Source organism: Pseudonocardia sp. TMWB2A (assembly GCF_017312135.1).
The window spans coordinates 686,370-800,012 of the sequence record NZ_QKQY01000002.1; the positions used below are offsets into that span (position 1 = coordinate 686,370).

General features: G+C 75.1%; 113 protein-coding genes (1 of these 113 cut by a window edge). 28 read left to right on the forward strand and 85 right to left on the reverse strand.

Annotated features, from left to right (window positions below):
- Positions 1-20: 20 nt before the first annotated feature.
- The 6 genes from DMP17_RS17575 to rsfS form a co-directional block, all read right to left on the reverse strand.
- The gene (locus DMP17_RS17575) at positions 21-1,238 is read right to left on the reverse strand and encodes a ComEA family DNA-binding protein (RefSeq protein WP_337830102.1); all 1,218 of its coding nucleotides are present in this window, start codon (positions 1,236-1,238) and stop codon (positions 21-23) included.
- Positions 1,239-1,432: 194 nt separating this feature from the next.
- Positions 1,433-2,287, reverse strand: a complete 855-nt coding sequence (locus DMP17_RS17580) for a DegV family protein (RefSeq protein WP_226365820.1) — start codon at positions 2,285-2,287, stop codon at positions 1,433-1,435.
- 9 nt (positions 2,288-2,296) lie between these two features.
- Positions 2,297-3,739, reverse strand: coding sequence for a xylulokinase (locus tag DMP17_RS17585; RefSeq protein ID WP_337830103.1), 1,443 nt, complete (start codon positions 3,737-3,739; stop codon positions 2,297-2,299).
- Positions 3,736-4,467 (reverse strand): diglucosylglycerate octanoyltransferase, encoded by a 732-nt coding sequence (gene octT / locus DMP17_RS17590; RefSeq protein WP_337830104.1) that lies wholly within the window; start codon positions 4,465-4,467, stop codon positions 3,736-3,738. Before octT ends, DMP17_RS17585 begins: the two co-directional genes overlap by 4 nt.
- On the reverse strand, positions 4,460-5,080 hold the full coding sequence (locus DMP17_RS17595) for a histidine phosphatase family protein (RefSeq protein ID WP_208825198.1): 621 nt from the start codon (positions 5,078-5,080) through the stop codon (positions 4,460-4,462). Before DMP17_RS17595 ends, octT begins: the two co-directional genes overlap by 8 nt.
- The gene (gene rsfS / locus DMP17_RS17600; RefSeq protein WP_226365823.1) at positions 5,077-5,460 is read right to left on the reverse strand and encodes a ribosome silencing factor; all 384 of its coding nucleotides are present in this window, start codon (positions 5,458-5,460) and stop codon (positions 5,077-5,079) included. The genes DMP17_RS17595 and rsfS overlap by 4 nt, the downstream gene beginning before the upstream one ends.
- Before the next feature lie 126 nt (positions 5,461-5,586).
- Between rsfS and DMP17_RS17605 the strand changes: the two genes are divergently transcribed.
- Positions 5,587-6,447 carry a MaoC family dehydratase gene (locus DMP17_RS17605; protein WP_337830105.1) on the forward strand — a complete coding sequence of 287 codons (861 nt, stop codon included), beginning with the start codon at positions 5,587-5,589 and terminating at the stop codon, positions 6,445-6,447.
- A 4-nt stretch (positions 6,448-6,451) separates the two neighbouring features.
- Here the strand turns inward: DMP17_RS17605 and DMP17_RS17610 are convergent, their stop codons facing one another.
- From DMP17_RS17610 to DMP17_RS17625, 4 genes are all read right to left on the reverse strand, one after another.
- Complete coding sequence (locus DMP17_RS17610) at positions 6,452-7,132, reverse strand: hypothetical protein (RefSeq protein WP_226355973.1); 681 nt, start codon at positions 7,130-7,132, stop codon at positions 6,452-6,454.
- Between the two features lie 49 nt (positions 7,133-7,181).
- Positions 7,182-7,706, reverse strand: a complete 525-nt coding sequence (locus tag DMP17_RS17615; protein ID WP_337830106.1) for a GNAT family N-acetyltransferase — start codon at positions 7,704-7,706, stop codon at positions 7,182-7,184.
- A 92-nt stretch (positions 7,707-7,798) separates the two neighbouring features.
- Complete coding sequence (locus tag DMP17_RS17620) at positions 7,799-8,455, reverse strand: Rid family hydrolase (protein ID WP_337830107.1); 657 nt, start codon at positions 8,453-8,455, stop codon at positions 7,799-7,801.
- A gap of 27 nt (positions 8,456-8,482) precedes the next feature.
- A complete protein-coding gene (locus tag DMP17_RS17625; protein WP_337830108.1) occupies positions 8,483-10,054 on the reverse strand; it encodes a flavin monoamine oxidase family protein in 1,572 nt (523 codons plus the stop codon).
- Positions 10,055-10,214: 160 nt separating this feature from the next.
- Between DMP17_RS17625 and DMP17_RS17630 the strand changes: the two genes are divergently transcribed.
- Together DMP17_RS17630 and DMP17_RS17635 are read left to right on the forward strand one after the other, a co-directional pair.
- On the forward strand, positions 10,215-11,720 hold the full coding sequence (locus DMP17_RS17630) for an APC family permease (protein ID WP_337830109.1): 1,506 nt from the start codon (positions 10,215-10,217) through the stop codon (positions 11,718-11,720).
- Positions 11,717-12,457, forward strand: a complete 741-nt coding sequence (locus DMP17_RS17635; protein WP_337830110.1) for an IclR family transcriptional regulator — start codon at positions 11,717-11,719, stop codon at positions 12,455-12,457. The genes DMP17_RS17630 and DMP17_RS17635 overlap by 4 nt, the downstream gene beginning before the upstream one ends.
- On the opposite strand, the gene DMP17_RS17640 is transcribed toward DMP17_RS17635, so the two are convergent.
- Positions 12,436-13,173 (reverse strand): class I SAM-dependent methyltransferase, encoded by a 738-nt coding sequence (locus tag DMP17_RS17640; RefSeq protein ID WP_226365829.1) that lies wholly within the window; start codon positions 13,171-13,173, stop codon positions 12,436-12,438. The two genes, DMP17_RS17635 and DMP17_RS17640, sit on opposite strands and share 22 nt — an antisense overlap.
- Positions 13,174-13,236: 63 nt before the next feature.
- Here DMP17_RS17640 and DMP17_RS17645 point away from each other — a divergent pair, with 63 nt between their 5' ends.
- Positions 13,237-13,866, forward strand: coding sequence for a DedA family protein (locus DMP17_RS17645; RefSeq protein WP_226365830.1), 630 nt, complete (start codon positions 13,237-13,239; stop codon positions 13,864-13,866).
- Between the two features lie 7 nt (positions 13,867-13,873).
- Here the strand turns inward: DMP17_RS17645 and DMP17_RS17650 are convergent, their stop codons facing one another.
- The 7 genes from DMP17_RS17650 to map form a co-directional block, all read right to left on the reverse strand.
- Positions 13,874-14,425 (reverse strand): dihydrofolate reductase family protein, encoded by a 552-nt coding sequence (locus tag DMP17_RS17650; protein WP_337830111.1) that lies wholly within the window; start codon positions 14,423-14,425, stop codon positions 13,874-13,876.
- 76 nt (positions 14,426-14,501) lie between these two features.
- Positions 14,502-14,699 carry a ferredoxin gene (locus tag DMP17_RS17655; RefSeq protein WP_337830112.1) on the reverse strand — a complete coding sequence of 66 codons (198 nt, stop codon included), beginning with the start codon at positions 14,697-14,699 and terminating at the stop codon, positions 14,502-14,504.
- Positions 14,700-14,713: 14 nt separating this feature from the next.
- Positions 14,714-15,928 carry a cytochrome P450 gene (locus DMP17_RS17660; protein ID WP_337830113.1) on the reverse strand — a complete coding sequence of 405 codons (1,215 nt, stop codon included), beginning with the start codon at positions 15,926-15,928 and terminating at the stop codon, positions 14,714-14,716.
- A 127-nt stretch (positions 15,929-16,055) separates the two neighbouring features.
- Positions 16,056-17,156: an alpha/beta fold hydrolase gene (locus tag DMP17_RS17665; RefSeq protein WP_337830114.1), complete on the reverse strand. Its 1,101-nt coding sequence runs from the start codon at positions 17,154-17,156 to the stop codon at positions 16,056-16,058.
- A gap of 81 nt (positions 17,157-17,237) precedes the next feature.
- The gene (locus DMP17_RS17670; protein WP_337830115.1) at positions 17,238-17,462 is read right to left on the reverse strand and encodes a hypothetical protein; all 225 of its coding nucleotides are present in this window, start codon (positions 17,460-17,462) and stop codon (positions 17,238-17,240) included.
- 203 nt (positions 17,463-17,665) lie between these two features.
- Positions 17,666-18,598 (reverse strand): alpha/beta hydrolase, encoded by a 933-nt coding sequence (locus tag DMP17_RS17675; RefSeq protein WP_226355960.1) that lies wholly within the window; start codon positions 18,596-18,598, stop codon positions 17,666-17,668.
- 7 nt (positions 18,599-18,605) lie between these two features.
- Entirely contained in the window at positions 18,606-19,382 is a 777-nt protein-coding gene (gene map, locus DMP17_RS17680; protein WP_337830116.1) for a type I methionyl aminopeptidase, read from the reverse strand.
- A gap of 63 nt (positions 19,383-19,445) precedes the next feature.
- Here map and DMP17_RS17685 point away from each other — a divergent pair, with 63 nt between their 5' ends.
- A complete protein-coding gene (locus DMP17_RS17685) occupies positions 19,446-19,715 on the forward strand; it encodes a helix-turn-helix domain-containing protein (RefSeq protein ID WP_337830117.1) in 270 nt (89 codons plus the stop codon).
- Position 19,716: 1 nt separating this feature from the next.
- Here DMP17_RS17685 and DMP17_RS17690 read toward each other — a convergent pair whose 3' ends face one another.
- The gene (locus tag DMP17_RS17690) at positions 19,717-20,055 is read right to left on the reverse strand and encodes a hypothetical protein (protein ID WP_226355957.1); all 339 of its coding nucleotides are present in this window, start codon (positions 20,053-20,055) and stop codon (positions 19,717-19,719) included.
- Between the two features lie 277 nt (positions 20,056-20,332).
- On the opposite strand from DMP17_RS17690, the gene DMP17_RS17695 reads away from it, so the two are divergent.
- Both DMP17_RS17695 and DMP17_RS17700 read left to right on the forward strand, forming a co-directional pair.
- Positions 20,333-20,764, forward strand: coding sequence for a nitroreductase family deazaflavin-dependent oxidoreductase (locus DMP17_RS17695; protein WP_226355956.1), 432 nt, complete (start codon positions 20,333-20,335; stop codon positions 20,762-20,764).
- A 42-nt stretch (positions 20,765-20,806) separates the two neighbouring features.
- Positions 20,807-20,986 carry a hypothetical protein gene (locus DMP17_RS17700; protein ID WP_337830118.1) on the forward strand — a complete coding sequence of 60 codons (180 nt, stop codon included), beginning with the start codon at positions 20,807-20,809 and terminating at the stop codon, positions 20,984-20,986.
- Between the two features lie 377 nt (positions 20,987-21,363).
- Here the strand turns inward: DMP17_RS17700 and nadD are convergent, their stop codons facing one another.
- Together nadD and DMP17_RS17710 are read right to left on the reverse strand one after the other, a co-directional pair.
- Positions 21,364-21,957 (reverse strand): nicotinate-nucleotide adenylyltransferase, encoded by a 594-nt coding sequence (gene nadD, locus DMP17_RS17705; protein ID WP_226355955.1) that lies wholly within the window; start codon positions 21,955-21,957, stop codon positions 21,364-21,366.
- Positions 21,958-21,975: 18 nt separating this feature from the next.
- Positions 21,976-22,581 (reverse strand): alpha-ketoglutarate-dependent dioxygenase AlkB, encoded by a 606-nt coding sequence (locus DMP17_RS17710; RefSeq protein ID WP_337830119.1) that lies wholly within the window; start codon positions 22,579-22,581, stop codon positions 21,976-21,978.
- A 62-nt stretch (positions 22,582-22,643) separates the two neighbouring features.
- Here DMP17_RS17710 and DMP17_RS17715 point away from each other — a divergent pair, with 62 nt between their 5' ends.
- The gene (locus tag DMP17_RS17715; protein WP_226355953.1) at positions 22,644-23,297 is read left to right on the forward strand and encodes a DUF998 domain-containing protein; all 654 of its coding nucleotides are present in this window, start codon (positions 22,644-22,646) and stop codon (positions 23,295-23,297) included.
- Positions 23,298-23,390: 93 nt separating this feature from the next.
- On the opposite strand, the gene DMP17_RS17720 is transcribed toward DMP17_RS17715, so the two are convergent.
- Both DMP17_RS17720 and DMP17_RS17725 read right to left on the reverse strand, forming a co-directional pair.
- Entirely contained in the window at positions 23,391-23,714 is a 324-nt protein-coding gene (locus DMP17_RS17720) for a hypothetical protein (protein WP_226355952.1), read from the reverse strand.
- Positions 23,715-23,867: 153 nt separating this feature from the next.
- Complete coding sequence (locus DMP17_RS17725) at positions 23,868-24,920, reverse strand: ABC transporter substrate-binding protein (protein WP_226355951.1); 1,053 nt, start codon at positions 24,918-24,920, stop codon at positions 23,868-23,870.
- 157 nt (positions 24,921-25,077) lie between these two features.
- On the opposite strand from DMP17_RS17725, the gene DMP17_RS17730 reads away from it, so the two are divergent.
- A complete protein-coding gene (locus DMP17_RS17730; protein WP_337830120.1) occupies positions 25,078-25,908 on the forward strand; it encodes a hypothetical protein in 831 nt (276 codons plus the stop codon).
- Positions 25,909-25,927: 19 nt separating this feature from the next.
- Here DMP17_RS17730 and DMP17_RS17735 read toward each other — a convergent pair whose 3' ends face one another.
- Both DMP17_RS17735 and DMP17_RS17740 read right to left on the reverse strand, forming a co-directional pair.
- Positions 25,928-26,479, reverse strand: coding sequence for a TetR/AcrR family transcriptional regulator (locus tag DMP17_RS17735; protein WP_226355949.1), 552 nt, complete (start codon positions 26,477-26,479; stop codon positions 25,928-25,930).
- Positions 26,480-26,562: 83 nt separating this feature from the next.
- Positions 26,563-26,931 (reverse strand): SPW repeat domain-containing protein, encoded by a 369-nt coding sequence (locus DMP17_RS17740; protein WP_062401380.1) that lies wholly within the window; start codon positions 26,929-26,931, stop codon positions 26,563-26,565.
- A gap of 176 nt (positions 26,932-27,107) precedes the next feature.
- Between DMP17_RS17740 and DMP17_RS17745 the strand changes: the two genes are divergently transcribed.
- Entirely contained in the window at positions 27,108-27,782 is a 675-nt protein-coding gene (locus tag DMP17_RS17745; protein WP_337830121.1) for a hemerythrin domain-containing protein, read from the forward strand.
- On the opposite strand, the gene DMP17_RS17750 is transcribed toward DMP17_RS17745, so the two are convergent.
- The 7 genes from DMP17_RS17750 to DMP17_RS17780 form a co-directional block, all read right to left on the reverse strand.
- The gene (locus DMP17_RS17750) at positions 27,743-31,141 is read right to left on the reverse strand and encodes a BTAD domain-containing putative transcriptional regulator (RefSeq protein WP_337830122.1); all 3,399 of its coding nucleotides are present in this window, start codon (positions 31,139-31,141) and stop codon (positions 27,743-27,745) included. The two genes, DMP17_RS17745 and DMP17_RS17750, sit on opposite strands and share 40 nt — an antisense overlap.
- Positions 31,142-31,202: 61 nt before the next feature.
- Positions 31,203-32,645, reverse strand: coding sequence for a vWA domain-containing protein (locus tag DMP17_RS17755; RefSeq protein ID WP_337830123.1), 1,443 nt, complete (start codon positions 32,643-32,645; stop codon positions 31,203-31,205).
- A gap of 41 nt (positions 32,646-32,686) precedes the next feature.
- Positions 32,687-34,288 carry a glycosyltransferase family 39 protein gene (locus tag DMP17_RS17760; RefSeq protein WP_337830124.1) on the reverse strand — a complete coding sequence of 534 codons (1,602 nt, stop codon included), beginning with the start codon at positions 34,286-34,288 and terminating at the stop codon, positions 32,687-32,689.
- On the reverse strand, positions 34,285-35,808 hold the full coding sequence (locus DMP17_RS17765; RefSeq protein ID WP_337830125.1) for a glycosyltransferase: 1,524 nt from the start codon (positions 35,806-35,808) through the stop codon (positions 34,285-34,287). Before DMP17_RS17765 ends, DMP17_RS17760 begins: the two co-directional genes overlap by 4 nt.
- On the reverse strand, positions 35,805-36,356 hold the full coding sequence (locus DMP17_RS17770; RefSeq protein ID WP_337830126.1) for a hypothetical protein: 552 nt from the start codon (positions 36,354-36,356) through the stop codon (positions 35,805-35,807). Before DMP17_RS17770 ends, DMP17_RS17765 begins: the two co-directional genes overlap by 4 nt.
- Before the next feature lie 188 nt (positions 36,357-36,544).
- Positions 36,545-37,417, reverse strand: a complete 873-nt coding sequence (locus DMP17_RS17775; protein WP_337830127.1) for a serine protease — start codon at positions 37,415-37,417, stop codon at positions 36,545-36,547.
- A 146-nt stretch (positions 37,418-37,563) separates the two neighbouring features.
- Positions 37,564-38,457, reverse strand: a complete 894-nt coding sequence (locus tag DMP17_RS17780; RefSeq protein ID WP_226355941.1) for an AAA family ATPase — start codon at positions 38,455-38,457, stop codon at positions 37,564-37,566.
- 99 nt (positions 38,458-38,556) lie between these two features.
- Between DMP17_RS17780 and DMP17_RS17785 the strand changes: the two genes are divergently transcribed.
- Both DMP17_RS17785 and DMP17_RS17790 read left to right on the forward strand, forming a co-directional pair.
- Positions 38,557-40,668: a RecQ family ATP-dependent DNA helicase gene (locus tag DMP17_RS17785; protein WP_226365850.1), complete on the forward strand. Its 2,112-nt coding sequence runs from the start codon at positions 38,557-38,559 to the stop codon at positions 40,666-40,668.
- A 171-nt stretch (positions 40,669-40,839) separates the two neighbouring features.
- Positions 40,840-41,433 carry a hypothetical protein gene (locus tag DMP17_RS17790; protein WP_337830128.1) on the forward strand — a complete coding sequence of 198 codons (594 nt, stop codon included), beginning with the start codon at positions 40,840-40,842 and terminating at the stop codon, positions 41,431-41,433.
- Between the two features lie 321 nt (positions 41,434-41,754).
- Here the strand turns inward: DMP17_RS17790 and DMP17_RS17795 are convergent, their stop codons facing one another.
- The 13 genes from DMP17_RS17795 to DMP17_RS17855 form a co-directional block, all read right to left on the reverse strand.
- Positions 41,755-42,813, reverse strand: a complete 1,059-nt coding sequence (locus DMP17_RS17795) for an ABC transporter substrate-binding protein (protein WP_226355938.1) — start codon at positions 42,811-42,813, stop codon at positions 41,755-41,757.
- A 57-nt stretch (positions 42,814-42,870) separates the two neighbouring features.
- Positions 42,871-43,761: an alpha/beta fold hydrolase gene (locus tag DMP17_RS17800; protein WP_337830129.1), complete on the reverse strand. Its 891-nt coding sequence runs from the start codon at positions 43,759-43,761 to the stop codon at positions 42,871-42,873.
- Positions 43,758-44,798 (reverse strand): amidohydrolase family protein, encoded by a 1,041-nt coding sequence (locus tag DMP17_RS17805; protein WP_337830130.1) that lies wholly within the window; start codon positions 44,796-44,798, stop codon positions 43,758-43,760. The genes DMP17_RS17800 and DMP17_RS17805 overlap by 4 nt, the downstream gene beginning before the upstream one ends.
- The gene (locus DMP17_RS17810) at positions 44,795-45,898 is read right to left on the reverse strand and encodes an amidohydrolase family protein (protein ID WP_337830131.1); all 1,104 of its coding nucleotides are present in this window, start codon (positions 45,896-45,898) and stop codon (positions 44,795-44,797) included. The genes DMP17_RS17805 and DMP17_RS17810 overlap by 4 nt, the downstream gene beginning before the upstream one ends.
- A complete protein-coding gene (locus tag DMP17_RS17815; RefSeq protein ID WP_226355934.1) occupies positions 45,895-46,389 on the reverse strand; it encodes a Rieske (2Fe-2S) protein in 495 nt (164 codons plus the stop codon). Before DMP17_RS17815 ends, DMP17_RS17810 begins: the two co-directional genes overlap by 4 nt.
- Before the next feature lie 70 nt (positions 46,390-46,459).
- Positions 46,460-47,410, reverse strand: a complete 951-nt coding sequence (locus DMP17_RS17820) for a LysR family transcriptional regulator (protein WP_226355933.1) — start codon at positions 47,408-47,410, stop codon at positions 46,460-46,462.
- A 1-nt stretch (position 47,411) separates the two neighbouring features.
- Complete coding sequence (locus tag DMP17_RS17825; protein ID WP_337830132.1) at positions 47,412-48,923, reverse strand: PAS domain-containing sensor histidine kinase; 1,512 nt, start codon at positions 48,921-48,923, stop codon at positions 47,412-47,414.
- A gap of 15 nt (positions 48,924-48,938) precedes the next feature.
- Entirely contained in the window at positions 48,939-49,184 is a 246-nt protein-coding gene (locus tag DMP17_RS17830) for a hypothetical protein (protein ID WP_179760620.1), read from the reverse strand.
- Positions 49,181-50,236, reverse strand: coding sequence for an ABC transporter ATP-binding protein (locus DMP17_RS17835; protein WP_337830133.1), 1,056 nt, complete (start codon positions 50,234-50,236; stop codon positions 49,181-49,183). The genes DMP17_RS17830 and DMP17_RS17835 overlap by 4 nt, the downstream gene beginning before the upstream one ends.
- A complete protein-coding gene (locus DMP17_RS17840) occupies positions 50,233-51,276 on the reverse strand; it encodes an ABC transporter ATP-binding protein (protein ID WP_226355930.1) in 1,044 nt (347 codons plus the stop codon). The genes DMP17_RS17835 and DMP17_RS17840 overlap by 4 nt, the downstream gene beginning before the upstream one ends.
- Positions 51,273-52,139 (reverse strand): ABC transporter permease, encoded by an 867-nt coding sequence (locus DMP17_RS17845; RefSeq protein WP_337830134.1) that lies wholly within the window; start codon positions 52,137-52,139, stop codon positions 51,273-51,275. Before DMP17_RS17845 ends, DMP17_RS17840 begins: the two co-directional genes overlap by 4 nt.
- Complete coding sequence (locus tag DMP17_RS17850) at positions 52,126-53,142, reverse strand: ABC transporter permease (RefSeq protein ID WP_226355929.1); 1,017 nt, start codon at positions 53,140-53,142, stop codon at positions 52,126-52,128. The genes DMP17_RS17845 and DMP17_RS17850 overlap by 14 nt, the downstream gene beginning before the upstream one ends.
- Positions 53,139-54,755 (reverse strand): ABC transporter substrate-binding protein, encoded by a 1,617-nt coding sequence (locus DMP17_RS17855; protein WP_226355928.1) that lies wholly within the window; start codon positions 54,753-54,755, stop codon positions 53,139-53,141. The genes DMP17_RS17850 and DMP17_RS17855 overlap by 4 nt, the downstream gene beginning before the upstream one ends.
- Before the next feature lie 264 nt (positions 54,756-55,019).
- On the opposite strand from DMP17_RS17855, the gene DMP17_RS17860 reads away from it, so the two are divergent.
- On the forward strand, positions 55,020-55,952 hold the full coding sequence (locus DMP17_RS17860; RefSeq protein ID WP_443217892.1) for an IclR family transcriptional regulator: 933 nt from the start codon (positions 55,020-55,022) through the stop codon (positions 55,950-55,952).
- A gap of 66 nt (positions 55,953-56,018) precedes the next feature.
- Here the strand turns inward: DMP17_RS17860 and DMP17_RS17865 are convergent, their stop codons facing one another.
- From DMP17_RS17865 to DMP17_RS17955, 19 genes are all read right to left on the reverse strand, one after another.
- Complete coding sequence (locus tag DMP17_RS17865; protein WP_337830135.1) at positions 56,019-57,023, reverse strand: amidohydrolase family protein; 1,005 nt, start codon at positions 57,021-57,023, stop codon at positions 56,019-56,021.
- A 9-nt stretch (positions 57,024-57,032) separates the two neighbouring features.
- Positions 57,033-58,142, reverse strand: coding sequence for a zinc-dependent alcohol dehydrogenase (locus tag DMP17_RS17870; protein WP_226355926.1), 1,110 nt, complete (start codon positions 58,140-58,142; stop codon positions 57,033-57,035).
- Complete coding sequence (locus tag DMP17_RS17875) at positions 58,139-59,005, reverse strand: SDR family NAD(P)-dependent oxidoreductase (protein WP_226365864.1); 867 nt, start codon at positions 59,003-59,005, stop codon at positions 58,139-58,141. Before DMP17_RS17875 ends, DMP17_RS17870 begins: the two co-directional genes overlap by 4 nt.
- A complete protein-coding gene (locus DMP17_RS17880) occupies positions 59,002-60,054 on the reverse strand; it encodes a hypothetical protein (protein ID WP_226355924.1) in 1,053 nt (350 codons plus the stop codon). Before DMP17_RS17880 ends, DMP17_RS17875 begins: the two co-directional genes overlap by 4 nt.
- Positions 60,051-60,611, reverse strand: a complete 561-nt coding sequence (locus tag DMP17_RS17885; protein WP_226355923.1) for a UGSC family (seleno)protein — start codon at positions 60,609-60,611, stop codon at positions 60,051-60,053. The genes DMP17_RS17880 and DMP17_RS17885 overlap by 4 nt, the downstream gene beginning before the upstream one ends.
- Positions 60,612-60,629: 18 nt before the next feature.
- Positions 60,630-61,928 carry a phenylacetate--CoA ligase family protein gene (locus DMP17_RS17890; RefSeq protein ID WP_226355922.1) on the reverse strand — a complete coding sequence of 433 codons (1,299 nt, stop codon included), beginning with the start codon at positions 61,926-61,928 and terminating at the stop codon, positions 60,630-60,632.
- Positions 61,929-61,954: 26 nt separating this feature from the next.
- Positions 61,955-63,079 (reverse strand): NDMA-dependent alcohol dehydrogenase, encoded by a 1,125-nt coding sequence (locus DMP17_RS17895; RefSeq protein WP_226356694.1) that lies wholly within the window; start codon positions 63,077-63,079, stop codon positions 61,955-61,957.
- A gap of 47 nt (positions 63,080-63,126) precedes the next feature.
- Entirely contained in the window at positions 63,127-64,074 is a 948-nt protein-coding gene (locus DMP17_RS17900; RefSeq protein WP_337832695.1) for a TIGR03560 family F420-dependent LLM class oxidoreductase, read from the reverse strand.
- A gap of 1 nt (position 64,075) precedes the next feature.
- Positions 64,076-65,554 (reverse strand): aldehyde dehydrogenase family protein, encoded by a 1,479-nt coding sequence (locus DMP17_RS17905; protein WP_226365866.1) that lies wholly within the window; start codon positions 65,552-65,554, stop codon positions 64,076-64,078.
- A gap of 10 nt (positions 65,555-65,564) precedes the next feature.
- On the reverse strand, positions 65,565-66,674 hold the full coding sequence (locus DMP17_RS17910) for an NDMA-dependent alcohol dehydrogenase (protein ID WP_337830136.1): 1,110 nt from the start codon (positions 66,672-66,674) through the stop codon (positions 65,565-65,567).
- A 136-nt stretch (positions 66,675-66,810) separates the two neighbouring features.
- Positions 66,811-67,761 carry a thioredoxin-disulfide reductase gene (trxB, locus tag DMP17_RS17915; RefSeq protein WP_226355919.1) on the reverse strand — a complete coding sequence of 317 codons (951 nt, stop codon included), beginning with the start codon at positions 67,759-67,761 and terminating at the stop codon, positions 66,811-66,813.
- Positions 67,758-69,344, reverse strand: coding sequence for an ABC transporter substrate-binding protein (locus tag DMP17_RS17920; RefSeq protein WP_337830137.1), 1,587 nt, complete (start codon positions 69,342-69,344; stop codon positions 67,758-67,760). The genes trxB and DMP17_RS17920 overlap by 4 nt, the downstream gene beginning before the upstream one ends.
- Positions 69,341-70,267, reverse strand: coding sequence for an SDR family NAD(P)-dependent oxidoreductase (locus DMP17_RS17925; protein WP_226365869.1), 927 nt, complete (start codon positions 70,265-70,267; stop codon positions 69,341-69,343). The genes DMP17_RS17920 and DMP17_RS17925 overlap by 4 nt, the downstream gene beginning before the upstream one ends.
- An 11-nt stretch (positions 70,268-70,278) precedes the next feature.
- On the reverse strand, positions 70,279-71,268 hold the full coding sequence (locus tag DMP17_RS17930) for an ABC transporter permease (protein ID WP_226355916.1): 990 nt from the start codon (positions 71,266-71,268) through the stop codon (positions 70,279-70,281).
- A complete protein-coding gene (locus tag DMP17_RS17935; protein WP_337830138.1) occupies positions 71,265-72,227 on the reverse strand; it encodes an ABC transporter permease in 963 nt (320 codons plus the stop codon). Before DMP17_RS17935 ends, DMP17_RS17930 begins: the two co-directional genes overlap by 4 nt.
- Positions 72,224-73,201 carry an ABC transporter ATP-binding protein gene (locus DMP17_RS17940; RefSeq protein WP_337830139.1) on the reverse strand — a complete coding sequence of 326 codons (978 nt, stop codon included), beginning with the start codon at positions 73,199-73,201 and terminating at the stop codon, positions 72,224-72,226. Before DMP17_RS17940 ends, DMP17_RS17935 begins: the two co-directional genes overlap by 4 nt.
- Complete coding sequence (locus tag DMP17_RS17945) at positions 73,198-74,211, reverse strand: ABC transporter ATP-binding protein (protein ID WP_337830140.1); 1,014 nt, start codon at positions 74,209-74,211, stop codon at positions 73,198-73,200. The genes DMP17_RS17940 and DMP17_RS17945 overlap by 4 nt, the downstream gene beginning before the upstream one ends.
- Positions 74,208-75,251 carry a hypothetical protein gene (locus tag DMP17_RS17950; RefSeq protein WP_226355912.1) on the reverse strand — a complete coding sequence of 348 codons (1,044 nt, stop codon included), beginning with the start codon at positions 75,249-75,251 and terminating at the stop codon, positions 74,208-74,210. Before DMP17_RS17950 ends, DMP17_RS17945 begins: the two co-directional genes overlap by 4 nt.
- Complete coding sequence (locus DMP17_RS17955; protein ID WP_226365872.1) at positions 75,248-75,829, reverse strand: UGSC family (seleno)protein; 582 nt, start codon at positions 75,827-75,829, stop codon at positions 75,248-75,250. The genes DMP17_RS17950 and DMP17_RS17955 overlap by 4 nt, the downstream gene beginning before the upstream one ends.
- Before the next feature lie 190 nt (positions 75,830-76,019).
- Here DMP17_RS17955 and DMP17_RS17960 point away from each other — a divergent pair, with 190 nt between their 5' ends.
- Genes DMP17_RS17960 through DMP17_RS17975 form a run of 4 tightly spaced genes read left to right on the forward strand, consistent with a single transcriptional unit; the run spans position 76,020 to position 78,422 of the window.
- Entirely contained in the window at positions 76,020-76,748 is a 729-nt protein-coding gene (locus DMP17_RS17960) for a PIG-L deacetylase family protein (protein WP_226355910.1), read from the forward strand.
- Positions 76,745-77,446 carry a 4-carboxy-4-hydroxy-2-oxoadipate aldolase/oxaloacetate decarboxylase gene (locus tag DMP17_RS17965; protein WP_337830141.1) on the forward strand — a complete coding sequence of 234 codons (702 nt, stop codon included), beginning with the start codon at positions 76,745-76,747 and terminating at the stop codon, positions 77,444-77,446. Before DMP17_RS17960 ends, DMP17_RS17965 begins: the two co-directional genes overlap by 4 nt.
- Positions 77,443-78,147 carry an alpha/beta fold hydrolase gene (locus DMP17_RS17970; protein ID WP_226355908.1) on the forward strand — a complete coding sequence of 235 codons (705 nt, stop codon included), beginning with the start codon at positions 77,443-77,445 and terminating at the stop codon, positions 78,145-78,147. The genes DMP17_RS17965 and DMP17_RS17970 overlap by 4 nt, the downstream gene beginning before the upstream one ends.
- Positions 78,147-78,422 carry a muconolactone Delta-isomerase family protein gene (locus tag DMP17_RS17975; protein ID WP_062401312.1) on the forward strand — a complete coding sequence of 92 codons (276 nt, stop codon included), beginning with the start codon at positions 78,147-78,149 and terminating at the stop codon, positions 78,420-78,422. Before DMP17_RS17970 ends, DMP17_RS17975 begins: the two co-directional genes overlap by 1 nt.
- Positions 78,423-78,449: 27 nt before the next feature.
- Here the strand turns inward: DMP17_RS17975 and purU are convergent, their stop codons facing one another.
- Genes purU through DMP17_RS17995 form a run of 4 tightly spaced genes read right to left on the reverse strand, consistent with a single transcriptional unit; the run spans position 78,450 to position 81,438 of the window.
- Positions 78,450-79,322: a formyltetrahydrofolate deformylase gene (gene purU, locus DMP17_RS17980; RefSeq protein WP_226355907.1), complete on the reverse strand. Its 873-nt coding sequence runs from the start codon at positions 79,320-79,322 to the stop codon at positions 78,450-78,452.
- Between the two features lie 31 nt (positions 79,323-79,353).
- Entirely contained in the window at positions 79,354-80,244 is an 891-nt protein-coding gene (locus DMP17_RS17985; RefSeq protein ID WP_308016733.1) for a methylenetetrahydrofolate reductase, read from the reverse strand.
- Positions 80,241-81,092, reverse strand: coding sequence for a class III extradiol dioxygenase subunit beta (locus tag DMP17_RS17990; protein ID WP_226355906.1), 852 nt, complete (start codon positions 81,090-81,092; stop codon positions 80,241-80,243). The genes DMP17_RS17985 and DMP17_RS17990 overlap by 4 nt, the downstream gene beginning before the upstream one ends.
- Positions 81,085-81,438, reverse strand: a complete 354-nt coding sequence (locus tag DMP17_RS17995) for a protocatechuate 3,4-dioxygenase (RefSeq protein WP_226355905.1) — start codon at positions 81,436-81,438, stop codon at positions 81,085-81,087. Before DMP17_RS17995 ends, DMP17_RS17990 begins: the two co-directional genes overlap by 8 nt.
- 257 nt (positions 81,439-81,695) lie before the next feature.
- On the opposite strand from DMP17_RS17995, the gene ligM reads away from it, so the two are divergent.
- Complete coding sequence (ligM, locus tag DMP17_RS18000; RefSeq protein WP_255655850.1) at positions 81,696-83,090, forward strand: vanillate/3-O-methylgallate O-demethylase; 1,395 nt, start codon at positions 81,696-81,698, stop codon at positions 83,088-83,090.
- Positions 83,091-83,146: 56 nt separating this feature from the next.
- Here the strand turns inward: ligM and DMP17_RS18005 are convergent, their stop codons facing one another.
- From DMP17_RS18005 to DMP17_RS18015, 3 genes are all read right to left on the reverse strand, one after another.
- Positions 83,147-83,611, reverse strand: coding sequence for a MaoC family dehydratase (locus DMP17_RS18005; protein WP_226355903.1), 465 nt, complete (start codon positions 83,609-83,611; stop codon positions 83,147-83,149).
- Positions 83,608-84,510: an SDR family NAD(P)-dependent oxidoreductase gene (locus DMP17_RS18010; RefSeq protein ID WP_226355902.1), complete on the reverse strand. Its 903-nt coding sequence runs from the start codon at positions 84,508-84,510 to the stop codon at positions 83,608-83,610. Before DMP17_RS18010 ends, DMP17_RS18005 begins: the two co-directional genes overlap by 4 nt.
- Positions 84,511-84,707: 197 nt before the next feature.
- Entirely contained in the window at positions 84,708-85,394 is a 687-nt protein-coding gene (locus DMP17_RS18015) for a response regulator (protein ID WP_226355901.1), read from the reverse strand.
- A 179-nt stretch (positions 85,395-85,573) separates the two neighbouring features.
- On the opposite strand from DMP17_RS18015, the gene DMP17_RS18020 reads away from it, so the two are divergent.
- The 6 genes from DMP17_RS18020 to DMP17_RS18045 all read left to right on the forward strand — a co-directional run bounded on the left by DMP17_RS18020 (position 85,574) and on the right by DMP17_RS18045 (position 92,776).
- Entirely contained in the window at positions 85,574-87,205 is a 1,632-nt protein-coding gene (locus DMP17_RS18020) for an AMP-binding protein (protein ID WP_337830142.1), read from the forward strand.
- Positions 87,206-87,266: 61 nt separating this feature from the next.
- Complete coding sequence (locus DMP17_RS18025) at positions 87,267-88,274, forward strand: ABC transporter substrate-binding protein (protein WP_337830143.1); 1,008 nt, start codon at positions 87,267-87,269, stop codon at positions 88,272-88,274.
- A 62-nt stretch (positions 88,275-88,336) separates the two neighbouring features.
- Positions 88,337-88,741: a nitroreductase/quinone reductase family protein gene (locus tag DMP17_RS18030; RefSeq protein WP_226356691.1), complete on the forward strand. Its 405-nt coding sequence runs from the start codon at positions 88,337-88,339 to the stop codon at positions 88,739-88,741.
- A gap of 63 nt (positions 88,742-88,804) precedes the next feature.
- The gene (locus tag DMP17_RS18035; RefSeq protein WP_337830144.1) at positions 88,805-91,711 is read left to right on the forward strand and encodes a BTAD domain-containing putative transcriptional regulator; all 2,907 of its coding nucleotides are present in this window, start codon (positions 88,805-88,807) and stop codon (positions 91,709-91,711) included.
- A 135-nt stretch (positions 91,712-91,846) separates the two neighbouring features.
- Positions 91,847-92,383, forward strand: coding sequence for a DUF4333 domain-containing protein (locus tag DMP17_RS18040; protein WP_337830145.1), 537 nt, complete (start codon positions 91,847-91,849; stop codon positions 92,381-92,383).
- 3 nt (positions 92,384-92,386) lie between these two features.
- On the forward strand, positions 92,387-92,776 hold the full coding sequence (locus DMP17_RS18045; protein WP_337830146.1) for a hypothetical protein: 390 nt from the start codon (positions 92,387-92,389) through the stop codon (positions 92,774-92,776).
- Between the two features lie 168 nt (positions 92,777-92,944).
- Here DMP17_RS18045 and DMP17_RS18050 read toward each other — a convergent pair whose 3' ends face one another.
- The 9 genes from DMP17_RS18050 to DMP17_RS18090 form a co-directional block, all read right to left on the reverse strand.
- Entirely contained in the window at positions 92,945-94,183 is a 1,239-nt protein-coding gene (locus DMP17_RS18050; RefSeq protein ID WP_226355896.1) for a methyltransferase domain-containing protein, read from the reverse strand.
- 25 nt (positions 94,184-94,208) lie between these two features.
- Entirely contained in the window at positions 94,209-95,321 is a 1,113-nt protein-coding gene (gene proB / locus DMP17_RS18055; RefSeq protein ID WP_226355895.1) for a glutamate 5-kinase, read from the reverse strand.
- A gap of 7 nt (positions 95,322-95,328) precedes the next feature.
- The gene (gene obgE, locus DMP17_RS18060; RefSeq protein ID WP_226365881.1) at positions 95,329-96,828 is read right to left on the reverse strand and encodes a GTPase ObgE; all 1,500 of its coding nucleotides are present in this window, start codon (positions 96,826-96,828) and stop codon (positions 95,329-95,331) included.
- Positions 96,829-96,949: 121 nt separating this feature from the next.
- Positions 96,950-97,207, reverse strand: a complete 258-nt coding sequence (gene rpmA / locus DMP17_RS18065) for a 50S ribosomal protein L27 (RefSeq protein ID WP_020624745.1) — start codon at positions 97,205-97,207, stop codon at positions 96,950-96,952.
- 12 nt (positions 97,208-97,219) lie between these two features.
- Positions 97,220-97,525: a 50S ribosomal protein L21 gene (gene rplU / locus DMP17_RS18070; protein WP_020624746.1), complete on the reverse strand. Its 306-nt coding sequence runs from the start codon at positions 97,523-97,525 to the stop codon at positions 97,220-97,222.
- 181 nt (positions 97,526-97,706) lie between these two features.
- The gene (locus DMP17_RS18075; RefSeq protein WP_337830147.1) at positions 97,707-101,057 is read right to left on the reverse strand and encodes a translation initiation factor IF-2 N-terminal domain-containing protein; all 3,351 of its coding nucleotides are present in this window, start codon (positions 101,055-101,057) and stop codon (positions 97,707-97,709) included.
- Positions 101,058-101,225: 168 nt separating this feature from the next.
- Positions 101,226-102,044, reverse strand: coding sequence for a TIGR03936 family radical SAM-associated protein (locus tag DMP17_RS18080; RefSeq protein ID WP_337830148.1), 819 nt, complete (start codon positions 102,042-102,044; stop codon positions 101,226-101,228).
- 45 nt (positions 102,045-102,089) lie between these two features.
- Positions 102,090-102,638 carry a GNAT family N-acetyltransferase gene (locus DMP17_RS18085; RefSeq protein WP_337830149.1) on the reverse strand — a complete coding sequence of 183 codons (549 nt, stop codon included), beginning with the start codon at positions 102,636-102,638 and terminating at the stop codon, positions 102,090-102,092.
- Positions 102,631-104,604 (reverse strand): TIGR03960 family B12-binding radical SAM protein, encoded by a 1,974-nt coding sequence (locus tag DMP17_RS18090; protein WP_337830150.1) that lies wholly within the window; start codon positions 104,602-104,604, stop codon positions 102,631-102,633. The genes DMP17_RS18085 and DMP17_RS18090 overlap by 8 nt, the downstream gene beginning before the upstream one ends.
- Positions 104,605-104,649: 45 nt before the next feature.
- Between DMP17_RS18090 and DMP17_RS18095 the strand changes: the two genes are divergently transcribed.
- Both DMP17_RS18095 and DMP17_RS18100 read left to right on the forward strand, forming a co-directional pair.
- Positions 104,650-105,546, forward strand: a complete 897-nt coding sequence (locus tag DMP17_RS18095; protein WP_337830151.1) for an alpha/beta fold hydrolase — start codon at positions 104,650-104,652, stop codon at positions 105,544-105,546.
- Between the two features lie 90 nt (positions 105,547-105,636).
- Entirely contained in the window at positions 105,637-106,812 is a 1,176-nt protein-coding gene (locus DMP17_RS18100) for an acyl-CoA dehydrogenase family protein (protein ID WP_226355888.1), read from the forward strand.
- Positions 106,813-106,819: 7 nt separating this feature from the next.
- Here DMP17_RS18100 and DMP17_RS18105 read toward each other — a convergent pair whose 3' ends face one another.
- A complete protein-coding gene (locus DMP17_RS18105) occupies positions 106,820-107,626 on the reverse strand; it encodes a helix-turn-helix domain-containing protein (RefSeq protein ID WP_337830152.1) in 807 nt (268 codons plus the stop codon).
- Between the two features lie 140 nt (positions 107,627-107,766).
- Between DMP17_RS18105 and DMP17_RS18110 the strand changes: the two genes are divergently transcribed.
- Positions 107,767-108,147 carry a nuclear transport factor 2 family protein gene (locus tag DMP17_RS18110; protein ID WP_226355887.1) on the forward strand — a complete coding sequence of 127 codons (381 nt, stop codon included), beginning with the start codon at positions 107,767-107,769 and terminating at the stop codon, positions 108,145-108,147.
- A gap of 13 nt (positions 108,148-108,160) precedes the next feature.
- Here DMP17_RS18110 and DMP17_RS18115 read toward each other — a convergent pair whose 3' ends face one another.
- The 3 genes from DMP17_RS18115 to DMP17_RS18125 are packed head-to-tail and all read right to left on the reverse strand — an operon-like array spanning position 108,161 to position 110,911.
- Positions 108,161-108,592: a hypothetical protein gene (locus DMP17_RS18115; protein ID WP_337830153.1), complete on the reverse strand. Its 432-nt coding sequence runs from the start codon at positions 108,590-108,592 to the stop codon at positions 108,161-108,163.
- A gap of 49 nt (positions 108,593-108,641) precedes the next feature.
- Complete coding sequence (locus DMP17_RS18120; protein ID WP_226355885.1) at positions 108,642-109,823, reverse strand: fatty acid desaturase family protein; 1,182 nt, start codon at positions 109,821-109,823, stop codon at positions 108,642-108,644.
- Between the two features lie 29 nt (positions 109,824-109,852).
- Positions 109,853-110,911 carry a ferredoxin reductase gene (locus tag DMP17_RS18125; RefSeq protein WP_226355884.1) on the reverse strand — a complete coding sequence of 353 codons (1,059 nt, stop codon included), beginning with the start codon at positions 110,909-110,911 and terminating at the stop codon, positions 109,853-109,855.
- An 87-nt stretch (positions 110,912-110,998) separates the two neighbouring features.
- Between DMP17_RS18125 and DMP17_RS18130 the strand changes: the two genes are divergently transcribed.
- Entirely contained in the window at positions 110,999-111,805 is an 807-nt protein-coding gene (locus DMP17_RS18130; RefSeq protein WP_337830154.1) for a MerR family transcriptional regulator, read from the forward strand.
- A 12-nt stretch (positions 111,806-111,817) separates the two neighbouring features.
- Here the strand turns inward: DMP17_RS18130 and DMP17_RS18135 are convergent, their stop codons facing one another.
- Positions 111,818-113,643, reverse strand: partial view of an acetyl-CoA carboxylase family protein gene (locus DMP17_RS18135; protein WP_337830155.1) — the 3' portion only. It continues 1,441 nt past the right edge of the window; only the last 1,826 of its 3,267 coding nucleotides appear in the window; its start codon lies off the right edge, out of view — the gene reads right to left on this strand; the stop codon is at positions 111,818-111,820.

Consider the following 113,643-nt stretch of genomic DNA (forward strand, 5'->3'; position numbering starts at 1 on the left):
CCGGCGGGCTCCGGCGCGGGTCACACCCGCACCAGTTCCTGGAGCTGGGCGAAGCGGCGCTCGCCGATGCCGTCGATCTCCCGCAGCTGCTCGACCCGGCTGAAGCGCCCGTTGGCGCTGCGCCAGTCGACGATCTTCTTCGCGGTGACCGGGCCGACGCCGGGCAGGGCGTCGAGGTCGGACGCGGTCGCGGTGTTCAGGTCGATCTTCCCGCCGGGGGCGCCGGGCGGGGCGGGCGCGGCGGCCGCGCCCGGTTCGGTGCCCGACGCGGGCTCGGAGCCCGGGGCGGGCAGGACCGGGGCGGCGTCGACGGCCGGCGGGACGCCGACCGCGATCTGCTCGCCGTCCCCGAGCCGCCGCGCCAGGTTGAGCACGCTGAGGTCGACCTCGGGCAGCGCGCCCCCTGCGGCGTCGAGGGCGTCGGCGACGCGCGACCCGTCGGGCACCCGGACGAGGCCGGGCCGGGCGACGCGCCCGACGACGCTGACGACGAGCGGCCCCGCGGTGACCGGGGCCGCCGCGACGGGTGCCGGTGCGTCCGCGCCCGCCGACCGGTCCGCCTCCCCGGCCGCCGCCTCGCCGGGCACCGCCGTCACCTCGGGGAGGCCGCCGACGGGCTGCACGGTGGGGCGGTCGAGCCACACACCCACCCCGGCGACGAGCGCACCGACGAGCACCACCGCCACCAGCGCGAGCGCACCGGGGCGGCCCGGGTCGACCCGCGCCCCGGCCAGCGACGACGGCAGCCACCGCTGGGCCCGGCGGCGCAGCCACGAGGGGCGCCCGCCGTGCGGGCCGTCGTCGCCGGGGGCCTCCTCGGGCGGGGCGGGATCGTCCCGGGCCAGCAGGGCCAGGGGATGGCCGGCGTCGGGGTCGGCGGTCCACACCGGCGTCGCGCCCTGCGGGTCGGCGGGGTCGGCGGTCCACTCCGGTGCCGCACCGTGCGAGGCGCCGGGGTCGGCGGACCACCCCCGTGCCGCACCGTGCGAGGCGCCGGAATCGGCGAGCCGGACAGGTGTCGCACCGTGCGGGGTGCCGCGTCGGGAGGTGGGCGGCATCCGACCCGGCGGAACGGCACCGCTGACATCGTGCGGCGGGGGTGGCCCGGGAGGCAGCGGCAGCGCGGGCAACGGGACCGTCGGGGGATCGAGCCGGTCCGCGACCGTGTCCGGGCGCCCGCGCGTCCCGATCCCGGCGAGCCGCCGGGCCGGGTCGAGGGAGGCGTCGGTCCTGGTCACGCAGCCGACGCTAGGGCCGCCACACCCGTTCCGACCGGCCGGTGTCCGGCCTGTGGACGGATCCGTCGATTGGGGACCGATGGCGTCCCGTGGGCCGTCACGGGGCCGGATCGTCGGCGGTCCGTGCTAGACACCGGCGGGGCCCGTCGGCTCGTGGCAGGGCGGCCGGGGCCGGCCACCCTCCGGGGAGGCGGTCAGCCCGCCGGCACCACCACGACCCCCACCAGCCCCGGTCCCGCGTGCGCCCCGATCACCGCGCCGACCTCGGAGACGTGCATCCCGGCGGCGTCGGGCAGCTGTTCGCGCAGCCGGTCGGCGATGTCCTCGGCCCGGTCCTCGGCACCGAGGTGGTGCACGGCGACGTGCGCCCCCGGACCCGCCTCGGCGACCGCGAGCGCGACGAGCCGTTCGGTCGCGCGCGAGGTCGTGCGCACCTTCTCCAGCGGCGCGATCCGGCCGTCGCGCAGGTGCAGGATCGGCTTGACCGACAGGGCCGTGCCCACCAGCGCGGACGCGGCGCCGATCCGGCCGCCACGGCGCAGCCGTTCCAGGTCCTGCACCGCGAACAGGACCCGTGCCCGTGCGGCGACGGCTCCGGCCACGGCCTCGACGTCGTCGGGGGCCTCGCCCGCCCCGGCGGCGTCGGCGGCGGCCAGCACGGCGAAGCCCAGACCCATCGCGATGGCGCCGGAGTCGACGACCCGGATCCGGTCCGGGGCGACCTCCTGTGCGGCGAGCCGGGCGGCGTCCCAGGTGCCGGACAGCTCCCGGGACAGATGCACGGCCACGACGGCGGGGGCGCCGTCGTCGAGCAGGGCGGTGAAGCGCTCGGCGAACGCGGCCGGGGTCGGGCGCGAGGTCTGCACCAGCAGGTTGCGGTCGGCGAGGGCGGTGATCAGCTCGGCGGCGGAGACGTCGACACCGTCACGGGCGGTGCGCTCGCCGAGCCGCACCTCCAGCGGGACGACGTGGATGCCCCGCCGTTCCGCGACGCCGGGCGGCAGGTGGGCGGTGGAGTCGGTGACCACGGCGACCGGCGAGGGGGGCACGGCCGGACCCTATCCACCCGGCGGGCGGAACAGCGGTGCCAGTGCCCGCTGCGCGGCGAGGTAGCGGCCGTGCGCGTCGTCGAGGCGGCCGCGGGTGCGCGGGTCGGGGGTGAACTCCCGGTCGACCCGCACCATGCGCCCGGCGAGCTCACCGACCGAGGCGGCGTCGCCGGTCGCGAGCGCGGCGAGCATCGCGGCGCCGAGCACCCCGGCGTCGCGCTCGGCGGTGCGGCGCAGCGGCCGGTCCAGCACGTCGGCCTTGATCTGGCACCAGAGGTCGCTCGCCGCACCACCGCCGCAGGCGGCGATCGTGTCGGCGCGACGTCCGGCGGCAGCCTCCAGCGGCCCCAGGACGTGCCGGGCGGCGTGCGCGACGCCCTCCAGCACGGCGCGGCCCAGCTCGGCGGACCCGGTGGCGAAGCCCGCGCCGAGCCAGTGCCCGCGCAGGTCCGGGTCCCACAGCGGGGCCCGTTCCCCGGCGAGCTGGGGCAGGAACAGGACCTGGCCCGGGTCGGCGCCGGCGGCGCGGTCCAGCAGCTCGGCCAGTGCGACGCCGAGCACCGCGGACGCCCAGGTCAGGGCGTCGCCGCCGGCCTGGGTGGGCCCGGCGTGCACGTGCAGCCCGCGCCAAGGCGGGAACGTGACGATGCCCGGGGCGCCGCCGCCGGGCGTCGCGGCGAGGGCCAGGACCTCCGAGGTGCCCGCGATGTCGATCGCGTCGCCGGGGGCGGCGATCCCGCCGCCGAGCAGCGCCGCCCAGGCGTCCATCGTCCCGACGGCGACGGGCAGCCCGGCCGGGAGCCCGCCCGCGCCGGTGGTCTCCCCCGCGACCGACGCCGGGTCGGTCAGGGGCGCCGGCATCGCGCGCAGCCCGGGGACGAGCAGGTCGAGCCAGTCCGGGTACCGGCCGTCGGGGTCGAGGAGCCCGGTCGAGGACAGCGGGTCGGCCACGGCGGTGCCGGTGAGCCGCTCGAGCAGCCAGTCCTTGGGGGCGAGCAGCCTCCGTGCGCGGGCCCACGCGTCGGGCCGGTGCGCGGCGAGCCAGGCGGCACGGGCGGCCGCGTGCGAGGCGTCGACGGTGCCCAGCCCGCCCCGGACCCGGGCCCGGTCGGCGGGGGCGAGCCGCTCGGTCAGTGTCGCCGCGACCGGGCCGCACCGGCCGTCCTGCCAGGTGATCGCCGGGTGCACGGGGGCACCGTCGTCGTCGACGAACAGATGGGTGTTGACCTGGGCGCACACCCCGACCGCCGTCACCCCGGCCAGTGCCGGGCCGAGTGCGCCGACCACCTCGGTGAGCCCGGACCACCAGTCGTGCGGGTCCTGCTCGGCGTGCCCGGGTGCGGGCCGCGCGGTGGGGTGGGCGGCACGGGCCGCGGCGACCCGGACGCCGTCGCCGGTGAACACCGCCGCCTTGACCGAGGTGGTGCCGAGGTCGATGCCGAGCAGGGTCACGGCCGGTCCCCCACGGCCGCGAGGAGCCCGGCCAGCGCCTCCCCGACGGCGGCGTGGCCCGCCCAGCCCCAGTGCAGCCCGTCGGGGTTGCCGTACCCACCGAGGACGTGCTCGCCGACCAGGGCGGGCACGTCGAGCACCGTCACGGCCGGGGCGCCGGCCGCCCAGCGGCGGATCGCGGCGTCGGTGGCGGCACGGTGCGGGTGGGCCAGGCCGTAGTCGGCGGCACGGTGCACCGACGGTGCCAGCGCCACCACCGGCAGCCCGGGGCGCAGGGCGTGCACACCGGCCCGGCAGCGTTCCAGGTAGGCGACGGTGAGGCGGGGCGGCAGGGTCGCCGGTCCCCCGCCGGGCAGCCGCGCCAGCGCCGGGGCGAGCCGCGGCTGGGCGCGCCGGTAGGCGCTGCGGGCCGCGTGGCGCAGCGGGGCGGGCCGCAGGACGGGGATCAGCTCGCGCAGTGCGGTCGGCAGCGGGGACGGCAGCGAGTCCATCCCGGACACCCCGAGCACGACCGCGCCGACCCGCGGCAGCGCCGCCCACACCCGCGGGTCCCCGGTGATCGCCGACCAGGCGTGCCGGGCCGTCCACCCGGCGCGCGCGACGATCTCGGCGCGGCCGCCGAGGCGGGCGGCGGCGATGTTGGGCCACAGCCTCGGCTCGTCGGCCGGGCAGGGCCGCTCGGGTCCGTGGAAGGCCAGCGAGTCCCCGACGACCAGCAGGTCAGGCACCGATGTTGTACCCCGACAGGCGCCAGCGGGGGTGGTCGTCACGGCGGGCGACGACGGCCCACCGGGTGTTGCCCAGCCCGCCGATCACCGGCCAGGACGACTGCGGCAGGTCGAGCAGCCCGCACACCATCCCGGCGATCATGCCGCCGTGCGCGACGAGCAGCACGGAGCGCTCCTCCGGGTCGGAGGCGTACTCGAGGTCCAGCTCCTCGACGACCGGCAGCGACCGGACGACGACGTCGACCCGGGACTCCCCGCCGGGCGGGGTGAACCGCGGGTCGGACCGCCACTCGGCGATCGCGCCCGGGTCGTCGGCACCGATCTCGGCGATGGTGCGTCCCTGCCAGTCCCCGAGGTGGGTCTCCCGCAGCCGCTTGTCCACCGACAGCGGCAGCCCGACGGCCTCGGCCACCGCGGTCGCGGTGTCGTGGGCGCGGGTCAGGTCCGAGGTGATGATCCGGTCGAACCGCTCCTGCGCGAGCCGCGGCGCGACGGCCGCGGCCTGCGCGCGACCGGCGTCGGTCAGCCGGGTGTCCAGGTGCCCCTGCATCCGGCCGACGGAGTTGTACTCGGTCTGCCCGTGCCGCAGCAGGGTGACCCGGCGCAGCGTCATGCAGTGCCGTCCGGGTCGCCCTGGGGGTCGGGCACCTCGATCGCCGGGCAGTCCTTCCAGAGCCGGTCCAGGCCGTAGAAGCCGCGCTGCTCGGTGTGCATGACGTGCACGACGATGTCGTTGAAGTCCAGCAGCACCCAGCCGTTGTCGTTGTCGCCCTCGCGGCGGGTCGGCTTGCTGCCGCGCTCGCGCAGCTTCTCCTCGACCTCGTCGACGATGGCCTGGACCTGACGCTCGTTGGCCGCCGACGCCAGCACGAAGCAGTCGGTCAGCGCCAGCTGGTCGGACACGTCGAGCGCGACGATGTCGACGGCCTTCTTGTCGGCCGCGGCGGCCGCGGCCACCTTCGCCAGCTCGACCGCCTCCGGTGATGCCGTCACCACACTCTTCCCTTCACGACCACGATTGACCTCGACAGTGTGTCAGCCGGGCACCGGGGGCTTGGGCGGCGGGCACCGGGCGGGATAGGTTTCCGCCTCACGGTGGAACGTCGAAGGAGACTCCCCATGCCCCTGGCGCCCGATCTCGAGGGCACACAGTGCGAACCGGTCAGCTTCGCGTGGGCACGGGACGACGTGCTCCTCTACGCGGTCGCCGTCGGCGCGGGGGGTGAGGACCCCACCGCCGAGCTGTCGCTGACCACGGAGAACACCGCGGGCGTGCGGACGGCGGTGCTGCCGTCGTTCGCGGAGATCGTCACCGCGGGCGCGAAGGTCGACCTCGGTGACGTGGACGCCTCGCGCGTCGTGCACGCCGAGCAGGCGTTCCGGGTGGTCGGCCCGCTGCCGGTGGAGGGGAGGGTCCGGGTGACCGCGACGGTCACCGAGGTGCTCGACAAGGGGTCCGGGGCGCTGGTGCGCACCGAGGCCGAGGCCGTCGACGCGAGCACCGGGGAACCGGTTCTGACCAGCACGAAGACGTTGTTCCTCGGCGGCGAGGGCGGCTTCGGCGGCACCCGCGGTGACAGCGCGCCGAGCCCCGTCCCCGACCGCGCGCCCGACCACGAGGTGACCTACCGGACCACGCCCGGCCAGGCCCTGCTCTACCGGCTGACCGGGGACCGCAACCCGCTGCACAGCGATCCGGAGTTCGCCGCGAAGGGCGGTTTCGACCGGCCGATCCTGCACGGCATGTGCACCTACGGGTTCACCACGCGTGCGCTGGTCGCGACCGTCTGCGACGGCGACGCCCGCCGCCTCGTCGCGATGGACGCCCGGTTCACCCGGCCGGTCGTGCCCGGCCAGTCCCTGACCGTCTCGGTGTGGGACACCGGTGACGGCACGGTCGCGTTCCGGACCGCCGTCGACGGCGAGGTGGTGCTGGACCGCGGCACCGCGGAGGTCACGGCGGCGGCCCCGTCCGCCTGAGCGCTCAGGACGCCGCCGCGGTGACCCGCGGCGGCGCCGGGTCCCCCGGGTAGTCCTGACCTCCCCGATAGGCGAGGGCGGACAGCGCGTCGAGCGCCGCGAGCTGCGGGTAGGTCCGGTCCGGGTCGCCCCGGTGCGGCCACCGGTGGTCCAGGTGGCGGAAGGTCACCGCGCGGTGCCGCGTGGTGGCCAGGAACCGCGGGTTGTCCCGCACGAAGCGGGCGTAGGCGTGCCGGAGCGCGGGGTGGCGGCCCAGCTCGGTGCGGACGAACCGGTCGACGTCGGCGCCGATCTCGTGGACGTACTCCCCGCAGGGGGCGACCACGAACGGCACCACCCACGCCTCGTGCACGCAGAGCAGGTCGCGCACGGCGCGCTGGCGGTGCCCGGCGTTCTCGCTGCGCGACATCCACGCAGCGACGACGGCGCGGCGGCGCGGGCCCATCCGGGCGAGCACCGCCGACGACGGCCAGGGGAACGACACCCGGAACGGGATGTGGACCGGGTCGCCGTCGACGTGCACGTCGTGGTCGGCGACGCCGCCGCCGGAGTCCTGCACGAGCTGCGCCGACACCGCGCCCCACGGGGCGAGGGTGTGCATCGCGGCGTGGGCGTCCCGGCGGACGGGCTGCGGCACCGCGCGGAGCAGCAGACCGGCCACCGTCGGGGTGGGGACCTCGATCACGAGGATCACCGTAGCCCGATCGGCGCAGCGCAGCGTGACCGATGGTCGACTATTGCGCTGCGTCGTCACTCTTTCGGCGCTGCGTGATCGGCAGCCGGTAGAGCGCGGCGACCGGCTCGCGGCCGTCCGGGAACCGCCACCCGGCGGGCGCGGTCCCGGTGCGGACCCAGCCGGCCGCCCGGTAGAGGCGTTCGGCCGGGACGGACTCGACGACGTCGAGCACCCCGTCGCGGCCGCGGGCCGCGAGCTCGGCGGCGACGCCCGCCAGCAGGGCGCGGGCGTGCCCGGCACGACGGACCGCCGGGTCGACGAACACCCGGGTCAGCCGCAGCGCACCGGGGTCGCCCGCGTCGTCGGCATCCTCGGCGACGAGCGCGGCGTGCCCGGTGACCCGCTCCCCCACCGTGACGACCAGCGCGGTGACCAGCCCCGACGGGGACAGGAACGCCGCCGGGTCGGCCGGCCAGGTCGACGGGTAACGGTCGGTGGCGTGCACCGCGCGCAGCACCGCGACGCAGCCCGGCAGGTCGTCGTCGGTGCGGGGGCGCGGACCCGGCGGCACGACGGCGCTCACGACCCGACCGTACCGCCGCACCCCGGTGCCACGACCGGATCGGCGCCACCGCCGGAGCCGGCCGGACCGGCGGGCCCGCGCGGGGGCGCAGGTCAGCGCGGGGTCACCCCGGCCGGGTAGACCGCGTCGACCTCCACCTCGACCAGCCAGCCGGGGACCGGCAGGCTCGCCACCTCCAGCGCGAACCGGCTGGGCCGGGCGGGGTTGCGGACCAGCGGTGCGGCGGGCGCGGCCGTCCCGGTCGGGACCAGCACCGTCTCCCCCGTGGTCAGGTCGGTGTTGGCGAAGTACTGGCGGTAGGCCCGGTTCCAGCCGGCGTAGTCCGCCCGGGTCGTGCCCGGAGCGTTGTCGAGGAACACCCGCATCGAGGTGACGTCGTCCAGGCGCAGGCCCCGGGCCTCCAGGTTCTCCTTGATCCGGGCGAGCGCGTTCATGCCCTGGGCCTCGGTGAGCGAGACGCCCGCGGGGAGCGTGCCGCCGGGGAACTGCCCCGCGTCGATGTAGGACTGCGGGGTGCCGTCCGCGGCCGCGGGGTTCGCCGCGGACGGGCCGAGACCGCTGGACTTGTACAGCGACGCCCCGCTCACCACGCTCACCCCCTCGGCGATCATCGGGTCGGCCTCGCCCGCCTCCAGCACGGGCAGGGCGGACGGTCCGGGCCCGGCGGGGTCGGGCGCGCCGCCGGCGCAGCCGGTGACCAGCGCGGCGGTGACGGACAGGGCGATCAGGACGGGGACGGGACGTCGCATCGTGTCTCCTCGGGGAACGGGGTGGGGTCAGGCGCCGCCGGCGACCCGGGCGTGCAACGCCGAGACCGTCGACCGGGCGGAGGTGAACGCGCCGTGCTGCCAGGCGATGGCGTGCGAGAGGTGGTCCCCGGCGAACCAGATGCGCCCGGCGGGCTGGGTGAGCAGCCGGTACTCCGGGCTCGTGGCCTCCCAGCTCGCCCAGGCCGACTCCGACCAGCGGGTCACCGCCCACGACCCGGAGAACGACGACGCGATGTCGGAGCGGTACTTCTCGCCGTGGATCGCGGCGCCCTCGTCGAGGGCCTTCGCGAGCCGCTGGCGGTGGGTCAGGGATTCGAAGGCCCGCTGCCGCGCCCCGGAGCTGTAGTAGCCGACGACCACGCCCCGGTCGGCGTGGAAGTGGTCGTAGGGGAACATGATCTGGGCGATGTCGCGGTCGGTGTTGCTGGCGCCGCCGTAGATCCGCTCGTCGGTCTCCCACCAGCGGCGGGTGTACTCGATCCCGAGCTTCCCCGACGAGCTGGGCTTCGCCGCACGCTGCGCGGCCAGCACGGCGGCGGGCAGGTTGGTGTCGAGCCGGGTCACCAGGTGCGGCGGCAGCGTGCAGACGACCTCGTCGGCCGTCAGCCGCTCGACCGGCCCGCCCGCGACCGGCACGACGTCGACGGTCACCCCGTCCGGGGTGTTGTGCAGCCCGGTGACGGCCGTGCCGTAGCGGATCCGGTCGGCGCCGATCCGCTCGGCGAGCGCGTGGTGGATCCGGTCCATCCCACCGACCGGGGTGAACATCATCGTGGCCTGGTCGTACTCGTAGTCGAAGGCGAAGTTCCGGCCCAGGCCGCTGCGGATCACCGACGACATCGGGTACGGCACGGTGGGGGTCCCGGCGTCGGTCCCGCCGCCGGGCTCGCGGGCGTAGCCCCGGCGCGGGGAGCCGAGGTAGCGGCCGTCGGAGGACAGGTCGCCCAGCGAGACGAGGAACTCCGAGAGCGCCTCCTTGTCCGCGGCGGTCAGGACGTCGTCGAGCGCGCCGCGCGTGGTCGCCTTGTGGAGGAGCTCGGAGACGTAGCCGAAGGTGTCGGCCTTCGCCGCCCGGTAGGTGACCGAGGTGCCGGACAGCGCCCCCGCGTCGGTGTAGTTGACGACGGTGTTGGCGTTCTGGTTGCCGAACGGCTGGATCTCCACGCCGAGCTCGCGGCAGTAGTCCAGGGTGACGTGGCTCTGCGGGATCCGGGTCGCGCCCAGGTTGAAGAAGTGGCCCGGCGCGAAGGTGCAGCGTTGCGTCTCGCCGTGCAGGTCGGTCTCCTCGGTGCCCGCGCGCACCGACCAGACCCGCCCGCCGGGACGGGTGCGGGCCTCGACGACGGACACGTCGTAGCCGACCTTGCCCAGTTCGTGGGCGGCGGCGAGCCCGGCCGGGCCGGCGCCGAGCACGAGCACGCGGCGGCCCGCGGCACGGGCGTCGCGGGCCGGTGGGGTCCAGGCCGGGTCGTCCCCGGCACGCGGGGCGAGCCCGATGCTCGCCATGGCCTCGTACGCGGCGCCGGCCCCACCGGCCAGCCCCAGCGCCCTGATGAACGTTCTGCGGGTCACGGTCACGGCGGAGATGTTCGGAACCGGCGGCGACGGTCGCGGGTCGTCCGCGCTGCGTTCGCGGCAACCGGACCGGGAAGGCGGGTCGCGCGCTCCCATCGCGGGTTCGACGTCCGACGCGTGGACGCAACACCCGGGCAACAGCCCGGCCCTAGCGTCCCGCTCCGTGTCCGACCTCGACAGGGCCATCGCGCGGTCCTTCTCCCCCGGCCGGGCACCGCTGCGGGCGGAGTCGCCGATGGCGCCGCTCGGACGGCGCCGGATGGGTGGGACCGAGCTGGTCGCGCAGTCCGTGGCGACGACCGCGCCGGCGGCGTCGATGGCGATGCTCCCCCTGGTGGTGGGCCGGCTCGCCGATCCGCTGGCGGGGCTGCTCGTCATCGTCGGCGCGACGGTGGCGGTGACCCTGGTGGCGGTCTGCCTCGGCCAGTTCACCCGTCGTCAGGCCGCCGCGGGCGGTGTCTACAGCTTCGTCTTCCAGGGCCTCGGCGCGCGGGCCTCGCTCACCGCCGCCGTCGTGATCGGGTGCAAGTACCTGGGCAGCGCAGCGATCACCCTCTACGCGGGCGGCCGGGCCCTGACCGCGCTGGCCGGGGCGGCCGGGCTCGACGTGAGCGGGGCCGGTGCGCAGGTGCTGCTGCACCTGGTGGTGGCGGCGGGGATCGCGACGGTGCTGGTGCGCGGGCCGCGGGTCGCCGCCCTCACCCTGCTCGGGGTGGAGGCCGGCTCGCTGCTGCTCGTCGTCGCGGTGCTGCTGGTCCCGGCCCCGGACCCCGCCGCGCCGGTCCCGGCCGGACCGGTGCCGGACCTGCTGGCCGTCGCCCTGACGGCGATGTTCATGCTCGCGGGCTTCGAGTCGGCGACCTTCTTCGGCCCGGAGGCGCGACGACCGCTGGTCACGGTGACCCGGGTGGTGCTGTGGACGCCGCTGCTGTGCGGGGCGCTGCTGTCGTTCGCGGCCTGGGCCGGCTGGACCGGCCGGGCCGCGACCCTGGTCCGGATCCTGACCGACCCCGGGTCGGCGGGGGTCCCGACCGCGCTGGTGGTGGCCCTGCACGCCGGTCTGGCCTGCTCCTACCTGGCCTCGGCGGCAGCCTCGGCGCACGCGGCGTCGCGGGTCGCGTTCTCCCTCGGGGTGGAGCGGCTGCTGCCACGAGTCCTCGCGACGGTGCACCCGCGGTGGCGCACCCCGCACCGGGCCGTCGTCGGGATCGTGGCCGTGGTGCTCGCCGGCGGGCTGCTCGCCGACCTGGCCCCGTCCGGGACCGACGCGGTGCGCCACCTGGTGCGGGCGCTGGTCACCGTCGCCTACGTGCTGGTCGCGGTCGCCTCCGTCGCGTTCCTGCTGCGCATCCGGGAGCACACCCGCCCGGCGCTGGTGACCGGCGCCGCGGTCGGGGTCCTCGGCACGCTGCTCCTGGTGCTGCGGCTGCCCGGCCTGCTCGGCGCCGTCGACGGGACCGGCGCCGCGGTGGCCCTGGTGGCGTGCTGCGCGGCGGGGCCGGTGTGGTGGTGGTTCCTGCGCCGTCGCCCGGACCGGCTCGCCCGGATCGGGGCGTTCGACCAGCCCGGCAGCGACGACGTCCTGCCCGGCGCGGGCGACTTCGTCCCGGACGCCTCGGGCACGCCGAGACTGGTCCGGCGGGACCGGCGGGCCGGGGACCCGCCGTGAGCGAGCCGGGTGCCGCGAGCCGGGCCCTGGAGCTGCTGGAGGCGGTGGCGCGGATCGGGCCGGGTGCGACGGCGCGGGAGCTGTCCCGCACGACGGGGATCCCGGCGGCGACGGCGTACCGGCTGCTCAACGTGCTCGTCGCCGACGGCTACCTGGTCCGGATCAGCGACCTGTCCGGTTTCGCGCTGGGGCGCCGCACCCGCGAGCTCGCCGGTGCCGCACAGGGTCAGCCGCAGCTGGCCGAGGTCGTCGCCGGGATCCGCGGCCGGGTCCGGTTCGGGCTGTTCGTCGCCGACTGGCCCGCGGGCGCGCTGCGGCTGGTCGACCGGGACCCCGACCACGAGCTGCCCGGGGAGCGGACGCTGCTCGCCCATCCGCACGCCTCGGCGATGGGCAAGATCATGCTCGCCGCGCACCCCGAGCTCGTCCCCGACCGGCCGCGGACCCTCACCCGGCACACCCTGACCGCCGCGCCCGTGCTGGCCGAGGAGCTGCGGACGGTGGCGCGCGCGGGCGTCGCCACCGAGGTCGACGAGCTGCGCTCCGGCCGCTCCTCGGTCGCGGTCGCGGTGCGCGACGCCGAGGGTCGCGTCGTCGGCTGCCTGGCCGCCCTCGGCCCGACCGGGCGGCTGCCGGTCACCGATCCGGACCTGACCGCGCTGCTGAGCGCGGGGGCCGACCGGATCGGCCGGCTCACGGGCGCACGGGAGCCGGGTCAGCGCGGACGCAGGACGTAGCCGGTGTAGCCGTACTCGGCGCCGAACCGCTCCCGCACGGCGATCTCGCCGCCCACCTCGTCCAGCGCCACCGGGTCGACGCCGTCCTCCCGCAGGGTCGCGATCCGGCAGGCCAGCGGCCGGTAGTAGGCGTCCCAGTCGGAGTCGGGGAGCAGGTAGACCGCCTGCACCGTGTACCCGGCGCGCTGCGCGGCGGCGACGTTCTCCGCGGTCGTCCGCATCCCCGGGTAGCCCGTGTCCCAGAACTCCCGCGCGCCGGGTGACGGCTCGGTGGTCGTCCACTCGGCCTCGGTGAGGACCAGCACACCGCCCGGGGCCAGCAGCCGCCGCCAGCCGGCCAGCGCGGCGTCGAACCCCATGACGTAGGCCGCACCCTCGGACCAGACGAGGTCGGCCTCGCCGTCGGGCAGCGGGAGGTCGTCCATCGCCGCGACGAGCGGACGCACCCGCTCCCCCAGCCCGGACGTCGCGGCGCGGGTCCGCAGCCGCTGGAGGAAGGGTTCGTGCAGGTCGACGGCGACGACCTCACCACCGGTCGCGGCGGCCAGCGGGAGCGTCGAGGGGCCCGTCCCGCAGCCGATGTCGACGATCCGCGGCCGCTCGGGCAGGTCGCCGGCCAGACGCAGCAGCAGCGCCGTCGTCTCCTCCGATCCCGGCGCCTCACGGGGCAGGTCGTCGTGGGCGGCCAGGAAGACCTGCTCCAGCGGTGTGCTCACGTCCGCGGATGATGCCCGCACCGGGCCGTCACCGCAGCACCGATACCTGTGCATGATGGGGTGGTGCACGTCGACATGCTCCTGATGGCGATCCCCCCGCTCGCGATCTACTTCCTGTGCGCGGGCGTCGTCGGGGTGGAGAGCATCGGGGTCCCGCTGCCCGGTGAGATCGTGCTGGTCGGCGCGGCGCTGCTGGCCGCGCGGCCCGGGTCCCACATCGACCCGGTCGCCGTCGCGGCGTCGGCGACGGCGGGCGCGATCATCGGTGACTCGATCGGCTACTCGGTCGGGCGCCGCTACGGCACCGGCCTGCTCGAACGGCTCGGGCGCCGCTTCCCCAAGCACCTGGGGCCCGCCCATCTCACCGTCGCCCGGCGGATCTTCGACCGGCACGGGGTGTGGGCGGTGCTGTTCGGTCGCTTCGTGGCGATCCTGCGGATCCTGGCCGGGCCGCTGGCCGGGACGATGCGGATGCGCTACCCCGCGTTCCTCGCGGCGAACGCCACCGGTGCGGTGCTGTGGGCGGGCGGCACGGTCGCCCTGATCTACCTGCTCGGCATCGTCGCCGAGACCTGGCTGAAGCGGTTCTCCTGGATCGGGCTGATCGTCGCCGTCGTCGGCGGACTGCTGGTGTCGCGCTACGTGCGGCACCGGGTGGAGCGGGCCGCCGCGCGGGAGGAGACGGCGACCTGAGCGCCGGTCAGCGCGCCGCGTGCGCGGTGTAGACGACCCCGCCGGAGAACGACCGGGCGTCGAGGAGCCGTAGTCCCTCGAAGGACGCACCGTCGGGGAACAGGCGCCGGCCGGCGCCCTGCACGACCGGGTGGTGGAAGAGCCGGAACTCGTCGACGAGCCCGGCGGCGATGAGCGTGTGGCAGAGCGTGATGCTGCCGGTCAGCACGATGTCGGTGCCCGGCTGCTCCTTGAGCGCCGCCACCTCGGCGACCGGGTCCCCGGACAGGATCGTCGAGTTCCGCCACTCCGGGTCGGTCAGCGTGGACGACACCACGTACTTGTCGACGTGGTTCAGGTAGTCGGTGATGCCGGTGGCGTCGTCGGTCTGCGCGGGCCAGAAGCCGCGGAAGTCGCAGAACGTGCGACGGCCGAGCAGGGTCGCGTCGGACGCGGCGTCCTGGCGGTGCAGCTCGGCGAGCACGTCGTCCTGGCCCTCGGCGTTCGGGTCGAACCAGTCGCCGAGGAACTCGACGGCGCCGTCGAGGGTGATGTTCTGGGTGATCGCGAGGGTGCGCACGGGAGGTGCCTCCACGGTCGTCGGTGCGTCGTACACCAGGGTCGACCGCGGAGGCGTCCCGGACTCATCGCTCCGCTCAGTCGTCGACGACGGTGATCGCCGACGCCGGACAGCCCCGCGCCGCGTTGCGCACGGCCTGCTCCTGGCCGTCCGGCGGGGTGTCGGTGAGCAGCTCGACGATGGCGTCGGAGTCACGCTGGTCGAACACGTCCGGGGCGGTGAGCAGGCACTGCCCCGAGCCGACGCACGCGTGCTGGTCGACCTCGACCTTCATCGCGGTCCCCTCCCTCACCAGCGGACCGGCAGGCTGCGGACGCCGCCGGTGATGTGGTCGGTGCGCACGTCGAGCTCGTCCATGCCGACGGCGAGGTCCAGCTCCGGCAGCCGACGGGCGAGCGTCGCGAAGACCGCACGCAGCTCGGTGCGGGCCAGGCTCGCGCCGATGCAGAAGTGCGGCCCGTGGCCGAAGCCGACGTGTCCGCGCTCGGTGCGGTCGGGGTCGAAGGTCTCCGCGTGGTCGAAGACGTCGACGTCGCGGTTGGCGGCGTTGACCGAGAGGATCACCGCGTCGCCGCGCGCGATGGTGACCCCGGCGATCTCCACGTCCTCGTGGGCGTAGCGCAGCAGCCCCAGGTCGCCGGGCGCGCCGAGGCGCATGACCTCCTCGATGACGGCGTCGATCCGGCCGTCCGGGTCCGCGGCGAGCTTGTCCCACTCGGCGCGGTTGGTCATCAGGAACAGGATGCCGAGCCCGATCCGGTTCACGGTGGTCTCGTGGCCGGCGAACAGCAGCCCGACGCAGAGCCGGACCATCTCCGGGTAGCCGAACCCGGGGTCCTCGGCCTGGGCCTGCACGAGGTCGGTGATGACGTCCTCGCCCGGCTCGGAGCGCTTGACCTCGGCGAGCCCGGCCATGTAGCGGCCGAACTCCTCGCGGGCGACGTGGGCGTCCTCGCCGGAGAAGGTCGCCATGCGGTCGGAGAGGGCGCGGAAGTACTCGCCGTCGGACTCGGGGACGCCGAGCAGCGAGCAGATGACCGCCACGGGCAGCGGGAAGGCGAGGTGCGTGTGCAGGTCCACGGTGGCGCCCGGGCCCGCGGCGTCGTGCTCGGCGACCATCGCGTCGACGTAGCCGTCGACGAGCTCCTGCACGTGCCCGGACAGCGTCCGCATCCGCTTGGCGGAGAAGGCCGGGGTGAGCAGCCGGCGCATCCGGCCGTGCTCCTCCGCCTCGTTCTCGTAGGTGCCCGACGGCCCGTCCTGGACGGCGGCGGTGCTGATCCTCGACGCCTTCTCCGGCTCCGGGTGCGACCGGCCGAACCGCTTGTCCCCGAGCAGCTCGCGGACCTCGGCGAACCGGGTCACCAGCCAGGCCGGGTCCCCGGCCGGTGTGGTCACCGGCGCGATCGGCGCCTCGCGGCGCAGGACCTCGTAGAACGGCGCGAGGTCGAGCAGGTTCGGTCGGGTGAACGGCAGGCGGGGACGCTCGGTGGCGAGGGTCATCGACACTCCTGGGGGTCGTGGTGGTGATCCCCAGCCTACGATTTGTTGGCAGTATCTGCCACGAATGTGTCCGGAGTGCGCCGGACCGTCCCCGAACGGGCGGGTCGGGGACGGTCCGGGCCCGCGGTCACGCCGGGCTGTCGAGCAGCTCCTGCAGGTACTGGTCGATCTGCGGCATGTAGGTGGGCGCGACGCCGAACAGGGCGAGGTGCCCGAGCAGGTCGTCGACGACGCGGATCGTCGCGTGCGGGGTCAGCTCCAGCTCGGCCTCGTGGTCACGGACCGGGAAGAACATGTCCTCGTTGATCGGGATGACCCGGGCGACGGACTCGTTGCGCCCGAGCGCCTCGGCGAGGTCGCCACCGGTGGTGCGGGCGACGTCGCCGCGCTGCCACTTCCACGCCATGCAGAGCAGGTCGTTGGGGTCCATCGCGGTGAAGTACGGCTCCAGGAAGCCGGCCATGAACGCCTCGCGGGACTCGAACTCCAGCGCCCGCCACACCTCCTGCTTCCAGAACTCGGTGGAGAACCCCATCACCGCCCAGATGCCGGCGTGCCGCTTCAACCCGGCCTCGACCTCGGTGTTGCTGCGGTAGTTCCCGCCGGCGAAGCCGGGGTCGGAGGTGATCGCCTCGACCAGGGCCTGGGTGTAGAGGAAGTCGTGCGGGGTGTTCTGCGCGGTCCCGGCGATCGGCGCGGCGCGGCGCACCTTGTCCGGGAACCGGACCATCCACTCGTAGGTCTGCTGGGCGCCCATCGACCCCCCGACGACGAGCGCGAGCCGGTCGATCCCGTAGTGCTCGCGCAGGAGCTGCTCCTGGGCGCGGACGTCGTCGCCGATGCGGACGTGCGGGAAGTTCGACATCGCGATGCCCGCGTTGGCGCCCGAGGCGTTGTGCGGGCTGGTCGACAGACCGTTGCCGATCTGGTTGACGACGACGATGAAGTACCGCTCCGGGTTCAGCGCGTGGTCCGGGCCGATGTAGACGTCGCGGAAGATCTGGTGGGTGCCCGAGTACCAGGTCGTCACGAGGATCGCGTTGTCCTTCGCCGCGTTCAGCGTGCCGAAGGTGGCCACCGCGAGCTGCAGGTCGGGGATCACCCCGCCCTCCTCCAGCGCGAACTCCCCCAGGCTGATCAGGTCGTAGTCGCCGTGGAACTCGTGGGTGTAGTAGGGATTCTCGATCGCCGTCGGCTGCGCTGTCGTCCCGGTCGTCACTGCTGTCACGCTCCTGCTCCGTCGAAGACGCGGACCGGGGCGACTCTTCTCCCTTGTGACGCGCGGCACAAGATCCCGACCGGGCCGCGCTCAGCTCCAGGCGACGACGAGCACCAGCATCGTCACGACGATGCCGAGTCCCAGCACCATCATCAGCAGCCAGGCCGCGGCGTTCGGTGGCGCCGCGGCGGGCGCCGGGTCGGTGCTGCGGCGCAGCTCGGCGAGCTGGGCGGGGTCGAGGATGGGCATGGTCAGGTCGTCGGAGTTCATATGGTGGTAACGCGCGGAGCCGGGCCCCAGGCACTGCGTTCCCATCTCTCGTGTGCCGCAAGAAGATCGATGTCGCGGACGGTGGTCCGCGTCCGCCCACCGGGCTCACTTTCCGTAGACCGGGAACACGCGTTGCATGACGCACCGTGATCGGCGGCGTCGCGGCGTCGCACCTCGCAGACGTTTGCCCGACCTCGCAGCCCCCGCAGCGGCTGCGAGGTCGGGGCACGGTGTGCGAGGTCGGGTCGTCACAGCCCGGTCGACGGGGACGCGCCGTCGATCCGGGCGGACAGCCAGTCCCGCGCGTACCGCAGCGCGGTGGCGGCGACCGGGGTGTCGTGCCCGGCGAAGCCGTGCGGGACGTCCGGGTGGACGCGCAGGTCGACCTCGACCCCGGCCGTCGCGAGCCGGGCGGCCATCGCGAGGTTGTCCTCCAGCAGCACGTCGTCGGTGCCGACCGTCATCAGCAGCGGCGGCAGGTCGGTGAGGTCGGCGAACACCGGGGACAGGTCCGGGACGGTCCGGTCGGCGACGTGGCCGGCGTAGGCGCGCAGGAAGTACTCGTCGGCGATGCGGCGACCGGCCGGGGTCCGGGCACTCAGGTCGTAGGTGCCGTACCGCAGGTCGGCCCCGGCGACGCGGTCGGCCAGGCCGCGGTCGCGCAGCCGCAGCAGCGTCGTCACGGCCAGGGTGGCCCCGGCGGAGACGCCCGTGAACGCGATCCGGTCGGTGCCGAACAGCTCCGGCGCCCGGTCGAGCAGCCACAGCGCCGCGGTCGCGCAGTCGTCGGGGGCGGCGGGCCAGGGGTGCTCCGGGGCGAGCCGGTGGTCGACGGCGACGACCGCGACGCCGAGCGCGTCGGACAGCGCCCGGTTCCCGACGTCGTCCCGCGCGGCCGAGCCCAGGTAGAAGCCACCGCCGTGGATCTGCAGCAGCACCCCGCGCGCCGCGCCCGGCGGGCGGCAGATCCGCACCGGCACCCGACGGCCGTCGGCGACGGCGGTGTCCCCCACCGCGGGCGGCACCGCGGGCGGCGGCGGGGCGACCGCGGCCCGGACCGCGCGCAGCTCGTCGGCGTCCGCGGGACCGCGGCCCGCCGGACGGGAACGGTAGAACGCCCGGGTCCGCTCGGCGTCGGCCGGCGGGACCGGGACGGTCAGTGCGTCGAGGGCGACACGCACGGGCCGCTCAGCCCTGCCCGCGGCGGGTCAGCACCCAGGGGCCGTCCTCGGTGATCGCGACGGTGTGCTCGGAGTGCGCGGTGCGCGAGCCGTCGGCGGAACGGATCGTCCAGCCGTCCGGGTCGAACACGATCTTGTCGGTGGTCCGTGCGAACCAGGGTTCGAGCGCGAGGGTCAGCCCCGGGCGCAGGGTCAGGCCGCGACCGGCCCGCCCGGCGTTCGGGATGTGGATGTCGCCGTGCATGGTGCGGCCGAGGTCGTGCCCGCCGAACTCGGTGTTGACCGGGTAGCCGTAGTCGCGGGCGACCCCGCCGATGGCGGCGGAGATGTCGCCGAGCCGGTTGCCCGGCCGGGCCGCGTCGATCGCGGCCTCCAGGGCGTCCTCGGTGGCCCGGATGACGCGCAGGTCACCCTCGTCGGCCGCGGTGCCGACGACGACCGTCCGGGCGGAGTCGGCGACCCAGCCGTCGATGCTGACGGCGATGTCGGCGCTGAGGACGTCGCCGTCGCGCAGGACGTAGTCGTGCGGGAGCCCGTGCAGCACGGCGTCGTTGACCGACAGGCAGATGACGTTGCGGAACGGGCCGCGCCCGAAGGACGGGGCGTAGTCCCAGTAGCAGGACTCGGCGCCGCGTTCGGCGATCATGCCGCGCACGTGCTGCTCGATGTCGAGGAGGTTCACGCCGACGTCGGCGATCCGGCCGACCGCGGTGAGCACCTCGGCGACGAACCGGCCGGTCGTGTGCATCCGGTCGATCTCGGCCGGTGTCTTCAGTTCGATCACGGTATTACTATACCGGACGATCGCTACTTGCCGGTACAGTAATACCGACCCTACGCTCGACGCATGGTCCGTCAGCCCCTCACGCCCGAGCAGATCGAGGCCGGCCGCCGTCTCGGTGCGCTGCTGCGCCGGGCCCGGGCCGACCGCGACCCGGTCGACGTCGCACGGGCGGCCGGCATCTCCCCCGAGACGCTGCGCAAGCTCGAGACCGGACGGCTGCCGTCGCCCGGGTTCGGGACGATCGTGTGTCTGGGCGAGGCGCTCGGGGTGCCACTGGAGGAGCTGGCGGCGGAGTGGCGCGGGAGCGACGTGGCGATGGAGGCCGCCGGGTAGCTCAGGTCAGCTGCCGGCCCAGCACGTCCAGTACCTCCTCACCCAGCGCGACCGACTCCCGGTCGCCGATCCGCTCGTAGCCCGCACGGCTGCCCCGGACCTCCTCGACGACCAGCGCCCACTGGGACGGGTCCAGACCGATGCGCAGCTCCTGGTCGGCCGCCGGCCACTGCCCGTCGACCCAGGGGACCTGCGCGCCGATGGACTCGCGGGCGGCGAGGGCGAGATCGGCCCGCGCGTGGTCGTCGCCCATGATCGCGACTTCGATGGCGTTGTCGAGCTCCGCGTCGGCGACGGCGCAGAGGCGCGCGCTCAGCACGACGGGGACGGCGTTCGTCATGCGGGCGGGATCGTCGGGCCGGGCCGGGGCGTTACCCGGCCGGGGCCCGGCACGGCGATGCCGTCGCGCCGGGCCGCTCGCCGCCCTGATGCGATCCCACCGGGGTGCGCCCGGCCGGCGCCGCCACACGTCCTGAACCGTCCGCCACCACGGGGACGCGTCCGGCTCCCCGATCGGGCGGACCCCGAGGGGCCTGGAATGACCGGCGGGGAGATCGAGTTGACCGGGGAGGTACGGCGCGGAGACGGCGCCCGACACCTCACCGGAGGAGCTCGACATGAGTGACGCACCCGCCCCGATGGACTTCGCCGCGATGAATCGCGCCGTGATCGAGGAGTTCCGCGCGAACGGCGGCCGGGCGGGCGGCATGTTCGAGGGCAAGCCGCTGGTGCTGGTGCACCACGTGGGGGCCCGGTCGGGCACCGAACGGATCGCTCCGCTGGTCCCGCTGATCGAGGGCGAGCGGGTGTACATCTTCGCGAGCAAGGGTGGCGCCGACAGCAACCCGGACTGGTACCACAACCTGATCGCGAACCCCGACACGCGGATCGAGCTGGGCACGGACACCCTGCCCGTGCGGGTGCGGGAGGTCACCGGCCCCGAGCGCGACGAGGTCTACGCCCGCCAGGTCGCACTGGAGCCGCAGTTCGGCGACTACCAGCGCAAGACGGACCGGACCATCCCGGTGCTGGAGCTGCAGCGGGCCTGAGTCCGCACCCCGGTTCCGGACCCGCCCCCCGGGGCCGGCCCGTTGCCCGTCGATCAGTACCTGAGCGCGGTCGCGCGGGGCCTGCACGGCACTCCTGCGCTGATCGACGGGGGCGTGGTCGTCACCCGGGGTGGGTGGGGCCCGGATCCGGACTCCTCCCGGGGCGTGGCGCAGACGTGGGCCGACACGTCCACCGCCGCGATCACCCGTCCGGCGCCCTGACATCCCGGCCGAGCGTCCGTCCGCGCAGTGATCCGCGGCCCGCGCGCTGATCCGTCGCCCGCGCGCGACCGGACGCACGCGACGAGCGGATCACCGCGCGTACCGAGGATCACCGCGGAGCGGTGGACGGCGCACGGGGTCGGCCGCCGATGTTCGGCTGCCCCGCCGACGGCTGCTGATCCACGACGGGGCGTCGGTCGAGACGGTGCAGCTCGCCCTGGGACACAGCTCGCCGATGATCACCTACGCACACGCGTGGCCGGACGCCCTGGACCGCACCCGGACGCTCGTCGACACCGCGCTCGGTGCGGATCCGCGCTGGCCCTCCGAGCCAGATGATCTTGTATCCGCAGGGGTCCGCCGAGAGAAACCGCAGTTCAGCGCTCCGGATCCAGGTACAGACTGCGCTTGGAGATGTACTGCACCACCCCGTCCGGCACGAGGTACCAGACCGGCCGCCCCGCCCCCACCCGTGCCCGGCACTCGCTGGACGAGATCGCCATCGCGGGCACCTCGACCGTCGTCACCGACCCCTGGGGCAGGTGCCCGTCGGCCAGCTCGTACCCGGGCCGGGTCACGCCGACGAAATGCGCGTAGCGGAACAGCTCGTCGACCTTGCGCCAGGACAGGATCTGCTGGAGCGCGTCCGCGCCGGTGATGAAGAACAGCTGCGCGTCGGGCATGGCGTCGTGCAGGTCGGCGAGGGTGTCCGCGGTGTAGGTGGGGCCGTCGCGGTCGACGTCGACGCGGCTGACCGAGAACCGGGGGTTCGACGCCGTCGCGATGACCGTCATCAGGTAGCGGTCCTCGGCCGGTGAGACGTCGCGGCCGGTCTTCTGCCACGGTCTCCCGGTCGGTACGAAGATCACCTCGTCGAGGGCGAAGCGGTCCGCCACCTCACTGGCGGCGACGAGGTGGCCGTGGTGGACGGGGTCGAACGTCCCGCCCATCACGCCGATCTTGCGCTGCATCGACGCAGACTATGTCGGTCACCCGCCCGGCGGCATCCCCGGATACAGGTGGCGGAACTGGACGCTGATGCGCGGACCGCTGCGCGCCACCTTCGGCACGCTGTGCTGCCAGGTCCGCTGGCACGTCCCGCCCATGACCAGCAGGTCCCCCGAGGCGAGCGGGAACGACACCGACGCGCCGCCGCCGGTCGGGCGCAGCCGCAGCGGCCGCGTCGCGCCGAGGGCGACCAGCGCGACGACGGCCTCGGGCCGCTCGCGGGCTACCCGGTCGCCGTGCCAGGCCACGCCGTCGGCGCCGTCGCGGTAGAGGTTCACGCCGATCTGGGTGAAGTCGTGGCCGTAGCGCTCCCCCAGCGTGCGGCCCATGTCGCGCAGCCGGTGGGGCACCGCGTCGTCGGGCAGGACCCAGCGGTGGGTGAGGCGCGGCTCGTCGACCACGCGGTCGTACATGCGGCGGCGGTGGCCGCGGAACGGCACGGTCGCGCGGAGCAGCGCGAACAGCTCGTCCGCATCGGGAGCCCAGCCGACCGCGACGTCGACCCACGCCCCGCCGGCGAGCTCGTGCCGGTACGCCGGGGCCGCACCCCCGGTCGCGAAGAGCGAAGCCTGCCCGCCGACGTCCACCTCCGGAACGCTACGCCGGATCGAACGAGAGTTCGAGTGACGGCTCTGCGACGATCTTCGCCATGTCCTCGCGTGCCGACGGTGCCGTGCTGTCCTACCTGGGTCTGCGGCGTGCCGTCGGCGTGATCGGGATCCTGCTCCCGTTCGTGCTGGTGGCGGGCGACCTGGCCCTCGGCGGCGACGGGCTGCGGGACTCCATCAGCCGCTACTACTACTCGCCGATGCGCGACGTGTTCGTCGGCTCGCTGTGCGCGGTCGGCGTGTTCCTCTTCTGCTACCGCTACGAGCGGCCGGACAACCGGCTCGCCAACATCACCGGGACGGCGGCGATCGCCGTCGCACTGCTGCCCACCCGGCCCGACGGCGCGGCGACGACGGCGGCGACCGTCGTCGGGTACCTCCACCTGGCCGCGGCGACGGTGTTCTTCGCGGGCCTGGCCTGGTTCTGCCTTGTCCTGTTCACCCGCGGCGAATCCGGGACGCGGAGCAAGGCCGCCCGCAACCTCGTCTACCGGGTCTGCGGCGCGACGATCGTGACCTGCCTCGTGCTGGCCGCGCTGGACGCGGCACTGGTGCCCGACGCCGTCGCCGAGCGGCTCCACACCCTGTTCTGGCTGGAGGCCGTCGCGATCCTCGCGTTCGGTGTCGCGTGGTTCGTGAAGGGCGACACGATCCTCAAGGACCCGCCGACCCAGGACCCGGCGCCGGTGATCTGACCCGCCCGTACGACTCCGGCCCCGCAACGGCGGACGGGCCGGTCCGGACACCCCTCGAGGGTCCGGACCGGCCCGTCACGGGACCGGGTTCGGTCAGCCGACCGGCGAGGCCGGAGCAGCCGGCGCCGACGGGATGCCGCCGCCGGTGGCACCCGTGATCATGTCGACGACGCTGTCCAGCGGGGCCGGCAGCGCGAGGTCGTGCTTCTTGTCGTCGTGCTTCTTGTGGTCCCACTTCTTGTGGTGACCGTGCTTCTTGTGGTGGCCCTTGTCCTTGTCACCCTCGTGCTTCGAGTGACCCTTGTCCTTGCCACCCTCGTCGTAGCCGGTGGTGCCGGCGAAGGCCGCGGCGGGCGCCGCGACGGCCAGGGGGAGCAGCGCTGCGCCGACGAGCGCGCCGCGAACGGACTTCCGCATCTCACAACCTCCATGGTTGGTCGTTAGACCGTCGCAAACGGTCTTGCCCACTCAACGAGGGGCGGCGGCGCCCGCAACGCGCATTCACCCGTTCGCGTCACCTGCGGAGATAACTGATAGTCAGGTGTCGACTACGGCAGGCGGGTGACCGGTTCAGCCGCGCGAGCGGGCGGCGGCGTCGGCCAGGATCGGCAGGTACGCGTCGAGCACCCACGGGATCGACAGGACCGACGGAGCCGAGCTCGCCACCACCCGGTCGGCCCCGACGACCGGGGCGAACCCGCCGCGGGCCATCGCCGGCAGCAGCCCGACGCCGGGCGCGGCCCGGAAGGCCTGCTCCTCGGCCGGCGTCGCGAAGAAGCCGATGACCAGGTCGGACTCGACGCGCGCGAGCAGCTCACCGCTGACGGTGTAGTAGACCTCCCCGCCGCCCGGCGCGTTCTGCTCGACGTAGGGCGCCAGGGTGAGCCCGAGGTCGGTGACCAGCCGGACCCGGACGTCGCCCGCCCGGAAGACGCCGAGCGCACCGGCGTCCATCCCGCCGGTGTAGACGAACGTGGCCCCCGCGAGCTGCGGGTACCGCTGGGCCGCGGCGCGCAGGCGCTGCCCGGTGGAGTCGATCAGCTGCCGGGCCCGCGCCGGGTCGCCGAACACCTGACCGGCGATCCGGGTCTGGTCCTGCCAGCCGGTGGAGTAGGGGGCGTCGGGGTAGGCGACGGTCGGGGCGATCGCCGACAGCTGGTCGTACTCGGCCCGCGTCAGCCCCGAGTAGGTGGCCAGCACCAGGTCCGGCCGGGCCGCGGCGACCTGTTCGATCGGCGTCGCGGACAGGTCGTCGGAGCCGATGACCTGCGGGAACGCGCCGCCGTGCGCGGTGATCGCGTCGCGCACCCAGGGCAGCACGCCCTCGGCGTCGCCGCCGTAGACGGTGCGCGGGATCGCGACCGGCAGCACCCCCATCGCCAGCGCGACATCGGTGTTCGCCGCGCTGAGGGTGACGACGCGCTGCGGCCGGTCGGGGACGACCGTCTCCCCCAGCGCGTGCCGCACCGTCACCGGGTAGCCCTCCGTGGCCGCACCGTCGGCTCCCTGCCGGTCCTGCGGCCGGGCCCCGCACCCGGCGAGGACCAGCAGACCGGCGGCGCCGGCGAGGACGCCGCGACGGCTCACGGAACGGGCGGACAGGGGTGCTGCGGCGAGCGGCACGGTGGGCCTCCTTCGAGCTAGGAAGGCGAGCCTAACCTGACCGGTTTGTCGACTCTGCGTGATCCGCACCGCTCGTTCGGCGCCCCGGGGGCCGCACCCGTCGCGCGGGGCCGACACCCCGGCCCGAGCGCCCGGACCCGCGGGTAGCGTCGCGACCATGCGTGCTCCGGACACCGGCGACCGGGCCGACCGCGACGCCGGCCCCCGCTCCCCCGCGCCCGGTCCTCCGGCCCCTCCGCCCGCGCCCGGCGGGCGTCGGCGGCTGCACGAGCCCGCGGCCCCGCCGCCCGCGGGTCCCCCGGGTACGCCCGGCCCGGTGCTGGCCCCGCCCGCGCCGCCGGTGCCCGAGGGCCGTCCCGACGACCGGCCCGGCGAGCCCGCCGCCGTCGCACCGGCCGGGCCGTGGCCGACCGTGCGACCGCCGTCGCTGCGGGCCGTCGTCATCGGCCGGGTCGCGGCCGGGGTCGCGGCGGCGTGGTTCGGCGTCGTCTACTCGATCACCACCGACGTGCACGCCCGCGCCGACCACCTGCTGGCCGCGATCGTCGTCGGCGGGCTGCTGAGCCTGCTCGGCGTGGTGCTGCTGTGGCTGTCGGCGTCGCGGATCCCGGTGCGGGTCGCCCCGGCCCGCGGGCCGGACATGGGACTGGTGCGCGACCGCGCAGCCGCGCGGAAGGTGCTGCGCTCGGGCGGCACCCCGGACGGTGAGCAGCGCAGGCTGATCGCCGTCGACGTGCTCGCCGACGCCCGGCTCCCGCAGGTCGCGGGCGCGGTGTTCGCGCTGCTCGGTCCGCTGGTCATGGCCGCGGTCAACGCCTCGGGTCCGCTCGGCTGGGCCGGCCCGCTGACCGCCGGGCTGATCGTGGTGCTACTGGCCCTGCTGGGGTGGCGGACGTGGACGGCGCACGCGCTGCACCGGCTCGCCGACCGCAGGCACACCGTCCCGCGCTACGAGGAGTCCGGCGCGCCCTGGCGCCCCTGGCCCTGACCCCGCTCCGGGAGCGCCGCTACAGCCCCGCGGCGACGAAGGACAGCTCGGCCTCCATGTCGGTGCGGGCGTCGTCGCCGTGCCGGTCGAGGGCGTAGCGGTGCCCGATCGCCGCGGCCAGCAGCCGGGCGGCGCCGCGGATCCGCTCCGGCGCCCCGCCGCCGGTGGCGAGGACCTCGTGCACCGCGTCCTCCAGCTCACCGGAGCGGCGCAGCAGCGCGTCGCGGACGACCGGGTGGGTGTCGGCCTCGCGCCACAGCAGGTGGGACAGGACCGAGGACGCGTCGAGCGCCCGGTCCAGGGCGGCGACCAGCGCCCGCAGCCCGGCGAGCACGTCCCCGGCGACGGCGACGTCCGCCCCGCGCACCGGGTGCGGGAGCCGTTCGACGAGCGCCTCGAGCAGGTCGGGCTTGCGGCGGAAGTAGTAGTGCACCAGCCCCTTCGGCACCCCGGCCCGCTCGGCGATGCGCGAGGTGGGCGTCGCGTCGAAACCGTGCTCGGCGAACAGCCCCTCGGCCGCGTCGAGGATGCGGTCCCGGGCGGGTGCGTCCGGGTCGAACTCGTGGTCCACGGTGCGATCCTCCCCCGGACGTGGCGGAGGCCGCGACCCCTCGGGGTCGCGGCCCCTCACCTGGTCGTCGTGCTGCCGGACGGTCAGTGCGTGGCGAGCGTGCGGTGCTCCGCGTTCGCCGCGGGCAGCGCCGAGGCCGCCACGACGACCGCGAGGACGCCGGCCACCCAGGACGTCCACGACGCCCCGGTCAGCGCGCTGTAGCCCATCACCCAGGGGGCGAGGAACAGCAGCACGCCGAGCACACCGTGCACCCATTCGCTCGCCACCGAGCCGGGCACGGCGAGCGACCAGAGGGACGTGGCGGCGAGCACCACGCCCAGTACGACCATCGTCCACGCGGCGGCGGCATTCGTCGTCGTCACGAGAGGCGAGAGGGCCGTCAGCACACCGATCACGAGAGCGGCCCAGTCCTGCCACCGCTGCCAGGTACGACCAGTGGTCCCAGCCATCGTCAGTCACCTTCTCCTGTGAGGTCCCTGTGGGGATACCTCAGGTCTACTCTTGGTTGGCCGGCCGGTCAAGACCCGAACGGTGGCACAAGTGAGGTGCAAGTCCCCGGCCAGCGGGTGGGCGCACGGTCTGCGGTGTCGAGAGACCGACCGCCCCGAACCCGTAGGAGACCCCGGTGACCACCGCCCGCGACACCCGTACCGCCGACCTGGTCGGCATCACCCTCGCCCACCGCGTCATGCGGGTCGACCTGCACCGGCTCGCCGACGCCGCCCGCGCGATCACCGACGGCGCACCCTGCCCGGACCGGCGCGCCCGCGCGCTGCGGACCTGGCTGGAGCACCTGGAGCACGAGATCCACGGCCACCACACCGCCGAGGACGACATCGCCTGGCCGGTGATCGCCCGGCACGCCGGGCACGCCGTCGACCTGGACGAGCTCAGCGACGACCACGGCCGCCTCGACCCGCTGCTCGCCGCGGTGCGGGAGGCCGCAACCGCCGTCGTCGCCGCGTCGCAGGGACCGGCCCGGGCGCGGGCGGCGGGCGTGCTCGCGGACCGGCTCGCCGTCGTCCGCGACGAGATCGACGAGCACCTCGACGCCGAGGAGCGCGACCTGTTCCCGGTGATCGAGCGCCACGTGCCCGCCGACGACTGGGACGCCGTCGTCGCGCAGGTGCAGAAGTCCGGGCCGGGCCTGCGGTTCATGCTGCCGCGGATCGTCGCCGTGACCACCCCGCAGGAGTGGGCCGGGATGCGCCGCGAGGCCGGGCCGGTGGTCGTGCTGATGGAGCGGCTGCTGCGCGGCGGCTACCGCAGGCGCTGTGCGCTGGTGTTCGGCACGTCCTGAGCCCCGGGGACCGGTGCCGTCGAGGGGTCGGCACCAGCCGCCGAGAGCAGCCGCCGGGCGCGGTCGCGCCACACCGGGGCACCCAGCTCCGCCGCGACCCGCTCGGCCTCGCGCAGGTGGTGGACCCGGCCGCCGCCCGCCGGGTCGAGCAGCCCCTCCAGACCGGCGAGCACCAGGTCGGTGGGGCCGAGCGCGATCGTGCCCGACGACAACCCGGCCACCGTGCCCGTCCACGGGCGCAGCTGCTCCCGGCACCGCGCGGCGACGTCCCGGTCGGCCAGTCCGACCGCCACCTCGGCGCGCACGCAGGTCCAGATCAGCCAGTAGTAGCTGCGGGCCAGCTCCGCGTCCGGCACCCACACCTCGCGGGCCCGGACGGGGTTGCCCGCGTGCAGGTGGGCCAGCGCGAGGAAGTCCCCGAAGGGCGGAGGCAGCGCGTCGCGGAGCGCCTCGAGCTCGGGGGCCAGCTCGCCGAGGCGGCCCTGGTCGTGCCGCACGACGAACCGCCCCAGCAGCCCCATCAGCGCCCCGTTGACCTGGCCGGCGCCGACCAGCCGGGTCGCGAGCTCGGTGTAGCGCTCCTCGGCGGTGTCCAGCTCCCCGGCGACGAGTGCGCGCAGCGCCGAGAAGATGTAGGCCCAGCCGAGCGTGAACTCCAGCTGCCCGCCCGGGGCCCCGGCGACGGCGGCCTCCGCGTGCCGTGTCGCCGCGTCGAGGTCGTGGCTGCCGGCAGCGACCATGAGCTGCAGGTGGTGGGCCTGCGTGCGGTAGCCGGCGTGCCCGGCCCGGCCGCCGAGCTCGGCCAGCTCCTCCCCCACCGGGGCCAGCTCGTGCCACAGGTCCGGGGCGAGGACGGCGAAGAACCGGGCGTTGAGCGCCCGGCAGCGCAGCAGCGGATCGACCCCGCGCCCGGTGAGCGCCATGGCCTCCGCCGAGGCGGAGCGGACCCGGTCGTCGTCGTGCCCCTCGATCTCGAACACCAGGGCGGCGAGCAGCCGCACCCGCCGGTCGACGGCGTCGGGCGGGGTCGCCGCGAGCTCGGTCTCGATGAGGTCGATCAGCTCGGCGTCGATGTTCTGGCCCGGCCGGATGGTCCAGCTGACCGGGGTGTCGTAGCTGGTCAGGGCGGCGCCGAGCCACTGCGGTGCGGCGGCCGTCGCCTGTTCGACGGCGGTCCGGCGCTCGGTGAGGGCGGTGTGGCCGTCGCCGCCGCGGGCGAGCTCGGCGACCAGCGCGCAGCGCAGGGCCAGCTCGTCGTCGACGCCGGTCCCGGCCCGTCCGGCGAGCTCGACGGCGCGGCCGTAGAACCGGGCGGCCTCGCGGTGCGAGCCGAACCCGGCGGCGGCCGCGGCGGCGGCACGGACCGCGGCCAGGGCACGGTCCGGCTCGACGGCGGACCCGGCGGCGAGCGCGTGGTGGGCCAGCGGGACCGGGTCGTCGGGCCGCCTGCGGGCGAGGATCGCGTGGGCCGCGGCGTGCAGCCGGGCGCGACGCAGCTGCGGGATGTCGCCGTACAGGGTGTCGCGGACCAGGTCGTGGGAGAACCGCAGCCGTCCCGGCTCGGGTTCGAGCAGCATCCCGCCGAGCACCGCGGGCTCCAGGGCGTCCAGCGGGTCGGCGCCGTCGGCGGAGGCGGCGAGGTCGAGGGCGTCGTCGGTGTCCAGGTCGCGGCCGAGCACCGAGACCCGGGCCAACGCGGTGCGGGTGGTCGCGGGCAGCCGGGCCAGGCGCCGCCGCAGGACCTCGCGGACCCCGGCCGGGACCGCGTCGGCCGCGGCCGACGGGCCCTCGGCGGCGACGAGGCGGGCCAGCTCGCGGACGAACAGCGGGTTCCCGCCGGTCCGTTCGGTGATCCGGGCGACCAGCTCGGGCGCGGCGGCGGGCACGCCGTGCCGGTCCAGCATCCCGGCGACGTCGCCCACGGTCATCGGCGCCGGCTCGATGCGGTCCGCCGTGGGCTCGGCGAGGGCGGCGAGCGCGGCCTGCAGCTCGGCGCCCGCCTCGGCCGGGCGCAGGCCCGCGGCGACGAGCACGGGCAGCTCCGCGGCCCCGGCGACGACCGCGCGCAGCAGGGCGAGGGTCTCGGACTCGGCGCGGTGCAGGTCGTCGAGGACCAGCAGCAGCGGCCGCTCCCGCCCCGCGACGGCGAGCAGCTCCACCACCGCCCGGGCCAGCCAGAACGTGACCTCGGCGCCGCCGGGCCCGGCCGGGGAGCGCAGCGGGGCGAGCCGCTCGACGAGGTCGGCGGGCGGGTCGTGCGCCGTGACGAGCGCGTCGACGATCTCCCGCCACGCCCAGGCCGGCGGGGCGCCGTCGATCTCAGGGCAGCGGCCGGTGACGGCCGTCCAGCCGTCGGCGGTCGCGGCGGCGGCGAACGCGGCGAGCAGCGTGGACTTGCCCGCGCCCGCGTCGGCGGCGACGAGCACCAGCTGCCCGCCGCCGCGGGCCCGCTCCGCGGCGGCGGTGAGCCTGCCGAGCTCGGCCGCCCGCCCGAGCAGGGCCGGGGTCCGCGGGGACGGGTCGGCCGGTGCCGGTGCGACCGGGCGCGGCCCTGTTCCGCTCCCGGTCCCGGTCGCGTCGGCGCGACCGACGCCGGGGTCGCCGCCGGGGTCGCGGTGGGCGAGCACGTCCGCCTCGATCGCGCGCAGCCCGGGGCCGGGGTCGACGCCCAGCTCGTCGGCGAGCAGGCGACGGGTGCGGGCCAGCACGGCCAGTGCGTCGGCCTGCCTGCCGGTGCGGTACAGCGCGACGGCCAGCAGCCCGACCGCGTCCTCGCGCAGCGGGTGCTCCCCCACCAGCGCCGTCAGGTCGGGGACGACGGCGTCGGCCCGGCCCAGCCGCAGCCGCGCGCGGGCCCGGCGCTCGAGCGCGACCTGACGCAGCTCGTCGAGGCGTTCGGCCTCGGCGCGCGCCCAGGCGGCGTCGGCGAACTCGGCGTAGGCGGGACCGTCCCACAGCGCCAGGGCCTCGCCGAGCAGGGCGTCGGCCCGGTCCGGTGCGGCCGCGGCGGCGCGGTCGAGGAGGTCGGTGAAGGCGCGCGCGTCGAGCCCGTCGGGGCCGAGTGCCAGGGCGTAGCCGGGTGGGCGGCTGACCAGCACCGTCGGGACCGCCCGCGGGGACCGGTCGGGTTCGAGCACCCGTCGCAGCCGGGAGACGTGGACCTGCAGCCCGCCGTGCGCCTGCGCGGGCGGGGCGCCCTGCCACAGGTCCTCCACCAGCGTGTCGACGGCGACGACCTCGCCGCCGGCCGCGGCGAGCCGGGCGAGCAGCTCGCGGCGGCGGCCGGAGCCGACCTCGACCGCCGCGCCGCCGGCCGTCACACGGAGCGGGCCGAGGACCCGGACCGTGATCTCCTGCACCCCGGCAATCTAGGACGCGGCGACGCCGGTGTCAGCCCTTCCGGGGTGATCGTCCGGAAGGTCAGACCGGCAGCAGCGCCTGGACGACGTCGGTGAGCTGCGCGGCGGTACGGCACTCGTGCATCGGGAGGACCTCGCCGTAACGGGTGGCGGCCGAGTCGCCGGAGCCCCAGCTGCGCTCGGGCTCCGGGTTGAGCCAGTGCGCGTGCCGGACCCGCCCGGCCATCATCGCCAGCGCCCGCAGGTTGGGGTCGCGGTAGTTGGTGCGGCCGTCGCCGAGCACCAGCAGCGACGTCTTCGGGGTGAGCGCGTCGCCGTGGTGCTCCAGGAAGTCGCCGAACGCGCTGCCGTAGTCGGAGTGCCCGTCGAACGCGGTGAGCGTGGCCTCGCGCAGCACCCGCTGCATCACCCCGGACAGCTCCGCGCCGGGTTCGAACAGGTGCGTGACCTCGTCGGTGCGCTCGATGAACGCGAACACCCGCACCTTGGAGAACTGCTCGCGCAGCGCCTGGACCAGCAGCAACGTGAAGTGGCTGAACCCGGCGACGGACCCGGACACGTCGCACAGCAGCACCAGCTCGGGGCGGCCGGGGCGGCGCACCTTGTGCGCCGGGTCCATCGGCACGCCGCCGGTGGACATCGACCGGCGCAGCGTGCGCCGCAGGTCGAGCCGGCCGCGGTTCGAGCGGCGCCGCCGCGCCGACAGCCGCGACGCGAGCCGCCGGGCCAGCGGCTGCACGGTGCGGCGCAGGTCGGCGAGCTGGGTGGCGTTCGCGGTGAGGAAGTCGACCTGGTCGGTCTGGGTGGGGGTGGTGGTGCGGGCGATCTGCTCGCGGCCGCGCTGCTCGGCGGTGCGGCGGCGGACCTCCTCGCGGACGACGTCGCGGAACCGGGCGATGCGGTCGCGGATCTCGCGGCGGCGGACCTCGGACACGAAGTCGGTGTCGCCCTCCTCCCGCAGCCCGTCGAGGATCCGGGCGAGCAGCGTGTCCGGGGACAACGCGTTGAGCGCCTGGTAGGCCGACCAGTTCGGCTTCGCGGTCTGCCCGCGGACGCCCTGCCCGGCGGCGCCGGAGGTCCCGATCGCGTCGACGGCGGCGCGGGCGAGCTCGCGCAGGGTCTCCTCGTCGCCGTCGCGGAGCAGGTCGGCGAGGATCTCGCGCAGCGCGTCGACGTCGACCGGGCCGGTGCCCTCCCCGGACTCGTCGTCGATCCGCGGGACGTCGACGTCCGACGACCCGGCGCCCAGCGCGGGCGGGAACCACAGGTCGAACAGCGCGTCGAAGGTGCCGCGCTGCCCGGAGCGGCGCAGCAGCGCCGCGGCGAGCCCCTCCCGCAGCTGGTCGCGGTGCAGCAGGTCCAGGGCGCCGAGCACGCGGGCCGCGTCGACGGTCTCCCCCGGGCCGACCGCGACGTGGTGGCGGCGCAGCGCGGAGACGAAGTCGACGAGGTGCCCGGGCAGGCCGTGCTCCGGGGCGAGCGCGGTGGCGGGCGGGATCGTCACCGGTCCATCATGCGTGACGCGGGCGTGATCAGCGAGGGTGGTCAGCCCACCTTCCACAGGCTCCAGGCGTAGGACGCGGTGGTCGCGCCGGGCCAGGAGCCCACCCGCGTCCAGCCCACCGGGTCCGGGTACCGGGTGCGGACGGCGTCGACCCCGCCGGAGTCGTTGCGCAGCACGTAGCGGATCCCGTGCCCGGCCGGGTCGGCCAGCGCGGCGTCGAAGCCGTCGTCGGAGGTCACCAGGAACGTCGACGGGTGCGCCGACGCGGCGAGCACGGCGAACGCGGCACCGGAGTCGGCCAGCACGCTGCCGTCGGGCAGGTGCAGGGCGTCGATCCGGCGGGCGATCTCCCGGTCCTGGGCCCACATGCCGTTCGCGTCGCCCGCCACCGGCGGCCCGCCGGTCAGGGCGGCGACGACCGGGGCGATCCGGTGGTACTCCTGGGTCGCCCGCACCGGGTCGGTGAGGATCAGCGCGGCCGACCCCCACGCCGACGTACCGAGCACGGCGACCGCGAGCAGGCAGGCCTCGGCCGCGCGCAGCCGCCCGGGCCGGGTCGCACCACGCGCGAGCAGCAGCGCCAGCAGCACCGTGACCAGCGGCAGGACCGCGATCTGGTAGCGCAGGAACCCGAACAGCTCCCCCGCGGCACGCAGCACCCACTCGAACGCGAGCACCGAGCCGAGCACGGCGACCGGCACCGCGACCGCCGGGTCGCGGCGGCGCAGCGCCACCACGGCCGCGGCGACGGCCACGACCGGGCCGAGCGGCGCCAGCGCCCACAGCTGCACGCCGACGTCGGCGAGCCCGCCCGGTGCCCGCGCCCCGCCCGCGGTGAGGGCGGCGTTGCCGTAGGCGGAGGTGAACTGCTCGAACGGCGAGCCGACGGTCAGCCAGCTCAGGCCCGCCCACAGCACGAACGCGACGACGGCGGGCCCGCCGACGAGCAGCACATCGGCCCGCACCGCGGCCCACCGCCGGTGCCGGGTGCGGCGCAGGGTCACGACGGCGACCAGCACGGTGGCCGCCGCGGCGGCGACGACCGCCTCGTAGCGGGCCAGGTAGCCCAGGCCCAGGAACAGACCCGCGGCGACGAGGTCGGTGTGCCGCCCGGGACCGGCCGTCCAGCGCAGCAGCCGGCGCACCGTGAGCAGCAGGAACAGCAGCAGCAGCGCCTCGGTCATCCCGTTGGTCGCGTAGACCACGAGCAGCGGCGCCGCCGCGGTCCCCACCGTCAGCACGGTCCGGGCGGAGCGGCGCACCCGCAGGTCGTGGGCGATCCCGTGCACCGTGGCAACGACGCCGGCCATCGCCGGGGCCGACACCAGCACGGCGAGGAACCCGGTCGAGACCAGGCCGGGCCACACCGCGCGCAGCGGCGCGAACGGCACCATGAGCAGCGCGGGCAGCGGGGTCCAGACGAAGCCGACCGCGGCGAGCTTCGGGTCGGCGGCCGCGGTCACGGTCGCCGCCGCCGACACCCGGGCCAGCGCGTCCTCCATGACCGAGTCGTAGCCGAACACGAGGACCGCGCCGAGCAGCAGGTAGCAGGCGAGCGCGGCGAGGAACACCGCCCGGGTCGCGGGGCGGGCCACCGGGTCGGCCGCGGCCGCCGGCACGGGGCGGTCGAGCAGCGCGGTCATCGGACGAGCTCCGGTTCCGCCGGGGCCGCCGACGTGGTGTCCAGGCCGTGCGTGGTCTTCTCCCAGTACGACGGGCGCAGCGCGAGCTGCAGCACCGCCTTCGCCGCGGCGGCCGACATCAGCACCCAGTACGCGGGGACGACGAGCGCCGCGGGCGCCAGCCACGGCCGCCCGCCGACCCGGGCGATCGCCAGGCCGCAGTACACCGCGGCGAACGTGCCGACCATCCACACGGCGCTGCCGACGTAGAAGGTCGGGGGTGGGAACAGCGCCGCGACGGCGGCGGGTTCGGCGAGGAACCAGAGCAGCGCCATCGCCCAGAACACCGGGTTGAGCAGCGCGAGCACCGGGGTCGCCCACACGAACAGCAGCAGCCCGGCGATCCCGCGCAGGCCGACCGCGCGGCGCAGCTCGCCGGGGGCGCGCAACGCGACCAGGACGCTCTGCAGATAGCCCTTGTACCAGCGGGAACGCTGCTTGACCCAGTTGATCGCGTCGCTGTTGGCCTCCTCCAGCGTGGTGGATCCGAGCATCGCGGTGGTCCAGCCGTGGCGGGCGAGGCGGATGCCGAGGTCGGCGTCCTCGGTGACGTTCCAGGCGTCCCAGCCGCCGAGGCCGACGAGCACGTCGCGGCGGATGTGGTTCGACGTCCCGCCCAGCGGGATCGGGGTGCGGCCCGCCATCAGCCCGGGCAGCAGCCAGCGGAACCAGAGGTCGTACTCCAGGGTGAACCAGCGGGTCAGCAGATTCTGCTCGGCGTTGTGGTAGCTGAGCCGGGCCTGCAGGCAGGCCAGGTCCTCGCGGCCCGCGGCGGCCGCCCGGTGGAAGGCGACGACGGCGCGGCGCAGCTGCAGCGGCTCCGGGCGGTCCTCGGCGTCGTAGATGGTGACGAGCTCGCCGGTGGCCTCGGTGAGCCCGAAGTTGCAGGCCTTGGGCTTGGTCCGCGGCGACGACGGCGGCACGACCACGATCCGGATCCCGGTGCCGGGGCAGACCCGGCGGGCCGCGGCGATCGTCGGGGCGTCGTCGGCCTCGAGCAGCAGCAGGATCTCCAGCTTGTCCGCCGGGTACTCCAGCGCGGTCAGCCCGTCGACCAGCCGTGCGACGACGGCGGGCTCGCCGTAGGCGGGCACCAGGACCGTGTAGACGGGCAGGTCGGCGTCCGGGACGGCGCGGGCTTCGGCGTCGGACACCTGGATCGTGGGGTCGTCGGCGACGGCACGGCGGACCAGCAGCAGCCGGTGCACCGTGGAGGCGGCGTAGATCAGCACGACCGCCCCGACCAGCAGGACGCCGGTGGCGCGCGGGGCGAGCACGAGCCCGGTGACCACCATGAGCAGCACCACTCCCGCCACGACCCGCGCGGGGCGGCGGCGGCGCGGTCGGGCCGACAGCGCGTCGTCGAGGTCGGCGAGCCCGTCGGTGGCGAGCCGGCTGCGGAGCTCCAGGTCGCGGCCGTCGCGGGCGTGCGCCACGGACGCGGGCAGCGGCGCGACGGGCAGCAGGCGGGGCACGGTCACCGCCCCCGCCGGTCGCCGGCGCGCACACCGAGCACGGCGAGCACCGCCAGCGCCGCCGCCAGCGGCAGCTGGACCTCACGGGCCGCCGGCAGCGCCGACCACCAGCCCGGCCACGCGAGGACGAGCACGGCGGGGAACGCCCGCAGGTGCCACAGGCGCCGGGTGCCCGTCAGCGCGGCGAGCACCGCGACCGACACGGGCGCGAGCGCCAGGCCGGGTGTGCCGACCACGAGCAGGGCGACGGCCGCGAGGACCGCCGCGCCGGTGACGATCAGGTCCAGCTCCCGGTCGTGGATGTCGGGACCGGGCAGCGCACCGAGTGTCCGCGGCACCGCCGCCACCGCGGCGACGAGCGGCAGGAGCCCGACGGCGAGCTCCCCCGCCGCGAGATCCAGAACACTCAGCGTCACAGCCAGGGCGCCGAGCATGACCGGCGGTGTCACACGCAGTGACATCGCTACGACCGCCTGCGACGGCCGCGGGAGCGTCGCGAGCCGCCACGCGCGTAGCGGCTCGACCGGTGCCGACCTGCCCATATCGATGGTCACGCCTGCAGTTCGGTTGCCCGCGACCGGTTGTTACGCGCTCAACCATTTCACGGAGCGCGACGTCGATCACGTCACCACTTCCGTCAACGGAGTGACTCTCCGTATATACACCGGCGCTCCGGTCGAGCCGCCGAGCCACGACCGGAGCGCCGGGGTGCACCGCGGTCCCACACCGCGGGGCCCTCCGCCTAGAAGGCGGGGTCGATCGGCACCGGCTGCGGAGTGAAGGGACGGTCGCCCTCGACCAGGCGCAGTGCTCCGCCGTGGCCGCCGGGGCCGTTGGCGTAGTCGAGGATCTTCCGCAGGTCGCTGATGCCGTTCGTGCCGGGAGCCGGAGCCAGGTTCAGCGTCGAGAGGACGCCGAGGGCGCGGCCGTCGGCGGTCAGGTAGCCCGAGCCGGAGTCACCGGGCACGCCCGGCGGGACGGTGACGACGGTGTGCGTCCAGCCGCCGCCCCCGGTACCGGTCGAGGTGCCGGTCTTGGGCTTCAGCGCGCGCACGCCCTGGCGCAGCGAGGAGTTGCCGTAGCCGTAGACGATCCCGCCGGTCGCGACGCCGTCGGTGGCCACCCCGGTCGGGCCGCCGTAGAACGGCACCGCGGGGCTGGTGCGAGCGGCGTCGTCCGGGCTGAGCTCGACCAGCGCGAAGTCGTTGAACCGGCAGGTGTCCGGGTCGGTCTCGCCCCGCTCCTGCATGCTCAGCCAGGAGGAGTACACGAGCCGGCCCGGTGCGGCGGCGCCCTCGACCTCGACCGGGGTGCCGAGCGGCAGCGACCCGGCCTCGCACCCGTCCACCTCGGTGGACCCCCCGGTCCCCGCACAGTGTGCGGCCTGTCCGAGGTAGGTCGCGGACCCGTCGGTGAAGACGAAGTTCGCGGTGCACTGCGCACTCTCGGGTCCGGTACGGGTCATGACCCCCGGGTGCACGCCGGCGTCCGGGGCGCCGTCCTGCGCCGATGCGGTGCCGGCGGCGGCGAGCCCGAGCGCGAGCACGGCGCCGGCGGCCAGTACGGCGCGCAGCAGGCGGCGGGCGGTGCGGGGCAGTTCCGGGAGGGCGGTCATCGGTGGGCCTCCGGTCGCTGGGGAGCGTGTAACCGGAACAACTCGCGCCACTCGTTCCGGTTACGCCCGGTGCCCCGATCGACCCGATCTTCACTCCATAGGGGTGCAGACCTTGACAGCCGATCAGCGGTGCGTGACTGGGCCGTTCAGTTCAGCCGCAGCTCGGCGGCCGCCTTGTCGGCGTCCGAGCGGTGCTTCAGCACCACACCGAGGGTGGCGCGGACGGCGTCGTCGTCGAGGGTGTCCAGGCCCAGGGCGAGCAGGGTGCGGCCCCAGTCGATCGTCTCGGCGACGCTGGGGGCCTTGCGCAGCTCCATCGCGCGCAGCACCCGCACGGTGCGCACCAGCGCGTCGGTGAGCTGCTCGGTCAGCTCCGGGACGCGGGTGAGCACGATCCGGCGCTCCAGGTCGGCGTCGGGGAAGTCCAGGTGCAGGAACAGGCAGCGGCGCTTGAGCGCCTCGGACAGCTCCCGGGTGGAGTTCGAGGTCAGCAGCACGAACGGACGCCGGTTCGCGGTGACGGTGCCCAGCTCGGGGATGGAGACCTGGAAGTCGGACAGGACCTCCAGCAGCAGGCCCTCGACCTCGACGTCGGCCTTGTCGATCTCGTCGATCAGCAGCACGGTCGGGTCGGTGCGCCGGATCGCGGTGAGCAGCGGGCGCGGGAGCAGGAACTCCTCGGAGAACACGTCGTCGCGGGTGGAGTCCCAGTCCGCGCCGTCCTCGCCGCGCTGCCCGGCGGTGATCCGCAGCAGCTGCTTGGCGTGGTTCCACTCGTACAGCGCGCGGGCCTCGTCGATGCCCTCGTAGCACTGCAGGCGCACCAGCCCGGACGCCGTCGCCGCGGCGACGGCCTTGGCCAGCTCGGTCTTCCCGACCCCGGCGGGGCCCTCGACCAGCAGCGGCTTGCCGAGCCGGTCCGCGAGGAACACCGTCGTCGCGACGGCGGTCGAGGCCAGGTAGCCGGCGTCGGCGAGCCGGGCGGTCACGTCCGCCACGGAGCCGAAGACCGGGCGGTGGGCGGGGCTGTCGGACGACACGCGATCATCCTGCACGCCCGGCCCGCCGCGCGTCGGACGGGTGGCCCGGTTCACACCCCGGCGGCCCGCGTCGGGTCGTTGTCAGGGGTCGGGTCCACCATGGGTGTCGTGACCACCGCATCGAGCACCGACCTGCGCGAGCGCGCCGAGACCGTCCTGCAGCAGCTGGCCGGCCCGCAGGCCCGGCTGCGCGAGGACCAGTGGACGGCGATCGAGGCGCTCGTCGCCCAGCACCGCCGCGCGCTGGTCGTGCAGCGGACCGGCTGGGGCAAGTCCGCGGTCTACTTCGTGGCGACCGCGCTGCTGCGCGAGCAGGGCGCCGGGCCGACGGTGATCGTGTCGCCGCTGCTGGCGCTGATGCGCAACCAGATCGACGCCGCGATCCGCTCCGGGATCGTCGCGGTCACGGTGAACTCGGCGAACGCCGACGAGTGGGACGCGGTCTACGCCGACATCGCGAACGGTGACGTCGACGTGCTGCTCGTGTCCCCGGAGCGGCTCAACAACCCCGACTTCCGCGACCGGGTGCTGCCGAAGCTGGCGGCGAGCGCCGGGATGCTGGTGGTCGACGAGGCGCACTGCGTCTCCGACTGGGGCCACGACTTCCGCCCGGACTACCGGCGGCTGCGCACGCTGATCGCCGAGCTGCCGTCGGGGATCCCGGTGCTGGCGACCACGGCGACGGCGAACGACCGGGTCGTCACCGACGTCTCCGAGCAGCTCGGGATGGGCCGTGACCAGCAGGACACGCTGGTGCTGCGCGGGTCGCTGGACCGCGAGTCGCTGCGCCTGGCGGTGGTCCGGCTCCCGAGCCCGGCGCGGCGGCTGGCCTGGCTCGCGGCCAAGCTCGACGAGATGCCCGGCGCCGGGATCGTGTACACGCTCACCGTCCAGGCGGCCGACGACGTCGCCGAGTTCCTGCGCGAGCGCGGCGTCGCCGTGCGCTCCTACTCCGGGCGCACCGACCCCGAGGACCGCCTGGCCGCCGAGTCCGACCTGATGGAGAACCGGGTGAAGGCCCTGGTCGCGACCTCCGCGCTGGGGATGGGCTTCGACAAGCCCGACCTCGGGTTCGTCGTGCACCTGGGCGCGCCCGCCTCGCCGGTCGCCTACTACCAGCAGATCGGCCGTGCCGGGCGTGCGCTGGACCGGGCCGAGGTGGTGCTGCTGCCCGGCCGCGAGGACCGCGACATCTGGGCCTACTTCGCGTCGCTGGCGTTCCCGCCCGAACCGCTGGTCCGCCAGACCCTCGCCGTGCTGTCGGACCGGCCGCAGTCCACCGCCTCGATCGAGACCCGGGTCGACCTGTCCCGCACCCGGCTGGAGATGCTGCTCAAGGTCCTCGACGCCGACGGCGCCGCGAAGCGGGTCAAGGGCGGCTGGGTCGCGACCGGCCAGGAGTGGGTCTACGACACCGAGCGGCACGAGCGCGTGAACGAGGCCCGGCGCTCCGAGCAGCAGGCGATGCTCGACTACATCGCGACCACCGAGTGCCGGCTGGTGTTCCTGCGCCGCCAGCTCGACGACCCGGACCCGACGCCGTGCGGGCGCTGCGACACCTGCACCGGCACCGTCTGGTCCGACGAGGTGTCCGCCGACGGCGAGCAGGCCGCCGCCGAGCGCCTGACCCGGCCCGGGATCGAGGTCGCGCCGCGGAAGATGTGGCCGTCCGGGATGAAGGACATCGGGGTCCCGCTGTCCGGGAGGATCGCCGCGGGCGAGCAGGCCGCGTCCGGCCGGGCGATCGGGCGGCTGTCCGACATCGGGTGGGGCACCCGGCTGCGCGAGCTCGTGACCGGCGGCGACGACCCGGTGCCTGCCGACGTGCTCGACGCGCTGGTCCGGGTGCTCGCCGGGTGGGGCTGGGAGCAGCGCCCGGTGGGCGTGGTCGGGATCGGCTCGCGCACCCGCCCGCACCAGCTCGACCACCTCGCCCGGCGGATCGCCGAGATCGGCAGGCTGCCGCTGCTCGGCACCCTCTCCCCCGCCGGCGAGCGCCCCGCGGCGACGGAGAACTCCGCCCAGCGCCTGGCCGCGGTGTGGGAGGGGCTCGACAGCGCGACCGTGCCGGACCTGTCCGGGGTGGACGGGCCGCTGCTGCTGGTCGACGACGTCGTCGACTCGGGCTGGACGATGACGGTCGCCGCGCGGGCGCTGCGCCGGGCCGGGGCCCCGGAGGTGCTGCCGCTCGTGCTGGCCGTCGCCGGGTGATCGGCGGCCGGAACCTCCCCGGCCGGGCCGTCCCGGGCGGTGCTCCGTCCGCCGGAGGATGCGGCCACCGCGACGAACGACGTAGCCGGACCGGGTCAGCAGCGGCTCACCCGGTCCGGAGGCCGCTCCTAGGCTCGGCGCCGTCGCCGTTCCGCCGGAGGAGGAGCACCCATGAGCCGCTCCTCCACGGACCCGGTTCCCGGCTCGCTGTTCGGCCGCCGGTTCGTCGTGGTGCCCGGGACCGTCGGCGACGACGACCTCCGTGCCTTGAGCGCCGAGGCCGCGTCGGACGGACGGATCAGCGGACTCGTACCGGCGCACCGCCCGGTGACCTCGGACGTCGCACAGCGCCTCTCGCGGCTGGCGGAGTCCCGGCACCTCGCATCACCGTTCGCCCCGACCGAGGTCGGCTGGGTGACCCGGCACGCCACGGAGCCCCGCCGGGACCGGCGCTTCTACCTGGGCTGCACCGCGTGGGTGGTCCTCGCCGGAGGCGGGACGCTCACCGAGCACTCCGAGCGTGACCGGGCCGAGGTGCTGCACCGCAGCCGGATCGCGGCGGGCGACGTGGTCCTGCTGCGGGGGTGGAGCCCGCTCGGCGTCGCCGACCCGCGGCCCTACCTGCGGATCGCGCCCGACGGGCAGCCGGTGGCGCTGATGCGGGTGCGGCAGAACCTGGTCGGCTCGGCCCGCGAGTCGGCCTGGCTGCCGCTGCTCACCGCCGCGGAGATCACCGAGGCCCGCGCCCGCGCCGCCGCCTGCTGACCGGACCGGGCCGGCCCCGCTCGGCCCGGCCCAGCTAGGCCCGGCTCGGCCCGACCCAGCTAGGCCCGGCTAGGCCCGGCCCGGCTCTGCCCGGCGCAGCTCGGCCTAGCTCGGCCTAGCTCGGCCCGGCCCGGCTCTGCCCGGCGCAGCTCGGCCTAGCTCGGCCCGGCTCGGCCCGCCCCGGCTCGGCTCGGCTCGGCACCGCCGAGATGCAGCTCAGCGGGGTCCCCGGCCCCCCGGAGCCCGCTGAGCTGCATCTCGGCGCCCGGACACCGCGGCCGGGACGGCGGGCGGGCGGCGGGAGCGGGCGGTGGTCCGCGGTCAGCGGGCGGGAGCCGGGGTCAGGCTCGTGTCCAGCCAGGCGGCCGGGTCGAGGCCGGGCGGGAGCTGACCGATCCCGACGATCTCGTCGTAGGCGGCCTGCCAGCGCTGCGGCGAGATCCCCAGCAACGTGTCACCGGCGGTGTAGGCGTCGACGTAGGCGGCCAGCGCGGCCTTCGCCACCTCCGGGTCGCCCAGCGCGGGGACCTGGTACTCGGAGTCGATCAGCCGCATCGTCTCGGCGAACCCGTTGGCCTCGTCGTCGACGATGAACTGCATGGCCTCCTCGACGGCGGAGGCGTAGCGCTCCAGCCGGTCGCGGGTCTGCGGGTCGGCCATCTGCGCGGCGGAGGTGACGTACATCTGGGCGCCGGCGTCGATGTCCTGGTTCGGGTCGTAGACGACCGTCTCGGGGCGGGTGTGGTCGAGCAGCACGGAGGTGTCCAGCGACACGATGTAGGAGTCGACCCGGCCCGAGGTCAGGAGGTCGAACACGCCGGGGCTCAGCCCGACGACCTGACGCGACACCTCCTCCGGCGGCACCCCGGCGGACCCGGCCACCAGGTCCAGGGTGATCGAGCTGGTGCCGCCCTCCGACGGGGTCCCGACGAGCCGGCCGCGGAACTGCTCGGCCCGGGTGACCGGAGCGGCCTCGGTGGAGATCATCCGGATGGTGCCGGTGTGGATCGGCTCGCCGAACGCGAGCAGCGGGGCGTTGCGTTCACCGGCGGCGATCATCGTCTCGATGTCGCCGATCCGGGTCAGCTGCGCGCCGCCGGCGAGCACCGTCTGGATCGCCGGGGCGGAGCCCTGGGTGGCCTCGAACGTGACGTCCAGCCCGCGTGCCTCGAACAGTCCCCGGGTGTCGGCGATCATCTCCGGGGCGAACGACAGGCTCTCCATCGGCAGTACGTTGAGGAAGGTGACCGGCTCGCCGCCGCCGTCACCCCCGTCGTTCCCGCCGCAGGCGGCCAGCACCGCACAGACGGCCAGCACCGCGGCGCAGGTCCGGCCCACGCGGCGGGCTCCCCGGACGCTCCTGGTGGATGTGGTGGTCATGGCTCACGTCTCCTCGCGTCGTTGCGATCCGTGGCGGTCCCGGGTTCCCCCGGTTGGTCATCGATGGAGTCGATACCGGCTGGCTGTGGGGAGGAAGGCGGCCAGCTCCGCCCGTACCTCGTCGGGTGCCTCCTCGGCGAGCAGGTGCCCGGCGTCCAGTGCCCGCCCGGTCGCGGCCGGGGCCCAGACCCGCCAGTCGTCCAGCACCGCCGGTGCCCGCCCGAGCGGACCGCGGCGCCCCCACAGGACGAGTGTCGGCGCGGTGATCGTGCGCCGGCCGCGGTCGGCCTCGTCGTCGGCGGCGTCGACGTCGAACCCGGCCCGGTAGTCCTGGCACATCCCGTGCACCACCTCCGGGCGCGCCCACGCCGACGCGTACGCGGCGAGCGCGGCCGGGTCGCAGACCTCGGCCAGACCCCGTCCGAGGATCGCGTCGGGCTCCGCGGCCACCAGCCGCTCCGCCAGGTCCGCCGGCTGCGACAGCAGGAACCAGTGGAACGCCCCCCGTGCGAACCCGGCGTCGGCGCGGGCCAGCACGTCGGCCGTCGGGAGGATGTCCAGCACCGCCAGCGCGCTCACCGCGCCGGGATGGTCCAGCGCCATCCGGTACGCGCAGCGGGCGCCCCGGTCGTGCCCGACGACGGCGAACCGCTCGTGCCCGAGCGCCGCCATCACCGCCACCAGGTCGGCGGCCATCGTCCGCTTGCCCGACACCGTGACGGCGGCGCCCGCCGGGAGCGCGCTGCCGCCGTAGCCGGGCAGGTCCGCCAGCACCACGGTGCGGCCGTCGAGCAGGCCGGGGGCCACCCGGTGCCACATCACCGAGGTCTGCGGCCACCCGTGCAGCAGCAGCACCGGCGGGCCCTCCCCCGCCTGCCGGACCCGCACGGTCCCCCCGGACGGCGTCGGGACGTCCTGCGGGCTCCCCGGCAGCCCGATCCCGCTCACCCGAGCCGGTACCACTCGGCGGCCGTCCCGCCGCGCACCGCGGCCAGCTCGTCGCCGTCCAGCACGGCCGCGAGCCGGTCGGCACCGGGACCGTGGTCGTGCGGGTGGTCCCCGGCGTGCATCAGCAGCTCCGGGCCGAGCAGGTCGACCGCCTCCCGGGCCTGCACCGGGTCGGACGGCAGGTGGATCGGCGCCGTGGTGAACCGGACGTGCTCACGGACGATCTCCGACGGCGGCCGGTCCACCCACGGCACCTCCCGCCAGACGCCCTTCCAGTCCTTGTCGAACCGCCACAGCAGCGTCGGCAGCCAGGTCGAGCCGCACTCGGCGACCGTCACCCGGAGTCCGGGGAGCTCGGCGAACACGCCCTCGGTCACCAGGCTCACCAGCTGCCCCTGCGCGACGACGTGCCCGTTGGCCAGGTAGTCCTCCAGGTAGCTGTGGGTCATCCCGCTCGACGTCGGCGCCTGCCCTGCACGCCCCCACGCGTGCAGGGTGACGACGAGTCCGTGCTCCGCGGCGGCACGCAGCACCGGCCGGTTCCCGACGTTGCCCCAGCGGGTGTCGTTGCGGACCGGCAGCAGTGCGGTGACGACCTCCGGCCGGTCGCCGATCCGGTGGACCTCGGCGACCGCGGCGTCGACGTCGAGGGTCGGCACGACCATCGCCACCCGCAGTCGCGGGTCGTGGGCCTGCCACCGTTCCAGGAGCCAGTCGTTGAGCGCCCGGCAGAGCGCCGCCTCGTAGTACGGGTTGCGGTTGGTCTGGAAGGTGCTGGTGCAGGTCAGGATCGCGAGGTCCGTGCCGTCCGGGGAGAGCACGCGCTCCCCCAGCGCGCCGACGTCGGACAGCGGCCGGCCACCCGGGCCGATGCCGGGCGGGTAGGCGCCGCCCTGGGTCGGCGACAGCGACACCCCGCCGTCGGTGGTGTAGTCGCGCCAGTACGGGTCCATGTGCGCGACCACGTCGGACAGACTCGACGGGACACAGTGGACGTCGGTGTCGACCTTCACCACCCCCACCGCCGGGGCGCTCATGCCGCCACCCGCTCGGGCAGGCCGTAGAGCCGGCAGGCGTTCGACCCCATGATCGGCTCGCGCAGGTCGGCCGGGAACAGCCGCGGCGCCGATGTCGGCGAGTCGAAGTCCCAGTGCGGGTAGTCCGAGGCGAACATGATCCGCTCGCCCAGGCCGAGATGCCGGATCACCGTGGCCAGGTCCGCCGGGTCGCGCGGCTCCTCGATCGGCTGCGTGGTGAACCACAGGTGCTCACGCAGGATCTCCGACGGCGGCCGGTCCAGGTGCGGGACGTCCTCCCGCAGCGCCGCCCACCCGTCGTCCAGCGACCAGATCAACGGCGCCGCCCAGGCCAGCCCGCCCTCCACACAGACCACCTGCAGCTCGGGGAACTCGGTGAGCACGCCCTCGCAGAGCAGGCTGGTGACCAGCGCGCCCATCATGTTGCCGTTCCAGACGTGCTCCTCGAGGTAGAACGACGGCCAGCCGGCGCCGCGGTGCTGCTCCAGCCCGCCGGTGTGCGCGGCGATCGGCAGGCCGGCCTCGGCGGCGGCCGCGTAGATCGGCCAGTACCGGCGCCTGCCGAACCCGGACTCGCCGCCGGTGGCCAGCAGCACCTGGCAGAACCGCGGGTCGCCCGAGCGCCTGCGGATCTCCGCCGCGGCCAGCTCCGGGGACTCCAGCGACACCGCGATCGACGACCGCAGCCGCGGCTCGCGGTCGAGCCAGCACTCGGCGACCCAGTCGTTGAGCGCCCGGCACAGCGACGCGGCGAACTCGGGGGTCTCGGCGCCCCAGCTGTGCGACTGCAGCGGGATGAGCACGCCGTGGTCGATGTCGAACTCGTCGAGCAGCTGGTCGCGGACGAGCTGCAGGTCGCTGCCCGGGAAGGCGCCCTCCGGCCAGGCGTCCAGCCGGTAGCCGGAGTTGCGCACCCGCGGGTAGACGTCCGGCGGGGCGGGGACACGGCTGCCGAACAGCTCGTAGCGGCGCCGGGCGGCCGGGTCCAGGCGCGGCATCAGCTCGGCGGGCGGGCAGGCCGGGTGGATGTCGGTGTCGACGATCGTGAAGCCGGTACGCCGGCGGGCCGGCGCCGCGGGCGCCTCGGGTGCGGTGGTCACGGGCTCTCCCCCTGGCTCGGAACGGTGCGGGCGGGCCGCGGCGTGGTGTCGACGACGACGTGGTCGCCCGAGCCGAACCGCTCCACCGTCACGTCGAAGGTCTCGGCGACGAACGGGCCGGGCCTACGCTCCCCGGGCGCGGGATCCGCAGTGGACACGTCGGCGGGCTCGACGCTCACCTCGTAGCTCCGGGCCGGCGGCTCCCCCGGGCCGAGGAACGACTGCCCGGTGGCCAGGTCGTACTCCCAGCCGTGCCAGGGGCAGGCGATCAGGGCGTGCTCGTCGTCGCGCTCGTACCGTCCGGGTGTGCTCGACCGGACCCACGCCTGCGTACGGCCCTGGCACAACGGTCCGCCCAGGTGGGGGCAGTGGTTGTTGAGCGCGTAGAACCGGTCACCGACCCGGAAGACCCCGATGGAGCGCCGTCCACGGGTCACGATCCTTCGTTCGCCGGGCGGGAAGTCGTCCACCCGGGCCACCACGATCCGCATGCTCCCGACGCTATGTCGCAGGTCACCCCGGACGGAAAGAGGAAGTTCGGATGCGGGTCATCCACCGCGTCTATGGGCCGGGGCGCAACGAGCGCGAGGCGGTGTCCAGCATCGCGCGCAGCCAGGTGTGCGCGGCGTCGTCGGAGCGCAGCCGGTGCCACCAGAAGATCTCCACGATCGGCGGCGGGTCCCCCGGGCAGGGAAGGATCCGCAGGTCGGGACGGTCGGCGAAACCGGCGGCGAGCCGACCCTGCATGACCGCGACCCGATCGGTCCCGGCGACGAACCACGGGGTGGCCGCGTAGCTGTCGACCCGCACCGCCACCCGCGGCCGGGTGCCGAGCATCGCCAGCAGGGGCGCGAGCGGGGAGCTCGCCGGGTACTGCGGGTCGGGCTGGTTCGGGATCACCCACGGCAGACGTTCGAGGTCGGCCAGCTCGATCCGGTCCCGCACCGGGTTCTCCGCGTCGACGACGCACACCCAGCGGTCCCGGAACAGCTCCTGGCCGCACAGCTCGTCGACCTTGAACTCGGCCTTCGGCGCGGAGATGATCCCGTCCAGCGTGCGCAGCGTCTCCGGCAGGTCGCCGGGCAGCCTGCCCTTCACGACCGGGATGTGCAGCCGCACGCCGGGTGCGGCCTCGTGCACCACGCGCGACAGCGACTCGCCCATCGCCGCCAGCACGTAGTCGGTGGTCATCACCGTGAACTCGTGCTCGGAGACCTCCGGCCGGAACGGCTCCTCCGGTGCGAACAACCGCTCCAGACCGAGGCAGAGCGGCTCGACCTGGAGGGCGAGCCGGCGGCCCAGCGGGGACAGCACGTAGCGGCCGCGGGTGCGTTCGAGCAGGTCGTCGTCGAAGTGCCTGCGCAGCCGGGCGAGCGCGGCGCTCGCCGCGGGCTGGGTCACCCCGACCCGCTCGGCCGCCCGGGTGACGTTCTGCTCGCGCAGCAGCTCCCGCAGGATCACCAGCAGGTTCAGGTCGACGTTGGCCAGCGCGGCCGTCGCGGAACGGGGCACCTCAGGTCTCCTGCTCGTCCAGGCCCGAGACCGGGAGCACGGTCCGGACCGTCCAACCGCCGTCCGGGCGCGGGCCCGCCGAGCAGGCACCGCCCCACCGTTCGGCCCGCTCACGCATCGACACCAGCCCCAGGCCGCCGGGCACGCTGGCCGGCGGATCCGCGGGCCGGGTCCCGGACCCGTCGTCGGCGACCTCGACCACCAGGTCGCCGTCGCTGCGTTCGATCCGTACCCGCACCGTGTCCGCCCCGGCGTGCTTGACGGCGTTGTGCAGGGCCTCCCGGACGGTCCGGTAGAGGTCGTCGGTGACCCCGGGGCCCAGCCGCGGGTCCACCGGGGCGACGACGTCCACCCGCAGGCCCGTCCGGGACTGCACCTCGGAGGCGTGCGTGCGGACCGCCTCCACCAGGTCACCGCCACGCGGCGCGGCCGGGTGCATCTCGCGCACCAGCAGCCGCAGGTCGTCCAGTGCGTCGGCGGACATCGCGGACAGCTCGGTCGCCGCGCCCAGCACGCGGGCCGGGTCCGGGTCGGAGCGGTCCAGCCGGCCCTGCAGTGCCGAGACCTGCATGCGGATCGAGAAAAGCTGCTGCACCACCGAGTCGTGCAGGTCCCGGGCCAGCCTGCGGCGCTCCGCCGTGCGGGCGTCGGATCGGGAACGGGCCACCAGCCGGGCGGTGTCCACGGCGACGGCGGCGTGCGCGGCCATCGCCTCCAGGAACGCCAGCGACGACGGGTCCGGCGCCTCGTCCGGCTCGTAGTAGGCGTTGATCACGCCGACGGTGGTGCCACGGACGACCATCGGCATCGCGACGAACCCGTCCCAGTCCGGCCGGTCCATGATCTCGTGCAGCGGCTCCCACGCCGGGTCCGCCATGATCGCCGCCCGGCGGTGCGGGACGACGACCGCCTCGCCCCGCGCGTGCGCCTCCAGGAACCGGATGTCCGCGCCGCCCTCCCGGCAGGCCCGCAGCCGCCGGACGAAGTCGGGTGCCGCGCCGAACCCGGCCATCCCGAGCACCTGCAGGTCGGCCGCCGGGTCGTCGACCGCCAGGATCTGGGCGGCCGCGATGTGCGCGGTGCCGATGATCTCGCGGGCGATGGCGTCCAGCGTGCCGGCCAGCGACCCCGCCTCGGCGACCCCAGCGGCGGCCCGGACGATCGCGGTCAGCCGCTCCTGCCGGGCCAGCCGGTCGGTGACGTCGCTGAACCACACGGCCAGGCCGCCGGTGCCGTCCGGCGCGGCCCGGTAGCGGAGCTCGCGGGCCGACCCGTCGGCCCCGGTCCAGCGCACCGTCCGGGTCCCGGACGGGCCCACCGGGCCGGGGACGAACGGCGCTAGGACGCCCACGAGCTCGTCGGCCGGGCGGCCGAGCAGCCGGAGGGCGGCCGGGTTCAGCGAACGGAACCGGCCGTCGGCGTCGAGCAGGACCAGGCCGTCCGCACACACCGCGACGAGCGCGGCCGCTCCCGGCTCGTCCCGGTCGGGAACGGTCGTCACATCGGTGTGCACCGCACCATCATGCGGTCACTCGCCACCCGGTTCGAGCGTTTCGCCGGGGTAGCCGATCTCGATCCGCTCCTCGGGGACGCCCAGGGCCGAGTGCAGCACGGCTCGCATCATGTCCTTCGGGACGAGACAGTCCGCGCAGGCGTCCGGTCCGGCGCTGATCCGGACCTGCAGCCGGTCGCCGGACTCGGTCACCTCCATCGCGTAGTCGTCGGCCTCCAGACCGGCGCGCAGTCCGTCCAGAGCGGCGTGGTCGATCGTCATGTGCGGGTCCCCTCGTCGTCGGTGCGTCCGGGTGGGTCGAGCGGGAAGTGGCAGGCGGCCCGGTGCCCCGGCGCCAGTTCGACGAGCACCGGTTCCTCCTCGGCGCAGCGCTGCTGCGCGCGCGGGCAGCGGGTGCGGTAGCGGCAGCCGCTGGGCGGGTCCAGCGGCGACGGCGGCTCGCCGGGGGGCGCCGTGGGCCGCCGCACCCGTCCGGTCGCCGGGTCCAGGCCGGGGATCGAGTCGAGCAGCGCCGAGGTGTAGGGGTGCCGGGGCGCGCGGTAGAGCGCGGTCGCGGGGCCGATCTCGGCGAGCTGCCCGAGGTGCATCACCGCGACCCGGTCGCTGACCTGTTTGACCAGCGCGAGATCGTGCGCGATGAACAGGTAGGACAGGCCGAGCTCGGAGCGCAGGCGTTCGAACAGGTTGAGCACCTGTGCCTGGATCAGCACGTCCAGCGAGGACACCGCCTCGTCGCAGATGAGCAGCGCCGGGTCCAGCGCGATCGCCCGGGCGATCGCGACCCGCTGGCACTGCCCGCCGGACAGCTCGTGCGGGCGCCGCCGCCCGTACAGCGACGGGTCCAGCCCGACCATGTCCAGCAGCTCGTCGACGCGGCGGGCACGCGAGGCGGCGGTGCCCTCCCGGTAGCCGACCAGCGGCTCGGCGACCAGCTCGGCGACCCGCCAGCGCGGGTTCAGCGAGCCGAACGGATCCTGGTAGACCATCTGCAGCGACCGCCGGGCCCGCACCAGGTCGCGCCGCCGCAGACCCATCAGGTCGACACCCTGGAACTCGATCTCGCCCGACTTCGGCCGCGGCGACTGGATCAGCGACCGGGCCAGCGTGGACTTGCCGGAACCGGTCTCGCCGACCACCCCCAGCGTCTCCCCCGGGTGGACCTCCAGCGACACGTTCGAGACGGCGTGCACCACGCCGCCCTTCACCCCGCCCGCGGCCCGGACCGGGAACTCCTGGACGACGTCGCGGGCGGCCAGCAGCGGGGCGACCGGAGCGGCCCGCGACCCGGCCCCCCGGTGGTCGGTGACGGTCATCGCCGGTCCTCCTCGGGTTCGGTGCCCCGGCCGGGTTCGGGATGCCAGCAGGCCCAGCGGTGGCCGGGCTCGTGTTCGGTCAGTGGCGGCTCGGTCAGGCACTGCTCGTCGGCCGAGGCGCACCGTGGGCGGAACGGGCAGCCCTCGGGCAGCGCCCGCAGGTCGGGCGGCTGGCCGGGGATCACCGGCAGCAGGGTGTGCGACGGCCGGTCGAGCAGCGGGATCGCGCCGAGCAGTGCCGCGGTGTAGGGCATCCGGACGGCACCGAACAGGGTCGGCGCGGGCGCGTACTCGACGGCCCGGCCCGCGTACATGACCAGCACGTCGTCGGCGTAGCTGGCGGCCAGCCCGAGGTCGTGGCTGATCATGACGACGGCGGTGCCGAGCCGCTGCTGCAGTTCGGCCAGCAGCTCCATGATCTGGGCCTGGGTGGTCACGTCGAGCGCGGTCGTCGCCTCGTCGGCGATCAGCAGCCGGGGCTGCCCGGCCAGCGCGATCGCGATCATGACCCGCTGCCGCATCCCTCCGGAGAGCTGGTGCGGGTACTCGAAGAAGCGCCGCTCCGGTGCCGGCAGCCGGACCATCGTGAGCAGCTCGACGGCACGCTCCCGCGCCGACCGGGCGTCGACGTCGGCGTGCACCCGGACGGCCTCGGTGATCTGGTTGCCGATCCGCATCGTCGGGTTGAGCGAGCGGGCCGGGTCCTGGAAGACCATGGCGATGTCCGAGCCGCGCCGCCTGCGCATCCGGCGCTCCGGCATGCCGATCAGCTCGGTGCCGTCGAACGTCGCCGAGCCGGTGACCCGGGCGGAGCCGGGCAGCAGCCCGAGCAGCGCCCGGGAGCTCACGCTCTTGCCGGACCCGGACTCGCCGATCACCGCCAGCGTCCGTCCGGGGGCGACGCTGTAGGACAGCCCGTTGACCGCGTGCACGGGAACGCCCTCGCGGGTGAACCGGACCCGCAGGTCCCGCACCACGAGCAGCGGATCTCCGACCGGCGCCGGGTCGGTACGGGCCGGCTCGGTGCCGGAGATGGTCATCGGCCGCTCCATCGTGCGCGCAGGGTCTCGCCGAGCAGGTTGAAGGTCAGGACGGTCACGAAGAGCACCAGGCACGGCCAGACGACCAGCATCGGCGTCGCGGACAGGCTCTGCTGGCCCTGGGCGATCATGTTTCCCCAGCTGGGGGCGGGTGGCGGGATGCCGAGCCCGAGGAACGACAGCGCCCCCTCGATCACCATCACGATGCCCATGCCGAGCATCCCGAAGGTGATCAGCTGGGGTGCGATGTTGGGCGCGACGTGGCGCAGCAGCGTCCGGTGGCCGGGCGTCCCGCACAGCTCGGCCGCGGCCATGAACGGCTGCTCGCGCAGCCGCAGGGTGGCGGCCCTGGCGATCCGGGCGAACGCCGGCACGCTGAAGAACGCCAGCGCGAGGACGGTGTTGGTCCGGCTCGGGCCGAGGCTCTGGGCCACCGCCAGGGTCAGCACCAGCGACGGGAACGCGATCAGCACGTCCAGCACCCGCATGATGACGGTGTCGACGCTCCCGCCGAGGAAGCCCGACACCGCGCCGAGGGTGCCGCCCACGAGCAGCCCGAGCAGGTTCACCGACACCGCGACGATCAGCGACGAGCGCCCGCCGTGCAGCACCCGGGACAGGATGTCGTTGCCGTTCGGGTCGGTGCCGAGCAGGTGCCCCGGTGAGAGCGCCGGGAGGTAGCTCGACAGCACGCTCCCGCCGACCGGCGGCGGCAGCGGCAGCACCACCGGTCCGACGAAGCAGGCCGCGGTGATCAGGGCGAGCAGCCCGCCCGGCAGGACGACCGCCGGGCTCCGGAGCAGGCCGCGCCTGCCCGGCGGCGCGGTGGGGACGACGGCGGTGACGGGCTCAGCGACTGCCATAGCGGATCCTCGGGTCGAGCACGGCGTAGAGCAGGTCGGCGAGCAGGTTGGCCAGCACCGCGATCACGGCGAACACGACGACGCAGGCCTGCACCACCACGAAGTCCCGGGTGTTGATCGCCTGCAGGAGCAGCTGCCCGAGGCCGGGCAGCGCGAAGATCTGCTCGATGATCACGGTCGCGCCGATCAGCGTCCCCAGGTTCAGCCCGACCACGGTGATCAGCCCGAACGACGAGTTCCGGAACGCGTGCCGCACCAGTACCCGCCACGGCCCGACGCCCTTGGCCCGGGCCGTGGTGATGTAGTCCTCGCCCTGCAGCTGGTCCACCAGGTCCCCGCGCAGGAACCGGGTGTAGAAGCAGAACAGCGGGAACGCGATCGCCACCGCGGGCAGCGCCAGCGAGTGCAGGTTGCCGGTCACGCTCTCCGAGAGCGGTACGAAGCCGATCGCCGGGAAGATCGAGAACTGCACCGCGAACAGCAGCACCAGCAGCAGGGCCAGCACGTAGTTCGCCACCGACAGCCCGGTGATGCTGACGAGCATGCTGAGCCGGTCGAACAGGCGGTTCGGCCGGTAGGCCGCCAGCAGCGCGACCGGGATCGCCAGTCCGAGCGACAGGACGAAGGCCATCCCCACCAGCTGTCCGGTGACGGCCAGTCGCTCCGCGAGCACCGGGGTGACCGGCTGGCCGCTGACCACCGAGTTGCCGAGGTCACCGGTCACGGCGCCGCCGAGCCACTGCAGGTAGCGCACCGGCCCGGACCGGTCGAGCCCGAGCCGCTGTTCCAGCGCGGCGATCTGCTCGGCGGTCGCCTCCGGTCCGAGCAGCTGCTGCGCCGCCCCGCCCGGGATCAGGCTGAGCACCCAGAAGGTCAGGACGCTGGCCCCGAGCACGATGGGGACCGCCACCAGCGTCCGCTTGCCGACCATCCGCAGCGCCGGTGACCCGCGCAGCGCCGCGAGGCGCGCGGAACGGTCGCGGACCGGTACGCCCGCGGTCACTGCTGCGACTCCCGCCAGACCTCGTCCCAGTGCACGCCGGTGTTGACGACGATCGGCGGGATCCGGCTGGTCAGGCCCGGTCCGTACACCCCCGGGACCGCGAGGTTGGCCGGAGCGAACGCGAGGCCGAACGGGCCGTAGTGGTTCTCGGCGATCAGGCCGCCCGCCCGGTCGTAGAGCTCCTGGCGCTGCGCGGGATCGACCGAGGCGGCGGCCTGGTCGAACAGTGCGTCCAGCGCGGGGTCGGCGACCCCGGAGAACGGGCTGTCCGAGTCGAACCGGAAGTTGACGCCGACCCCGGCGGCCGGGTCCCACGAGCCGGCGGTCTGCAGCATCGCCTGCCAGCCGCCCCCGTTGAACTCCTGGACCAGTGTGGACAGCTCGTAGGTCTCGGTCCGGACGGTGATTCCCGCCTCCTGCCACTGCGTCTGCAGCGCGGTCATGACCTGCTCGGCCACGTAGGACCCGAGTGTCCCGAGGTCGACCTCCAGCCCGCCGAGCTCCGCGACGAGCTGCCGCGCCCGCTCCGGGTCGTGGCCGGTGTAGCCGGGGGTCGACTCGGTGTGGAACAGCCCGCCCGGACCGGTGAAGCTCTGGCTGACCGGGTAGAGGCCGCGGAACAGGCCCTGCCCGATCGCGTCGAAGTCGGTGGCGGCGTAGATCGCCTCCCGGGCCCGCGGGTCGTCGAACGGCGCGGCCCGGGTGTTGAGCTGGACGACGTAGGGCGACGTCGCGGGCTGCACGGTCACGGCGAGCCGCCCCTGGGACTGCGCCTGCTCCAGCAGCGGCGTCGTGGTCAGCCCCTCGTACGCCTGCGCCTGCCCCGCCAGCAGCGCCTGGTAGGCGGGCTGGTCGCCGCCGATCGACTGGAAGGTCAGCCGGTCCAGGTAGGGCAGACCCTCCTTGAAGTAGTCCGGGTTGCGTTCCAGCACCAGCTCGGAGCTGAGCTGGTTCGACACCACGGTGAAGGGCCCGGCGCCGACCGGCTCGATCGCGAACGCGTCCTCGCCCTTCGTCGCGAGCGCGGAGGGCGAGGCGATCCAGTTCACGTTCGTCACCGGCATCGCGTTGATCACCGCGGCGTAGGGCCGGGTGAACTCCAGGACGACGGTCAGCGGCCCGTCCGTGGTGATCCCGCCGTCGGCCAGTGGCCAGTTCGGCGAGCAGGTGCAGGGCGAGTCCACGGCGCGGCGGAAGTTGGCGGCGACCGCCTCGGCGTCGAACGGCGTGCCGTCGGTGAACCGGAGCCCCTCACGCAGGGTGATCCGGACCGTCCGGCCCCCGTTCTCGACCGAGCTGCTCTCCGCCTGGTGCGGCTCCACCCGGGCGTTGCTGCCGTCGTCGTCGGCGACGAGCCGGAACAGCCCGCCGTAGATCGCGCTCATCTGCGGCACGTTCGCCCCGCCGGTGGTGTTGGTCGCCGGATCCAGGCCGGTCGGCCAGCCGCCGGCGAACGACGCGTTCTCCAGCACCGTCAGCTCACCGCCCCGCTGGGGTGGACCGGTCGGCTCCGCGGGAGCGCCGCCCGCGTTCGTCGTCGCCCCACCTCCGCAACCGGCCACGACCATGGCCGTGGCCAGCAGCAGGGCCGGCAGGTGCATCCGTCGTCTCACGGGGCACTCCCGTTCGGTTCGGGACCGGCCGGCCCGCGCTGCGGCGGGGCGTCCGGTCGGTGGTGGGACCCGGGGACCGGCGGTCGGGGCGGCCGGGAACGTGATCGGGCTCACTGTGATGTCGACCAGCGTCGGACAGCCCCACGGTCGCGGTGGAGGGCGCTTCCGCCCGGCGGAAGACAACTTGGCGCCCCGCCCGGCCCGACCACGACGAATGACGTAGGCAGCTCTGTCCCATCCGACCCGTTCGTCCGTGCTGCCCTTGTGACGCAGCGTGTGACCTGCGGAGACTGGCCGGGCGCCGGCTCCGGCCGCCGCACGACGTGGACGCTGGACAAGGGGGTCGGGCGTGGTGGAACCCTGCGGTACGACGGGCACGAGGGCCGGTCGATGACGGTCACGGCGGAGCGCGGCCCGGGGTGGGCCCACGAACCGGATCCCGGCCGGCGGGTCACGGCCGCGGGCCGGATGCTGGCGGTGCTCGACGCCTTCGGGCCCCGGCACCGGTCGCTCACGCTCAGCGACATCGCGCGGCGTGCCGGGCTGAGCCTGTCGACCGCGCACCGGCTGGTGCACGAGCTGGTGGCCTGGGGTGCGCTGGAGCGCGACGGCGAGGGCCGCTACTCGGTCGGGCTGCGGCTGCTGGAGCTGTCGGCGCTGGCACCGCGCGGTCTCGGCCTGCGCGAGGCCGCCTACCCGCACCTCGAAGACCTCCACCGGGCCACCCGTGGCAACGTCCACCTGGGGGTGCGGGACGGCACCGGCGTGGTCTACGTGGAGGCGATCCGTGCCCGCGTCCGCAACCCGGTGAACAGCCGGGTCGGGGACCGCTGGCCGATGCACGCCACCGGCACCGGGCTGGTGCTGCTCGCGCACGCCGAACCGGAGTTCCAGGAACAGGTGCTGAGCGCGCCGCTGGAACGCTTCAGCCCGCTGACGGTGATCGACCCGGACGAGCTGCGCCGCACCCTGGCCTCGATCCGGCAGACCGGGGTGGCGGTGGCGCGCGGGCAGATCACGGTGCCCGACATGGTGGTCGCGGTGCCGGTGCTCGACGCCGGCGGGCGGGTCGCCGCGGCCGTCAGCGTGGTCGTCGAGGCGACCGACGCGCGGACCCGCGAGCTCGCGGGGGTGCTGACGCAGGCGTCCCGGGCGATCTCCCGGACCCTGGGGCCACGCCCGGTCACCGGCCTCTGAGCCGTCCGGCACACGCCGCTCCCCCGGGCGCCGGGCCCGGGGGAGCGAGCGTGCGGCGGTACCGGGTCAGACCGGCGGGTCGACCCCGAGCCAGCGGAAGGTGTTGTGCCACAGGATGTCGTCCAGCTCGGCCGCGGACAGGTCCAGCGACCGCAGGGTCCGGCCGCAGGGCTCCTCGCGCGGCATCGCCGGGAAGTCCGAGCCCGCCAGCAGCCGGTCGTGGCCGAGCAGGTCGACGAGGTAGCGCAGGGCGCGGTGGTCGAAGACCATCGTGTCGTAGTAAAAGCGCCGGGCGAGCTCCGACGGGGACGGGCCGTCGTCGTGCGCGAACGCGCGCTCGGGCACCGCGGGCTCCTCGTTCCAGGTGCCGCTCCAGAAGTACTGCGCCCGCGGCAGGACGAGCGGGAACCCGCCGGCCGCGTGGCTGAACGACAGCCGCAGGTCCGGGCACCCGGCCGCGGTCCCGCCGGTGACCATCGACGCGGCGGCGGTCGCGCCCTGCAGGCCGACCACGTGGGTGCCCATCGCCGAGGCCGGGAGCTGGTCGGTCGGGGCGGGCATCGCGTGCACGAACACCGGCAGCCCGAGCCGCTCCGCCTCGGCGAAGAACGGCCGGAACCGCTCGTCCCCGATCGGCCTGCCGAGCACCCCGGAGGCGATCTCGACACCGTGCAGGCCGGCGTCGCGGATCTGCTTCAGCTCCGCGGTCGCGGTGTCCGGGTCCTGCATCGGGACGATGCCGAAGCCGTAGAGCCTGCCCGGTGCGGCCGCGCTCAGCGTCGCGGTGAACTCGTTGACGTGCCGGGCCAGCGACAGGCCGTCGGCGACCGGGAGGTCGTAGCGCAGCAGCGGCGGCATCGGGGTGATCACCTCGGCGTCCACACCGGACGCCTCCTGGGCCTCGATCCGCCGTTCGGCGTCGAAGAACGCGGCCTTCGCGGTGAACCGCACCGACCCGAACACCAGCAGCCGGGCGTCGGTGCCGTCGATCGCCTCCATCCGCGGGAAGCACCCGGGGGCGTCGTCGGGGTAGTCGTGGGGCAGCAGGTGGGCGTGTGCGTCGATCAGCACGGCGACTCCTCAGCGCAGGTGGGGATGGACCGACACGTGCACCGCGCGCTCGCCGGGCTCGTCCCCGCCGAGGGTCCGCAGTGCCAGCGCGGTGTCGTCGAGCCCGAAAGTGTGGGTGTGCAGCTTCTCCAGCGGGAAGCGGCCGGACTCGATGATCGCGATGGCCTCGGCGTAGCCGCGGGCGTCGACGCCGAAGGCACCGCGCACGGTCAGCGCCCGGTTGATGATCAGGTCGGTGTTCAGCGGGTTCTCCCGGCCGCCCTTGAGCCCGGCGAGCACGACGGTGCCGCCGTGCTTCGCGGCGCGCAGCGCCTGGGTGAGCGGGGCGGCGGCCATCGGGGTCAGCTCCAGGACGACGTCGGCCCCGGCCCCGCCGGTCAGGTCGAGCACCGTCTCGACCGGGTCCTCGGCGCCCTCCCCGTCGACGACGACGGTGTGGTCGGCGCCGAACTCCCTGGCCAGCTCCAGCTTGTGCACGTCGGACTCCAGTCCGGTGACGACGATCGTCCCGGCCCCGGCCGCACGGGCGGCGATCACCGAGGCGATCCCGCGCTGGCCCGCACCCAGCACCAGCACGGTGTCGCCGAGCCCGACGCCGCCCAGGTGCACCGCCCACCGGACGCCGGCGCCGAGCGGGTTGAACATCACCGCCAGCTCGGCGGGCAGGTCCCGGTCGACCTTGTGCAGCACCGCGTTCGGGGCCAGGTAGAGGTGCTCGGCCATGCCGCCCCAGAGAGACGGCGCGACGTCGGTCCCGGTCACGCCGTGTGCGTTCCCGCGGTGGCGGCAGGACTGGTAGCGGCCGGTGAGGCAGTCGTGGCAGGCCCGGCACGGCACGATGACCTCGAGGGCGACCCGGTCACCCGGCTCGACGCCCCACCGGGCGGCCGCGCGCTCGCCGACCTCCTCGACGATCCCGAGCGGCTCGTGCCCGGGGATCACCGGCTTGCCCGAGCCCATCCGCATGTGGCCGCGGAACATCTCGACGTCGCTGCCGCAGATCCCGTTCGCCTCGACCCGCAGCAGCCCGTCGTCGGCACCGATCGCGGGGCGCGGGAACTCGCGCAGCTCGATCGTCCCGGGTGCGGTCTGGACGGCCGCGCGTACCTGGTCGCTCATGGTGTGTCTCCTGCGTGGTCGGCGGGTCGGGGCAGCGGGAACGGGCTGAGCCCGCCGCCGTCGAGGACGAGGGTCTGGGCGGTGACGTAGCCGGCGTCCTCGGCGGCGAGGTAGGCGACCGCCGCGGCGACGTCGTCGGGCCGTCCGGCCCGCCCGACCGCGATGGACCGCCCGCGGGCGGCGACCGCCGCGACGGCGGCCTCGTCGTCCAGCGTCGGATCGAGCACCGCCCGGCTGGTGGCGAGCAGGCCGGGACAGATCGCGTTGACCGTGATCCCCCACCCGGCGACGTCCATCGCGAGCGCGCGGGTCAGCCCGACCACCCCGGCCTTGGACGCCGAGTAGGCGGCCGAGCGCGGGGCCGCGGACAGCCCGGCCATCGAGGAGATGTTGACGATGCGGCCGTAGCGCTGCCCGCGCATCACCGGCACCGCCTCCCGGCACATCAGGAAGGTGCCGGTCAGGTTGGTGTGCAGCAGCTCCTGCCACACCTGCAGCGAGGTCTCGCCGATGTCGGCCCGGTCGGCGCCCTGTGGTGCGGCGGCGTTGTTGACCAGGACGTCGAGCCGGCCGAACTCCTCGACGGCGGTGCCGACCATGCGGGCGGCGTCCTCGGGCCGGCCGATGTCGCCGAGCACGGCGACGGCCCGGGCCCCGGTGCCGGTGAGCTCCGCGGTCAGCGTCGTGAGCCCGTCGTGCGTCCCGGTCCCGGTCTGCGCCGCCTGCCGGGCGTTGGGCACGCCGCCGGGCACCCGGTCGGTGACGACGACGGCGTACCCGGCCGCGGCGAGCCGGCGGGCGATCCCCTGTCCGGCGCCGTCCGGCTTGCCGCAGCCGGTGACCAGTGCGACCCGGGCGCTCACCGGGTCACCCCCGCCACCGGGACCGAGGTGCCCGACCAGTCGGAGAACAGCCGCACCACCATCGAGATGCCGGCGTTGCGGGCCCCGGCGACGGCCAGCAGCAGGTTCTCCCGGCCGGAGCCGGCGAGCAGCGGGTCGAAGCCGTCGCCGCGGGTGCCGTCGGCGAACCGGACCTGGCCGTCCAGGCCGTCCTTCCCGGCCCGGGCGAGGTCGGTGACGCTGCGGCCGCACCGCTGCGCCAGCCAGGCCCGCACCTCGGCACGGCCGAACCCGGCGGCGGCGAGCTGCTGGGCGTGCTCGGGACAGAACACGACCCCGGCGCTCGCGTGCCGGAAGATCCAGGCCCCGGTGCGGGAGAGCGTGTCGGCGACGTCGGCGAGCAGCTGCTCGGCCGAGCCGGTGTGCCGGTTGTCGACGTACTCGCAGGTCCGCAGCAGTGTCGCGGACACGGCGGACTCCCCCGGCGCGACGCCGGCCTCCACCGACAGCGGCTCCCAGGGGCTCTCCTCCTCGTTCTCGGCGATGCAGATCTGCCAGCGCCCGGGCAGCCCCTGGGTGGCCTGCTCCAGGGCGTGCGGGTGCACGCCGTAGACGTTGCGCACGATCAGCCCGATCGACCGGGCGACGGTGGCGTTCGGCCGGAACCCCGGCCCGAACACGCCGCCGGTGGAGTTGAACCCGAGCGCGTCGCGGACCGGGCCGTTGACCACGATCAGCGGTGCCGGGCCGCTGGTCGACTGCCAGCCCCCGCCGCCGGTGGCACGTTCCGCGGTCAGTGCGGCCCAGGCCGCGAGCACGACGGGGAAGTACTCCGGGCGGCAGCCCGCCATCACCGCGTTGATCGCGGCCAGCTCGACGGTGACCGCCCGGTCCAGCTGCGGCAGCCTGCCGATCTCGGTCTCCGGGGCCAGATCGGTGGTGGCGAGGAAGCGGTCGACCAGCGCGCGCGACGCGGGCACCACCGGCAGCCCGTCGGTCCAGCCCTGCTCGAAGCAGTGCTCGACCGCGGCGGCGGCGAGATCCGGGTCCGGGTCGGTCCCGGCGGTCACCGCTGCGCCCCGGTGAGCAGAGCGGCGACGTCGCCGGCGAGCCGCGCGGCACGGTCCCGGACCTGGTCCGGTTCGAGGATCGCGACCGGGTGCGGGGTGGTCAGGTAGCGGTAGCCGGTGGCGCCGCGCAGCGCGGCCATCGTGTCGGCGGTGGCGGCGAACGCGTCGCTGCAGATCACCGCGGCGGGCACCCCCGCCTGTTCGAACAGCACCCCGTCGGCGACGGCGGAGGCGCTGCACGATCCGCAGTCACCGACCCCGGTGACGACGACGTCGCAGCCGCGGGCGTACTCCTCGATCAGCTCGTCGGGCGCGGGGACGGCGAACTGCCGTTTCGTGCGGGCCACCGTGACCCCGGCGGCGCCGTGCTCGTCGACGAGCAGCCGGGCCAGTTCGCTGAGCAGCAGGTCGGCGTTCTTCTTGGTGTTCTCCAGGACCCCGATCCGGAGGCCGGTCAGGTCCGGGCGGCGCGGTGCGAGCAATGCCGCCCCGGGCTCCGGGGAGGGATCGGCGCCCCGGCCGGTCGGATCGAGTATGGGGTTGGGCTTCTCGGACACGTCTCGTCTCCTTCCCGCTCAGCCCGTGAGCCGGGTCAGCCGGGACTTCATCTCGGCGCGTTCCAGCGAGCCGGGCGGCACCAGCGTCACCGTGGCCCTGACCGACAGCCGGGTCCGGATCGCGGTCTCGATCTCCCGGCCGAGCTGCTCGGTGTCCCCGGCCGCGTCGCCCCACTCGGCCTCGACCCGCAGCGGCGGGTCGACCCGCGGGCCGTGCTCGGGCAGCACGATCTGCACGGCGCCGGTGGTGCGCGGGTGCAGCGCGACGACGAGGTCGCGCACCGCGGACGGGAAGACGTTGACGCCGAGCACGATCAGCATGTCGTCGGTCCGGCCGATGCAGCGGATCAGCGGGGCGTCGTCGGCCGCCCGGCCGGTGACGACCACCCGGTCCCGGGTGCGGAAGCGCACGAGCGGGCAGCACTCGCGGTCCACCGAGGTGTAGACGAGCTCGCCCTGGGCGCCGGGTTCGGCGCCCACCGGCTCGCCGGACTCCGGGTCGATCAGCTCGGCGACCACGTGCCGGCCGCCGGTGAAGCGCATCCCACCGCTGCCGGGCTGCTCGGCGAACAGCACCGGGGCCATGTCGGCGTTGCCGAGACCCTCGGTGACCGGGGCGCCCCACTCCTGCTCGACCTGCCTGCGGAACGCGGGTTCCCCGCCGCCGGGCTCGCCTCCGACGAAGATCTTCCGCAGCCCGAACTCGCGCGGGTCGCGGCCGGCCGCCCTCAGGTACTCGGCCAAGTAGCGGGCGTAGGACGGCGTCGAGTGCAGCGCCGTGACTCCGAGCGACTCCAGCGCCAGCACCGCCTTCTCCGACGCCCCGGTCCCGATCGGGACCATCGTGCTGCCGATGCGTTCCAGCGCGTCGCGGATCGGGAGGCCGCCGACGAACAGGGTGAGCCCGGCGCCGTGCAGGACGACGTCGTCGCGGGTGGCCCCCATGGTGCGGAACGCCCGTGCGACCAGCTCGGTCCAGGCGCCCGCGTCGCGCCGGGTCACCCCGACCCAGCTGGGGCGTCCGGTCGTGCCGGTGGAGGCGTGCACCCGCACGACCTCCGACATCGCGACGCCGGCGTGCCGGCCCAGCGGCGGCTGCGCGGCCTGGGAGTCGCGCAGCATCTGCTTGCCGGTGAAGGGGAACCGGGCCAGGTCGGCGAGCGAGCCGAACGCCGACGCGTCGATCCCGTGCTCGGCGAACAGGTCGGCGTAGAACGGTGAGCGGGCGGGCAGGCCCTCGAGCTGGGCCCGCAACAGGTCGGTGACGGCCTCGGCGTCGGCGGACGCGACGAACCCGGGCACGGGTGCAGGGGACACGGTGGCTCCTCGGATCGCGGCGGGCGTCAGACGTCGTGGACGATCACGCCGCGGATGGTGCGGCCGGCGGTCATGTCGGCGTAGCCCCGGTCGATCTCGTCCAGCCGGTACCGGCGGGTGATCAGCTCGTCGAGCTTGAGGTCGCCGGCCCGGTAGAGGCCGAGCAGGCGGGGGATGTCGTACAGCGGGTTGCAGCCGCCGAACAGAGCGCCACGGATCTGGCGCTGGTAGCTGATCATCATCCCGGCGTGCACGTCGACGGTGTTCTCGCCGAGCCGCCCGACCGCGGTCAGGGTGACCCTGCCGCCCTTGCCGACGACCGCGACGGCGTCGTTCACGATCTCCGGGGTGAGCACGCCCGGGGTGCAGATCGCGTGGTCGGCGAGCTGGCCCCAGGTGGTCTCGACGACGAACTCGTGCGCGCTCGCCGCGTCGGCGAAGGTGTGCGTCGCCCCGAACATCTCGGCGGACTCACGCTTGAACGTGACCGGATCGACGACGACCACGTTCTTCGCGCCGGCGTAGCGAGCGCCCTGCACGGCGTTCGAGCCGACCCCGCCCGCGCCGTAGATCACCACGGTCTCCCCCGCCCGGACGCCGGCGGCGTACACCGCGGAGCCCCAGCCGGTGGGGACGCCGCAGCCGACCAGCGCGCCGATCTCGAACGGGATGTCCTCGGGCAGCGGGACGCACGCCCACTCCGACACCACCGCGTACTGCGAGAACGTGCCGAGCGTGCAGAAGCCGCCGAAGTCCACGCGGTCGTCGCCGGTGCCCTCGTGGAACCGGAACGACCCGTCGAGGAACATCCCGGTGCCGGCGTTGAGGCCCTTCACGCACATGTTCTGGTGCCCGGTCGAGCAGGGACGGCAGGCACCGCAGGCGGGGATGTAGGAGCAGACGATCCGGTCGCCGGGGCGGACCCGGCGCACGTCCGGGCCGACCGACTCGACGATCCCGGCGCCCTCGTGGCCACCGACGACCGGGAACCGCACGGGCGCGTCGCCCGCGGTGATGTGGTCGTCGGAGTGGCAGAGGCCGGCGGCGTGGAACCGGACCCGCACCTCGTGCGCGCGAGGCGGTTCGAGCCGCAGGTCGGTCAGCTCCCAGCCGGTGTGCGGGCCGCGGGCCACCGCCGCCCGGGTGGTGATGACACCGGAGTCCGTGGTGGACGGTCCGGCCGTCGTCTCTGCTGTGCTCACTGCAGGGCCCCCTCCGGTCGCGCCGCGACGTGCGGCAGCACCTCCGCCCCGATCAGGGCGATGTGGTCGAGATCGGCGATGTCGTAGACGTGCAGGTAGACGGTGTCCGCGCCGGCCTGCGCCAGCCGTCCGATCCGGTCGGTGACCTGCTCCGGAGACCCGATGGCGGCGTTGTCGCGCATGAGGTCGGACCCGATGACCGCGCCGCGGCGGGCGACCTGCGCCGGGTCGGCGCCGCAGGCCACCGGCAGTACCGCGGAGCGGCGTGCGGTCGCCGGGTCCCGGCCAATCGCCTCGCACGCGCGGTCGAACACCGCGTAGCGCTCGGCCAGGTCGCCGCCGAGGGCACCGTTGAACTCGTCGGCGAAGCGGGCGGCGATCGCCGGGGTGCGCCGCGGACCGGTCCCGCCGACGATCACCGGTGGGTACGGGTCCTGTGCCGGCTGCGGCGGGGTGTGGTTGTCCGCGATCCGGTAGTGGCTGCCCTCGTGCGAGAACGACGTGCCGTCCCGGGCGGCCCGCCACAGGCCGGTGACGACCGTCAGCTGCTCCTCCAGCCGGTCGAACCGGTCGCGGGTCGGCGGGAACGGGATCCCGAACGCGGCGTGCTCGCGCTCGTACCAGCCGGTGCCCAGTCCCAGCTCGACCCGGCCGCCGCTCATCTCGTCGACGGAGGCGACGATCGTCGCGAGCAGGCCGGCCTCGCGGAACGTGGCGGCGCCGACCAGGGCGCCGAGCCGGACCCGGCGGGTCTCGCGGGCCAGCCCGCCGAGCGTCGTCCAGCAGTCGGTGGGGCGGTAGGTGCGGTCGTGCGGGTCGACGCCCATCAGATGGTCGGAGCGGAAGAACGCGTCGAACCCGGCAGCCTCGGTCGCCCGGGCCAGCGCGAGGATCTCGTCGTAGCGGGCGCCGTGGCGGGGTTCCATCAGCACCCGCATCCGCACGTCACCCACGGATCGACACCGTCTTCACCTGCGTGTGCTCCAGCACGGCGTCGGCGCCCATGGTGCGGCCGAAGCCGCTGCGCCGGTACCCGCCGAACGGCCCGCCGATCACCCCGGCTCCGAGGGCGGCGTTGACCGCGACCTGCCCGGCGGCCAGCCCGCGCGACATCCGAACGGCGCGGCCGACGTCGCGGGTCCAGACCGACGCGACCAGCCCGTAGTCGGTGCCGTTCGCGACGGCGAGGGCCTGCGCCTCGTCGTCCACCGCGAGCACCGACAGGACCGGGCCGAAGATCTCCTCGCGGGCGATCGTCATGCCGGGATCGACGTCGTCGAACAGCGTCGGTTCGACGAAGAACCCGCGGTCCAGGCCGTTCCCGGTCGGTGTGCCGCCGCCGGTGACCAGCCGGGCGCCCTCCTCACGTCCGGTGCGGACGTAGCCGAGCACCCGGTCCCGCTGCCGGGCGTTGATCAGCGGGCCCATCCGGGCGCGTTCGTGCCAGGGGCCGACGGTGACCGCCGCCATCTCGGCGGCGAGCCGTTCCACCACCTCGGCGCGGATCGACCGGTCCACCACGACCCGGGACCCGGCGGCGCAGATCTGTCCGGTGTTGAGCGTGATGCCCGCGACGATCGCCGGGATCGCCCGGTCCAGGTCGGCGTCGGGGAACACCACCTGCGGGGACTTGCCGCCCAGCTCCAGGTGCAGCGGGACCAGCCGGCGTGCGCAGGTCGCCATCACCGCGGACCCGGTCTCCGGGGAGCCGGTGAACCCGACCCGGGCGACGTCGGGGTGCGCGGGCAGCGCGGCGCCGGCCTCGTGGCCGTAGCCGGTGACGACGTTGACCACCCCCGGCGGGATCCCCGCCTCGCGGGCGAGCCGGGCCAGTGCGAGCGGGGTCAGCGGGGCGTCCTCGGCCGGTTTGACGACGACGGTGTTGCCCGCGGCGATCGCGGCGCCGGTGTCGTTGGCGAACATCGGGCCCGGGGCGTTCCACGGGATGATCGAGGCGACGACGCCGTAGGGCTCGCGCAGGGTGAGCCCCAGGACGTCCGGGGTGTGCGTGGGCAGCGAGAGCCCCTGCACCTTGTCGGCCTGCCCGGCCAGGAAGGTGAGCATCCGGGCCATCGGCGGCGGGCCCCAGTGCGGCCGCCCCACCTCGCGGGACTCCAGCCGGTCCAGCTCGTCGGCGTGCCGCTCGACCAGCTCGGCCCAGCGCAGCAGCAGCCGCCCGCGCTCGGTGGCACTGGTGTCGCGCCAGGCCGGGAACGCCTCCCGGGCGGCCGCGACGGCGGCGTCGACGTCGGCGGCGGTGCCGCGCGGCACCCGGCCGACGACCTCGCCGGTGGCGGGGTCGAGCACGTCGATCGTGCGGCCGTCGGCGGCGGGCACCCAGGCGTCGCCGATCAGGTGGGTGGCCCCGGCGGGCGGTGCGGTGCCGGTACCGGCGTCCGTGCCGGTTGTCGTGTCGGTCGTCATGGTCACCGCCTCAGTGCTCGTGGACGATCACGCCGCGGACGTTCCGGCCGTCCGCCATGTCCGCGTAGCCCTGGTTGACCTCCTCCAGGCGGTACCGCCTGGTGATCAGCTCGTCCAGCTTCAGATCGCCGGAGCGGTACAGGTCGAGCAGCCGGGGCACGTCGTGCAGCGGGTTGCAGGCGCCGAAGATCGCGCCCTGCACCCGGCGCTGGTAGCCGATCAGCATCCCGGACGGCGCCCGGACCGAGCCGTTGCCGACCGCGGTGACGGTGACCTGGCCGGACTTCCCGATGATCGCCAGCGCGCGGCCGATCACCTCGTCGTGCAGCACGCCGACGGTGATGATCGCGTGGTCGGCGAGCTCGCCCCAGGTGGTCTCGACGACGAACCGATGGGCCTCCTCGGCGTCGGCGAAGGTGTGGGTGGCACCGAACACCTTCGCCATGTCCCGCTTGAACGGCACCGGGTCGACGACCACCACGGTGCGGGCACCGGCGAGCCGGGCCCCCTGCACCGCGTTCGCGCCGACCCCGCCGCAGCCGTAGACGACGACCGTCTGCCCGGCACGGACCCCGGCGGCGTGCACCGCCGAGCCCCAGCCGGTCGGGACGCCGCAGCCGACCAGGGAGGCGACGTCGAACGGGATGTCGTCGGCGATCGGGATGCAGGAGAACTCGGAGACCACCGCGTACTGGGAGAACGTGCCGAGCACGCAGAGTCCGCCGAGGTCCTCGCCGTCGAGGTGGAACCGGAACGTCCCGTCCGGGAACTCACCGGTGGCGGCGTTCTTCCCGGCGTCGCACAGGTTCTGCCGGCCGGTGGAGCAGTACCGGCAGTAGCCGCAGGCCGGGATGAAGGAGCACACGACGTGGTCCCCGACCTGCACCCGGGTGACACCGGGACCGACCGCCTCGACCACCCCGGCACCCTCGTGCCCGCCGACGACGGGCATCCGCATCCGGGCGTCGCCCTTCTGGATGTGGTCGTCGGAGTGGCAGAGCCCCGCCGCGTGGAACCGGATGCGGACCTCGTTGGCGCGCGGGTCGTCCAGCTCGACGTCGGTGGTCTCCCACGGCGTCCCCGGTTCGCGGCAGATCGCGGCTCGGGTCGTCATACCCATGTCGGCTCCTCTGTATGGGAACGGATACGGCCGCCTCGGCGGAGGTCCGGGGTCCGGCCCGGAAGGGAATGTGGGCCAGGTCACCGGCTCGTGACCTCACGATGCCGCCCTCCCGGCGGGTGCCGGGAGGGCGCTTTCACGTCGTGGAAGGACGGTCCACGCGAGCCCCGGCCAGCCAACGCTCGGCGTCGATCGCCGCGGCGCAGCCCGACCCGGCGGCGGTGACCGCCTGCCGGTAGTGCCGGTCCACCAGGTCGCCGCAGGCGAAGACCCCGTCGACGGCGGTCCGGGTGGTCCCGTCGAGCGTGCGGACGTAGCCGTCGGGGTCCAGGTCGAGCCGGTCGGCGACCAGCCCGCTGCGCGGGTCGTGGCCGATCGCGACGAACACCCCGGCGACGTCCAGCCCGGACTCGGAGCCGTCCCGGACGTCGCGCAGGCGCAGCCCGCCGACCGCGCCGTCGCCGGTCACCGCGACGACCTCGCGACGGGTCGCCCAGCGGATCGCCGGGTTCGCCCGTGCCCGCTCCAGCATGATCCGCGACGCCCGGAAGGTGTCCCGGCGGTGCACGACCGTGACGCTGCGGGCGAACCGGGTGAGGAACTGCGCCTCCTCCATCGCGGAGTCCCCGCCACCGACGACGGCGACGTCCCGGTCCCGGAAGAAGAACCCGTCGCAGGTCGCGCAGGACGAGACCCCGCGTCCGAGCAGCTCCTGCTCCCCCGGCACGCCGAGGTAGCGCGGCGCGGCGCCCATCGCGAGCACCACCGCACGGGCCCGGTGCACCTCCCCGTCGGTCACGATCTCCGTGACCGGGCCGTCCAGCCGGATCTCCCCGACGTCGCGGGGCCGCAGGTCGGCGCCGAACCGCTCGGCCTGCGCCCGCATCCGTCCCATCAGGCCGGGCCCGTCGACGCCGTCGGGGAAGCCGGGGTAGTTCTCCACGTCGGTGGTGGTCATCAGGGCGCCGCCGTGGCTGGAACCCTCGAACACCAGCGGGGCCAGCCGGGCCCGGGCGGCGTAGACCGCCGCGGTGTACCCGGCCGGGCCGGACCCGACGACGACGAGATCGTGTACCGGGTCGTTCACGGCGACGCCGGCTGGTCGCTGAGCCACACGTCGGCGAGCCGGCGGCCCTGGTGGATCGGCACCGGGAACAGGTCCTGGGTCCGCGAGGAGAAGATCGTGTAGTCGAACTTCTGGATCGGGAACAGGCCCTGCACGATCTCGGTCTCCATCCGCCTCTGCATGGCGCGGTGCAGCTCGCGCCGCTCGGCGTCGTCGGTGGTGGTCCGGGTCCGGGCGTAGCCCTCGACCAGCTCCCGGTCGTCGACGAGCGCGTAGTTCTCGATGTAGCCCGGCATGAAGTCGCGCCAGGTCTGGTCGGGCAGGTGCACGGTCCGGAGTGCCTTCGTCATGGCGAACTCGTGGGTGCGCCGGCGTTCGATCCCGGTCCCGGGGTCGACGGTCTCGATCGTGACGTCGATCCCGACCTCGGCCAGGTCGGCCTGCATCCACTGGGCCTCGCGGACGTCCTCGTCGTCGACCCGCTGGACGAGCAGCGTGGTCGCGAAGCCGTCCGGGAGGCCCGCCTCGGCGAGGAGCCGGCGGGCCTGCTCGGGGTCGAACGGGCGGATCTCGCGTACCTCGTCCTCGGACAGCGCGGCGTCGGAGATGTCGGGACGCAGGATGGAGGTGAGGTTGAACGAGCCGCGGATGGTCTCCCCCATCCCCTCCCAGTCGATCGCGAGGGACACCGCGCGGCGCACCCGCGCGTCGTCGAACGGCTCCACGCGCGGGTTGAGGTAGAAGCTCACCGGCGCGCCCGGTGTCTCGACCACGGTGTGGTCGCCGTCGCGGAACTCGTCGGCCACGGTGACGTCGCTGGTGGTGCCGACGTCGAGGCGGCCGCTCCGCAGGGCCGCGGTGGTCGCCGCCGTGTCGTTGATGACCGGTCGCCGGACCTCGTCGAGGTACGGACGGTCGGGGACGTGGTAGTCGGGATTGCGCCGGAGCACCCACTCGACGTCCGGGGTGTGCTCGGCGAGCAGGAACGGCCCGGTGCCGATCGCCACCGTGTCCAGGTCGTAGCGCCCCTCGATCCCTTCCCGGGGAACGATCAGGAAGGTGTGGTAGGCCACGTACTCCAGCAGCGGGGCGAAGGGCCGGTCCAGGGTCAGGACGACGGTGTGCTCGTCCGGCGCCTGCACGGTCCGCACCGCCTCGAGCATGTAGGCCTGCAGGCCGCGCTCCTTCATCGCGGTGATCGTCGCGACGACGTCGTCGGCGACGAAGGGCCGGCCGTTCACCGGCTCGACGTCGTGCCAGGTGACGTCCCGGCGCAGGCGGAAGGTGTAGGTCAGACCGTCCTCGGAGACCTCCCACGACTCGGCCAGGTCGCCCTCCAGCTCCATCTCCGTGACGTCGGGTCCGGTGCGCCAGTCGAGCAGCTTCCCGTAGACCGAGCCGGAGATCAGCCCGGTGGCGCTCGGGTCGGAGCTCTCGAGCGGGTTCAGGTCGGTGGACACCTCGGCCGGCAGCTGCCACACCAGCGAGCCGCCGGGACGCGGGTCCCCGACCGGCTCGTCGCTGCCGCCACCGCCACCGGCCCCGCACGACGACAGCACGAGCGCTGCGGCCAGCAGCAGCGCCGCGGCGCGACCCCGTCTCACACCGTCTCCCGGTCGAGCTCGCCGGTCACGTCCAGCCCGACCAGCGGCACCGGGCCGGCGAGGTCGGCGGCCGCCGCCGGGACGTAGGCGAAGTTCTTCGCCCGGGCCCCGCCGTCGACGACGAAGTCCTGGCCGGTGATCAGCCGGGCCTGGTCGGAGCACATCCAGGCGACGCAGTGCCCGATGTCGGTCGGGGTGCCGGTGGTGCCCATCGGCACCATGGGCACCCGGTCGCCGCTCCAGCGGGCGGGCCGCCGCCACGGCTCGTCGCCGGTGCCGCCGCCGATCCCGTTCCGCGGCCGGTCCATGACCGACTTCCCGTCCGGTCCGGTCAGCGCCGGGTTGTCCGGGGTCGGCGCGGTCGGGGTGAAGGAGTTGACCCGGATCCCGTAGGGGGCGAGGTCCATCGCCGCGGCCCGCACGAAGTTGTTCACCCCGCCCTTGTGGAAGGCGTAGGCGATCACCCCGGCCGAGCCGGACCAGCCGTTCGACGACGAGACCAGCACGATCGAGCCACGGGTGCCGCGCTCGGCCATGTGCCGTCCGACCGCCCGGGTGTTGAGGAAGCTGCCCAGACCGGCGACCCGCACGGCGCGGTCGAAGAACTCGGCGCTCTCGTCGAGCACCCCCTTGCCGCCGAGCAGGGCGGCGTTGTTGACCAGGATGTCGATCCCGCCCAGCTCGCCGACGACCCGTTCGACGTAGCCCGCCACCTGGTCCTCGTCGGTGACGTCACCGGGGACCGCGATGGCCCGGCCACCGTTGCGCTCGATCCGCTCGACGGCGGCGGCCGCCGCGTCCGGGTCGATGTCGTTGCAGGCCACGGTCGCGCCGTAGCGCGCGAGCGCCAGGCCGATCCCGCCGCCGATGTTCGGACCGGCTCCGGTGACCAGGGCCACCTTCCCGGCGAGTGAAATGTCCACTGTGCACGCTCCTAGTCGGGTCGTCGGTCGGTGGGATCGGTGGCGTCGAGCTCCTCCGCCGCCCGGGCGAGGCCGGGGGCGAGGCGGGCCGGCGGGCGGGGCCGCCACCACCGCCGGGACTCGGCGAAGGTGGCGTGCTGCAGGCGCGGGTCCAGGTGGTCGCGCAGCGCGTCGCCGAGCAGGTTGAGGCTGAAGACGGCCAGCGAGAGCAGCACCGCGGGCACGACGATCAGCCACGGCGCGCGCTCCACGTACCGGACGCCCTCGGAGAGCATCAGCCCCCAGGACGGGGTCGGCGGCGGCGCGCCGATGCCGAGGAAGCTCAGCGCCGACTCGGCGATGACGACCCCGGCGAAGATCAGGCTGGCCAGGGTGAACACCGGGGCGACGATGTTCGGCAGGACGTGCCGGAGCAGGATCCGGCCGGTCCCGGCACCGGTGGCCCGGGCCGCCTCGACGTAGCGCTCCTCGCGCACCCGCAGCGTCTCGCCGCGGGCGATCCGGTTGAACGACGGTGTGATCACCACGGTCAGCGCGATGATCGTGTTGCGCACCGAGGGCCCGAGGATCACCGCGATGAACAGCAGCAGCACGATGCCGGGGATCGCCTGGACGGCGTCCATCACCCGTTGCAGGACGATGTCGACGCCCCGGCCCGCGTAGCCGGAGACCACCCCGATCGTGGTGCCCAGAACCAGGCTGACCGCGGTGGTCACCACCCCGATCAGCAACGAGGTCCGTGCGCCGTGCAGCGAACGGCTCAGCACGTCCCGGCCGAGGTCGTCGGTGCCGAGCAGGAACCGGGCGGACGGGCCGTCGAGGATGTCGCGGCGGAACTGTTCCAGCGGGTCGTACGGCGCCACCAGCGGGGCCAGCAGCCCGGCCAGCACGAACAGCGTCAGTACCGTCAGCGCGATCCCGCCGAGGGGCTGGGCGCGGACGAACCGGGCGACGGCGCCGGGGACGGCGCGCAGCCGCGCGGGGGTGGCCGGCGCGCTCACGAGAGTGCCCTTCCGGTCCGGATCCGCGGGTCGACCAGCGCGTAGAGCAGGTCGATCACGATGATCGTCACCACGAACAGCCCCGCGTAGAAGATCGTGCAGGCGACGACCACCGGGTAGTCGCGCTCCAGCACCGCGGAGTAGATGAGCTGCCCGGTCCCCGGGATCCCGAACATCTGCTCCAGGATCACGGTGCCACCGAGCACCGTCGCCAGCTCCAGGCCGAGCAGCGTGAGCACCGCGATGGTGGAGTTCCGGGCGGCGTGCTTGCCGACGACGGTGCGCTCCCGCGCGCCCTTCGCACGGACCGTGCGCACGTAGTCCGACCCCAGCGACTCCAGCAACGACGACCGCGCCATCCGCGCGGTCCCCGCCATCCCGGCGGTGCCCAGCGCGATCACCGGGATCGCCATCTGCTGGATCCAGTTCACCGGGTCCTCGGTCAGCGGCCGGTAGGCCAGCGGTGGCGACCAGTTGAGCCAGACCGCGCACGCGGTCAGCGCCAGCAGCGCGACGACGAAGTTGGGTACCGACAGGAACGCGACCGCGAAGCTCCGCACGGCGGCGTCCAGCGCGGAGCCGCGGGTGACCGCGGCCAGCACGCCGAGGGTGATCCCGGCGACGGTCGCGAACAGCATCGCCAGCAGGCCGAGTGAGACGGTGACCGGCACCCGTTCCAGGAACAGCCCGGTCACCGGTGCGCCGCCGCCGTAGAACGACCGGCCGAGATCGCCGCGTGCGACACCGGCGAGCCAGTTCCCCAGCTGCGTCCAGACCGGCACGTCGAGGCCGAACTCGGCGCGCAGCGCCGCGACCTGCTCCGGGCTCGCGCCGGACTCGGCGAGCTGCATCGTCACCGCGTCGCCGGGGACCAGCCGCACGAGCACGAACACCAGGGCGGTCACCAGCGCCATCACCACACTGCCGTAGGCGAGTCTGCGCAGGACGTAGCGGGTCACGGTCGCACCGCCCCGGAGGTCCGTGCCCCGGCCAGCAGGCAGGCGACGTCGCGGTCGGCGACGACCCTGCGCAGCGCGGGCCGTTCCTCGCGGCAGCCGGCCTCGGCCTGCGGGCAGCGGGTGTGGAACCGGCACCCCGGCGGCGGGTCGATCGGGCTGGGCACCTCGCCGACCGGCGTGACCTCCGCGGCCGGTCCGGCGGTGGCCAGGTCCGGCACGGCGGACACGAGCATCCGGGTGTAGGGGTGCTGCGGGTCCCGCAGCACCGCGTCGCCGTCCCCGCGTTCCACGATCTCGCCGAGGTACATCACGCAGACCTCGTCGGACATGTAGCGGACGACGTTCAGGTCGTGGGCGATGAACAGGTAGGACAGCCCGCGCTCGGCCTGCAGGCCGCGGAGCAGGTTGAGCACCTGGGCCTGCACCGAGACGTCCAGCGCGGAGACCGCCTCGTCGCACACGATGAGGTCCGGGTCGGTGGCGAGCGCGCGGGCGATCCCGATCCGCTGGGCCTGACCGCCGGAGAACTGGTGGGCGTACCGGTTCAGGTCGCGGGCACCCAGCCCGACCCGTTCGAGCAGCTCGACGACCCGGTCGGCGAGCGCGGCCCCACGGGCCATCCGGTGCACCACGAGCGGCTCCCCGACCGCCTGCAGGACGGTCATCCGGGGGTTCAGCGAGCCGTTCGGGTCCTGGAAGACGATCTGCATCCGGCGACGCAGCCGGCGCAGCGCCGCGCCCGAGGCGGCGCCGAGATCGTCGCCGTCGAACGACAGCGTCCCCGAGGTCGGTTCGAGCAGCCGCAGCGCGAGCCGGGCCACCGTGGACTTGCCCGAACCCGACTCGCCGACCAGGCCGACCGTGCGACCGCGCGGGATGCTCAGCGACACGCCGTTGACGGCCTGCACGACCCCGCGCCGGCTCCGGAAGTGCTTGACCAGGTCGTGGGCCTCGAACAGCGCCGGCCCGTTCACCGGGCACCCGCCGTGGTGCCCGCGGGACCGCACCCGATCCGGTCGGCGTCCCCGGCCAGCCAGCACCGGCTGATCCGGCCCTCCCCCGTCCGGACCACCGGTGGCACCTCGGTGCGGCACCGCTGCACCGCCTGCGGGCAGCGCGGATGGAACCGGCAGCCGTCCGGCACGTCGGCCGGGTTCGGCACGCTCCCCGGGATCACCGTCAGCAGCTCGTCCCGTCCGGTGTGGACGGTCGGGACGGAGCCGATCAGCGCCCGGGTGTAGGGATGGGTGGGCGTGCTCAGCACCTCGGCGACGGTGCCCCGCTCGACGACCTGGCCCGCGTACATCACCACCACCCGGTCGGCCATCCGGGCCACCACCGACATGTCGTGCGTGATGAGCAGCAGTGCCGCGCCGTGCTCGCGTTGCAGCCGTCGCATCAGGGCCAGGATCTGCGCCTCGACGGTCACGTCCAGCGCGGTCGTCGGCTCGTCGGCGATCAGCAGCTCCGGGTCGCAGGCCAGCGCCATCGCCACCCCGACCCGCTGTTGCTGACCGCCCGACAGCTCGTGCGGGTAGGACCGCATCCGGCGCTCCGGGTCCGGCAGCCCCACCTCGCGGAGCAGCTCGACGGCGCGCTCCCGGGCCTGCGCCCGGCCGACCGGCCGGTGCACCCGGATCGCCTCGACGACCTGGTCACCGACGCTGAACAGCGGGTCCAGCGCGCTCATCGGGTTCTGGAACACCATCGCGATCTCGGCGCCGCGCAGCCGGCGCAACCGCTCGGGGCCGGCTCCGGCGATCTCCTCGCCCCGGAACGACACCGACCCGCCCGCGATCCGGCCCCTGCCGAGCAGCCCGAGCACCGCCAGCGAGCTGACGCTCTTGCCCGATCCGGACTCCCCGACCAGCGCGACCGTCTCGCCCGGCCCGACGTCGAACGAGACGCCGTCGACCACCCCGAGCGCACCGGCCGCCGTCGGGAACTCGACACGCAGGTCCCGCACGTCCAGCACCGGGTTCACGCCGCGGCCCCGCCGACGTGCACCGGGTGCGTGGTGCGCGACCACCCGCCGAAACCGAACGGCCGCACCACCAGCGACATCCCGGCGTTGCGGGCGCCGGTGACCACGATCGGCAGGTGCTCCGGCTCCGGCACCATCGGGAACGGGGCGTCGTCCGGGGCGTCCCCGGCCGCGCGGCCCTTCCCGGCGGCCCGCAGGTCGGCGGCGGTCCGCACGGCGTGCTCGCTGATCCAGGCGGCGACGTCGGCCTTGCCGAACCCGCCGTCGGCCAGCAGCGTGGCGTGCTCGACGCCGAGCAGCAGGCCCGCCGACGACCGTCCGCCGACCACCGTGCCGGTCCGGGCCACCGTGTCCGCGATGTCGCGGAGCAGGTCCTCCGGGTCGGTGGAGTCCCGGTTGTCGACGAACTCGCAGGTCCGGATCAGCATCGCCGAGACCGACCCGGCGCCGGGCGCGGCGCCGAGCTCCACCGAGAGCGGCTCCCAGGGGCTCTCCTCCTCGTTCTCCCCCACGCACACCGCGAACCGGCCGGGCAGCCCCTGGGTGGCCTGGTCCAGCTCGTGCGGGCGGATGCCGAGCACGTTGCGCACGGTCAGCCCGATCGCGCGGGCGATCGTCGCGTTCGCCCGGAAGCCGGGCCCCACCGAGCCGCCCGCCGAGTTGATCCCCAGCTCGGCCCGGACGTCGCCGTTCACCACGATCAGCGGGGCCGGGCCGCTGGTGCTCTGCCAGCCGCCGCCGGTGACGACCCGCTGGGCCATCAGCGCGTCCCACGCGGCCAGCACGACGGGCAGGTACTCCGGTCGGCAGCCGGCCATCGCGGCGTTCACCGCGACCCGCTCGACGGTGCACTCCCGGCCCAGGCTCCCGGCGTGCGCGACCACCTCGCCCGGATCGCGCGGGGTCGCCGCGAGGAACTCGTCGCGGGTCGCCGCGGTCACCGGGACGACCGGCAGCCCGTCGGTCCAGCCCTGGTCGTAGGCGTGCTCGACCGCGGCCCGGGCGATGTCCACCGGATCGACGGAGGTCGCGGCGCTCACCGGGCACCCGCCCCGGGGTGGTCCGCGCCGTTCCCGGGCGGGCCGGCCGGTCCCACCGGCGCGCGCAGCAGCCGGACCAGCCCGGGCAGCACCTCGCCGGCCCGGGCCGCGATGCCGGCGACGTCCAGCGAGGCGACCGGGTGCGGCACGACCGCGTAGTCGTAGCCGGGGCTGCCGCGCAGCCCGGCCATCGCGTCCGCGGTCGTCCGGAAGGCCTCGCTGACCAGCACGGCGGCCGGGACCCCGGCCGCCTCGAGCGCGATGCCGTCGGTGACGGCGGACGCGCTGCACGACCCGCAGTCGCCGACCCCGACCAGCACCACGTCGCACCGCTCGACCAGGTCGGCGAGGACCTCCGGTGCGACCGGGTCGTTGATGTGCGGCTTGACGTGCCGGGCGGCGGGCACCGTGCCGTGCTGCCGTGCGCACCGCTCCGCGACGGCGTCGAGCAGCTCCGCCGCGTTGCGCTTGGTGTTGAGCAGCAAGCCGAGCCGCAGCCCCGCCAGGTCCGCCGGGCGCGGAGCGAGCGCCGCGCCCGCCGGGGCGACCGGATCGGCTGCCCCGGTCGGATCGATCATGGTCTCGAACATGGCGGGTCCCGTCGTCGGAACTGAGGGTCATCGGCACGCTAGGAAGCCCGTCACCGGACCCGCCAGACCACCTTCCACCAGGTAAAAGGGTGCTGCCCGCCGCGCGACGGATGACGTAGCGGCCACGGGTCGTTCGCGCATTACCCCCGTCCCGCGGCGCTGCCTACCGTCGGAGCCCATGACGTCGCACGACCGACCTTCCGTCCAGGTGATCAGCGCGCACTCCGGGGACTTCGTGTGGCGGGCGGGCGGGGCACTCGCGCTCTACGCCGAGCGCGGCCACGACGTGCGCATCGTCTGCCTGAGCTACGGCGAGCGCGGCGAGTCCCCCGGCCTGTGGCGACGGCCCGGGATGACCGTCGACGCCGCGAAGGCCGCCCGGCGCGACGAGGCGGAGGCCGCCGCCGCCGCGCTCGGCGCGAGCGTCACCTTCCTCGACCTCGGCGACTATCCCCTGCGGATCGACGACGACGCGCTGACGCGGATCGTCGCGGAGATGCGGGACGCGGCGCCGGAGGTGCTGCTCACCCACGTCGCCCACGACCCGTACAACCGCGACCACGACGCCGCCCACGAGGCGACCCTGCTGGCCCGCCAGGTCGCGCAGGCCGCCGGGCACGATCCCTCGACGCCGCCGATCGGTGCGCCGCAGGTGCTGCAGTTCGAACCGCACCAGCCCGAGCAGTGCGGCTTCGTGCCGAACCTGCTGCTCGACATCACCCCGGTGTTCGAACGCAAGCGCAAGGCCATGGAGTGCATGGGCGCGCAGTCGCACCTGGTGCAGTACTACACCGACCTCGGGCTGCGCCGCGGCGTGCAGGCCGTCCGCAACGGCGGTGACCGGTCGATCGTGCAGGCCGAGGCCTACCAGCGGGTCTTCCCGGTCGTCGGGGACGTGCTGCGGTGAGCGGGCACGTGATCGTCCGGACCCGGCGCGGCCCGGATCCCGGCGTGCTGGCCGAGCTGTCCCGGCACGGCGTCGCGACGGTGCACGAGGCGCACGGTCGCCGCGGCCTGCTCGCCCCGGAGATCCGGCCGGTCCAGCGCGGGGCGCGGATCGCGGGCCGCGCGGTCACCGTGCTGTCGCACCCCGGCGACAACCTCATGATCCACGCCTGCATCGAGCAGTGCGGGCCGGGCGACGTGCTCGTCGTCGCCACCACCTCGCGCTCCACCGACGGCATGTTCGGCGAGCTGTTCGCGACCCAGCTGCGGTACCGCGGGGTGCTCGGGCTGGTCAGCGACGCCGGCGTCCGCGACGTCGCCGAGCTGGCCGCGATGGGCTTCCCCGCCTGGTCGCGGGCCGTGCACGCGCAGGGCACCGCGAAGGCCGTACCCGGCTCGGTGAACGTGCCGGTCGTCGTCGCCGGGCAGCGGATCGACCCCGGCGACGCGGTGGTCGCCGACGACGACGGCGTGCTCTGCGTTCCCCGCGCCGAGGCGGCCGCCGTCGCCGCGGCCGCCACCACCCGCGCCGCGGACGAGGAGGACAAACGCCGCCGGTTCGCCGACGGCGTCCTCGGCCTGGACCACTACGACCTGCGCCCCACCCTGGAACGGCTGGGCGTGCGCTACGTCGACGACCCCGAGGGAGACCGGACATGAGCACCGTCGTCCTGCTGCACGGAGCCTGGCACGGCGGATGGGCGTGGCAACGGGTGGTCCCCGGGCTGCGCGCCGCCGGCCACGACGTGCACACCCCCACGCTCACCGGCCTCAGCGACCGGGCCCACCTGCTCACCCCGCAGGTGGGGCTGTCCACTCACGTCCAGGACGTCGTCGCGCTGCTGGAGGCCCACGACGCCCGCGACGTCGTGCTGGTCGGGCACAGCTACGCGGGCCAGGTCGTCACCGGGGTCGCCGACCGTGTCCCGGACCGGGTGGCCCGCCGGGTGTACCTCGACGCCTTCGTCGGCGACGACGGCGACGCCGCGATCGACCTGCTCCCCCCGACCGTCGCCGGGCACTACCGGGAGTCGGTGGCCGGGCCCGGGTTCGGCTGGCTGGTCCCGGTCCGCCCGCTGGAGCGGCTCGGCGTCACCGAGCAGGCCGACCTGGACTGGCTCACCCCGCGGCTCACCCCGCACCCGTGGCTCACCTACACCGAGCCGCTGCGGCTGACCGGGAAGGGCGACGACGTGCCCGCGACGTTCGTCGAGTGCACCGACTGGATGCGGGTCTTCCGGGAGCACGCCGGGCGGGCCGCCGGACGCGGCTGGCCGGTGCACGGCATCGCCACCGGCCACGAGGCGATGGTGACCGCGCCCGGCGAGCTCACCACGCTGCTGCTCGAGGAGACCCGCTGATGGAGTTCCTGGTCCGCACCGAGAACCGGCTCCCGGTCGACACCCCGGCCGCCACCCGCGACGAGCTGAGGGCCGGCGAGCGTGCCCGCGCCGTCGAGCTGCGCGAGGCCGGGATCCTCAAGCGGCTGTGGCGGGTCCCCGGGCGGAACGCGACCGTCGGGCTGTACGAGGCCGAGGACCCCGCGGCGCTGCACGACGCGCTGGCGTCGCTGCCGATGTTCCCGTGGATGGACGTGACCGTCGAGGCGCTGGCCACGCACCCGCAGGAGCGCTGACCCCGCAGGCCCGGAGGAGGACGGGGGTCAGGGGAAGACGACGGTGCGGTTGCCCGACACCGCGATCCGGTGCTCGCTGTGCCACCGCACCGCCCGGGCCAGGGCGAGCCGCTCGGCCTCCCGGCCACGGGCGGCGAGTTGCTCGGGGCTCAGCGAGTGGTCGACGCGCAGCAGCTCCTGCTCGATGATCGGGCCCTCGTCGAGGTCCGCGGTCACGTAGTGCGCGGTGGCCCCGATGAACTTCACCCCGCGCTCGTGCGCCTGGTGGTAGGGCCGCGCCCCCTTGAAGCTGGGCAGCATCGAGTGGTGGATGTTGATCGCCCGCCCCCGCAGGGCCGTGCACGCGTCGTCGGACAGGATCTGCATGTAGCGGGCCAGCACGACCAGCTCGACGCCCTGGTCGTGGACCAGGTCGAGCAGCTCCGCCTCGGCGGCCGGCTTGGTCTCCCGGGTGACCGGGATGTGCCGGAACGGCACCCCGAACCCCTCGGCCAGCGGCCCGAGGTCGGGATGGTTCGACACCACCGCGACGACGTCGAGCGCCAGCTCACCGGTCGAGTTCCGGAACAGCAGGTCGTTGAGGCAGTGCGCGAACCGGCTGACCATGATCACGGTGCGCGGGCGGTGCCCGGTGTCGGCGAGGCTCCAGGTCATCCCGAAGGGCGCGGCGAGCGTCGCGACACCGGCACCGAGCCGGTCCAGGTCGGGACGGTCGCCGTCCACCCGGGCGAACTCGACCCGCAGGTAGAAGGTGCCGGTGGTGGCGCTGCCGAACTGGTGGCTCTCCACGACGGTGCAGCCCTCGTCGGCGAGCAGGCCGGTCACGGCGTGCACGATGCCGGGGGCGTCCGGGCAGCTGAGCAGCAGGACCGCGCGTGGTCCCCGCGCCGAGCCGGTCACGACGCGACCCGCGGCCCGGTCGGCGGCGCCGTCATCGGCCGAGGCGCTCGAGCAGCCGACGTCGCCACGTCTCGGTGCTCTCGAGGTCGTTGAAGGTGAACACGTGGATCCCGGCCAGTCCGGTGTCCCCCGCGGCCAGCGCCGGGGCGATGCCGTCGAGCACCCGGTCCGGCCGGTAGCCGCCGGGGGTGAAGAACCGCCGGACCATCCCCTGCTGCTTGCGCAGGAAGCGGGCCGACTGACCGAGCCCCAGCCCGGCGGAGACCCGGATCAGCTTCTGCCTGCTGACCGCCCCCGGGACCCCGACCCGGACCGGCAGCCGCACCCCGGCGGCGGCGATCCGGCGGGCCCAGCGCACGGTGGCGGACGGGTCGAAGCACAGCTGGGTGACGATCTGCGTGGCGTACGGCGCCTTCGCGGTGAGCGCGCCCTCGATCAGCTCGTCGGCGATGCCGCCGTGCCCCTCCGGGTAGCCGCCGATCCCGATGTGGTCGAACCGGCCGCCCGCGACCTCGTGCAGGTCGGTGAGCAGGGCGAGGGAGTCCGGGTAGCGCCCCGCGGGCTCCGCGGCGTCGCCGCCGACGACGAACAGCGTGCGGACACCCGCGCCGGTGAGCCGGTCGGCCAGGTCGGTGAGGTGCGCCCGGTCCCGGACGAGCCGGGCCGCGAGGTGCGGCGCGACGCGGTAGCCGTGCCCGGTCAGCCGGACGGCGAGGTCGACGGTCGGTCCGAGGCCCTTCGCCTCGGTCGTCGTCACGCTCAGCCCGGTGCCGGTGGGCACGTGCGCGAGCACCTTGTCCGCGGCGCTCGGGAACGGCAGGACCTCGTAGGTGGCCTCGCGCAGCACCCGGGCGAGCACGGCCCGCCGGTCGGTGCGCCGGGGCCCGGTGCCCCGGTCGGGAGGATCGAGCAACGACGTCACGGGGTGCTCCGGTTGTCCAGCAGGGCGAGCCCGGCGGCGGTGTTCGACGCCGGGACGTGGTAGGCGGTGTGCACCGTGCGGACGCGCTCGTTCATCGCCCCGCGCATGACCAGCCACATGATCAGCTCGATGCCCTCGGACCCGGCGAGCCGGATGTACTCGTCGCGGTGCAGGGCGGTGAGCCGCTGCGGGTCGTCCGCGATCGCCTCCAGGAACATGTGGTCGAAGCCGGGGTTGACGAACCCGGCCCGCGTGCCGGCCAGCTGGTGCGACATCCCGCCGGTGCCGAGGATGCCGACGGTGCGTGCGCCGTCGTAGGAGGCCAGGGCGCGCCCGATCGCCTGCCCGAGCGCGTAGCAGCGGGCCGCGGTCGGCTGCGGGTAGCGGATGACGTTGACCATGATCGGGACGACCGGGCAGGGCCAGGCGTCGCCGGGGTCGGGCGTCCACACCGACAGCGGCACGGTGAAGCCGTGGTCGACGTCCAGCTCGGAGAACACGGTGAGGTCGAACCCGTCGTCGACCAGGTGCTCCAGCAGGTGGAACGACAGGTCCGGGTCCCCGGTGACGTCCGGCACCGCGCGCCGGCCGTACCCCTCGTCGGCGACCCGGTACCGCTCGGCCGTCCCGATCGCGAAGGTCGGCACGATGTCCAGGTCGACGCCGTTGGCGTGGTCGTTGTAGACCAGGATCGCGACGTCCGGGGTCCGCTGGGCCAGCCACGCCCGGGCCGGGGCGTAGCCGTCGAACAGCGGCGCCCACCGCGGGTCGGCCGTCAGGTCACGGTCCATCGCGGCGCCGATCGACGGCACGTGCGAGGTCCCCAGGCCCCAGATGACCTCAGACATCGGTCCGTCCCCCCGCCGCCATCGCGGCCGTGAACTCCGCCTCGGTCATGCCGGTGAACACACCGCCCAGGTACTGCATCGAACGTCCGTCCATCATGGCCAGCTTGTAGACGTAGAAGATGCTGCCGCCGAGGTCGAGCATCGCCTGCCAGTCGCGTTCCAGGACGGCCGTGGTCTGCTCCGCCGACAGCGCGAACCGCAAGCAGTACGCGGCCTCGTCGGCGCGGAAGTCCGTCCGCGCCTCCTCGGTGCACAGCGACTGCAGCATCCGGTTCAGCGGCCGCCCGAGGCGCCCGGCCGGACCGTCGAAGACGTAGGTCCCCCGTGGGGCACTCCTGCCGGTCATGCTGGTTCCCCCCGCGGTCGGCTCTCGGCACCGACGCTAGGAGCCGGGCGGGCCACGGCCATCGCCCGGATGTCCCGACCGGTCGCGGCCGCCGCGCCCCGTCCGGCCCGCGACGGATGACGTAGCGGCGGGTCGCTACGTCATCCGTCGCACCCGATACGGCCGCCGTGGCAGGGCCGCTGCCGTCGTTCCGCGCTGCCGTGACCGAGCCCGGCGTTCCTAGCGTGGGTCCGATCGTCGTCGAGGACTGGAGCACCATGAGCGCGAAGAACCTGCAGGACGTGCTGGACCGGGCCGGCGATACCGTCGACCTGCTGCGCAACGCCCAGCTCGGCGCCTACATCTACCCGGTCGTCCCCTCCGAGTTCAGCAACTTCCGGCGCGAGGTGCGCGCCTGGCAGCGCACCGCGGTGCTGTTCGACCAGACCCACCACATGGTCAACCTGTGGGTGTCCGGGTCGGGTGCGCTGCAGCTGTTCACCGACACCGGGATCAACAGCACCGCGAACTTCCCGGTGGACTCCGCGAAGCAGTTCGTGCCGGTCGCGCCGGGCGGCGGGGTGATCGGCGACGGCATCCTGTTCCGGCTCGCCGAGGACCGGTTCGTCTTCGTCGGCCGCGCACCGGTGGCGAACTGGCTGACCTTCCAGGGCCAGGGCTACGACGTCGACATCCGCCGCGACGAGCGCTCCCCGTCCCGCCCGTACGGCCGCGAGGTGACCCGCGACGTCTGGCGGTTCCAGATCCAGGGCCCGCGCGCCTGGGAGGTCATCGAGAAGGTCAACGGCGGCCCGCTGGAGAAGGTGAAGTTCTTCCGGATGGGGCACATGAACGTCGGCGGGGTGGCGGTCCGGACGCTGCGGCACGGCATGGCCGGCGCGCCCGGGCTGGAGATCTGGGGACCGTACGAGAGCTACGGCGCCGTGCGCGAGACGATCCTCGAGGCGGGCCGCGAGTTCGGGATCGAACCGGCCGGGGCGCGCGCCTACTCCTGCAACACCCTGGAGTCCGGCTGGATCCCGTCGCCGCTGCCCGCGATCTACACCGGCGACGAGCTGAAGGCCTACCGGGAGTGGCTGGGCGCCGACTCCTACGAGGCGAACAACGCGGTCGCCGGCAGCTTCGTGTCCGCCGACGTCGAGGACTACTACACGAACCCGTGGGAGCTGGGCTACGGCGGCTTCGTGAAGTTCGACCACGACTTCGTCGGCCGTTCCGCGCTGGAGCGGATCGACCCGGCGGCCGAGCGCCGCAAGGTCACCCTCGCCTGGAACGCCGAGGACGTCGCGACGCTGCTCGCCTCCCCCGTCTCGGACGGGCCGGAGTACCAGTTCTTCGACCTGCCCAACGCGAACTTCGGGTCGTCCAACTTCGACGCGGTGGTCGACGCCGACGACAACGTGGTCGGCCTGTCGATGTTCACCGGGTACAGCGCGAACGAGCGCAAGGCGCTGTCGCTGGCCACGGTGGACCCGGGCGTCCCGCTCGGCGCCGAGGTGCGGGTCGTCTGGGGCGAGCCGGACGGCGGGACCCGCAAGACCACCGTCGAGCCGCACCAGCAGTTCGCGGTGCGCGCGGTCGTCAGCCCCGCCCCGTACAGCGAGATGGCGCGCGAGGACTACCGGCCCGGCTGGCGGACCGCGACCTCCTGATCCGGTCCCGGTCCCGGTCACGGGGCGGGCGCGCCGGCGGCGCGCCCGCCCCGTTCTCACGCCAGGTGCCGGGTCAGGAAGGTGACCACGCAGGCGGGTTTGGCGGCGCCCTCGACGGTCATCGTCATCGTGATCGTGACCTGCAGGCCCCCGGTCACCTCGGTGACGTCGTCGAGGACCGCGGTCGCCCGCAGCGTCGACCCGGTCGGCACCGGCGACGGGAACCGCACCTTCTCGCAGCCGTAGTTCACGACCATCGAGAAGCCGTCCAGCCGCAGGATGTCCGGCAGCAGCCGCGGCACCAGCGACAACGTCAGGTAGCCGTGCGCGATCGTGCCGCCGAACGGTGTCCCGGCGGCCCGCTGCGGGTCGACGTGGATCCACTGGTGGTCGCCGGTGGCCTGCGCGAACAGGTCGACGTCGTGCTGGGTCACCGTGACCGGGCCGCTCTCGCCGAGCACCTCGCCGCGCGGCAGCGCCCGGACGCCGTCGACGCCGGTCGCGACCGTCGGGGCGCTCACCGGGTACCGCCGGTGGCCGCGGCGGGCAGCGCCTGGGTGAAGTCCTGCAGCGGCGCGTCCGCGAACTCAGCGGCCACCGCCTCGGGGCTCCAGCCGCCGTCGCGCCACCGCTCGGCGACCTCCTCCGGGTGGGTCCACAGCGCGATCCGGTCGCCGCCCGCGGCGATCGCCTGACCGGTCACGTGCGCGGACGCCGCCGACGCCAGCCACACGACGACCGGTGCCGCGTCGTCCGGTGTGCCCAGCCCGGTGCGCCGCACCTCCGGCGGCACCGGCTCGCCCCGGTCGACGGCCTCGACCAGCTCGCCGAGCCCGGGGATGGTCGCGACCATCCTGGTCAGCGCGGTCGGCAGGACCGCGTTGGCGGTGACGCCGATCTTCGCGTGCTCCACCGCCCAGGTCCGCATCATCGCGACGATCGCCCCCTTCGACGCCGAGTACGCGCTCTGGCCGAAGCTGGCCCGCTGCCCGGCGGGTGACCCGACCAGGATCAGCCGGCCGCCGTCGCCCTGCTCGCGGAACCGGGCGGCCGCCGCCCGGCCGCAGGTGAAGGTGCCGCGCAGATGGCTGCCGACGACGAGGTCGAAGTCCTCGTCGGTCGTCCTGCGCAGCGTCCGGTCCCGCAGCGCCCCGGCGTTGGTCACCATCGCGTCGAGCCGCCCGAACTCGCCCACGGCGCGTTCGACCAGCGCGTCGGCGACCTCCGCCGTCCCGACCGCGCCGGGCTCGGCGACGGCGCGCCCACCGGCGTCGGTGATCAGCGCGACCGTCTCCTGCGCGACGCCGGCGTCGAGGTCGTTCACCACCACCGCGGCGCCCGACGCCGCCATCGCCCGGGCGTACGCCCGGCCCAGCCCCCGGCCCGCTCCCGTCACCACGGCGACCCTGCCGTCGAGCATCCGTACCTCCTCGCCTGCCCCGCCGTGCGGGCGTCCGGCGCGGGAGCCGACGTGCGGGCACCCGGCACCGGCGCCCGGCGGGCGCTCCTCCGACCGCGGGCGTGGTCCGCCCCGGCGTCCGACGCTAGGGGCCGCGCGGGGCGACGGCGGCGGTCTGCCGTCCCGGCCGCCCTACGTCATCCGTCGTGGCCGCCCGGTCAGCCCTGCGGCGGGACGAGCCCCTGCCGGACGGCGACCAGCGCCGCCTGGGTGCGGGAGGTGAGCTGCAGCTTGCGCAGGACGTTGCTGACGTGGGTGCGCGCGGTCCGCTCGCTGATCACCAGCTGGTCGGCGATCTCCTGGTTGGACCGGCCCCGGGCGACGAGGACCAGCACGTCCCGCTCGCGGTGGGTCAGCGCGCCGAGCCCGCTCGGCGGCGAGATCATCTCCTTGGTCAGCTGCCGGGCGACGCTCGGGTCGAGGAACACGTCGCCGCGGGCGGCGGCCCGGATCGCGGCGATCACCTCGCCCGGCTCGGCGCTCTTGAGCAGGTAGCCCGACGCCCCGTTGCCGAGCGCGGTGTGCACCCGCTCCATCTCGCCGAAGCTGGTCAGCACGACGACCCGCACCCCCGGGAATCGCTCGGCCACCAGCGCCGTCGTCGCGGCGCCGTCGAGGCGGGGCATCAGCAGGTCGATCAGGACGACGTCGGGCAGCTCCCGGTGCACGGCCATCGCACCGAGCCGGTCCAGCACCTCCTGCCCGTCCCCCGCCTCACCGACGACCTCGACGTCGTCGAGGGACTCCAGGTAGGCCCGGATCCCGCGCCGGACGACGGCGTGGTCGTCGGCGACGAGGACCTTGACCGGGGTGGTCGTCGTCGGTGACTCGGTCGGTGCGTCCACTCGCAGCGCCTCCGCTCGGCCGTCCGGGCTCCGGCGCCCGGGGGTTCCAGCATGGCAGCAGGATCCGCGAGGTCCCCCGAACTACGTCATCCGTCTCGGTCCGCCGCGGCCGGACGACCACCCCGGTGACGGTCATCGGCCGATCGCCCGCCGGGTGGCCGGGTTCCTACGGTCGGTGCATGGACGTCGCCTTCGGCACCGTGTGGGAGGCCGTCGCCGCCCGGCTCCCGGATGCGACGGCCGTGTGCGAGCCCGGGGCACGCTGGACCTTCGCCGAGTTCGACGACCGCGCGTCGCGGCTGGCGACCGCGCTGGAGTCGGCGGGCGTCCGGGCCGGGGACACGGTCGCCTGCTACCTGTACAACGGCTCGGCGTACCTGGAGACGGTGTTCGCGGCGTTCAAGCTCGGCGCGGTCCCGGTGAACGCCAACTACCGCTACACCGCGGCCGAGCTGACCTCCCTGCTCGACGACGCGGGCGCCGCCGCGATCGTGTTCAGCGGACCGCTCGCCCCGAACGTCGCGCACGCCGCGGCGCACCTGTCCTCGCTGCGGCTGCTGGTCCGCGACGGCGACGCACCCGCCGACGACCCCGGTCCGGACGCGGCCGACCTGGCGACGATCCGCCGCGCCACCCCACCCCGCCCGCACGTCCCGCGGCCGGGAACGGACCGGCTGTTCATGTACACCGGCGGCACCACCGGACGGCCGAAGGGCGTCGTGTGGCGGCAGGTCGACCTGCTGCACAGCATCGCCGTCGCGGTCTTCGGGCCGCTCGGCCGCGACGCCCCGCCCGCCGACCTCGACGACGCCGTGGAGCTCGCGGTGTCCGCCCGGACCGGCGGCCGCTCACCGGTGACGCTGCCGGTGGTGCCGCTGATGCACGGCACCGGGCTGTTCAACACCCTCGGTGCGCTGCTCGTCGGCGGCCGGGCGGTGCTCACCCGGCCCGGCCGGCTCGACCCGCGCCACGTCTGGGAGACCGTCGCCGCGGAGCGGGTCGGGACGATCGTGGTGGCGGGCAACGCGGTCGCCGTCCCGCTGGTCGACGAGCTGGTCCGGGCCGAGTCGGCGGGCAGCCCGCACGACCTGTCGTCCCTGCGGGTGGTGCTGAGCTCGGGGACCGCGCTCGGCGACCGCACCAAGGAGGCACTGCACGCACGCACCGCGCTGACCGTCACCGACGCGATCGCGGCCAGCGAGGGCGGCCCGTTCGCGTTCGCGGTGACCCGCTCGGTCGACGACCTGCCGGCCCGGTTCCGGCCGGTGCCCGCCACCCGGCTGATCGCCGACGACGGCCGGGTGCTCGCCCCCGGCGAGCCCGGGACCGGGGTGCTCGCCTACCGCGGCCCGCTGCCGATGGGCTACCACGGCGACGCCGAGCGCACCGCCGCGACGTTCCGGTTCGTCGACGGGGTGCGCTACGCCGTGCCGGGCGACCTGGCCGAGCTGACCCCGGACGGTGTCATCCGGTTCCTCGGCCGCGGCGCCGGGGTGATCAACACCGGTGGCGAGAAGGTGCACCCGCAGGAGGTCGAGGACGTGCTGCTCGCCGACCCGGCGGTGACCGACTGCGTGGTCGTCGGGGTCCCCGATCCGGTGTGGGGTGAGCGGGTGACCGCGGTCGTCGCCTCCCCCGGCGCGGGTCCGGAGCTGCCCGGACGGCTGCGCGAGCGGGTCCGCGCGGTACTGGCCGGCTACAAGGTGCCGCGCGCGGTGGTCGTCGTCGACGAGCTGCCCCGCACCCCGACCGGCAAGATCGAGATCGCCCGGGCCAGGGAGCTGGCCGGGGCGGTCCCGTCCGCCGGGTGAGACTTCCTCGCCGTGCCCGTTCTCTGATACAAGGTGAGCCTCACCTTACCTGAGGAGAACGATGAGGCCCCGTGGATCCACGCTGCTCGCGGCGCTGCTCGGTGCGGCCCTGGTCCTGACCGGCTGCGGCGCGTCCCCCGGCAGCACCGGCACCGCCCCGGCGACGCCGACCGACGGGGCCGCGTTCCCGGTGACCGTCCGGCACGCCTTCGGCGAGACGACGGTGCCCGCACCCCCGCAGCGGGTCGTCGCGCTGGGCATGAACGACCTGGCCGTCGCCCAGGCCGTCGGCGCACCGGTCGTCGGCGCGGTCCGCAGCTCCGGCGACAGCGGTCCCGTGCTCCCCTATCTCGACCCCCTCCCGCCCGAGGTGCTCGCGATCGAGCCCGACGGCACGCTGCCGCTGGAGCAGATCGCGGCGTTCCGGCCCGACCTGGTCCTCGGGGTCTCGGCGTTCCAGATCACCGACCGGGCGGGCTACGAGGCGCTGTCGCGGATCGCGCCGACCGTCACCTACGCCGAGGGCCTGTACACCGCCTCCATGCAGGACGACGCCCGCCAGATCGGCCGGGCGCTGGGCCGCGGGGACGCCGTCGAGACCCTGGTCGCCGAGGCGGACCGCCGGATCGCCGAGACCCGTGACCGGCTGCCCGGGCTCGCCGGGAGGACCTACCTCTACGGGCAGGCGCGCGGGGAGATCCTGCCGATGGTGGTCGGCGAGCAGAACCAGTCCACGGTGTTCCTGCGGTCGCTGGGCCTGGAGGTGCCGGCGTCGTTCCGGGACGCGCCGGCGAGCGACGCGCTGGCCCCGGGCACGGTCGGGGTGTCCTACGAGGAGGTCGGCAGGCTGTCGGAGGCCGACCTGCTCCTGATGACCTTCGCGGGGGCGGGCGACCGCGCGAGGTTCGAGGGCGACGAGCTGGTGCGCCGGGTGCGCGCGGTGCGGCAGGGCACCTACACACCGGTGACGCTGGACCAGGCCATCGCCCTGCAGGCGCCGAACGTGGTGTCGGTGGGCTGGCTGCTCGACGGGCTGCGGCCCGCGCTGGAGAAGGTCGCGACGAGCTGACGAGCCCGGCTACCCGCCGGTAGGCTCGGGGCGTGAACCCACCCGACATCGCCCTCAAGGCCATGAACGCGGGCCACCGTCTGCTGATCCGGCTGACCGGTGGGAAGGTCGGCCACTCGGCGATGGGGATGCCCGTCGTCGAGCTGACCACCCGCGGCCGGCGCTCCGGCGAGCCGCGCACGGTGATGCTCACGGCACCGGTCCACGGTGACGGGAGCTACGTCGTCGTCGCCTCCCGGGGCGGCGACGACCGCCACCCCGCCTGGTTCCTCAACCTGCGTGCGGACCCGGACGTCGAGGTCGCCGTGCAGGGCGGGCCACGCGTGCCCATGCGTGCCCGGATCGCCGACCCGGCCGACCGCGCGACGCTCTGGCCGCAGATCGCCGGGAAGTACCGCAACTACGCCGGCTACCAGCGCAGCACCACCCGGGAGATCCCGCTGGTCCACCTGGAGCCGCGCGGCTGACCGGCCACGCATCATCAGGGCAGATGATTCCGGAGATCCGGATCATCTTCGTAGGGTCGGGGCATGTCCGGTCCTGCCGTGCCTGCGGAGGCGGTCCCCCCACAGGCGTCCCCACTGCAGCTCTCGGTCCTCGGAGGTGTGCGGGCGAGCCGTGACGGCGACGACCTGCCGCTCGGCGGGCCGCGCCCACGGGCCCTGCTCGCCGCACTCGTCGTCGCCGCCGGGCGTCCGGCCACCGAGGACCTGCTCATCGACGCCGTCTGGGACGGAGAACCCGCCCCGGCCGCGAAGCAGGCGCTGCACACCTACGTCGCCCGGCTGCGCGGTGTCCTGGAGCCCGGCCGCTCGGCCCGCGGGGCCGCGACGGTGCTGGTCCGCGGCAGCGGCGGCTACGCCCTGGCCGTCCGGCCCGAGCAGGTCGACGTGTGGGCGATGCGCGAGCTCGCCGCCCGGGGCGCGACCGCGCTGGCCGAGCGACGCCCGCACGAGGCGGTGTCCGTGCTGGACCTGGCGCTGTCCACCGGCGACGGCACCCCGTTCGGCGACCTCGCCGACCGCGCCTTCCTGGCCGCCGAGGTGGCCGCGCTGACCGAGCTGCGCGCCGGGATCCGCGAGGACCGGGCCGCCGCCGCGCTCGCCACCGGCGAGGACGTGACGCTGCTCGACGACCTGGCCGCACTCACCACCGAGTACCCGCTGCGCGAGCGCGCGTGGGAGCTGCGGGCCCGCGCGCTCTACCGCGCCGGGCGCCAGGCCGACGCCCTCGCCGTCCTGCGGACCGCGCGGGACCTGCTCGCCGAGGAGCTCGGCGTCGACCCGGGGCCCGGCCTCGCCGCGACCGAGCGGGCGGTGCTCGCCCACGACCCGGAGCTGCTGCACCGGGCCCCCGCCGCCGACGCCCCGGCGCCCGCCGCCGGGACCACCCGCAGACCGCTGCCGGTGCCGTCGACCGCGCTGCTCGGCCGCGACGACGACCTCGTCCGGCTCCGCGCCGCCCTCGACGCCCACCGGCTCGTCACCGTCGTCGGCCCCGGCGGGGTGGGCAAGACCCGCGTCGCGCTGGACGTCGCCGCCGCCGCGGGCGGTCCGGTGTGGTGGGCCGAGCTCGCCGATCTCGCCCCGGGGACCTCCGGCGCGCTGCTGGCCCCGGTCGTCGCCGAGGCCACCGGGGTGCTCACCGCGCAGGGCGCCGACCAGCTCGCCGCCGCCCTGGCCGGCACCCCCGGCCTGCTGGTGCTCGACAACTGCGAGCACGTCCTCGACGCCGTCGCCGAGCTGCTCACCACGCTGCTGCCCGCGTGCCCCGGCGTGCGGGTGGTCGCGACCAGCCGCGAGCCCGTCGACCTGCCCGATGAGCAGCTGCTGGAGCTCGCGCCGCTGTCCCCCGCCGCGGCCGAGCAGCTGTTCCTGGACCGGGCGGCGGCCGCGGCACCCGGCGCGGCCCCCACCGGCGACGACCGGGACCGCGTCGCCGAGGTCTGCGCCCGGCTCGACGGGCTCCCGCTGGCCGTCGAGCTGGCGGCCGCCCGCAGCCGCACCCTGTCGGTCGGGGAGATCGCCGACGCCCTCGACGACCGGTTCTCCCTGCTCGTGGGGGCCGGCCGGGGCACCCCCGCCCGGCACCGGAGCCTGGAGCACACCATCGCGCTGTCGGTCGACGACCTCGGCCCGGCCGACCGGCGGCTGTTCGGGGCGCTGTCGGTGTTCACCGGCGGGTTCGACGCGACCGCGGCCGCCGCCGTCGCCGGGGTACCGGTCCGCGACGGGCTGGCCACGCTCGTCGCGAAGTCCCTGGTCGGCGTCGACACCGGTGCGCCGGGCCCCCGCCGGTTCGCGCTGCTGGAGACCCTGCGGGCCTTCGGCGACACCCTGCTCGACGACGCCGCGCGCACCGCCGCCCGCACCGCGCACCGGCGCTGGGTCCTCGACGTCGTCACCGAGGCCGACGCCGCGTGGCTCGGCCACGACGCGGCCCGCTGGTTCGGGCGGGTCCGCGCCGAGCAGCCGAACGTGCGGGCCGCCTTCGGTGCCGCGCTGGCCGACGGCGGTGCCGCCGCGGTCGACGACGTGCTGCGCCTGGCCGGGGCGCTGGGCTGGTACTGGTACCGCTTCGGCCGGGTCGCCGAGGGCATCGGGTGGGCCACCGCGGCACTGGCCGCGGCCGGGCCGGACGCCGACCCCGAGGCCGTCGGGCTGGCGCACTTCGCCTCCGGTCCCCTGCGCTACCTGGCCGGTGACCCGGCCGGTGCGGCCGCCGACGTCGCGGCCGGGCTGGAGCGGATGGACCCGGCCCGGCACCCGACGAAGGTCGCCCGCGGGCTCGCGTTCCGCGCCTACCTGGCGGCGGCGACCGACCCGGCGGCCGCGCAGGCCCTGCTGGGCGAGGCGCTCGCGGTCTCGCGCGCCGCCGGGGACGGCCCCGGTGAGTCCGAGACGCTGATGGCCGCCGGGCACCTCGCGCGGCTCGGCGGGGACACGGCGACGGCGCTGGACGTGCTGCGGTCCGCGGTGGCCGTCGCGCGGCGGGCCGGGCACGGGTTCGCCGACGGGTCCTCGCGCTGGCACCTGGTGAAGACCCTGCTCGACCGCGGTGACCCGGCCGCGCTGGACGAGGCGGAGTCGCTCGTGCGGTTCCTCGGTGGCGAGCCCGACGTGACGTCCTGGCTGGTCGCGACGCACGCCCTCGCGGGCGCGCTGGGACAGTCCGGGGACGGCGTGCGGGGCGCCCGGCTGCTGGGGGCGGTGTCCGCGGTCGGCGGCGAGGTCGGCTACCGGCCCGAGGAGATGGACCCGCAGGACTCCGAGCGCAACGTCGCCCTGGTCCGGGCCGGGCTCGGCGGGTCGGCCGAGCGGTACGCGGCCGCGTTCACCGAGGGCGTCGCGGGTGGGCGGGCGGCGATCGCCGCGGTCCTCGACGAGCTCGGTGACGGCGGCACCGTGGCCGCCCGGGTGGTGGGCCGGAGCGCCTGAGCCGCACTCCCCGGGACCGCTTGCGCCGACCCTGCAAGGCCGCTGCAAGTGGATTGCCAGTGGCCCACCGCAGAGTTCGTGGTGTTCGCCCCACCGGCCGCCCGGGCCGCCGGGGCCACCACCCGAGGAGACACCATGAACGCCACCCTGCGCAGCCTCGCCCGGCTCGGCCTGGTCGCCGCGGCGACGAGCACCGTCCTGTTCGGCACCACGGCCTGCAGCCTCGCCTCCGTCCCGGCGGACAGCGTCGAGCAGCAGATCGTCAGCAAGCTGGGCGCGCAGGGCGTCTCCCTCGACAACGGGAAGGCCGACTGCGCCACCGACCTCGACGCGACCGTCGGGGCGAGCCAGACCTGCGAGTTCCACTCCGGTGGCCAGCCGGTCGGCGCGGTCGTCACCGTCACCGCCGTCGACGGGGACAACGTCTCCTTCGACATCACCACCGAGCCCCGCCCGGTGCCGAAGGCGCTGCTGCAGGACACCGTCGGCTCGCTCGTCGCGCAGAACGCCGGCGTCCCGATCGACACCACCACCTGCGACGGCGACCTCGCCCCCACCACCGGCCAGGCCGTCGGCTGCCGCGTCACCTCCGGCGAGGAGTCGATCGACGTCCGCGCGACCGTGACCGAGATCCAGGGCGGTCTGGTCAACTTCGATGTCGAGCAGGTCTGAGCCGTGCGCACCGCGACCTGGCTCTCCGCGCTCGCGCTGGTCGTCGTCGCCGGGGCCCCGCTGACCGCCTGCTCGACCGGACCGGAACGGCAGGTGTGCGGGGTCCTGGAGGCCGACGGCGACGACTACCTCGAGGTGGACCCGGCCGCCTGCCCGGCGCCCGAGGCGGTCGTGTCACCGGCCGGGCCGCGGTGGGTGCCGGTGTCCGCACTCGACGACGATGACCACGACCACCACCGCACGGTCGTCGCCCGGTCCCCGGGTACACCGCGGACCACCGCCGCACGGACCCCGGCACCCCGGGCGACCGCGGCGCCGCGGACCACGACGAAGACGACGACGAAGACGACGACGAAGACGACGAGTCCGAAGCGGACGACCCGGTCCCGGTGAGCACCGTGCCCCGGTCACCGCGGGCGGGCCGCCGGCGGGCCCGGGGTCCGCCGCCGGGCCGCCCGGGGACGCCGGGTGGGCCGGGGCACCGGGCCACGGGCTCCGCGCCGCAGCAGCGGTGCGGGACCGTGTCGCCCCGGGCCCGGCTCCGGGCCGTGTCCCCGCGTGTCAGCCCGTGGCCGGACCCCAGCGCAGCGTCAGCCGGGTACCCGCACCGTCCACCACGACGTCCCCCGGCCCGGCCCGGTCCACGCCGGGCCCGCGCTCCGGCCCGCCACCGGGACCGGCGAGCGACGGGACGACCGCCTCGATCCGCAGGTCCGCCGCGTGCGGGCGGCCCGCGTCGACCCACCCCGCGACCAGCCCGGCCAGCCGTTCGGCGGCGAGGTCACCGTCCGGCCCGCAGGCCCGCACCGTCGCCTCCGGGTCCGCCAGCAGCACCGCGCACCCGTCGCCCGCGACCAGGCCCAGCGTCGCGCGGACACCGCCGAGGTCGAACAGCGCCGGTGCGGCCCCACCCTCGGCCGGGCCGAACAGCCGCACCACCCCCGGGTCCGCGACCGCGCACCACAGCCCGAGCCCGTCCCACAGGTCCGCCACCGTGCCCGCCGCGGCCACCGGCCGGTCGGTGCCCGCACCGGTGGTCGCGCGGGCCAGCGCCCGCGGGTCCGGGACGTCGGCGTCGTCGGAGCCGCAGGCGGGCTGCACCCGCCACCGGCCGTCCGGCAGGGCGACCTCGGCACCCGGGTCGGCGCCCTCCCCGCGCAGCCGGACGAACGCGCAGCTGCGCACCGACCGCGAGTGCAGCCGTCCCGGGGCGGTGTGGGCGAACGCCACCGACAGCTGGCTGCCGCGCACCGTGAGCGGCAGCAGCAGCCGGCCGCCGGGCGCGAGCTGGGCGACCCACTCCGGCCGGACGCCGGTGGAGCCGACGGTCAGCTCGATCCGGTCGTAGGGCGCCGCGGGCGGGTACCCGAGCGCCCCGTCCCCGACGACGACGTCGACGCCGTCGAACCCGGCGGCGTCCAGGTTCGCCCGGGCCCCGGCGACCAGGTCGTCGTCGATGTCGAGGGTGGTCACGGCCCCGTCCGGACCGACCAGCTCCGACAGCAGCGCCGCGTTCCAGCCGGCCCCCGCACCGATCTCCAGCACCCGGTGCCCCGGCCCGGCCGCCAGCTGTTCCAGCATGATCGCGACCATCGACGGCTGGGAGACCGAGCTGACCGTCACGCCGTCGTCGACCTTGATCGGGACGGCGACGTCGGCGTAGGCCCCGCCGGGGTCGAGGGCGGGCAGGAACAGGTGGCGCGGCACCGTCTCCAGTGCCGCGCGGACCGCGGGGGTGCGCACCCGGCCGTCGCGGACCAGGGACGCGACCAGCGCGGAACGGGCGCGGTCGGCCGACATGCGGGCATTGTGCCCCTGCCGCCGTCTAGAGCAGAACGAGGTCGTCCGCGTGGACGAGCTCGCGCCGCTGCTCGGGCGGCAGCTCGCGGGTCCGGCGGCCGATCATGTGCGGCAGCTCGGTCGCGTCGTAGGAGACGACACCGCGTGCGATGGCCCGCCCGCCGGGGGCGAGCAGCTCGACGACGTCGCCGGCGTCGAAGTCGCCGGACACGCCGTGCACCCCGGCGGCCAGCAGCGAGCGGCGACGGCGGCGGACGGCCTCGACGGCGCCGTCGTCGAGGTCGAGGGCCCCGCGGACGTCGGCGGCGTGCCGCAGCCAGAACCGGCGGGCGCCCATCCGGGTCCCGGCGGCGCGGAACACGGTGCCGACCTTGGGGCCGTCCTCGGTGGCGGCCAGGGCGTCGGCGATCCGGTCGGCGGAGGTCAGCAGCACCGGGATCCCGGCCGCCGACGCCATCGCGGCCGCCTCGACCTTGGTGGCCATGCCGCCGGTGCCCAGTCCCGACCCGGGGCGGGTGACGCTGACCCCGGCGAGCTCGGCCGGGTCGTCGACCTCGGTGATCAGCGACGTCCCAGGGTCGCGCGGGTGGCCGTCGTAGAGGCCGTCGACGTCGGAGAGCAGCACGAGCGCGTCGGCGCCGACGATGTGTGCGACGAGCGCGGCGAGCCGGTCGTTGTCGCCCACCCGGATCTCGGCGGTGGCGACGGTGTCGTTCTCGTTGACCACCGGCAGCGACCCGAGCTGCAGCAGCCGTTCCAGGGTGCGCTGGGCGTTGCGGTAGTTCGAGCGGCGGATCATGTCGTCGGCGGTGAGCAGGACCTGCCCGATGCCCTGCCCGTGCCGGGCGAACGACGCCGAGTAGGCGTGGGCGAGCAGGAGCTGCCCGACCGACGCGGCGGCCTGCTGGGTCGCCAGGTCCCGCGGCCTGCGGCGCAGCTGCAGCGGCGCGAGGCCGGCCGCGATCGCCCCCGAGGAGACGAGCACGACCTGCGCACCGGCGGCGCGGCGCCCCATCAGGGCGTCGACCAGGGCGTCGAGCCGGGCCGGGTCGAGACCACCGGTCAGGCTCGTCAGCGACGACGACCCGACCTTCACCACGATCCGCTTCGCCGCACCCAGTGCGGCGCGCGTGCTCACGCGGGTCTCACTCCTCGATCTCGTGGTCCGACGAGTAGCGGGCGCCCGCGGCGAGCTCGGCGTCGGACAGGTGGTTCCGGCGCGCGACCCGGGCGCGCTTGCGCTCGGCGGCGCCGACCCGGTCGTTGCCCTCCAGCCGGATGTCGGTGCCGCGCCCGGTGAGCAGGGCGGCGACGCCGGCCGGGGTGGACGGCTCCCAGTCGAAGGTGACCTGGCCGATGGTGACCGGGCAGCCGGGCACGGCACCGGCCTTGGCCAGCGCCTCCTCCACGCCGAGCCGGGCGAGCCGGTCGGCGAGGTAGCCGACGGCCTCGTCGTTCTCGAACGCGGTCTGGCGGATCCACCGCTCGGGGCGCTCCCCGCGCACGACGAACCCGCCGTCGAGCTCCGGGTCGGGCGTGATGGTGAAGCCGGTGTCGTCGACGGCGCGCGGGCGCAGCACGATCCGGCTCGGCTCGGCCTCCGGGCGCGCGGCACGGGCCGCGGCGACCCGCTCGGCCATCGCGAAGCTCAGCTCCCGCAGCCCGGCCCGGGACGCGGTGGAGATCGCGTACACCGGCCAGCCGAAGCGCTCGGTCAGGTCCTCGCGGACCATGTCGACCAGGTCCGCGGCGTCCGGGACGTCGATCTTGTTGAGCGCGACCAGGCGCGGGCGCTGGTCGATCCGCTCCCCCAGCGCGCTGGTGCCGAGGGCCTCGGCGTAGTGCGCCAGCTCGGTCTCCAGCGCCTCGATGTCGGACACCGGGTCGCGCTCGGTCTCGAAGGTCGCGCAGTCCACGACGTGCACCAGCACCGAGCAGCGCTCGATGTGGCGCAGGAACTCCAGGCCGAGGCCGCGGCCGTCGGCGGCACCCGGGATGAGGCCGGGGACGTCGGCGACGGTGAAGGTGTCGTCGCCCGCGCTGACCACGCCGAGCTGGGGCACGAGGGTGGTGAACGGGTAGTCGGCGATCTTCGGACGGGCCGCGGACAGCGCCGCCACCAGCGAGGACTTGCCCGCGCTGGGGAACCCGACGAGGCCGACATCGGCGAGGCTGCGCAGCTCCAGGGTCAGCTCGACCTCGTCGCCGGGCTCACCGAGCAGCGCGAAGCCGGGGGCCTTGCGGGCGGCGGAGGACAGCGCGGCGTTGCCGAGCCCGCCCCGTCCGCCCTCGGCGGCGACGAACCGGGTGCCGACACCGACCAGGTCGGCGACGACCTCGCCGCGGGCGTCGAGCACGACGGTGCCGTCGGGCACCCGCAGCTCCAGGTCCGGGGCGTTCGCGCCCTGCTTGAACGCGCCCTGCCCCTGGGTGCCGCTCTTCGCCTCCGCACGGGGGCGGTGGTGGTAGTCGAGCAGCGTGTGCACACCCGCGTCGACGACGAGCACGACCGAGCCGCCCCGGCCGCCGTTGCCGCCGTCGGGGCCGCCGAGCGGCTTGAACTTCTCGCGGTGTACCGAGGCGCAGCCGTTGCCCCCGGCACCCGCGGTCGCGTGCAGCACGACGCGGTCCACGAACCGGGACATGACGGTGCTCCTGTCGTTGTGTCGTACCACGGCGGGGCCGCGGTGGGTGGTGACACGACGAACGGCGGGCCCCCCGTTACCGGGGTGACCCGCCGTCGGCGTCGCTGTGCTGGCGGGTCGCTCAGACCTCGGCCGGCACGATGTTCACGGTCTTGCGGCCGCGCTTGGAACCGAACTCGACGGTCCCGGCGGCGAGGGCGAACAGCGTGTCGTCCTTGCCGCGCCCGACGTTGACACCCGGGTGGGTGGCGGTGCCGCGCTGACGGATGAGGATCTCGCCGGCCTTGACCGACTGGCCGCCGAAGCGCTTCACACCCAGGTACTGGGCGTTGGAGTCGCGACCGTTACGGGAGCTGGACGCACCCTTCTTGTGTGCCATGACGCGGGCTCCTTACTTGCCGATCGCGGTGACCTGGACCTTCGTCAGGGGCTGACGGTGCCCCTGACGCTTGTGGTACCCGGTCTTGTTCTTGAACTTGTGGATCCGGATCTTCGGACCCTTGGTGTGCTCGACGACGGTGGCCGTCACCGCGGAGGTGAGGCCGCTGGCGTCGGTGGTCACCTGGTCGCCGTCGACGAGCAGCACGGCGGGCAGAATGATCTCGGCGCCGGGCTCACCGTCGAGCTTCTCGACGGTGACCACGTCGTCGACGGCCACCTTGTACTGCTTGCCGCCGGTCTTGACGATCGCGTACATCGCTGACGCACGACTCCTGAACATCGGGGGCGCACCTGGTGCGCTCGGGCTTTCACAGCTCGCGCCGGTCCCCGGCGCGCACACCACGGCCCCCGTGCCGAACACTGTCGTGTGCAGAGGCGTGGCTTCTGTCGGTCAAGGTTACGCGACCCCGTCGGAGTGCTCTCCGCCGGGGTCGCCGTCACCCTCCGTCCTGGGGCGGACCCGCCGGGCGGGAGGCCGCCCGGCGCGGACGACGGGTACGGGTGACGGCCGCGGCGGGCTCCGGCTGCGCGGCGACGGCCGGAGCGGCCGCCGTTCCCGCGTCGGCCGGTGCCGCCGTGGCCGCCGGCGGAGCGGACTCCTCCGGCGTCGAGGCGGTCGTGATGACCACCGCCTCACCACCGCGGACCGGGGCGCCGGCGGAGCGGCTGACCCGGCGGCGGCGCGGTGCGGGTGCGTCGGGCTCCGGGGCGGCGGGGATCGTCCCCGTCGGCTCCGGGGCCACGTCCTGGGCCGGTGCCGCGGCCTGCGGGGCACCGGTGGGCTCGGCGACCACCGGGGCGGCCGGACCGGTCAGCTCACCACGCGGCTCGGCGACGACGGTCTCGTCGTCGTCATCGGCCGGGGCCGGTGCGGGTGCGGCGTCGGTGACGGTGGTGTCGGCCGTGGCCGGCACGGAGACCCCGGTGGACCCGGCGGCCGCGCCGTCGTCGCCCTTCGGGGTGCTGCCCGCGGCGACGGCCGCGACTCCCGCGGCGGCGTCGACGCGCCCGGTGTCGCCGGAGCCGTCCCGCTCCTCGGCACGGTCGGAACCGTTGCGGTGCCCGGAGCCGTTGCGGTCGGAGTCGTGGCGGTCGGCGTCCTGACGGCCCGCGTCCCCGTTCCCGGAGTCGCCGTGGCCGGACTCGCCGTTGCCGTTGCCGCCGCGGCGACGACGGCGACGCCCGCCGCCGTCGGAGTCGCCGTTGCCGGCATTCCCGGAGCCGGACCCGTTGCCGGATCCGCCACCGTTGCCGCCGCCGTTGCCGGAGCCGTTGCCGTGCTGCGCGCCGTTGCCGGAACGGCCGTGCTGGTGGTCCGGCCCGGTGTCGGTCGAGACGATCACGCCCCGCCCGCGGCAGTGCTCACAGGTGGTGGAGAAGTGCTCCAGCAGCCCGCCGCCGACCCGCTTGCGGGTCATCTGGACCAGGCCGAGCGAGGTCACCTCGGCGACCTGGTGCCGGGTGCGGTCCCGGGCGAGGCACTCGGTGAGGCGGCGCAGGACCAGGTCCCGGTTCGCCTCGAGCACCATGTCGATGAAGTCGACGACGATGATCCCGCCGATGTCACGCAGCCGCAGCTGGCGGACGACCTCCTCGGCCGCCTCCAGGTTGTTGCGGGTGACGGTCTCCTCGAGGTTGCCGCCGGAGCCGGTGAACTTGCCGGTGTTGACGTCGACGACGGTCATCGCCTCGGTCCGGTCGATCACCAGGGTGCCGCCCGAGGGCAGCCAGACCTTGCGGTCCAGCGCCTTGAGCAGCTGCTCGTCGATCCGGTACTCGGTGAAGACGTCGGACGGGCCGGTGTGGCGGTGCATCCGGTCGGTGAGCTCGGGCGCGACGTGCCCGACGTAGCCGGACACGGTGTCCCAGGCGTCGGCGCCGGACACGATCAGCTTCGAGAAGTCCTCGTTGAACTGGTCGCGGACGACCTTGACCAGCATGTCCGGCTCCTCGTAGAGGAGCGTCGGGGCCTTGGGCGCGCCCGGGCCGGTCTTGTTCGCCTTCTCCTTGACGACCTCCCACTGCGCCTGCAGGCGGCGGACGTCACGCTCGAGGGCCTCGTGCGAGACCCCCTCGGAGGCGGTCCGGATGATCACACCGGCGTCGGCCGGGACGATCTCCTTCAGCATCTCCTTGAGGCGCTTGCGCTCGGTGTCGGGCAGCTTGCGGGAGATCCCCGCGGCACCGCCGGAGGGCACGTAGACCAGGAAGCGGCCGGCGAGGGAGATCTGCGTGGTCAGCCGGGCACCCTTGTGGCCGACCGGGTCCTTGGTGACCTGCACCAGCACCTGGTCGCCCGAGGAGAGCGCCTGCTCGATCTTGCGCGCCTTGCCGTTGAGGCCGGCGGCGTCCCAGTCGACCTCACCGGCGTAGAGCACGGCGTTGCGGCCGCGCCCGATGTCGACGAAGGCCGCCTCCATCGAGGGCAGCACGTTCTGCACGCGGCCGAGGTAGACGTTGCCGACCATCGAGCTGCCGGAGTTGCCGCCGGTGATGAAGTGCTCGACGAGGATGTCGTCCTCGAGCACGCCGATCTCGGTGCGGTCGGAGCGCTGGCGGATCACCATCTGGCGGTCGACCGACTCGCGCCGGGCCAGGAACTCCGACTCGGACAGGATCGGCGGACGGCGGCGGCCCGCGTCGCGGCCGTCCCGCCGGCGCTGGCGCTTGGCCTCGAGCCGGGTGGAGCCGCGCACGCCCTGGACCTGGTCGTCGGAGGACGACCCGGAGTCCTGGCGGGACTCGCTGCGGGCCTCGCGGACCCGGGTGACGGTGTTGGGCGGGTCGTCCTCGGAACGGTCCTCGACGTCGGACCCCCCGCGACGACGACGGCGCCGCCGGCGGCGCGAGCCGCCCGAGGACTGCTCGTCGGAGTCGTCGTCGGAGTCGTCGTCGGAGTCGTCCGAGGAGTCGGAACCGGTGGAGCCGGAGTCCTCGGAACCGGACTCGTCGGAGTCCTCCGCGTCGTCGCCGTCCTCGCCGGAGTCCTCGCCGCCCTTGCCGCGGCCGCGGCCACGACGGCCCCGGCGGCGACGACGGCGGTTGCCGTTCTCGTCCTCGCCGTCGTCGTCGGAGCCGTCGCCCCGGTCGTCGGCGTCGGTGGTCCCGTCGGCGTCGGTGTCGTCGGCGGCCGGGGTGGTGGCCCCGGTGTCCGCGGCCGGGGCCGCGGTGGTGTCGGTGTCGCGGTCCTTGCGACGGCGGCTCTTGCGGCCGCGGCGGGGGCCGCCGTCTGTGCCGTCCTCGCCACCGGACTGCTCGGCCGCGTCGTCGCCGGTGGGCTCGGCGGCCGCCGGGGCGGTCTGCGCGGCGCCCTGGGCGGTGGGGGCCTGGAACATCGGGACGGCGAAGACCGGCGCCAGTGCGGGCGCGGACCCGCCCCGGGCGGCACCGGAACCGGTGTCGAACGGGTTCGCCGGGACCTCGGTGGTCGCGTCCCCGGCGTCGGCGGAGCCGATGTCGAGTACGGCCGCGGCCTCGGCGAGGGCGGCGTCCGGCGTGTCGGCCGCGGGGGCGGGCTCCGCCGCGGCGGGCTCGGCCCCGTCGGCGGGCTCCGGGGAGGTGGCCCCGGCGGAGTCCGTGACCGGGCGCAGCGCCGCGACGACCTGCTCGGCCGTCGCACGGGTGACGCTGGACTGGGCGCTGCGGACCTCCTGGCCCAAACCGACCAGGGTGGCCAGGACATCGCGGCTCGCCGTGCCCAGCAGCTTGGCCAGGGCATGGACCCGCATCTTCTCCGGCAGCTCGGAGAGCCCGCCGGTGCTACCGGCGGGCGCGTCGTTCACGGACATTCAGCTCCTTCGCCCCCGGGCGCCTCACGTCGGAGGCGGCCGCTCAGGGACCTTGCGCGTACGTTCCGCAGCTCGCGCGGGTTGCGCGGTACGGCACATCTGGTGTCGCTCCCCGGTCTTCGGGGATGGTGCTCGACGCCGGACCGGAGGCGGGAAGTGCCGTCCGTGTCAGGAACCGTCCGGCCGGGCCCGGGTCGCCGGGACCGCACCGAGCGGATCCACCAGGTCGCCCCCGTCGTCGAGCAGGCCCTGCGCCAACCGGGTGGCCGTCACCGGTACCGGCGGCGCCAGGTCTGCGACGACGGTGAGCGCGCCCAGTACGTCATCGGGTCGGACGGTCGGTGTCGTCAGCCGTACGACCGCCGTCAGTATCGCACAGTCGGTGACCGACGCCGGGGAACCCGCCGCCCCGGACGGGTCATGATCGGCCGGTGTGCCGTTCACCTGCGGTTCGACCGACAGAGTCACGACGGCGGCGCGCACGTCGATCTCCTTGCGCCCGGACGGGGTCACCCGGGTCACCACGACCGAGGTCTCGGCGAGGAACCGCTCGACCGCGGACCGCACCTCGGCGGGGTCGAGCCCGCGGATCTCGAGCCGCCAGCGGGCGGCGTCGATCCGGTCGGCCAGGGCGGGCGGCGTCGCGACCGCCGCCGCGACGACGTCGAGCCCGTCGGGCAGCGCCCGGTCCATCGCCTCCCGGATCAGCTCCGGGTCGACCTCGCGGGTCAGCCCCATCTCGACGTACTCGGCCTCGCTGGCCGCCCCGGTCGGGGCGGCGCCGACCCAGGACAGCCGCGGGTGCGGGCTGAAGCCGTGCGAGTGCGAGACCGGGACGCCGGCCCGGCGGACCGCGCGTTCGAAGCTGCGGGCCACGTCGCGGTGCGAGAGGAACCGCAGCCGGCCGCGCTTGGCGAAGCGCAGGCGGACCCGCTGCACCGTCGGGGGTGCCGGGTTCGCTGCCGCTCCTGCCTTCACGCGCGCCATGCCCCGGAGTCTAGGAGGCCGCCCGGCCGCCCCGACCGGGACCGTCTACTGCTCCAGCACCAGCAGCGCGTCGCCGGCGGGCCGGAACCCGGCACGCCGGTAGAACGCGGCGCTGCCCGCGGTCGGGGCCAGCATCAGCCGCCGGTACCCGCGGGCCCTGGCGTGCGCGACGACCGCCGCGAGCAGCACCCGCGGCACGCCCGCCTCGGTGAACGCGGCGAGGACGAAGGCGTTGCCGACCTGCCCGGTGCGCGTGCCGCGGCCCCCGGGGCGGGGCATCTGCACGGTCTCCAGCACGTTGATCGACCCGACCGGTGTCCACCCGGCGCGGTCGCTGCCCGCCTCGGCCACCCAGAAGGCCCGGCGCGGCTGCTCGACCCGCCACCAGGCGGCGAACGACTCGGCGAACGACGGGTCCTCGACCGGCCGCCCGGCGCGCTCCTCCAGCCAGAGGCGGCGCAGCCGGGTGAGCGCGGCGACGTCGCGCTCGTCGGCGACCCGGACCCGCAGATGTCTGCCGCCGTACTCCCAGGAGGACCCGTCGGCGTCGGCGACGGCCGGGTCCGGGATCGAGGACAGTCCGTTCTCAGTCACCCGGGCGTGCGCCCCCGAGCGACCCCGCGGCCGAGGCCGTCGGGTTGACCACGGTCAGCGGCAGCAGGGTGGTCCCGCTGGGGCCGACCTCGATGTCGGTGCCGGTGGACGGGCAGACGCCGCAGTCGAAGCACGGCGTCCAGCGGCAGTCGTCCTGCTCGCGGCCGTCGAGCGCGTCCTGCCAGTCCTCCCAGAGCCAGTCGCGCTCCAGGCCGGAGTCGAGGTGGTCCCAGGGCAGGATCTCGTCGGCGTCGCGCTCGCGGGTGGTGAACCAGTCCAGCGACACCCCCTGCGGCTCCAGGGCCTCGGCGGCGGAGTCGACCCAGCGGCGGTAGGAGAAGTGCTCGGACCAGCCGTCGAACCGGCCGCCGTCGCGCCAGACCTTCTCGATGACGGCGCCGACCCGGCGGTCGCCACGGGCGAGCAGTCCCTCGATCAGCGAGGGCTCGCCGTCGTGGTAGCGCATGCCGATGTTGCGGCCGATCTTCCGGTCGGTGTTGACCGCCTCGCGCAGCTTGCGCAGCCGGGAGTCGACGACCTCGGGGTGGCACTGCGCGGCCCACTGGAAGGGGGTGTGCGGCTTCGGGACGAACCCGCCGATGGAGATGGTGCAGCGGACGTCGTTGCGCCCCGACGCCCTCCGCCCGGCCTCGATCACCCGGTAGGCCATCCCGGCGATCTCCAGGACGTCCTCGTCGGTCTCGGTGGGCAGCCCGCACATGAAGTACAGCTTGACCTGCCGCCAGCCCTGGGAGAACGCCTCGGCGCAGGTCCGGATGAGGTCGTCCTCGGAGACCATCTTGTTGATCACGCGGCGGATGCGCTCGGAACCGCCCTCGGGGGCGAAGGTCAGCCCGGAGCGGCGGCCGTTGCGGGAGATCTCGTTGGCCAGGTCGATGTTGAACGCGTCGACCCGGGTGCTCGGCAGCGACAGCGAGGTGTTGGTGCCCTCGTAGCGGTCGGCGAGGCCCTTGGTGATCTCGGCGATCTCGGAGTGGTCGGCGCTCGACAGCGACAGCAGGCCGACCTCGTCGAAGCCCGAGGCGCGCACCGCGGCGTCGACCATCTCGCCGACGCCCTGCAGCGACCGCTCCCGCACCGGGCGGGTGATCATCCCGGCCTGGCAGAACCGGCAGCCGCGGGTGCAGCCGCGGAAGATCTCGACGCTGGCCCGCTCGTGGACGGTCTCGGCCAGCGGGACCAGCGGCTTCTTCGGGTACGGCCAGTCGTCCAGCTCGATCGTGGTGCGCTTCTGGACGCTCGCGGGGACCCGCTCGTCGGCCGGGGTCACCGCGGCGATGTGGCCGTCGTCGGCGTAGGTCACGTCGTAGAGGGAGGGCACGTAGCAGCCCGGCGTCGACGACAGCCGCAGCAGCAGCTCCCGGCGCCCACCCGGGCGCCCCTCGGACTTCCAGTCCCGGACGACGTCGGTGATGTCGCCGACGACCTCCTCGCCGTCACCGAGCGCGGCGACGTCGACGAAGTCCGCGACCGGCTCCGGGTTGAACGCCGCGTGCCCACCGGCGACGACGACCGGGTGGCTCTCGTCGCGGTCGCGGGCGTGCAGCGGGACCGCCGCGAGGTCGAGCGTGGTGAGCAGGTTGGTGTAGCCCAGCTCGGTGGAGAAGGAGACGCCGAGGACGTCGAAGTCACCGACCGCGTGGTGGGCGTCGACGGTGAACGACGGCACCCCCGACTCGCGCATCAGGGCCTCGAGATCGGGCCAGACCGCGTAGCAGCGCTCGGCCAGTGCGTCGGCGCGCTCGTTGAGGACCTCGTACAGGATCTGGACGCCCTGGTTGGGCAGGCCGACCTCGTAGGCGTCCGGATAGAGCAGTGCCCAGCGGACGGCCGCGGAGTCCCACGGCTTGACCTGCGAGTTCCCCTCACCCCCGACGTACTGCACCGGCTTGGCGACGCGGGGCAGGATCGGCTCCAGGGCGGGGAATACGGAGGTGGGTGCCACGCTGCACCAGGGTAGCCACGTCCGTTCGGGACGAACCGGCGGGTCGTGTCCGACCGAACGCGGGGTGTGGAACCCGAGCAGTACACCGACGTCGGCGCGGTCCGGCTGTGCCACCAGTCCTTCGGCGACCCCGCCGACCCGGCGGTGGTCCTGGTGATGGGCCTGGGCCTGTCGCTGGACTGGTGGCGCGACGACCTCTGCGCCGCCCTGGCCGGCCGCGGGTTCCGGGTGGTGCGGTTCGACAACCGCGACGTCGGCCGCTCGACGCACCTGTTCGGCCCCGGGATCTCGGCGTGGGGGTTCCTGACCCGCCGGGCCCGGCCGGTCTACACCCTGGCCGACATGGCCGACGACACCGGCGGGCTGATCGCCCGGGTCGCGCCGTCCGGGGCGCACGTGGTCGGTGCCTCGCTGGGGGCCTCGGTCGCCCAGGAGACCGCGATCCGCCACCCCGGCCTGGTCCGGTCGCTGACCTCGGTGATGGGCCGCCCCGGCGACGGCACCGGGCGGACCGCGCCGCGGATGCTGCCGGAGTTCCTGCGGCCGCCGCCCGCGGACCCGGTCGAGGGCCTGGTCCGGTCGTTCCGCCGGATCGGCTCCCGCGACCGGACCGCCGTGGACGACGAAGACGTCCGCGTCACGTTCCGGCGGGCGCAGGCCCGCGAGACCGGCGACGGCAGCGGGTCCGGCAGGCAGCTGGCGGCGATCGTCGCCGAGCGGGACCGGACCGCGGACCTGCGGGCGCTGACCTGCCCGGCGCTGGTGCTGCACGGGTGCGAGGACCGGGTCATCCGCCCCGACGGGGGCCGTGCGACCGCCGCGGCCGTCCCGGGCGCCGAGCTGGTGGAGGTACCGGGGATGGGCCACGACCTGCCGCGGTGGGTGTGGCCGGAGCTCGTCGAGGGGATCGTGCGGACCGCCGCCCGGGCGCACGCCCGCTGAGGCACGGGTCACGGCGGGCGGGCGGGCCGGGCACCTACGCTGGCGCCGACCTGCTCCCCACGCGCGTCCCCGAACTCCCAGGAGACCCCCGTGCCCGTGACCGACGCCGAGCTGCACGCCCGGTTCCGCCCGCTGTTCGACGAGATCGCCGCCGGCGCGGTGGAGCGCGAGCTGACCCGCAGGCTGCCCGTCGACGAGATCGCCGCCCTGCGCGACGCCGGGTTCGGCGCGGTCCGGCTGCCGGTGGAGGCCGGCGGCGCGGGGGCCTCGCTGCGCCAGCTGTTCGCGCTGCTCGTCGAGCTGGGGGCGGCGGACTCGAACATCCCGCAGGCGCTGCGGACGCACCTGCTGTTCGCCGAGCTGTGGTCGGCCGGTGCCGCCGACGACCCGGTACTGCGCGGGCGGCTGGAGCAGGTCGCGGCCGGCCGGCTCGTCGGCAACGCCATCTCCGAGCGCGGCGGCGTCGCGCGCAACTCCTCCACCACGGTGCTGCGCCGCGACGGGGACAAGCTGCTGCTCGAGGGCGAGAAGTTCTACTGCACCGGCACGCTCTACGCCGACCTCGTCGACGTCGTCGCCCTCGACGAGGACGGCAGCCGGGTGAGCGTGCTGGTGGAGACCTCCGCGCCCGGTGTCGAGCGGGTCGACGACTGGCGCGGGTTCGGCCAGAAGCTGACCGCCAGCGGCACGACCCGGTTCACCGCGGTCGAGGTCGACCCGGCCCAGGTGCGGCCCGCGCCGACCGACGCCCACCAGCCGGTCCGGCAGGGGTTCCTGCAGCTGGTGCAGCTGGCGGCGCTGGCCGGGATCGCCCGCCGCGCCGCCGACGACGCCGCCGCCTACGTCCGCGACCGGCGCCGCAACTGGCCCTACGGCAACGCCGACCTGCCCAAGGACGACCCGCTGGTGCAGCAGGTCGTCGGGAAGGTCGACGCGGCCGCGTTCACCGTCGCCGCCGTCGTCGACGCCGCGGCCGCCTCGCTGGAGCGGGCGCTGTCCGAGCCCGGCCACGGCCCGGCCGCCGAGCTCGACGTGTACCGGGCCCAGTCGACGGTGCCGCAGCTGGTGCTGGACGCGACCTCGGAGCTGTTCGAGGTCGGCGGCGCGTCCACCGTCGACGTCGACCGGGCGCTGGACCGGCACTGGCGCAACGCGCGCACCCTCGCCGTGCACAACCCGATCGTCTACAAGCAGCAGGTGGTCGGGGCCTTCGCGCTGAACGGGACGGTGCCGGTGCTGTCGCTGTCCCCGGGCGTCGCGGGCTGAGCGGGGCTCACCGGCCTGCGCGGGCGGTGAGGGCGGCGCGCGTGGCGTCGTCGGCGGGCAGGAAGGTCTCCAGTGCCAGCTCGGCGAGGGTGACGTCGTGCGGTGCGCCGAAGGTCGAGACCACCGAGTGGAACCTCAGCGTGCCGTCGTCGGTGTCGAGGACCAGCGGCAGCAGCACGTCCGAGCCCGGCGACGGCAGCGCGGTCTCCTCGGGTCCGGGGTAGTCCCGGCACTCGGCGAGCAGCGCGACGAGCCGCCGGTCCGCGGTCATCCGCACCTGCCGTTCGAGCCGGTGCAGCAGGTGCTCCCGCCACTGGGCGAGGTTGCGGATGCGCGGCGCGAGCCCGGCGGGGTGCAGGCAGACCCGGTGCACGTTCGGCGGCGGCCCGAGCACGGCCGGGTCGAGGCCGGCGAGCAGCGCCGAGGCCGCGGCGTTGGCGAGCCGGACGTCGCCCCACCGGTCCACGACGAGGGCCGGGTACGGGTCGTGCGCGGCGACGAGCCGCGCCAGCGCCTCCCGCACGGGCGCGAGGTCCGGGTCGTCGAGCGACCGTTCGGCGTAGGCGGGGGCGTAGCCGGCGGCCAGGAGCAGCGCGTTCCGCTCCCGCAGCGGGATCTCCAGCGCCTCGGCGAGCGCGCCCAGCAGCTCCCTGCTAGCGCCCGAACGGCCGGTCTCGACGAAGCTGAGGTGCCGCGCCGAGACCCCCGCCGCGAGCGCCAGGTCGAGCTGGCTGCGCCGGCGGCGGCCTCGCCAGAACCGCAGCATCTCCCCCGGTCCCGCGGTGCGGGCCGGACGGACGTCGGTGTCGCTCACCGGGCCGACGCTAGCCGGACCCGGGCGTCGCGACGACTACCTGCGGGTAGGCGGATCCGGTTACCCCGCAGGTCATCGCGCCGCGGCGACGGTGGCAGCAGGCTCGGTGAGGTCCGAACCGCACCACCCAGGAGGTAGGGATGACCGACTTCACCGCCCTCGCCGAGCGCTACGTCGCGGCGTTCAACGAGGCCGACCCGGCGGCGCGGAAGGCCCGCGTCGCCGAGCTGTTCACCACCGACGTCCGCTACACCGACCCGCTCGCCGACGTCACCGGGCACGACGGCGTCGCCGGGTTCCTGGGCGCGGCCCGGGAGAAGCTGGCCGGGTTCGAGTTCCGGCTGCACGGCGAGGTCGACGCGCACCACGACCGGGCGCGGTTCCGCTGGCAGGCGGCCCCGCCGGAGGTCTTCGCGTCGGGCGCCGAGCCTCCGGTGGTCGGTTTCGACGTCGTCGTGACCGACGGCGACGGCCGGATCGCGCAGGTGCACGGCTTCCTCGACGTCGTGCCGGCCCTCTGACGGGCCGGGCCGGTCAGTGGACGACCGGCCCCGACGACGGGCCGTGCGCCCACGACGGCGGCGGGCCGGGCTCGGCCCGCCGCCGCGGGACGACGAACGCGGCCACGGCCAGCAGCCCGGCCAGGAGCATCCCGTACTGCAGGCTCAGCAGGTAGCCGAGCCCCCGGCCCAGCGCGAACGGCGCCTGCGGGTCGACCAGCGTCCAGGCCGAGGCCGACGCGAGCAGGACGGCCGCGGTCAGCGGCGCCGCCGGGGACAGCCGGGCGGCGAGGGCCACCCCGCCCAGCAGCAGACCACCGGCCAGCAGCAGGCCGGACCCGGACGGGACCCGGTCGAGGTCCATCCGCATCATGCCCTCGTAGGCGATGCCCATCCCGGCGCCGGCGACGGCGAGCGCCACCGCCGTCCCCGCGAGCCCGACCAGGATCCCCACCAGGTGCCGCACGACCGCCCCCCTCCGCCGATCCGGACGGATCGGACATCAGGGGAAGCTATCAGCGCCTGCCGTTCGGCAGGGCCAGTCGGTTGATCGTGCCCAGGACCTGCATGTACTGCTTCCACAGCGGCCCGGTCGTGTACTCCAGCCCGTACTCCCGGCACAGCTCCCGCACCTCGGGGGCGATCTCGGCGTAGCGGTTGCTGGGCAGGTCCGGGAACAGGTGGTGCTCGATCTGGAAGCTGAGCTGGCCGGTCATCAGGTGGAAGTACCGGCCGCCGTCGAGGTTGGCCGAGCCCAGCAGCTGACGGACGTACCACTCGCCGCGGCTCTCGTCCTCCAGCTGCTCCTCGGTGAACTGCACGGCGCCGGTCGGGAAGTGCCCGCAGAAGATGACCGCGTGCGTCCAGACGTTGCGCACAAGGTTCGCGGTGAGGTTGCCCGCGAGCACCGGCAGGAAGAACGGCCCGGCCAGCGCGGGGAACGCCACGTAGTCCTTGAGGATCTGGCGGCCGGTCTTGCGGCCGATCGACTTGATCTGCTGCCACACCCGGCTCAGCGGCTTCTCCCCCGCCACGACCTTCTCGACCTCGAGGTCGTGCAGCGCGACGCCGTACTCGAAGAACAGGCTGAGCAGGAAGTTGTAGAGCGGGTTGCCGAGGTAGTACGGCGTCCACCGCTGCTCCTCGGACAGGCGCAGGATCCCGTAGCCCACGTCGCGGTCCTTGCCGACGACGTTGGTGTAGGTGTGGTGCATGTAGTTGTGCGAGTGCTTCCACTCCGCCGAGGACGAGACGTTGTCCCACTCCCAGGTCGACGAGTGGATCTTCGGGTCACGCATCCAGTCCCACTGGCCGTGCATGACGTTGTGCCCGATCTCCATGTTCTCGAGGATCTTGGCGATCGAGAGCATCGCGGTGCCGGCGATCCAGGCCGGCGGCAGGACGCCGGCGAACAGCAGCGCGCGGCCGCCGATCTCCAGCGCCCGCTGCTTGCGGATGACGCCGCGGATGTACTCGGCGTCGGACGCGCCGCGCTCGGCGAGGACGCGGTCGCGGATCGCGTCGAGGCGGCGGCCGAGCTCCTCGATCTGCTCGGCGGTGAGGTCGGTGGTGGCGGCCACGTCCTCCCGGCGCGACGACGGCACGAGCTCCAGCACCGGGCGCTGCGGGTGCTGTTCGCGGCCGGTCTCCTCCGGGCCGGGCTCGGCGTGCGTGGGGTTCTCCAGGACGGCGGTCATGAGGACCTCCTTCGGTCGGAGCGGGTGTGTCAGGGAAGGTCGATGCGCGCGGGGCCGCACGCGGAGTTGATGCAGGTCTGGACCAGGTCGCCGGGCTCGCCGTGCGCCTCGCCGGTGCGCAGGTCGCGCACCCGGCCCTCGCGCAGCGGCAGCACGCAGCCGAAGCAGATGCCCATCCGGCAGCCGCTGGGCATGAGCTTCCCGGCGGCCTCCCCGGCCTCGAGGAGGCTCTGGCCGGACTCGACGACGACGTCGTCCCCGCCGAGGTCGACGGTGCCGCCGGTGCCCTCGGTGGCGCGGGCCGGCGGGGTGAAGCGCTCGGCCACGACGCCGTCCCAGGCGCCCTCCAGGGCATCGAGCAGGCCGTCGGGGCCGCAGGCGTACACGGCGCGGTCCGCCCGGTCGGCGACGGCGGCGTCGAGGGTCGTGGGGTCGAGCCGCCCGGAGACGGCGCTGTGGCGCAGCACGACCCGCAGCGACGGGTGCCGCGCGGCCAGGCCGGCCAGCTCGGCGCGGAAGATCGTGTCCTCCGACGTGCGGGCGCCGTGCACGAGCACGACGTCGGGCATCGTCCCGGCGCGGTCGAGCGTGCGCAGCATGCCCATCACCGGGGTGATGCCGCTGCCCGCGGTGACGAACAGCAGCTTCTCCGGGAGCGGGTCGGGCAGGACGAAGCCGCCCGCCGCCTGGTCGAGCTCGACGATCGTGCCGATCGGCAGGTCGCGGACCAGGGTCGGCGACACGGCGCCGCCGTCGACCTCCTGCACGGTCACCGTGAGGTGCTCGGCGTCCTCCGGGGAGGTCAGCGAGTAGCTCCGGGTGAGCCGGACGCCGTCGACCTCGACGCCGATGCCGACGTACTGGCCGGCGCGGTGCCCGGCCCAGGCGCGCCCGGGCTCGATGGTCACCGAGACCGCACGGCCGGTCTCGCGGCGACGGGCGACGACCCGGCCGCGCAGCGACGTGGTCGACCAGAGCGGGTCGACCAGCGTCAGGAAGTCCTCGGGCAGCAGCGGGGTCGTGAGGGCGCTCGCGGCGGCCAGCAGGCCCCGGCGGCGCGAGGTCGTGCCAGGAGCGGATCGGAACATGACATCGACTGTGCACGGTTTGATGTCACATAGCAACCGGGGCCTCTTGAATCCTGTGTCACATGCCTGCCTGTTATCCTCCGTGTCATGGTCGAGGACCCGGAGTCGGCGGACTGGCGCACCATCGACGAGCTGGCGCGGTCCAGCGGTGTCACGGTGCGCAACATCCGCGCCTACCAGTCCCGGGGGCTGCTGCCCCCGCCGCAGGTCAAGGCCCGGACGGGTTACTACGGACCCGGTCATGCGGCGCGTCTGGAGCTGATCCAGGACCTGCAGGACGAGGGCGTCAAGCTCGACACGATCAAGAAGCTGCTCGACACCACCGGTGGCTCCACCGAGCAGGTCGTGCAGTTCATCCGGACCGTCCGCGCGCTGTTCGCGCCCGAGGACCGGCAGATCGTGCACCTCGCCGAGCTCGCCGAACGGTACGAGAGCACCGACGTCGGCGTGGCCAGGCGCGGGGTCAAGATGGGTCTGCTGCGCGAGCTGGGTGACGACACCTACGAGGAGATCAGCCCGCGGCTGATGAACGCCGCCGCCGAGCTGACCGGTCTCGGCATCCCGATCACCCGCTCGCTCGACGTCGTGGAGCAGCTGCGCAAGCACGCCGACGCCGTCGCCCGGCTCTACGTCGACCTGTTCCTCGGCGAGATCTGGCAGCCCTTCGACGCCGAGGGCCGTCCCGACGACCAGTGGCCGCGCGTCTACGAGACGATCGAGCGGATGCGCCGCATCTCCGGTGAGGTCATGATCGCCGTGCTGGAGCTGGCCGTGGCCGAGCGGGTCGACGTCACCTTCGGCCGCGACATCGTGCGCAACGTGAAGACCACGAGCGCGGGCCCCACGGTCGCCCCCGATGCCGCGGAGCCGTCCGCGGACGGGGCGCCGTCCTGACCACCGGGCCGGTCAGCGCCCGCGCAGCGCGCGGGAGACCACGGCCCGGGTGTCGGCGGGGTCGATGACGTCGTCGATCTCGAACACCGTCGCCACGCTGAGCGCCTTGCCGCGCTCGTAGTACCCGGCGACGAGCTCGTCGTAGCGGGCCCGCCGCGCGGTCTCGTCGGTGATCGCGGCCAGCTCGTCGCGGAAGCCGAGGCGGACCGCGCCCTCCAGCCCCATCCCGCCGAACTCACCGGTCGGCCAGGCCACGGTGAGCACCGGCGCGTGCAGGTCACCGCCGGCCATCGCCATCGCGCCGAGGCCGTAGCCCTTGCGCAGCACGACCGTCACCACCGGCACCGTCAGCCGTGCCCCGGCGACGAACATCGCCCCGAACCGGCGGACGGTCGCGGTGCGCTCGGCGTCCGGGCCGACCATGAACCCCGGGGTGTCGCACAGCGACACGACCGGCAGCCCGCGGGCCTGGCACAGCGCCAGGAACGCGGCGGCCTTGTCCGCGGCGTCGCCGTCGATCGCGCCGCCGAGGTGCTCGGGGTCGTTGGCGATCACGCCGACGGCGCGGCCGTCGAGCCGGGCCAGTGCGGTGACCATCCCCGCGCCGAACCCGCCGCGCAGCTCGACGACGGAGCCGGTGTCGCACAGGGTGTCGACGACGCGGCGGACGTCGTAGGCGCGCAGCCGGTTCTCCGGGACGAGGTGGCGCAGCAGCCGCTGGTCGGCGTGCCCGCCGGGCACCGGGTCCCCGGCGACGTGCAGCAGGTACCGGCGGGCCGCGGCGGCCGCGGCCCGGTCGTCGGGCACCAGCAGGTCGACCACGCCGTTCGCCCACTGCATCGGCATCGGGCCGACGTCACCGGGTGCGACGACGCCGAGCCCGCCGCCCTCGATCATCGCCGGGCCGCCCATGCCGAGGCTGCTGCCCTCGGTCGCGACGATCAGCTCGCAGGCCCCGGCCAGGGCCGCGTTGCCGGCGAAGCAGTAGCCGGCGACGACCGCGACGGTCGGGACCCGGTCGCGCAGGCGGGCGAACAGCCGGAAGGTCGGCACGTCGAGCTGGGTGACGGCGGAGGTGTCGGTGTCCCCCGGCCGTCCACCGCCGCCCTCGGCGAACACGACGACCGGCAGCCGGTCGCGCTCGGCGAGCTCGAGGAGCCGGTCGGTCTTGCGGTGGTTGAGCACACCCTGGGTGCCGGCGAGCACGGTGTAGTCGTAGGCCAGCACGGCGACCGGGCGTCCGCCGACGGTCCCGGTGCCGGTGACGATCCCGTCGGCGGGGGTGCGGGCGACGAGCTCGGCGGTGCTGCGCCGGGCCCGCTGCGCCGCCAGGGTCAGCGCGCCGTACTCGACGAGGCTGTCGGGGTCGAGCAGGTCGGCGACGTTCTCCCGGGCGGTGCGCCGTCCCGCCGACCGCCGGCGTGCGACGGCGGCGGGCCGGCCGGCGTCGAGCCCGCCGTGGCGGCGGTCGCGGACCTCGGCCAGGTCGGGCCGGATCCGGTCGGGGTCGACGTCCTCGGCACGGCCCGGGGCGTCCGCGGGGTCGGCGTCGGCGAGGACGGCGAGCAGCTCCCCCGCCTCGACCGCGTCCCCGACGGCGACGACGACCGTCTCCACCCGGGCCGGCCGCTCCGCGGTGACCGGGTGCTCCATCTTCATCGACTCGAGGACGACGACCTCGCCGCCCGCGGCGACGACCTGCCCGGCCGGGGCGGGCAGCGCCACGACGACGCCGGGCCGGGACGCGCGCACGGCGGTCCGGTCCGCGGGGACCTCGACCGCCGGGCCCGGCGCCGATCCGTTACCCGCGGCGTCACCCGCCGCGGGCGCGCCGGTCT

Excerpts from the sequence above, each read along its gene's own strand:
- DMP17_RS17595 (WP_208825198.1), bottom strand. The coding sequence starts at position 5,080 with ATGACGCTGCGCCGGGTCACCCTGCTGCGGCACGGGCAGACCGAGTAC.
- DMP17_RS17605 (WP_337830105.1), top strand. The coding sequence starts at position 5,587 with ATGCCCCTGGCGCCCGATCTCGAGGGCACACAGTGCGAACCGGTCAGC.
- DMP17_RS17620 (WP_337830107.1), bottom strand. The coding sequence starts at position 8,455 with ATGCGACGTCCCGTCCCCGTCCTGATCGCCCTGTCCGTCACCGCCGCG.
- DMP17_RS17655 (WP_337830112.1), bottom strand. The coding sequence starts at position 14,699 with ATGAAGGTCGAGGTCGACCAGCACGCGTGCGTCGGCTCGGGGCAGTGC.
- DMP17_RS17660 (WP_337830113.1), bottom strand. The coding sequence starts at position 15,928 with ATGACCCTCGCCACCGAGCGTCCCCGCCTGCCGTTCACCCGACCGAAC.
- DMP17_RS17670 (WP_337830115.1), bottom strand. The coding sequence starts at position 17,462 with ATGGGAACGCAGTGCCTGGGGCCCGGCTCCGCGCGTTACCACCATATG.
- DMP17_RS17685 (WP_337830117.1), top strand. The coding sequence starts at position 19,446 with ATGGTCCGTCAGCCCCTCACGCCCGAGCAGATCGAGGCCGGCCGCCGT.
- DMP17_RS17690 (WP_226355957.1), bottom strand. The coding sequence starts at position 20,055 with ATGACGAACGCCGTCCCCGTCGTGCTGAGCGCGCGCCTCTGCGCCGTC.
- DMP17_RS17695 (WP_226355956.1), top strand. The coding sequence starts at position 20,333 with ATGAGTGACGCACCCGCCCCGATGGACTTCGCCGCGATGAATCGCGCC.
- nadD (WP_226355955.1), bottom strand. The coding sequence starts at position 21,957 with ATGCAGCGCAAGATCGGCGTGATGGGCGGGACGTTCGACCCCGTCCAC.
- DMP17_RS17715 (WP_226355953.1), top strand. The coding sequence starts at position 22,644 with ATGTCCTCGCGTGCCGACGGTGCCGTGCTGTCCTACCTGGGTCTGCGG.
- DMP17_RS17720 (WP_226355952.1), bottom strand. The coding sequence starts at position 23,714 with ATGCGGAAGTCCGTTCGCGGCGCGCTCGTCGGCGCAGCGCTGCTCCCC.
- DMP17_RS17730 (WP_337830120.1), top strand. The coding sequence starts at position 25,078 with ATGCGTGCTCCGGACACCGGCGACCGGGCCGACCGCGACGCCGGCCCC.
- DMP17_RS17740 (WP_062401380.1), bottom strand. The coding sequence starts at position 26,931 with ATGGCTGGGACCACTGGTCGTACCTGGCAGCGGTGGCAGGACTGGGCC.
- DMP17_RS17760 (WP_337830124.1), bottom strand. The coding sequence starts at position 34,288 with ATGACCGCGCTGCTCGACCGCCCCGTGCCGGCGGCCGCGGCCGACCCG.
- DMP17_RS17775 (WP_337830127.1), bottom strand. The coding sequence starts at position 37,417 with ATGACCGCCCTCCCGGAACTGCCCCGCACCGCCCGCCGCCTGCTGCGC.
- DMP17_RS17785 (WP_226365850.1), top strand. The coding sequence starts at position 38,557 with ATGGGTGTCGTGACCACCGCATCGAGCACCGACCTGCGCGAGCGCGCC.
- DMP17_RS17790 (WP_337830128.1), top strand. The coding sequence starts at position 40,840 with ATGAGCCGCTCCTCCACGGACCCGGTTCCCGGCTCGCTGTTCGGCCGC.
- DMP17_RS17795 (WP_226355938.1), bottom strand. The coding sequence starts at position 42,813 with ATGACCACCACATCCACCAGGAGCGTCCGGGGAGCCCGCCGCGTGGGC.
- DMP17_RS17805 (WP_337830130.1), bottom strand. The coding sequence starts at position 44,798 with ATGAGCGCCCCGGCGGTGGGGGTGGTGAAGGTCGACACCGACGTCCAC.
- DMP17_RS17815 (WP_226355934.1), bottom strand. The coding sequence starts at position 46,389 with ATGCGGATCGTGGTGGCCCGGGTGGACGACTTCCCGCCCGGCGAACGA.
- DMP17_RS17830 (WP_179760620.1), bottom strand. The coding sequence starts at position 49,184 with ATGACGATCGACCACGCCGCTCTGGACGGACTGCGCGCCGGTCTGGAG.
- DMP17_RS17835 (WP_337830133.1), bottom strand. The coding sequence starts at position 50,236 with ATGACCGTCACCGACCACCGGGGGGCCGGGTCGCGGGCCGCTCCGGTC.
- DMP17_RS17840 (WP_226355930.1), bottom strand. The coding sequence starts at position 51,276 with ATGACCATCTCCGGCACCGAGCCGGCCCGTACCGACCCGGCGCCGGTC.
- DMP17_RS17845 (WP_337830134.1), bottom strand. The coding sequence starts at position 52,139 with ATGGCAGTCGCTGAGCCCGTCACCGCCGTCGTCCCCACCGCGCCGCCG.
- DMP17_RS17870 (WP_226355926.1), bottom strand. The coding sequence starts at position 58,142 with ATGAGCGACCAGGTACGCGCGGCCGTCCAGACCGCACCCGGGACGATC.
- DMP17_RS17905 (WP_226365866.1), bottom strand. The coding sequence starts at position 65,554 with ATGACGACCGACACGACAACCGGCACGGACGCCGGTACCGGCACCGCA.
- DMP17_RS17910 (WP_337830136.1), bottom strand. The coding sequence starts at position 66,674 with ATGGGTATGACGACCCGAGCCGCGATCTGCCGCGAACCGGGGACGCCG.
- DMP17_RS17955 (WP_226365872.1), bottom strand. The coding sequence starts at position 75,829 with ATGATCGATCCGACCGGGGCAGCCGATCCGGTCGCCCCGGCGGGCGCG.
- DMP17_RS17960 (WP_226355910.1), top strand. The coding sequence starts at position 76,020 with ATGACGTCGCACGACCGACCTTCCGTCCAGGTGATCAGCGCGCACTCC.
- DMP17_RS17970 (WP_226355908.1), top strand. The coding sequence starts at position 77,443 with ATGAGCACCGTCGTCCTGCTGCACGGAGCCTGGCACGGCGGATGGGCG.
- DMP17_RS17975 (WP_062401312.1), top strand. The coding sequence starts at position 78,147 with ATGGAGTTCCTGGTCCGCACCGAGAACCGGCTCCCGGTCGACACCCCG.
- DMP17_RS17990 (WP_226355906.1), bottom strand. The coding sequence starts at position 81,092 with ATGTCTGAGGTCATCTGGGGCCTGGGGACCTCGCACGTGCCGTCGATC.
- DMP17_RS17995 (WP_226355905.1), bottom strand. The coding sequence starts at position 81,438 with ATGACCGGCAGGAGTGCCCCACGGGGGACCTACGTCTTCGACGGTCCG.
- ligM (WP_255655850.1), top strand. The coding sequence starts at position 81,696 with ATGAGCGCGAAGAACCTGCAGGACGTGCTGGACCGGGCCGGCGATACC.
- DMP17_RS18010 (WP_226355902.1), bottom strand. The coding sequence starts at position 84,510 with ATGCTCGACGGCAGGGTCGCCGTGGTGACGGGAGCGGGCCGGGGGCTG.
- DMP17_RS18020 (WP_337830142.1), top strand. The coding sequence starts at position 85,574 with ATGGACGTCGCCTTCGGCACCGTGTGGGAGGCCGTCGCCGCCCGGCTC.
- DMP17_RS18025 (WP_337830143.1), top strand. The coding sequence starts at position 87,267 with ATGAGGCCCCGTGGATCCACGCTGCTCGCGGCGCTGCTCGGTGCGGCC.
- DMP17_RS18030 (WP_226356691.1), top strand. The coding sequence starts at position 88,337 with ATGAACGCGGGCCACCGTCTGCTGATCCGGCTGACCGGTGGGAAGGTC.
- DMP17_RS18035 (WP_337830144.1), top strand. The coding sequence starts at position 88,805 with ATGTCCGGTCCTGCCGTGCCTGCGGAGGCGGTCCCCCCACAGGCGTCC.
- DMP17_RS18040 (WP_337830145.1), top strand. The coding sequence starts at position 91,847 with ATGAACGCCACCCTGCGCAGCCTCGCCCGGCTCGGCCTGGTCGCCGCG.
- DMP17_RS18050 (WP_226355896.1), bottom strand. The coding sequence starts at position 94,183 with ATGTCGGCCGACCGCGCCCGTTCCGCGCTGGTCGCGTCCCTGGTCCGC.
- obgE (WP_226365881.1), bottom strand. The coding sequence starts at position 96,828 with ATGTCCCGGTTCGTGGACCGCGTCGTGCTGCACGCGACCGCGGGTGCC.
- rpmA (WP_020624745.1), bottom strand. The coding sequence starts at position 97,207 with ATGGCACACAAGAAGGGTGCGTCCAGCTCCCGTAACGGTCGCGACTCC.
- rplU (WP_020624746.1), bottom strand. The coding sequence starts at position 97,525 with ATGTACGCGATCGTCAAGACCGGCGGCAAGCAGTACAAGGTGGCCGTC.
- DMP17_RS18075 (WP_337830147.1), bottom strand. The coding sequence starts at position 101,057 with ATGTCCGTGAACGACGCGCCCGCCGGTAGCACCGGCGGGCTCTCCGAG.
- DMP17_RS18080 (WP_337830148.1), bottom strand. The coding sequence starts at position 102,044 with ATGGCGCGCGTGAAGGCAGGAGCGGCAGCGAACCCGGCACCCCCGACG.
- DMP17_RS18110 (WP_226355887.1), top strand. The coding sequence starts at position 107,767 with ATGACCGACTTCACCGCCCTCGCCGAGCGCTACGTCGCGGCGTTCAAC.
- DMP17_RS18120 (WP_226355885.1), bottom strand. The coding sequence starts at position 109,823 with ATGACCGCCGTCCTGGAGAACCCCACGCACGCCGAGCCCGGCCCGGAG.
- DMP17_RS18125 (WP_226355884.1), bottom strand. The coding sequence starts at position 110,911 with ATGTTCCGATCCGCTCCTGGCACGACCTCGCGCCGCCGGGGCCTGCTG.
- DMP17_RS18130 (WP_337830154.1), top strand. The coding sequence starts at position 110,999 with ATGGTCGAGGACCCGGAGTCGGCGGACTGGCGCACCATCGACGAGCTG.